Source organism: Pseudomonas gessardii, from assembly GCF_001983165.1.
In the GTDB taxonomy this organism is placed as follows: domain Bacteria; phylum Pseudomonadota; class Gammaproteobacteria; order Pseudomonadales; family Pseudomonadaceae; genus Aquipseudomonas; species Aquipseudomonas gessardii.
In genome coordinates, this window is record NZ_MNPU01000021.1 from 1 (window position 1) to 97063 (window position 97063).

Here is a 97063-nt window from a genome sequence, read left to right on the forward strand (position 1 = left end):
AACGCCTGCCTCAGGCCAATTGCATCGAAGGCTACGAAGCGCTGCTGCCGTGGAACTGCAAACCCACAACGCCACTTTAAAACGCAAAACCCCACCAGCGGGAGGTGGGGTTTATGGAGCGCTTACGCCCCAACAGAAAGCACGCTGCGATCTTTTTGAGCACATCCGGAAATCCGTTAACATGTGCATTCGACTGTAGAAAACCTTTCAGCAACAATGGCCAGCTAAATACAACGGGCTTGTCCGCAACCGATCTTTCGATTCTATAAATAAACACCCATTCATCAGCAAAATAATCTATTCCTCTTGACCCCAGCCCCGAGATAATAATGTTGTCTGGCTTCAGCTCTTCACTTACCTCTGCAATTCTCATACTAATAAACCAACGGTATGTCTGGAATTGTATCCACGAGCAAAAGGGCCTGATCAGTTACTTCTGGAAGTACCTGAGGGATAATTTCCTTGGTTATGATCTCTAACGTAGTTCGAAACTCTGCATCATACCTAAGCATTAGATCCGCACTGAGATGACTATCTTTCTCCATTTTTTCTAGGCACTGTCTTGTCTTGAGGAGACGAGCTATATAGACAGGGTCATCCTTAATAATTATTGCATTCTTGCAGGTCGCACAACTGGTAAATTCTAAACATGGCTTTCCACGTCTAGACTCACCTATCGTTCCGTCAAGGGGAGATGCACATGTTAATCCAAAAACAGTTATATACGGATCTGCCAATGTAGATGTATTCGACGCAATTAAATTTATCATTTGGCCTTGAAAATGAGATAACCGTTCAAAGCTATTCTGAACTGACGCTTTATCCTTCAAATACAACGATGTGGTTCTTTGGCTTTTATGCTGCAAAAATTCTGAAACCACTTTTGTTGACTTATATTCGCGTCTGATAAGCGATGCGACGGCCTTTCTTATATCACTAAATGTGAAATATTTCAGAACGTGCAGATTTCTAAAATCTTTAAGTTGATTATGAAGACTTTGAACAGACACACGCCTGGATATTTCTCCGGTACGGACGATGAATAGCAACTCTTTATCGCACGGCTGTGCTAAAGGCCGAATTGAATTCGTCAGCGCTTTAATGAGATCTACCAACGCCGGCACAGCGAATTTTCCACTCTTTAGAAACGGTAATGATTGTTCCTTCTGAGCTCGAGGCTTGTTCCAAGAAAAATACACCATCGTGTCGTCGGTTGGATGTGGCTCAATACATTCAACATTAACTTCCATCAATGCCATCGGGTTAGCAGCGGACTCAACCATCATCAACAAATATATAGGTAAGCAAGTTCGCATGGTCAACTCACGGAATTTAGATAGACGCCTCAAGCCAGACGCCCCTAACCTCCCTTGATGCATTTCACCCATCTGTAACTGAGTCCAAACACCTTGCCCTTCTAAACGGATGAGCCTTCTAAGTGCCAGTATAGAGCAGCTATCTAAGTCAGGATGGGAGATTGCTTCCCCTTTTTCCACTTGCCGCCGAACATCTATAGCGATTTGTATCTCCGCTATTTCTCTTTTGCATACCTCGACTATTTTATTTAATTCCTTCGCAGAGATATCATTATCTCTGAGTGAAACCTCTTCCCTCACAAACCTCATAAAAGGATACTCTTGTATATTCCAAAGAGTACCTACAGAGGCTTCAGCAACGCATCTAACAATTTTTGCCGCAAAATTATAATGGGTGCCGTTTGTTTTGCGTAGCCTCGAATTTTCATTTAGTGATTTTGCGTATTGCTCCAGAAAATTTGTACGATCATCATCTGTGCGCACATTGACATCTGATAGAAAAGACATAAAGTCTTTAGTAGACCTCCAGGCTTGATGCCTACTTCGACTATTATAATGACCTGTTAACTCTTCGAACGCATTTCTTAGGTCTATGGATATCTGTGTATGTAGATTAGCTAGACTAAAATCAAAATTTTCATACCGCTGTCGATTGTGATCAAAAAACGTAGCTAAAATTTCATTCCTCATTAGCACCACCTAACACTGCCGCGTATTTCTCCAAGATTCCCAGCACCTCAACGTGACTACCGGAAATTCTCTCAAGATAGCTCTGGGTGGTGTCAGAACTTGAGTGGCCTAATAGCCCCTGAACTATCTTTACGTGATCTATCCCCAAGTTTTGTGCCGCCTTAAACAATTGCCGCTCCATGAAAGTTGCAAAAGTCGTTCTCGCTTGATGTGGGTGAGAGTTTATACTTAATTGCTTGCATGCACGCTTGTAAGCTGCGTAGTAACACGACCTTGTTACCGGCGCGCCTTTTTCATTAATGAAGAATAACGTCTCATCAACTAACCATGGAGACGACTTCATTTGGTTTAACGTACGAACCACATCCGCATACATATTTGTTTCAGTTAACAGAGCCCGCGCGACGTATGCCTTTTGGATTTTTCCACCTTTCGCCAAAACCTCGATGAATCCATCGGATGAGCGAAGGTTCAGAAGCTCTATCTGGGAGCTTTTAATACTCAATACACTGCCGACCCTAAGGCCTGTGGTAAGAGTCCATGCAAATATCACACGGTGTACGCCTCGCAAATGTTGCATAAGTCTTAAGCTAGAATCTTGAGTAAGTGCTCTTGGTCTTTTTTTTGTGGACTTAACGCGGACCTTTCTGACTCTCATTTGATTTAGCTTGTAAGCGTAAACACTCTGATCCGCACTCCCTTCACGAATTTTTTTCGCCCAATAGAACTTATAAAATTCGTAGACAACAGCAAGTCTTAAATTTATGGTTGCTGCGCTGAGGGGTGTTCTACCATCATCTTTCGACTTCATTGAGTTTCTATATAAAGCTATATCCCTAGCGTCAGCATAGGGCCAGTCCACCTTAGATAGGGCCGTATATTTCAACCAACTTAGAATACACTCAGCATAAGTCTTCACGGTTTTATCTGATTTATAATATTCCGAGAAAAACGATTTTTCATATAGAAATTCGTGCATCTCCCGAACTACCTCACCGCGCACCTCATCGAAAATCAAAGGTATGGGATAATTCGATACCGACCTTTTTTCTTTTTCAGTTATCAACGCATCCAGCCCCGCAGCTCGGACTGTGTCTTGAACCGATGAGAAAGCTTTTTTGCTGGGCCATAGAAGCAACATGCGAACCCTCCTGCTACGTACGCAGTGTAGCCAATGATTCTAATGCCGGAATTTGATCGCAAGGTGCTGGAGGTGCTGCGCGAACCGTTGGAGTCCGGCCATATCGTGATTTCCCGCGCCCGCGACCGCGTAAGTTTCCCGGCACGCTTTCAACTGGTGGCGGCGATGAACCCCTGCCCCTGCGGCTATATGGGCGAACCCAGCGGGCGCTGTCGGTGCACGCCGGAACAGATCCAGCGCTATCGCAACAAACTCTCCGGGCCGTTGCTGGACCGGATTGATTTGCACCTGACTGTGGCCCGGGAAAGCACCGCACTGAACCCGGCCAAACAAACCGGCAATGACACGGCCAGCGCATCGACCCTCGTCGCCAACGCCCGGGATCGCCAGCAACAACGCCAGGGCTGTGCAAATGCATTCCTCGATCTACCTGGATTGCGGCGCCACTGCGGGCTATCAAAAGCCGATGAAGGCTGGCTGGAAACCGCCTGCGAGCGCCTGACCTTGTCGTTGCGCGCCGCTCATCGGCTACTCAAGGTCGCACGCACCCTGGCAGACCTGGAACAAGCAGACGCCATCGCTCGCCATCATTTGGCCGAAGCCTTGCAGTACCGGCCAGCCGCCGTGAGTTAGAGATCCCTGGGCAAATCCAGCAGCAGCCCCGCCACCTCCATCACCTCATCCAGCACCGCTTGCGCCGATTCGACAGAGGGTTTGAGCAGCAGGTCATCGGTATACCCCATCGTCACGGCAAAGATCTGCCGGGCCGCGCGGCTGGATGAGTCACAGCGGAACACCCCGGCGGCGATCCCTCGCTCGATCACTTCGGCGAGCATGGCTTGCCACTGGGCATTGACCAGCAGATACGCCTGGGCCAGTTCCGCGTCGTGCATCGCTTCATCCCAGGCGTCCAGCCAGAGTGCCCAGCCGGCGTCGGCGGTACAGGGCAAGCAACCCCTCAGGAAGCCCACCAAGGCCTCAAGCGGCGGCGCTTCTGCCAATGGTGCGCGCACTTCGTCCAATTGCTCATTGGCAAAGCAGACAAAGGCTTCGCGGCGCAGTTCTTTCCAGTCGCTGAAGTAGTGATACACGTGGCTGCGGGACAAGCCGGCATGCTCCGCCAGGTCGCGGGTGGAAACATCGGCAAACCCCTTGCTGCGAAACAGCTCCAAGGCAGCGGCAATGATCTGGTCTTTACGGTCGATACGCGACATGGGCCATTCCTTACGGGCACCACCAGATAAGTGGCGCTTGCTTTTTGAGCGACTGCTCAAAGATACTTGAGCGGTCGCTCAATAGTAGCGCCTATTACTCCTTTGGTGCACCCATGCCATCCACAACGCCACACATCCTGATCGAAGAAAGCAAGAAAATCGGCCAGCAATCGGCCAGCCAAACCCTCAAGGCAATTGCCAAGGCTTATCCCGGCAAGCTGTTCTGCACACTGTCATTGGTCGCGCTGGAAAACGCACTGCTGCTGGCCTATCCCCTGTTTGCCGGTTTCGCCGTGGACTCGATCCTGCGTGGCGATGCCGGCAGTGCCTTGTTATATGCGGCCGTGGTGATGGCTTTCTGGGTAGTCGGCGCCGCACGCCGGGCGCTGGATACCCGCACCTTCACGCGGATCTACGCCGATCTTGCCGTACCGGTGATTCTCAACCAGCGCCTACAAAACCACAGCACATCAAAGGCCGCCGCGCGGGTGGTGCTGGCGCGGGACTTTGTCGATTTTTTCGAGAAGCATGTGCCGGTGATCGCAACGGCCCTGGTCTCCATCGTTGGCGCGGCAGTGATGCTACTGGTGATTGAACCTTGGGTTGGCCTGGCCTGCTTCGCCGCACTGCTGCTGTGCATCACCCTGCTGCCGCGCTTTGCCCGTCGTAACGAGCAATTGCACGAACGGTTGAATAACCGCCTGGAGAAAGAGATTGGCCTGGTGGAAAAGGTTGGCGCCCAGACGTTGCGACGCCATTACCAACTGCTGTCACACCTGCGCATCTGGCTGTCGGACCGCGAAGCTGCCGCCTATCTGTTTCTCGGCGCGCTGGCAGCGCTGCTGTTCATCGTTGCGATCAGCCAACTGGCCTTGTCGCCAGCGGTCAAGGCAGGCCATGTCTACGCGGTGATGACGTACCTGTGGACCTTCGTCGGCAGCCTCGACGAAGCGCCAGGGATGGTCGATCAACTGGCGCGGCTCAAGGACATCGGCAAACGGGTGGACCCTGGGCTCGGGACTTGATCAGCCTTGCCGAAACCGATCCACCTCCTGCCGTAACCCCGCCGCCAACGTCTCCAGTTCCCTGGCGGTAATCGCCAGGTTCGACACCACTTCACGCTGCTCGCTATTGGCCAGGGCAATGCTCTGCAGGTTACTGCTGAGCAAGGTCGCTGTGCTGCTCTGCTCCTGGGTCGCGGTGGTAATCGCGGCAAACTGCTGCCCCGCCGAACGGCTTTGTTCGTCGATGCGCGCCAGGGCCGCAGCCACGTCGGCGTTGCGCGACAAGCCTTCCTGCATCAGTTCATTGCCCTGCTCCATGGTGCTGATGGCATTGCCGGTTTCCAGCTGGATGCTCTGGATCATCCCGGAAATCTCGTCGGTGGCCTGGCGGGTGCGCGAGGCCAGGTTGCGCACTTCATCGGCGACTACGGCAAACCCACGCCCCTGTTCCCCGGCCCGTGCCGCCTCGATGGCGGCATTGAGCGCCAGCAGGTTGGTCTGCTCGGCAATCGCGGTGATCACGCCGACGATGCCGCCGATTTCCTGGGAGCGCTGGCCCAGGGTATTGATCACCGTGGCCGTGCTGTTGAGTGCCGTGGCGATATGCTCCAGGGACGACGACGCCTCCTGCATCGAGTGGCGGCCGATGCGGGTCTGCTGGGCATTTTCCTGGGCCAGGCGTTCGGTATTGCCCATGTTGTCGGCAATGTTCAACGAGGTGGCGCTGAACTCCTCCACCGCGCCGGCCATGCTGGTGATCTCGCCGGATTGCTGCTCCATGCCCTCATAAGCGCCTCCCGACAGGCCCGACAGTGCCTGGGCGCGGCTGTTGACCTCCTCGGCCGCCTTGCGGATGTGCGACACCATGGTCGACAGGGCTTCGCCCATCTGGTTGAAACTGCGCGCCAGTTGACCGATTTCGTCATGGCTGGACACGTTCAACCGCGCACTCAAATCACCGGCACCCAGGGCCTGCGCCTGGCGCACCAGATCGCCCAGGGGCTGGAGTTTGCTGCGCAGCAACCAGACCGCCGCGCCCACCGCCAACAACATCGCCAGCACACTGCCGATCACCAGGCGGATGCCCACCGCCCAGGTCACCGCACGGATCTCGGCCTTGGGCATGCTCGCCACTACCGACCACGGGCCACCGTCAAACGGCACGGCAACGCTGTAGAAGTCTTCGCCCTGGTCGCTCCAGAAACGTCCCTGGCCGGGCGTCTGCGCCAGCGCCAGGATCAGCGGAACCGCCTGCTCCAGGGCCTGTACGCCGGCGGGCGGCACCAGCCAGTGTTTTTGCTCGTCCAGCAGCGCCAGCGAGCCGGTCTGGCCAATGCGGAAACGCTTGAGGTTGGCGAACTGGGCATTCTGCGCATCGGTGTAGTCAAAACCGATAAACAGCACCGCAATCACCTGGCCGCTGGCATCGCGCACCGGGCTGTATTGGGTCATGTAGGAACGCTCGAACAGCACCGCACGGCCAATGTAGCTCTGCCCGGCAAGCAGACGCTGGTAGGCCGGGCCTTGGCGATCCAGCACGGTGCCGATGGCGCGGTTGCCGTCTTGCTTGGTCAGGGAGGTGCTGATGCGAATAAAGTCTTCGCCGCTGCGCACAAACACCGTGGCCACGCCACCGGACATCTGCTTGAACTCATCGACCTCATCGAAGTTGTTGTTCAGCACTTGATCGCCCAGGTACAGGCTTGGCGTCTGCACCCCGGCCACACTCACCCGTTGCTCGGGACGCACGCGCAACCCGGCGGCGAAGCGCTGTTCAAACAGCCCGCTCAAACGCTGGGTGCTCTCGCGCAAGGTGCTGTGGAAGGTATTGAGTTGGTCGGCGAGCAAGCGCGCTTCGCTGGCCAGGTGTTCTTCACGGGTCTGCAGGTTGGCTGAATCCAGGGACCGTAGGGCAAACACGGTACTGCCGCTGATCACGACAGCCAAGATGACCGCCAGGGCAATGCCCAGCTGCGAAGCGATGCGGGCGCGGGGTTGAGACATGACAGCTCCTGGCCGAGGCCCGGATCGTCCTGATCCCATAGCACTAATCGGCGGATTTCTTGGATTGGAGGGCACGCTGAGCCACAACGAATGGCCACTGCGACACACCTACTTCGGCGGCCAGAATCAATACTTGAGCAAATCACAGAGGTATTACTCAAGTGCATTGTTTGCGCAGGCTGCATCGATTCAGTCGAGCTGTTCAACCGCCGGCAAGGCCATGGCCCGGACCTCACTTTGCAAAAAGTCCGACAGCCTGCGCAGGCGCTCGCCGCCGGGGCGAGTCTTGGGCCAGACCAGGTAATAGCTGTCGCCACTGGCCACCGCCGTCGGCCACGGCAGGCTCAAGCGCCCCTGGGCCACATCCTCGGCCACCATCAGCAGGTCGCCCATGGACACACCATAGCCCCGCGCGGCGGCAATCATGCCCAGCTCCAGCGTATCGAACACCTGCCCGCCCTTGATGGCGACGCGGGAGGCCAGCCCAGTGCGCTGCAACCAGCGGCGCCAGTCGCGGCGATCCGGCGTGGGGTGCAGCAGTTCAGCACTGGCCAGGCGTTCCACATCCCAGGGGCCATCATTGAGCAGGTTCGGCGCGCCCACCGGGATCAGCAGTTCAGGGAACAGGTAACTGGCCTCCCAGTCCGCAGGAAAGTGCCCGTCACTGAGCAGGACCGCGCAATCGAACGGTTCCTGGTTGAAATCCACTTCATCGATGCTCATCCAGGCACTGGTCAACTGCACCTCGTTGCCCGGCTGCAAGTGCCGGAACCGGCTCAGGCGCGCCAGCAACCAGCGCATGGTCAGGGTCGACGGGGCCTTCATGCGCAAGATGTCATCTTCGGCATTCAGGGTATGGCAGGCACGCTCCAGGGCGGCAAAACCCTCGCGCACCCCAGGCAACAGCAACCGCGCCGACTCGGTGAGCTGCAAGGTACGCCCACTGCGCTGGAACAGGCGGCAGGCGAAATGCTCTTCCAGGGTGCGGATATGCCGGCTGACCGCACTTTGGGTAATGGACAGCTCTTCAGCCGCGCGGGTGAACGAGTTGTGCCGCGAGGCGGCTTCAAATGCCCGCAAGGCATACAGCGGAGGAAGGCGACGAGACATGAGGAAAACTCCGACGGCACGATCCCGGAACCCTACCAGAATCATCCTGGCATGAGTTTTAATCATGCAAATGATCGCATTTATCCCTTTGTGCAAAGCGCTGAGAGCGCCGAGAATCAACCCCTCTACCCTTCGTGTAATTATTGAGCGTGATGATCATGCAGCATCCGGCGCGTACCGAACTCTGGGCCATTCTGCGGCTGTCAGGGCCGTTGATTGCCTCACAGTTGGCGCACATGTTGATGGTGCTGACCGACACCCTGATGATGGCTCGCCTGAGCCCCGAAGCCCTGGCCGGCGGCGGACTGGGCGCGGCAAGCTATTCGTTTGTGTCGATTTTTTGCATCGGCGTGATTGCCGCCGTGGGCACCCTGGTCGCCATTCGCCAGGGCGCCGGCGATATCGAAGGCGCCACCCGCCTGACCCAGGCCGGGCTCTGGCTGGCCTGGCTGATGGCCCTGGTGGCGGGCCTGCTGCTGTGGAACCTCAAGCCGGTGCTGCTGATGTTCGGCCAGACCGAAACCAACGTGCAGTCGGCCGGCCAGTTCCTGATGATCCTGCCGTTCGCCCTGCCCGGCTACCTGACATTCATGGCCCTGCGCGGCTTCACCAGCGCCATCGGCAAGGCCACCCCGGTGATGGTGATCAGCCTGTGCGGCACGGTGGTCAACTACCTGCTCAACCATGCGTTGATCGAGGGCATGTTCGGCCTGCCCAAGCTGGGCCTGATGGGCATCGGCCTGGTCACGGCGATTGTTGCCAACTGCATGGCCCTGGCGCTGTTGTGGTACATCAAATACAACCGCGCCTACGCCGCCTACCCATTGGGCAAGGGCCTGTTGCGGCCCAACCTGCATTACTTGCGCGAGCTGTGGCGCCTGGGCCTGCCGATTGGCGGCACCTATGCGGTGGAAGTCGGCTTGTTTGCCTTCGCGGCGCTGTGCATGGGCACCATGGGCAGCACGCAGTTGGCGGCCCACCAGATCGCCCTGCAAATCGTCTCGGTGGCGTTCATGGTGCCGGCGGGCATGTCCTATGCCGTCACCATGCGCATCGGCTTGCACTACGGCGGCGGGCAACTGCTTGATGCGCGGCTGGCCGGGCGCGTGGGCATTGCCTTCGGCGCGACGGTGATGCTGGGGTTTGCCATGGTGTTCTGGCTGTTCTCCGACCCGCTGATCGGCCTGTTCCTCGACCATGACGACCCGGCCTTTGCCCAGGTGATCAGCCTGGCGGTCAGCCTGTTGGCCGTGGCGGCGTGGTTCGAGCTGTTCGACGGCGTGCAGACCATCGCCATGGGCTGCATCCGCGGGCTCAAGGATGCCAAGACCACGTTCCTCGTCGGCCTGGGTTGCTACTGGCTGATTGGCGCACCGGCGGCCTGGTTGATGGCGTTTACCCTCGACTGGGGGCCAACCGGGGTGTGGTGGGGCTTGGCGCTGGGGCTGGCGTGTGCAGCGATTACCCTGACATGGGCGTTTGAGGCAAAGATGAAGCGGATGATTGCCCAGGAACCGCAAGTCGATACGCTCCCACAGCCGAACTGAAGAAAGTGTGGGAGCAGGCAAGCCAGCTCCCACCTTTTTGATTGGGTTTACAGGGCTAGATCACATCGCCCAACAACGCCTGCTGGCTGCTGCCAAATGTCAGGTACTCCACCAGTTCCGCCAGCGGCAGCGGCTTGCTGATCAGGTAACCCTGGGCCTGGTCGCAGCCAAACAGACGCAACAATGCCAGTTGCTCGGGCGTTTCCACGCCTTCGGCCACCACTTCCAGGTTGAGGTTGTGGGCCAGGTTGATCATGGCGTGCACCAGCTTGCGGTTTTCCTCGCGCTCTTCCATGCCGCCGACAAAGCTCTTGTCGATCTTGAGCAAGGCAATCGGCAGGCTGTTGAGGTGCACGAAAGACGAGAAGCCGGTGCCAAAGTCATCCAGGGAGAAGCGCACGCCCAGGCGGCCCAGGGCATCCATGGTCTGCTTGACCAAGTCACTGCGGCGCATCACGGCGGTTTCGGTGAGTTCAAACTCCAGCCATTGCGCCTCCACCCCGCGCTCGGCAATCAGGCGGCTGAGGGTCGACAGCAACTGGCTGTCCTGGAACTGGCGGAACGATAGGTTGACCGCCATGTGCAGCGGCGGCAGGCCGCGTTCGCGCAGGTCCTGCATATCGCGCAGGGCCCGGGAAATCACCCAGTAGCCCAACGGCACGATCAGGCCGCTCTGCTCGGCCAAGGGCACGAACTCGCTCGGCGGCAACAGGCCACGTTCGCCGTGGCGCCAGCGCACCAGGGCTTCGAGGCCGACGATATGCCCATCGTCCAGGTCCAGCCGCGGCTGGTAATGCAGTTCCAGTTCGTCACGGCGCAGCGCCCGGCGCAGTTCGCTTTCCAGGTCGGCGAGGCTGCGGGCGTTGCGGTTGATGCGTTCATTGAAGATATGAAAGGTACAGCCCTGGGTGCTCTTGGCCTGTTGCATGGCGATATGCGCGTGCCACATCAACGGGTCGGCGCCGGCCTTGGCGCGGGCATGGGCCACACCGAGGCTGCAGCCGATCAGTAGGCTCTCGCCATCAACCCAATAGGGCTCGGCCATGGCCTCGGTAATGCGTTCGGCCATCCACTCGGCGCGTTGCGGCGCACGGCGGGTGTCGATCAGCAAGGCGAACTCGTCACTGCCCAGGCGCGCCAGTTGATCACCGACCTCCAGCTGGCTCTTGAGCCGCGAGACCACTTGCAGGATCAGCCGGTCGCCCGCCTGGTGGCCAAGGGCATCGTTGGCGTGGCGGAAGTTGTCCAGGTCCAGGTGGCCGAGGGCCAGGCCACGCCCGTCGTTTTCCGCCAGGCGCGCGGCCAGCAGGGTCTGGAAACCCTGGCGGTTGGCGATACCGGTCAGTGGGTCCTGTTCGGCCAGGCGTTGCAGAGTGTTTTCCAGCAGGCCACGCTCGCGCACATGGCGCAGGCAGCGGCGCAGCGTATCCACATTAAACGCGCCGCAGATCAACCAGTCGCTGGCGCCCAACGGCGCCACCAGCGGCTCCTGCTCCAACAGCAAGACGGTGGGCAGGCGACAACGCCCAGGGCCGGGTTGCAGGCTGGGGGTGGTCAGCAAGACGGCCGTGCGGTCGTCGTCGAACAGGCTGCTCACCGACTCCCAGTTTGGCGCACTGATCAGCACAGCCCCATCGCCCATCGGCGCCAGGCACTCGCGCAACAACGCTGCCCACATAGGCGTATCGGCCAGTAGCAGCAAACGCAAGGGTTCGACAGGCGTAGACAAGCTAGCTCCCTAGACTTTGCAAAATTTCGTTGGCGGCGGGCATTATGACGTGCAGCCTGATAATGACCAATGATATTGGTTATCAAATACGCGCAGTGCGGCTCTAGATCGAACAATAGACCCAAAAACCCCGCACATCCTGCGGCAAAGTAACAAAACCGGCAAATTTAGATCGAGCGGTACGTCACACTGTCGTTCAGAGGCGGCAGAATCTTGCCAGCCTGTTAAAATGCCCGCCCTTTTCGCTCAAAGACTCCCAAAACCCTGTATGTCCCGACTCAATCCCCGGCAGCAAGAAGCCGTGAACTACGTCGGCGGCCCTCTATTGGTGCTCGCCGGTGCTGGCTCCGGCAAGACCAGCGTGATCACCCGCAAGATCGCGCACCTGATCCAGAACTGCGGCATCCGTGCCCAGTACATTGTCGCCATGACCTTTACCAACAAGGCGGCGCGGGAAATGAAAGAGCGCGTCGGCACCCTGCTCAAGGGTGGCGAAGGCCGTGGCCTCACCGTGTGTACCTTCCACAACCTGGGGCTGAACATCATCCGCAAGGAGCATGTGCGGCTGGGCTACAAGCCGGGCTTCTCGATCTTCGACGAGACCGACGTCAAGGCCCTGATGACCGACATCATGCAGAAGGAATATGCCGGCGACGACGGGGTCGACGAGATCAAGAACATGATCGGCTCGTGGAAAAACGACCTGATCCTGCCGCCCGAGGCCCTGGAAAACGCACGCAACCCCAAGGAGCAGACCGCCGCCATCGTCTACACCCACTACCAGCGCACGCTCAAGGCGTTCAACGCGGTGGACTTCGACGACCTGATCCTGCTGCCGGTCAAGCTGTTCCAGGAACACGCCGATATCCTCGAAAAGTGGCAGAACAAGGTGCGCTACCTGCTGGTGGACGAATACCAGGACACCAACGCCAGCCAATACCTGCTGGTGAAACTGCTGATCGGCACGCGCAACCAGTTCACCGTGGTCGGCGACGATGACCAGTCGATCTACGCCTGGCGCGGTGCGCGCCCGGAAAACCTGATGCTGCTCAAGGACGACTACCCGTCCCTGAAAGTGGTGATGCTGGAGCAGAACTACCGCTCCACCAGCCGCATCCTGCGCTGCGCCAACGTGCTGATCTCCAACAACCCCCACGAGTTCGAGAAACAGCTGTGGAGCGAGATGGGCCATGGCGACGAGATCCGCGTGATCCGCTGCCGTAACGAAGACGCCGAAGCCGAGCGCGTGGCCGTGGAAATCCTCAGCCTGCACTTGCGCACCGACCGGCCCTACAGCGACTTTGCCATCCTGTATCGCGGCAACTACCAGGCCAAGTTGATCGAGCTGAAGTTGCAGCATCACCAGGTGCCGTATCGCCTGTCGGGCGGCAACAGCTTTTTCGGACGCCAGGAAGTAAAGGATCTGATGGCCTACTTCCGGCTGATCGTAAACCCGGACGATGACAACGCCTTCCTGCGCGTAATCAACGTACCGCGCCGGGAAATCGGCTCCACGACCCTGGAAAAGCTCGGCAACTACGCCACCGAACGCAAGATCTCGATGTACGCCGCCACCGACGAAATCGGCCTGGGCGAGCACCTCGACACACGCTTCACCGATCGCCTGTCGCGCTTCAAGCGCTTTATGGACAAGGTGCGCGAGCAATGCGCCGGCGAAGACCCGATCAGCGCCCTGCGCAGCATGGTCATGGATATCGACTATGAAAACTGGCTGCGCACCAACAGCTCCAGCGACAAGGCCGCGGACTACCGCATGGGCAACGTCTGGTTCCTGATCGAGGCGCTGAAGAACACCCTGGAAAAAGACGAAGACGGCGAAATGACCGTCGAGGACGCCATCGGCAAGCTGGTGCTGCGCGACATGCTCGAACGCCAGCAGGAAGAGGAAGATGGCGCCGAAGGTGTACAGATGATGACCTTGCATGCGTCCAAGGGCCTGGAGTTTCCCTACGTGTTCATCATGGGCATGGAAGAGGAAATCCTCCCACATCGTTCCAGTATCGAAGCCGACACCATCGAAGAAGAACGGCGCCTGGCCTACGTGGGCATTACCCGCGCGCGCCAGACCCTGGCCTTCACCTTTGCGGCCAAGCGCAAGCAGTACGGCGAGATCATCGACTGCGCCCCGAGCCGGTTCCTCGATGAGCTGCCACCGGACGATCTGGCCTGGGAAGGCAACGACGACACCCCAACTGAAGTCAAGGCGGTACGCGGCAACACCGCCCTGGCGGATATACGCGCGATGCTAAAGCGCTAGAATCGACTACTTTTTAATCTACTTTCGGCGCCCCTTGCGCCACCAGAGGAAGCTTTTGTGGAAGCACTGCACAAGAAAATTCGCGAAGAAGGCATCGTGCTTTCCGACCAGGTACTCAAGGTCGACGCCTTTCTGAACCATCAGATCGACCCGGCGCTGATGAAGCTGATCGGCGACGAATTCGCCGCGTTGTTCAAGGATTCGGGGATCACCAAGATCGTCACCATCGAAGCCTCGGGCATCGCGCCGGCGATCATGACCGGCCTGAACCTGGGCGTGCCGGTGATCTTCGCCCGCAAGCAACAGTCCCTGACCCTGACGGAAAACCTGCTGTCGGCCACGGTGTATTCCTTCACCAAGAAAGTCGAAAGCACCGTGGCGATCTCCCCGCGCCACCTGACCAGCAGCGACCGCGTGCTGGTCATCGATGACTTCCTGGCCAACGGCAAGGCGTCCCAGGCGCTGATTTCGATCATCAAACAGGCCGGCGCCACCGTGGCGGGCCTGGGGATTGTGATCGAGAAGTCGTTCCAGGGCGGCCGCGCGGAACTGGATGCCCAGGGTTACCGGGTTGAGTCGCTGGCGCGGGTCAAGTCCCTGGCGGGTGGCGTCGTGACCTTCATCGACTGAAGGTGAGCGAGCACAGTTAAAAATGTGGGAGCTGGCTTGCCTGCGATAGCGCAGTGTCAGGCGACAGAGATGTCGACTGTCAGGCCCTCATCGCAGGCAAGCCAGCTCCCACATTTGCCTTGTGTTACCTGTCAGCGTGCGGTGGCCTGTAGGCCAGTAAGCAATAGCCGCTGATACAAATCCTCTTTAAACCCCTCCGGCTTATCCAGGCGCATCCGCACCAAGTGCTCGGGAAAAGCCTCAGGCTCAGGCGCATCCAGCGCCGCCTTGCCCAACTCCAGAATCTCCGTCAGCTTGAATTTGCTCTTGAGCCAGTTCAGCGCACGCAACAAATCGCGCTCTTCATCGCTGAAGTCACTGCCCAGCGGGTACTCCGGGAACAGCCTTGTATGCCGCGCCTGCACCGCCTGCAAACGCTCGGGCGTATTGTCGGCAAAACGCTGGGCGAGCTGGAAGTCCTTGGGCAACTTGCCGGCTTTTTGCGCCTGCTCGATCAAGCCGGCCTGGAACCGCGAGTCGGTGATATTGAGCAGCGCCTCGATCACCTTGGCGTCGGTCTGACCGCGCAAGTCAGCGATGCCGTATTCGGTGATCACGATATCGCGCAGGTGCCGGGGAATCGTGCAGTGCCCGTATTCCCAAACGATATTGGAGCTGACCTCACCGCCCGACTCGCGCCAACTGCGTAGGATCAGGATCGAGCGCGCGCCCTCCAGTGCATGGCCCTGGGCCACAAAGTTGTATTGCCCACCCACCCCACTGAGCACACGGCCGTCTTCCAGTTGGTCGGCAACCCCGGCGCCCAACAGCGTCACCATGATCGCGCTGTTGATAAAGCGCGCATCCAGGCGCTGCAAACGCTTGAGTTCTTCCTGCCCGTACAGCTCGTTGATATAGCTGATGCGGGTCATGTTGAATTCCAGGCGCTTGGCGTGGGGCATTTCCTGCAAGCGCTGGTAAAAACTGCGTGGCCCAAGGAAGAAGCCACCGTGGATCGACACGCCATCGGGCTGTGCCCCATCGTCCAGCAGGCCCGCGTTGGCCTGCTGCTGCGTCGCCACATCCGGGTATACCTTGCGCCGCACAATCCCGGCATCGGCCAACACCAGCAGGCCGTTGACGAACATCTCGCTGCAACCGTAGAGGCCCCGGACGAAGGGCTCGACCCCACCCTCGCGGCTGATCAATGGTGCCCATTGGTACACATCCAGGTCGCTGAGCAACTGCCGGTAGCCTTCGTTATCGGCCTGGCGCGCCAGCAGCGCGGCGGTCAGGGCGTCGCCCATCGAACCGATGCCGATCTGCAAGGTGCCGCCATCACGCACCAGGGTACTGGCGTGCAAACCGATGAAATGGTCCTGCAAACCCACCGGCATATTCGGCGTGGAGAACAGCGTAGTGCGGTCCTTTTCGTCGATCAGGAAATCGAACTGATCCATACCCAGCTCGGCATCCCCGGGCATATAGGGCAAATCTTCATGCACCTGGCCCACCACTAGGATGGTCTCCCCGGCCGCGCGGCGCTTGGCAATCATCGGTAGCAGGTCGAGGGTGATATCGGGGTTGCAGCTCAAGCTCAGGCGATCCGGGTGTTCGCTGCTGCTGGCCACCAACTGCGCGACCAGGTTCAGGCCGGCGGCGTTGATGTCACGGGCGGCATGGCTGTAGTTGCTGCTGACGTAGTCCTGCTGGGCCGAGGCGCTGTGCAGCAGGCTGCCGGGCTGCATAAAGAACTGCTGCACGTGGATATTGGCCGGCAGGCTGTCCTTGCGCAGAGCGGCGAGGAAATCCAGCTCGGGGTAATCGCCGAACACCCGCTCGATAAACGGTTCCAGAAAGCGCTTTTGCAAACCATCGCCCAACGGCGGGCGGCCCAGGCTCAGGGCGGTGTAGATCGTCAGCGCCCGCTCGGGCAGCTTGGCGATACGCCGGTACAAGGCATTGGCAAACAGATTCGGCTTGCCCAGGCCCAGGGGCATACCCATGTGGATATGCGCAGGCAAGCGCTCCAGTACGTCATCGACCGCTTGTTCGATTGAACACAACTGCACCATCCGACCCTCCTGACATTCCATGATTAGGGGTTGGACCGAGCTTGCCGGGTCTTTGCTGCAATGAACAGCAATCAATTTAAAAAGCCGGCCACCGAGTCTGGAGAGAAGCGAAAAAACAAGACTGTACGCACATCGTTTGATCGAAGCCTCATTAACAAGAAAAGACTTACAAACCACTAAACCTATCCCTACATCAATTTAAGACGCGATAAAAAGACAAATCTTACCCACCCCCTAATATCAACTGAAGAAAAAACTGTAAAAACTTTAAATCGCGGCCAAGCCTCTCATCTTAGCAAAAAATGGATTTTCAAGGAGCCACAATGAAAGCCATAACCCATGTAGTCATTATAGGCTTTGGAAGTATTACCCAAGGCCTGCTCCCTCTATTATCAAAACATTACAGCAGAGTAAAAATAACTATTTTTGAAAAATCAATCAGTAAAAGTCTTTCTGATATCGCCACTGAATTTTCGGCCGACTTAAAAGAAGAAACTATTACGTCAAAAAACTTCAAACACATATTATCTCCACACCTAAATAAAAACACTTTTTTAGTTAATCTCGCAATTTCTATATCTAGCCTAGAGCTTATAATACTTGCAAAAAAATACGGCTCACTTTATTTGGATACATGTATAGAGCCATGGAATTACAAATCCGAAGACAATCAGACACTCACTAGTAATTATGAGCTTCGGGAGGCAATCAAGAAACATAAACAAAAAAGTAATGACCCAACAGCCATTGTTGCCCATGGAGCCAACCCCGGCTTCATCTCAATACTGTTGAAGAAAGCCTTAATAGAAATGGCTGCGACCAATAACATCAAGGCAGACCCAAGCACCCAAATTGAATGGGCAGCACTAGCAAAAGAACTTGAGATACAAGTTATACAAATTTCCGAACACGACTCTCAAATCTCTGCGTCAACACGCGCCCCTCTTGACTTTATTTCTACATGGTCCACGGATGGCCTCATTACTGAGCTTCTCCAACCAGCAGAACTGGGCTGGGGAACCCATGAAATAGAAATGCCGAGCGGCGCAAGAAAAAATGGCCATGCAATAGAAATGTTAGAGCAGGGACGCGAAGTCAGAGTTAAAAGCTGGTCACCTAACTACTTAGAATTTTCTGCATACTTACTAACCCATAATGAAGCACTTTCAATCTCTGAGTATTTGACTTTAGGCGACGCCGAGAACCCAATATATCGCCCAACAGTCTACTATGCGTATAAACCATGCGATCAGACACTCGATTCAATACAACTATTGGATCGAAGCACAGAAGCAAAAATCGCGAAAAAAATCATTTTAAAAGACGAAATAATATCTGGAACAGATGAGTTAGGAGTTTTTCTAATCAGCAAAAAGTTTAATTCTTTTTGGCTAGGGTCAACCCTATCAATTGGAAAAACCAGAAAGCTAGCCAAACACAACAGCGCAACAAGCTTACAAGTTGTCTCTAGCATAATTAGTGGAATGAAATGGGCAGAACACTTTCCAGAAGCAGGGATCGTAGAGTCCGAAAATCTAGACTGGCGTTATATATATGATATAGCCGCTAATTATTGGGAACCAATAGTCAATAAACAAACAGACTGGAAACCTTCCGACACCGACAACAGATTATTATTCAAAAATTTTTTGGCATGAATTAGCCCCCTGAAAACCAACTAAACTCAAAGGTCATGAAAATGAATAGTAGGCAGAATTCCAGCAACACACTTGAAAAGCCAAATAGTGCGTCTGCAATTCTTAAAAGCTTTTATTTCCCAACGTCGAAACTTAGCGAGACAGAAAAATCCGACTGGAAAGGAATATTTTTCGACTCAATAATCACCGAGTACGATGCCCGGAGGCTCTACTGGCATATAGAGGATCAAAATCCCAGTGCCACGTCTGAGTTAGCCGATGTTTTAAGACCCTGGCTTAGAGACGAAATTGATCACGCTTATGGTTTTTCCTTAATTTATTCAGCCTACACAGGCAGCCCACTAGACGAAGTCGTATTGGAGGTTGAGACACGAAAGTCTAACTTCGAGAGCATAGACCCTTTTATGCAGGATACATTTAGGCTTCTAATTTTGCTTGCTTATGACGAGATAATTACAACACATGTCTATCATCGCAGCATAAAACAATATGACAAATTTAACTCTTCGCAACTTTCAACCTGGATTAGGAAAACCAAAAAAGACGAAGCCAAGCATTTTTTCTCTTTCATAGAAAAAGCTAAGCAATTATTTCCAGAAAGGCTTCAAGAGGCCCCTTTAATCCTTGAAAAACTATTTGAACTAGACTTTGAAAAAACACAGTACACCGGAACCTTTGTACTAGACCACAACACAACTGATTACCCAATCACTAAAAAAGAAATAGAAGGAATAATAATCCCTACAATAATTAAAAAATTGAATGAGAGTACTCACTCATCAAAGGGAACAAAAAAATGAAACCACCATTCCTCAAAAAACGGCATTGGAGCGCTAGATCCTTATTCAAGGAAATTTCCAATAGCGGCTGGATCAATCCAGGTATTGACCCAAAATACGAAAAATTCTTTCTGGCTGATCTATTCTCTGAATATGATGCAATAAGCTTGTATCACTACCTCTATCCCAAACGATCTGAGCTATCTTCCTACTTCGTGCAATATTTGGACCTATGGTTTTTAGATGAACGAAATCACTCCGACGGCTTCCTAGAGTTAAATCGTTTATTATTTAATTCAGACGAAGAAACCATGCTGAACAACCTAAAGTCAAGGCATGGCAACTTTGAACACCTTGAATATCTGCTATCAAACGAAGTTAACTTACTCACCTTGTTTGCTTACGACGAACTTATTTCAGTTAAGACATATAGAAAAGATACATTTTATAATGAGTTCGGGCACCCAGCATTCAATACATGGATTAGTAATTTAATAGCCGACGAAGCAACACACTTCGCAAACGCCATCAAACTATTAAGACACCATCACTCATACAATCTAGATAAAATCGAAAAAGCTTTAGATCACATCACCCAACTTGAAAGTATTCCTTATCGAAACACTTTCCTGCTAGATCATGACGGACCACACTTCCTGCTGGGAAACACCAACTATGAAAAAGCAGCGGCGGGTGAAATACTAACCATACTAGCCAGGAACAAGAGATGAAAAGTAGCCACTACTTAATATTATCCATGGTGCTTATGATATTTGGTGAAGTACTGACAATCTATAGCGAAGTATATGCATCAAAGCTTTCCACTAGAGCTATAGAAAACCCCGAGTTATTCATAAAACCTATTCTACTTATATGCGCCGCAGGTATAAGTTTAATATTTGCGTACTGGCTAGGTTACCAAGCCACAGGAAATATATGGATCGTGACAGTAGTGTCATTAACATTGTTACTTATATTAGAACCTATAGTCATTTATGCGATGCTGGGGGAGTTTCCAGGACGTGGAGCGCTAGTCGGATTTATTCTGGGGGGAGCAGGACTATTGGCGACGCTGGTACTTTAAGAAAAAAACCCGCTATTGTTATTCAAAAAGGTTAGCTCACTTTGTGGGCTAACCTTTTATTTAAACGCTTACACTCTTACTTTAGTCCCGACATCTTCTCTATCGCACCCTTGAGGTCGGCATCCGAGCAATCGGCGCAGGTGCCTTTAGGCGGCATGGCGTTGACCCCGGTGATGGCCTTGGCCAGGATGCCGTCGAGGCCGCCCTGGTGGTCGGCGCGCTCTTTCCAGGCGGCGGTATCACCGATTTTCGGTGCGCCCAACAGGCCAGTGCTGTGGCAAGCATTACAGTGTTTGGCGATGATCTCGTCCGGCGTTTTCGCGCCGCCACCGCCCGCGGCTACCGCGACTTCCATCCCCTTGCATTCTTCGCCCTGGACACAGACTTTCCCCACAGGCTCCAGACGCTCGGCAATAGCATCACTGCTCGTCTTGCTGACAGGGGGCTCAGCTTTCTGCCCACAACCCGCTAGGGCCAATACTATTGCTGGTACGGCCAGCATTTTCATAATTAGGTTCACGCGTTCACCCTCATGGTGGCTATTCACGCCTGCGGCCACGGTTTCGCAGGCGGCGAAAGTATAACGGTTAGGCCGCCTCACTGAAACAACCCTATTATCCAAGGGGGGATTCAGCAGGGCGAAATACAACGATGGGCACCTCTGCAAGGTAGGCAGGGCGCCTCTTCTGTTAAAAGTTCGCGGGTGTGGCTGCGCTGATTAGTCGCGCCGGCACATCGAACGGATTGCGAAAGCGGTGCGGCTTGGTGCTTTCAAAGTAGTAGCTATCGCCGGCTTCGAGCACAAAAGTTTCGACGCCCACGACCAATTCCAGACGGCCTTCCAGCAAGATCCCGGTTTCCTCGCCATCATGGGTCAGCATTTCCTCGCCCGTATCGGCGCCCGGCGGGTAGATTTCGTTGAGAAACGCAATCGCCCGGCTGGGATGCGCCCGGCCCACCAGCTTCATGGTCACCGCCCCATCGGAGATGTCGATCAGCTCATTGGCTTTATAGACGATCTGCGTCGGTTTTTCCTGGAGGATCTCCTCGGAAAAGAACTCGACCATCGACATGGGGATGCCGCCCAGCACCTTGCGCAAGGAGCTGATGGAGGGGCTGACACTGTTTTTCTCGATCATCGAAATGGTGCTGTTGGTGACGCCCGCACGCTTGGCGAGTTCACGCTGGGAAAGACCTTTCAGTTTACGGATGGATTGCAGTCGTTCGCCGACGTCCAATGCAGGAGCCTCCTAGGATTCAGGCTTTGTTGTAATTGAGCGTTATCATGGCGACAGCGTTCAGTATTTACAACACTTTGGTCTGAATCCCGCAGGACGTCGTCGACGACCGGCGGCTAGGCGCCGGAATAGAGCCGTGGCACGCGGCGCAGGTTGCAAAAAATCTGGTAGGGGATAGTGTCAGCGGCGGTCGCCACATCGCTGGCGAGGATGTTTTTGCCCCACAACTCGACGGTCGAACCCAGGCCGGCCTGGGGCACATCGGTCAGGTCGATGCACAGCATGTCCATCGACACCCGCCCCAGCAACTGGCTGCGCTGGCCGGCGACCAGCACCGGCGTGCCGGTCGGCGCGTGGCGTGGATAACCGTCGGCATAGCCCATGGCGACCACGCCGATACGCATCGGTTTGGGCGTCACGAAGCGCGCGCCATAACCCACGGGCTCGCCCGCCGGCAGTTCGCGCACGCAGATGACTTTCGATTCCAGGGTCATCACCGGCTGCAAACGCGCGGCAACCGCCTGGTCTTCGCCAAAGGGCGTCGCGCCGTAGAGCATGATGCCGGGCCGTACCCAATCACTGGAGACGCTCGGCCAGCCCATCACCGACGGCGAGTTGCGTAGGCTGACCTGGGCCGCCAGGCCCTGGCGCGCCGCGTCGAATACTGCGACCTGTTCATCGCTGCTGGTGCAGTCCAGCTCATCGGCACGAGCGAAGTGGCTCATCAGGACGATCTTCGCCACTTTGCCACTGGCCAGCAGGCGCTGGTAGGCGTCGTGATAATCCTTGGGATGCAACCCGACCCGGTGCATGCCCGAATCCAGCTTCAACCACACCGTCAGCGGCTGGCTCAGGCGCGCCTGCTCAATCGCCTCCAGTTGCCACAGCGAATGCACCACGCACCAGAAATCGTGCTCGATGATCAGCGGTAGCTCGTCGGCCTCGAAAAACCCTTCGAGCAACAACACTGGCCCACGCACTCCGGCGGCGCGCAGCTCCAGCGCTTCCTCGATACAGGCCACGGCAAAACCATCGGCCTGGTCTTCCAGGGCCTGGGCCACGCGCACGGCACCATGGCCATAGGCGTCGGCCTTGATCACGGCAAGGGCCTTGGCTCCGGTCAGTTCGCGGGCCAATTGGTAGTTGTGGCGCAGGGCTTGTAGGTCGATCAGGGCACGGGCAGGACGCATGGCGGCAGGCTTCTAGGCGGCGGTGGAAAAAACCGGTACCGGCCAAGAGCGCCGGCACCGCAAGAGGGATCGTCTAAGGCAGAGCGGCCACGACAGACAGCTCGACCAGGATTTCTGGTTCACACAGTTTCGACTCGACCGTGGCACGGGCCGGGGCCACGCCTTTTGGCAGCCACTTGTCCCAGACCGCGTTCATGCCGGCAAAGTCGGCGTCGATGTCCTTGAGGTAGATCGTCACCGACAGCAGCTTGGTTTTGTCGGTGCCGGCCAGATCCAGCAAGCGCTCGATATTGGCCAGGGTTTCACGGGTCTGCTGTTCAATCCCGGCACTCATGTCGTCGCCGACTTGCCCTGCCAGATACACGGTACCGCTGTGGACGACGATCTGGCTCATGCGCTCATTGGTGAGCTGGCGCTGGATTGACATGTTTGGTGGACTCCTGAGGGTTGCCATAACGGGAAATATCGAGGCCGGCGGCACTGATCTGCGGGGTTTTCCTGGCCATCAGGTCCGCCAGCAGGCGACCAGAGCCACAGGCCATGGTCCAGCCGAGGGTGCCGTGGCCGGTGTTCAAGAACAGGTTTTTGAACGGGGTGGCGCCGACGATCGGCGTACCGTCCGGGGTGGTCGGGCGCAGGCCGGTCCAGAAGGTGGCTTCGCTCAAGTCACCGCCCTGAGGATAAAGGTCGTTGACGATCATCTCCAGGGTTTCGCGCCGCCGTGGGTTCAGCGACAGGTCAAAACCGGCTATTTCAGCCATGCCACCGACCCGGATGCGGTTGTCGAAACGGGTGATCGCGACCTTGTAGGTCTCGTCGAGAATGGTCGAGGTCGGGGCCATCGCCGGGTTGGTGATCGGCACGGTCAGGGAATAGCCCTTGAGTGGATACACCGGCGCCTTGATCCCCAGTGGCTTGAGCAACTGCGGCGAGTAACTGCCCAGGGCCAGCACGTAGCGGTCGGCGGTTTCCAGCTGGCCGTCGATCCACACGCCGTTGATGCGGTCGCCGGCGTGGTCCAGACGCTGAATGTCCTGCTCGAAACGGAATTCCACCCCCAACTGCTTGCACATATCGGCCAGGCGGGTGGTGAACATCTGGCAGTCGCCGGTCTGGTCATTGGGCAGGCGCAGGGCACCGGCCAGGATATCCGTGACGCTGGCCAGGGCCGGCTCGACGCGAGCAATGCCGGCGCGGTCGAGCAGCTCGAACGGAACCCCGGACTCCTTCAGCACGGCGATATCCTTGGCCGCACCATCCAGTTGCGCCTGGGTACGGAACAATTGCGTAGTCCCCAGGCTGCGGCCTTCGTAGGCAATGCCGGTTTCGGCGCGCAGTTCGTCGAGGCAGTCGCGGCTGTACTCAGACAGGCGCACCATGCGCTCTTTGTTCACCGCATAACGGTTGGCCGTGCAGTTGCGCAGCATCTGCGCCATCCACAGGTATTGGTCGAGATCGGCGGTGGCCTTGATCGCCAGCGGCGCATGGCGCTGCAGCAGCCACTTGATGGCCTTGAGCGGCACACCCGGCGCGGCCCAGGGCGACGCATAGCCGGGCGAGACCTGGCCGGCGTTGGCGAAGCTGGTCTCCATTGCAACGGCCGGCTGACGGTCGACCACGACCACCTCAAACCCGGCACGCGCCAAATAGTAGGCACTGGCCACACCAATGACACCGCTACCCAAGACCAAAACGCGCATTTTTATATCCTCATCGCGGCCTGACCGCTGACGTTTGTTGTTCAGCACAAAGATGCGGGCAGTATAAAAAGCAATGACCAGTGCATTTCACTATATAAGTGCCTATATTTGGCGACAATTCTCGGCAAAAACCCTTTTCACGGAGGAGCATCCCCTATGCGGACCAACACCCAGACCAAACGGGAGCTGGACAAGATCGACCGCAACATCCTGCGCATCCTGCAGGCCGACGGGCGGATTTCGTTTACCGAGCTGGGGGAGAAGGTCGGGCTGTCGACCACGCCCTGCACCGAACGGGTCCGACGCCTGGAGCGCGAGGGGATCATCATGGGCTACAACGCCCGCCTCAATCCGCAGCACTTGAAGGGTAGCCTACTGGTGTTTGTCGAGATCAGCCTCGACTACAAATCCGGCGACACCTTTGAAGAATTCCGACGTGCCGTGCTGAAACTGCCCCATGTGCTGGAGTGCCACCTGGTCTCAGGGGACTTCGACTACCTGGTGAAGGCGCGAATTTCCGAGATGGCGTCGTACCGCAAACTGCTGGGCGATATCCTGCTCAAGCTGCCCCATGTGCGCGAGTCCAAGAGCTATATCGTGATGGAAGAGGTGAAGGAGAGCCTGAACCTGCCGATCCCGGATTGATCCTGTGGGAGCTGGCTTGCCTGCGATAGCGATCAACCCGCCGCCATTTTCATTGCCTGGCACACCGTCATCGCAGGCAAGCCAGCTCCCACCTTTTGACCGAGTACATCTGTCAGACCAGCACCTGCCGCGTCGTCGCCATGTACTCGTGAATCTGCTTCTCCACCCGAGGGTGAATCAGCTCCACCGGGCCACGGTTGTTGGGGCATGGCAGGCTGGGTGTAGTCCCAAACAGCCTACAGATCAACGGGCGCTCGTCGTACACCGTGCAACCGTTGGGCCCCAGGTGCACGCAGTTCAGCTCATCCATGGCCGCTTCCTGCTCGGCCGCCGTCTTGCGCGGCAGGCGCGACATTTCCTCGGTGGAGGTCGTCACCGGCCCACAGCAATCATGGCAACCCGGCACACACTCGAACGAGGGGATCTGCCGGCGCAGCGCGTTGACTTTCTGGCTGTTGCAACTCATTGAAACCCATACCGAACGGCGAATAGGCGTGGATTTTGCCCTAAAAGCCCCGAGTGAGACAGCTTCACCCGACCGCTGTATCCTGCGTCAAATTTTCCAAACACGGATGCTCCCCATGACCGCCAGCGCCCGGCACACCGCTTCCTACTACGCCGCCAGCAGCCTGCCGCAACCCGATTACCCGGCACTGGCGGGCGAAGTCATCGCCGATGTGTGCGTAGTGGGCGGCGGGTTTTCCGGGCTGAACACGGCGCTGGAACTGGCCGAGCGCGGCTTTAGCGTGGTGCTGCTGGAGGCGCGCAAGATCGCCTGGGGCGCCAGCGGGCGTAACGGCGGGCAATTGATTCGTGGCGTCGGCCATGGCCTCGATCAGTTTGCCCATGTGGTTGGCACCGAAGGCGTGCGGCAGATGAAGCTAATGGGCCTGGAAGCCGTGGAAATCGTGCGCCAGCGGGTCGAGCGCTTGCAGATTGATTGCGACCTGACCTGGGGCTACTGCGACCTGGCCAACAAACCCCGCGACCTGCAAGACCTGGCCGCCGATGCCGAAGAACTGCGCGAGCTGGGCTATCGCCATGAACTGCGCTTGCTGCAAGCCGGGGAGATGGGCAGCGTGATCGGCTCCGACCGCTATGTGGGCGGCATGATCGACATGGGCTCCGGCCACCTGCACCCGCTGAACCTGGCCCTCGGCGAAGCCGCCGCCGCGCAGCAACTGGGGGTGAGGTTGTTTGAGCAATCGCAAGCGCTACGCATCGACTACGGCCCTGAAGTCAACGTCCACACCGCCCACGGCAACGTGCGCGCCAAGACCCTGGTACTGGGTTGCAATGCCTATCTCAACAACCTCAACCCCCACCTGAGTGGCAAGGTGCTGCCGGCCGGCAGCTACATCATTGCCACCGAACCCTTGAGCCCGGCCCAGGCCGCCGAGCTGCTGCCGCAAAATATGGCGGTGTGCGACCAGCGGGTCACCGTGGACTACTTCCGCCTGTCGGCCGACCGGCGCCTGCTGTTCGGCGGTGCTTGCCACTACTCCGGACGCGATCCCCAGGACATCGGCGCCTATATGCGGCCGAAGATGCTCAAGGTCTTCCCGCAATTGGCCGAGGCGAAGATCGACTATCAATGGGGCGGCATGATCGGCATCGGCGCCAACCGCCTGCCGCAGATTGGCCGGCTGGCCGACCAGCCCAATGTGTACTTTGCCCAGGCCTATGCCGGCCATGGCCTGAACGCCACCCACCTGGCCGGCAAGCTGTTGGCCGAAGCCATCAGCGGCCAGCACAGTGGGCGCTTCGATCTGTTTGCCCAGGTGCCACATATCACCTTCCCCGGCGGCAAGCACCTGCGCTCCCCGCTGTTGGCCCTGGGCATGCTCTGGCACCGGATGAAAGAACTGCTCTGACTCAACCGCGCCAGAACGGCTTCAAGCCTTCCCGGCGCGCCTGCTCGGCACTCAGGCCGATATCGCGCAGTTGCTCCGGGGTCAGGTCCAGCAGGGCCTGGCGCGTGTGGCAACGACGCCAGAACAGTTCCCAACGGCCTGGGTTGCCAGGCGCCAGCCCGGCCATCTCGCGCCCCTGCCCTGCTTCCAGTTCCTGACTGTGTAACGCCAGCCGCACATCGCTCAAGCCACTCATTGTCTTGCCCCTCATTTGCCTGTTGCCATGAGTGACTAGAATGGACGGCGCGGCAAAACCATTACAGATTCAACCCACCTTTATTAAATCCATACAGATACTGCCAAGCGCGGGCTGAATCCTGTATTTTCCTCCCATCTGTACTGGTCCCCGGGGAGCGACCGCCATGACCCTCTACGTCAACCTTGCCGAACTGCTGGGCACCCGCATCGAACAGGGCTTCTATCGCCCCGGCGACCGCCTGCCCTCGGTACGCGCCCTGAGCGTGGAACACGGGGTCAGCCTGAGCACCGTGCAACAGGCTTACCGGTTACTGGAAGATAACGGCCTGGCAACGCCCAAGCCGAAATCCGGCTACTTCGTGCCCATCGGGCGCGAGCTGCCGGCGCTGCCCGCCGTGGGTCGACCGGCCCAGCGCCCAGTGGAGATATCCCAGTGGGACCAGGTGCTGGAACTGGTGCGCGCGGTGCCGCGCAAAGATGTCATACAGATGGGCCGCGGCATGCCGGATGTACTGTCACCGACCATCAAGCCGCTGCTGCGCAGCCTGGCCCGGGTCAGCCGGCGCCAGGACCTGCCAGGCCTGTATTACGACAATATCTACGGCTGTATGGAGCTGCGCGAACAAGTCGCCCGTCTGTCATTGGATTCCGGCTGCCAGCTCGACGCCCAGGATATTGTGATCACCACCGGCTGCCATGAGGCACTGTCCGCCAGCATCCGCGCCATATGCGAGCCCGGCGATATCGTCGCCGTCGACTCGCCAAGCTTCCATGGCGCCATGCAAACCCTCAAGGGCCTGGGCATGAAAGCCCTGGAAATCCCCACCGACCCGCTGACCGGCATCAGCCTCGAAGCCCTGGAACTGGCCCTGGAACAATGGCCGATCAAAGTCATCCAGTTGACCCCCAACTGCAACAACCCCCTGGGCTACATCATGCCCGAGGCACGCAAACGGGCGCTGCTGACCCTGGCCCAGCGCTTTGACGTGGCAATCATCGAAGACGATGTGTATGGCGAACTGGCCTACAGCTACCCGCGACCACGCACCATCAAATCCTTCGACGAAGATGGCCGCGTCCTGCTCTGCAGTTCCTTCTCCAAGACCCTGGCCCCCGGCCTGCGGATCGGCTGGGTAGCACCTGGCCGCTACCTGGAGCGGGTGCTGCACATGAAATACATCAGCACCGGCTCCACCGCCACCCAACCGCAGATTGCCATTGCCGAGTTCCTCAAGAACGGGCACTTCGAGCCGCACTTGCGGCGCATGCGCAGCCAATACCAGCGCAACCGCGACCTGATGCTCGATTGGGTCAGCCGCTATTTCCCCGCCGGCACCCGCGCCAGCCGGCCCCAGGGCAGCTTTATGCTGTGGGTGGAGCTGCCCGAGGGCTTCGACACCCTCAAGCTCAACCGGGCCCTGGTCGAACAAGGGGTGCAGATTGCCGTGGGCAGCATCTTTTCCGCCTCGGGCAAATACCGTAATTGCCTGCGGATGAACTACGCTGCCAAGCCAACACCCCAGATTGAAGAGGCGGTGCGCAAGGTCGGGGCAACGGCGATCAAGATGCTCGCCGAAGCCGAACAGCGTGTGGACTGACCTTTTGCCAGCAATCACCGTCCCATTGCCCACCACCGCCCTGATTCGGAACCTGCCTCTTTGATGAGCCCACGGCTGTTAGCGTTTTTCCTGTTGGGGTTCCTGGGCCTGGGCGGTTGCGCCACCCTGGACCTGCCCCGGGTGCCCAGCGAGGTACTGCCGGCGGCGCAGTCCGCCTTCGGTCGTTCGATCCAGGCCCAGGCTGCGCCCTACCAGGGCCGCTCCGGGTTCCGCCTGCTGCCCAACAGCAGCGAAGCGTTCATGGCCCGCGCCGAATTGATCCGCAATGCCCAGGCCAGCCTCGACCTGCAGTACTACATCGTCCATGACGGCATCAGCACGCGCATGCTGGTGGACGAGCTGCTCACCGCGGCCGACCGTGGCGTGCGGGTTCGCATCCTGCTGGACGACACCACCAGCGACGGCCTGGACCAGATCATCGCCACCCTGGCCGCGCACCCGCAGATCCAGATCCGCCTGTTCAACCCGCTGCACCTGGGCCGCAGTACCGGGGTGACGCGGGCCATGGGGCGGCTGTTCAACCTGTCGCTGCAACACCGGCGCATGCACAACAAGCTGTGGCTGGCGGACAACAGCGTAGCGATTGTCGGCGGGCGCAACCTGGGGGATGAGTATTTCGATGCCGAGCCCAACCTGAACTTCACCGATATCGACATGCTCAGCGTGGGACCGGTGGCCGAACAACTGGGCCACAGCTTTGACCAGTACTGGAACAGTGCGCTGAGCAAACCGATCTCTGACTTTATCGCCAACGCCCCGTCCTCCCGCGACCTGGCCACGGCGCGCGGGTACCTGGAAACCTCCCTGGCCGAGTCCCGCCAACAGAACCACGCCCTGTATAACCGCCTGCGGACCTACAAGACCCAGCCGCGCATGGATATCTGGCGCCGGGAACTGATCTGGGCCTGGAACCAGGCACTGTGGGATGCGCCGAGCAAGGTCCTGGCCAGGGGCGATCCCGATCCACGGCTGCTGCTCACCACCCAACTGGCCCCGGAGCTCGAAGGGGTGCACCGCGAACTGATGATGATCTCGGCCTATTTCGTCCCCGGCCAGCACGGCCTGGCGTACCTGACCAGCCGGGCGGATGCGGGCGTGGCGGTGAGCCTCTTGACCAACGCCCTGGAAGCCACTGACGTACCGGCGGTACATGGCGGCTACGCGCCCTATCGCAAGGCGCTGCTGGAGCACGGGGTGAAGTTGTATGAACTGCGCCGCCAACCGGGCGACGGCGGCGGCGGCAGTGGCCCGCACCTGCTGGGCAGCCGCTCGTTGTATGGGTCCGATTCCAGCCTGCACAGCAAGGCGATGATCTTCGATCGGCAAAAATCGTTTATCGGCTCGTTCAACTCCGACCAGCGCTCGGTACTGTGGAACACCGAGGTCGGCGTACTGGTGGACAGCCCGGAACTGGCCGAGCATGTGCGCAACCTGGCCCTGCAAGGGATGGCGCCAGCCCTGAGCTATGAGGCGAAACTGCAGGATGGCCAGGTGGTATGGGTCACGGAGGATAACGGCCAGATACACACCCTGACCCGCGAGCCTGGCAGCTGGTGGCGCCGGTTCAATGCCTGGTTCGCCACCACCGTGGGCCTGGAGCGCATGCTCTAAGCACCACCAGCTCCCACAGCTTGGATGCCATTTCCAAGTCAGGCCGGTTGCTCAACGCCAAACGCCCCTTGGCGCAACAACAGAATCACCAGCCCCAAGGCCCCCACCGCCATCAGCAAGGGCAAGGCATGCCCGCTGATCCACTGGCTGCCCGCCCCCGCCACCAGTGGGCCGATCAGGCAACCAATCCCCCACAACTGCGCAATATGGGCATTGGCCCGCACCAGCGCATCGTCCCGGTAGCGCTCGCCGATCAGGATCAACGACAGGGTAAACAACCCCCCGGCGCTGGCACCGAACAGCACCCAGATCGGCCAGATCAGCCAGGTATCGAGTAATGGCGCAATGGCCAGGCTCGACAGCAGCAGCAACACGGCGCAACCGAGAAACAGGGTGCGCCTGGGCAGGTAGTCGGCCAGCGCGCCAATCGGCAATTGCAGCAAGGCATCGCCTACCACCACGGTGCTGACCATCGCCAGCGCCACCTCGGCGGTGAAGCCCTGTTGCAGGCAATACACCGGCAACAGCGTGAGGATCATCGCCTCGAACGCGGCAAACAGCGCCACCGCCCAGGCAATCGCCGGCAGGCCCCGGCAAAAGCCCCACAAGTCGCCGAAGGTCACGCTGAAGGCCTCCGCCGTCGGCGCCCCGCTGCGCCCCAGCAGCAGGAACGGCGCCACGAGCAACAGGCCGACGCCAACCCAGAAGCCATAGTCATGACCGGTGCCCAGCACGCCGAGCAATAACGGCCCCGACAGCTGGCTCAAGGCGTAGGTACAGCCATACAGCGCCACCAGCCGGCCCCGCCATTGCTCTACCACCAGTTGGTTGATCCAGCTTTCGCCGAGGATAAACACGATGGTCAGGATCACCCCGATCATCAACCGCAGCACCAGCCACACCGGGTAGCTGGGCCATACCGCGAGCAAACCGATGGAAACCGCCCCGGCCCACAGGCACAGGCGCATCAGGTTCGCCGTGCCCAGCCAGGAGGCCAGGCGACTGGACACCTTGGCGCCCAACAACACACCGAACGCCGGCATGGCCGCCATAAGGCCGATGGCAAAGTTGCCATAACCCCAACTTTCCAGGCGCAGGGACACCAGCGGCATGCTCACGCCCAGGGCGAGGCCGACGCTGAGTACCGAGGCCAGGACGGCGAAGTAAGTCGCCCAACGCATTGCCACGCTCCTGTGGATTATTTCCAGATCACACAAAACAGTGTGGGAGCGGGCTTGCTCGCGATTGCGCTGGGTCAGTCAATACATGTACCGACTGAAACTCCGCCATCGCGGGCAAGCCCGCTCCCACATTTGGATCTACTGCAGCTGGAGCCCGGGGTTACAGCTTGATCCAGGTCGCCTTCAGCTCGGTGTACTTGTCGAACGCATGCAGCGATTTGTCGCGACCGTTGCCCGACTGCTTGAACCCACCAAACGGTGCAGTCATGTCGCCGCCATCGTATTGGTTGACCCACACGCTACCGGCACGCAGGGCCTTGGCGGTCAGGTGCGCCTTGGAAATATCCGAGGTCCATACCGCAGCGGCCAGGCCATAAGGCGTGTCGTTGGCGATGGCCACGGCTTCTTCAGCGCTGTCGAAGGTCAGCACCGACAACACCGGGCCAAAGATCTCTTCCTGGGCAATCTTCATGGCGTTGGTCACGCCGTCGAAAATCGTCGGCTCGACGTAGGTGCCGCCGGTCTCCTGCAGGGTACGCTTGCCACCGGCCACCAGCTTGGCGCCATCGGCATGCCCGGCTTCGATGTACGACAGCACGGTGTTCATCTGCTGGGTATCCACCAACGCACCGACATTGGTCGCCGGGTCCAGCGGGTTGCCCGGCTTCCAGCCCTTGAGGGCCTCGATCACCATCGGCAGGAATTTGTCCTTGATCGAACGCTCCACCAGCAGGCGCGAGCCGGCAGTGCAGACTTCGCCCTGGTTGAAGGCGATGGCGCCCGCGGCGGATTCGGCAGCGGCTTGCAGGTCCGGGGCATCAGCAAACACGATGTTCGGGCTCTTGCCGCCCGCTTCCAGCCAGACGCGCTTCATGTTCGATTCGCCGGAGTAGATCATCAGTTGCTTGGCGATCTTGGTCGAACCGGTGAACACCAGGGTGTCGACGTCCATATGCAGCGCCAGGGCCTTGCCCACGGTGTGGCCGTAGCCCGGCAGCACGTTGAGCACGCCTTTGGGGATGCCGGCTTCAACGGCCAGGGCCGCGATGCGGATGGCCGTCAGCGGCGATTTTTCCGATGGCTTGAGCACGACCGAGTTACCGGTGGACAGCGCCGGCCCCAGCTTCCAGCAGGCCATCATCAGCGGGAAGTTCCACGGCACAATGGCCGCCACTACGCCGACGGGCTCGCGGGTCACCAGGCCCAGTTGGTCATGGGGGGTGGCGGCCACTTCATCGTAAATCTTGTCGATGGCCTCGCCGCTCCAGCTCAGGGCTTGCGCCGCGCCAGGGATGTCGATGCCCAGGGAATCGCCGATGGGCTTGCCCATGTCCAGGGTTTCGAGCAGGGCCAGTTCTTCGGCATTGGCCTTGAGCAGCGCGGCGAAGCGGATCATGGTGGCTTTGCGCTTGGCCGGGGCCAGGCGTGACCAGGCACCGGTGTTGAAGGTGGCGCGGGCGTTTTCCACAGCGCGCTGGGCGTCGGCGACGTCACAGCTGGCAACCGTGGCCAGCAGGCGGCCATCGACCGGGCTGAGGCATTCAAACGTGGCGCCGGAAACCGCGGCGGTGTATTCGCCATTAATGTAGGCGCGACCTTCGATCTTCAGGTCCTTGGCGCGTTGTTCCCAGTCGGCACGGGTCAGGGTGGTCATGCGAGTGTCCTCCTCTTATTAAATATAAGGGCCCGGCGTTATAACCGTTCCCTTCCAAATGCTTGCCCGACCAGCCAGCTATTCGGTCCGAGGCACCCGCCACCCTAAACCAGCCACAAGGGATGTTTCAATATATTTGACATAACGGCAGCAAACGCCCTTGCGATGTTCATTTTAATAAACATAGACTTTGGCTCTCCAACCCCAGGCCTAGACGGGATACGTGCATGAACATTCAGGATGTCGTCGATTTCAGCCAGGCGAACACCGCCGCCGAACGCTACCGCCCCGCCACAGAAAAAGTCCTCAAGGGCGCCCCCCAGCAGACGCTCTACAACCACTACAACAGCCCGTGCGGCCAGATGAACGCCGGAGTGTGGGAAGGTGAAGTCGGGCAATGGAAGGTGAACTACACCGAACACGAGTACTGCGAGATCGTGCAGGGCGTTTCAGTGCTGCGCGATGCCGAGGGCAACGCCAAGACCTTGCGCGCCGGTGATCGCTTCGTCATCCCCGCCGGCTTCAGTGGCACCTGGGAGGTGCTGGAGCCGTGCCGCAAGATCTACGTGGTATTTGAAGAAAAGGCCTGATCGGTCGAACGCGACTTTTTCCAAGGCAAAAAAAACCCGCATCGTGAGATACGGGTTTTTTTCACAAGAAAGAAAACCAATTACTTGATTTTGCCTTCTTTGTAGATCACGTGCTTGCGAACGCGCGGGTCGAACATTTTCTTTTCGAGCTTGTCCGGGGTAGTACGCTTGTTCTTGTCGGTAGTGTAGAAGTGACCAGTACCGGCGCTAGAGATCATTCGAATCAATTCACGCATGATTTAGCTCCTTAGATTTTGCCGTCGCGGCGCAGTTCAGCGAGCACGACAGTGATGCCACGCTTGTCGATGATGCGCATGCCTTTGGCAGATACGCGCAGACGGACAAAACGTTTCTCTTCTTCAACCCAGAAGCGGTGATGCTGCAGGTTTGGCAGGAAACGACGACGGGTTTTGTTGTTTGCGTGGGAAATGTTATTCCCAGTCACCGGACCCTTACCGGTAACTTGACAGACTCTCGACATGCCTCAGCCCTCTAAAACCACATGCCCAACCCGGCATGGGTTGGCCGCTTAATCTCTCAGTCATTTGGCGCCAGGCGCCGCGTTTCTTTAAGGGTCTTACCGGCTACACCTACAGTGAAGGAACCGGGCCCCTAGAAAAGAGCGCTGCTTTATACCAGAAAGACCCATGCGCAACAACAGCCGGTGTGTTTTTCCCGCTGTAAATCTTGCCCAAACAGGGCGCAAGCACTGCCAGGGTGGGCCGCCGTGCTGGCGGACCGCTCGTCGCACCGAATGATTTATCACCGCAGCCTGTAGGCCACAGGCGCCGGGCAAAATGACCTGAAGTGCCATCAAAACAGTATTTGCCCTAAATGCACAGGCAAAAATGGGCTAGTCATTTGTGAATCAGGCCACTACGGTAGGCGTTTTCCAGACTGCACTCGCAGATGGGCCTCCGATCTGCAAAGGAAACCGACCATGCGCTTCGCTGCCCTGCCGCTCTTGCTCACCCCGCTCTTCTTCACTTCGCTGGCCCAGGCGGCTTCCACGCTGAGCGTCTGCACCGAGGCCAGCCCCGAAGGGTTCGATGTGGTGCAATACAACTCGCTGACCACCACCAACGCCTCGGCGGATGTGCTGATGAACCGCCTGGTGGACTTCGACGCCGCGAGCGGCAAACTGGTGCCGAGCCTGGCCGACAGCTGGGACGTCTCGCCGGACGGCCTGACCTACACCTTTAAATTGCACCCGGACGTCAAATTCCACCGCACCGCGTATTTCAACCCAAGCCGCAGCCTCACCGCCGAAGACGTGCGCTTTAGCTTCGAGCGCATGCTCGACCCGGCCAACCCCTGGCACCAGGTCGCCCAGAGCGGCTTCCCCCACGCCCAGTCCCTGCAACTGCCGGCGCTGATCAAGAAGATCGACGCCCTGGACCCGCTGACCGTGCGCTTTACCCTGAACCACGCCGACTCCACGTTCCTCGCCGCACTGAGCATGGGCTTTGCCTCGATCTACCCGGCCGAATACGCAGGCAACCTGCTCAAGGCCGGCACCCCGGAAAAGCTCAACAGCCAACCCATCGGCACCGGACCGTTCGTTTTCGGGCGCTTCCAGAAAGATGCGGCCATTCGCTACAAGGCCAACCCGGACTATTTTGCCGGTAAACCTGCTGTGGATAACTTGATCTTTGCCATCACCCCGGACGCCAATGTGCGCCTGCAGAAACTGCGCCGCAATGAATGCCAGATCGCCTTGTCCCCCAAGCCTCTGGATATCGGCGAGGCGCAACAGGATCCTGCGCTCAAGGTGGAAAAAACCGCAGCCTTCATGACCGCCTTTGTGGCCATCAACAGCCAGCACCCGCCGCTGGACAAGCCGCAAGTGCGCCAGGCGATCAACCTGGCTTTCGACAAGGCCAGCTACCTCAAGGCCGTGTTTGAAGGCACCGCCGAAGCCGCCACCGGCCCCTACCCACCCAATACCTGGGGCTTTGCCAAGGAGTTGCCGGGTTATCCACAGGACCTCGCCAAGGCCAAGGGGCTGCTGGATCGCGCCGGACTCAAGGACGGTTTCAAGACCACTATCTGGACCCGGCCATCAGGTAGCCTGCTCAACCCCAACCCGAGCCTGGGCGCCCAGTTGTTGCAGGCCGACCTGGCCAAGGTCGGCATCCAGGCCGAGATCCGCGTGATCGAATGGGGCGAACTGATCCGCCGCGCCAAGGCGGGCGAGCACGACCTGCTGTTCATGGGCTGGGCCGGCGACAATGGCGACCCGGATAACTTCCTGACCCCGCAGTTTTCCTGCGCGGCGGTCAAGTCCGGCACCAACTTCGCCCGTTACTGCGACCCGGCGCTGGACAAGCTGATCAGTGCCGGCAAGACCACCCACGAGCAAGGCGTGCGCAGCAAGCTGTACCAGCAGGCGCAGGCGCAGATCCAGCAGCAGGCGCTGTGGTTGCCGCTGGCCCACCCGACGGCCTTTGCCCTGACGCGCAAGAATGTCGAGGGGTATCAGGTTAGTCCGTTTGGGCGGCAGGATTTTTCCAGGGTCGGTGTAAGGCCGTAAGCTGCTATATCCACCCATATTCGGCCATCGACAGCGGGTCTCCCTCGCCGACAATGATGTGGTCCAACACCCGCACATCCACCAGCTCCAGGGCCTTTTGCAGCACCTTGGTCAATTTTCGATCAGCAAGGCTGGGCTCGGCATTCCCGGAAGGGTGGTTGTGGCACAGGATCAATGCCGCCGCGTTGTAGTCCAGGGCGCGCTTGACCACATGTCGCGGGTACACCGTGGCGTTGTCGATGGTGCCCTGGAACAGCGCTTCAAACCCCAGCACCCGGTGCCTTGAGTCGAGAAACAGGCAGCCGAATATCTCGTGGGGCTCATGGCGCAGCAGTGCCTTGAGGTAGTCACGCACGGCAATCGGGCTGTCCAGCACCGAATCGTGGCGTACCCGTTCGGCCAGGTGGCGCCGGCCCATTTCCAGCACGGCCTGCAACTGGGCGAACTTGGCCGGCCCCAGGCCCAGATGCTGGATAAACACCCCCTGCCGGGCCTCCAGCAGCGCGCGCAGGCTGCCAAATTGCCCCAGCAGGTGGCGCGCCAGGTCCACCGCGCTTTTGCCCGAGACACCGGTACGCAGGAAAATCGCCAGCAACTCGGCATCCGAGAGACTCGCCGCCCCCAACTCCAAAAGCTTCTCCCGCGGACGCTCCGCCGCAGGCCAATTGCGAATACTCATGGCACCTCCGTGTGCATGTGCGCCGCTGTTGCATGGCGGACGCTGTGTTATCTTAGCCGCTCTTTTTTGCGCGCGATTTCACCTGGGGAGGGGGATCGCAACGCCATCACTGAACTGGAAAGGCAAACCAATGCAGCGTCTGTATCGGAAACGCATCGTTCTCGGCGTCGGCGGCGGCATTGCCGCCTACAAGAGCGCAGAGTTGGTTCGCAGGCTCCTGGACCAGGGCGCCGAAGTGCGCGTGGTCATGACCCGTGGCGGCAGTGAATTCATTACCCCGTTGACCATGCAGGCCCTGTCCGGCCACCCGGTGCACCTGGACCTGCTGGACCCGGCGGCCGAAGCCGCCATGGGCCATATCGAACTGGCCAAATGGGCCGACCTGGTGCTGATCGCCCCCGCCACCGCCGACCTTATCGCGCGCCTCGCCCAAGGCATTGCCGACGACCTGCTGACCACACTGGTGCTGGCCACCGACGCCACCGTCGCCATCGCCCCGGCAATGAACCAGGCCATGTGGCGCGACCCGGCCACCCAGGCCAACACCCAACTCCTGCAAAGCCGTGGCCTCAAGGTCTTCGGCCCGGCCTCCGGCAGCCAGGCCTGTGGCGATGTCGGCCTGGGCCGCATGCTCGAAGCCACCGACCTGGCGCTGTGCGCCGCCGAGTGTTTCCAGCACCTGGCCCTGACCGGCAAGCACGTACTGATTACGGCCGGCCCGACCCAGGAAAACATCGACCCGGTGCGCTACATCACCAACCATAGCTCAGGGAAAATGGGCTTTGCCCTGGCTGAGGCGGCGGTTGAGGCAGGCGCACGCGTGACCCTGATCACCGGCCCGGTGCATCTGCCGACCCCCGACCGGGTCACCCGCATCGACGTCGTCAGCGCCCGCGACATGCTCGCGGCCTGTGAGGCGGCGATTCCCTGCGATGTGTTTATCGCTTCGGCGGCGGTTGCAGACTACCGCCCGGAAGTGGTTGCGCCGCAAAAACTCAAGAAAGACCCTACAAGCGGTGACGGCCTGCTCCTGCAAATGGTGCGCAACCCGGACATTCTTGCCACCATCGCCAGCCGTGCGGATCGTCCGTTCAGCGTCGGCTTCGCCGCCGAAACCGAAAACCTGCTGGACTACGCCGCCCGCAAACTGAAAGACAAAAACCTCGACCTGATCGTTGCCAATGATGTCGCCAACCCAAGCATCGGCTTCAACAGCGAGGAAAACGCCTGCAGCGTGATTGACCGCGAGCTGCACGCCACCCTTTTCGCCCAGACCAGCAAGGGCAAGATTGCCCGCCAACTGATCTCTTTTATCGCCCAACGACTGAACCAGGTTTAATGTCCATGCACGCTTTGCAAGCCAAGATCCTCGACCCCCGCCTCGGCAGCGAATTCCCATTGCCGGCCTACGCCACACCCGGCTCCGCCGGCCTGGACCTGCGCGCCATGCTCAAGCAGGACACCGTCCTTGAGCCGGGCCAGACCCTGCTGATCCCCACCGGCCTGTCGATCTACGTCGGCGACCCCGGCCTGGCCGCGCTGATCCTGCCGCGCTCGGGCCTGGGGCACAAACACGGGATCGTGCTGGGCAACCTGGTGGGCCTGATCGACTCCGACTACCAGGGCGAACTGATGGTCTCGTGCTGGAACCGTGGCCAGACCGCCTTCAACATTGCCGTCGGCGAGCGTATCGCCCAACTGGTGCTGGTGCCGGTGGTGCAGGCGCATTTTGAACTGGTCACCGAGTTCGACGAAACCCAGCGCGGCGCGGGCGGTTTCGGGCATTCCGGCAGCCACTGACTACGCTCAGGCATGCCGGGCCCTGCGTCCGGCATGCCCCGATGGCATTTTCGCACCACGAACTCTAGGGCAAAAACGCCGTCTTACCCTTCAGTTTGAACCTGCCGGTCGCCACATTCAGGCCTGTCCGCCCCGTATCGATGGAGTTTCCCCAGTGATGAGCAACGCAGCCCCAGTCGCACCGACGTTTCCCGACAGCATTTTCCGCGCCTACGACATCCGTGGTGTCGTCCCGAAAACCCTGACCGCCGAAACCGCCTACTGGATCGGCCGTGCCATCGGTTCGCAAAGCCTGGCCCAGGGCGAGCCCCACGTGTCGGTGGGGCGTGACGGTCGCCTGTCCGGCCCCGAACTGGTGGAGCGCCTGATCCAGGGCCTGGCCGACAGTGGCTGCCATGTCAGCGACGTCGGCCTGGTGCCGACCCCGGCGCTGTACTACGCGGCCAACGTACTGGCCGGCAAATCCGGCGTGATGCTCACCGGCAGCCACAACCCATCGGACTACAACGGCTTCAAGATCGTGATCGCTGGCGACACCCTGGCCAACGAACAGATCCAGGCCCTGCACACGCGCCTGAAAACCAATGACCTGACCAGCGGCCAGGGCAGCATCACCCAGGTCGATATCCTCCAGCGCTATTCGGACGAAATCACCCGCGACGTCAAGCTCGCGCGGCGCCTGAAAGTCGTGGTGGACTGCGGCAACGGCGCCGCCGGCGTGATCGCCCCGCAATTGCTCCAAGCCTTGAACTGCGAAGTGATCCCGCTGTTCTGCGAGGTCGACGGCAACTTCCCCAACCATCACCCCGACCCGGGCAAGCCTGAAAACCTGGTGGACCTGATCGCCAAGGTCGCCGAAGTGGGCGCCGATCTGGGCCTGGCCTTCGACGGCGACGGCGACCGCGTGGGCGTGGTGACCAACACCGGCAGCATCGTGTTCCCGGACCGCCTGCTGATGCTGTTCGCCCGCGACGTGGTGGCGCGCAACCCGGGCGCCGAGATCATCTTCGACGTCAAATGCACCCGACGCCTGACGCCGTTGATCAAGGAATACGGCGGCCGCCCACTGATGTGGAAGACCGGCCACTCGTTGATCAAAAAGAAAATGAAAGAAACCGGCGCCCTGCTGGCCGGCGAAATGAGCGGCCATGTGTTCTTCAAGGAGCGCTGGTTCGGTTTTGACGACGGCATCTACAGCGCCGCCCGCCTGCTGGAAATCCTCAGCAAGGAGCAATCCAGTGCCGAGGAGCTGTTCGAGACCTTCCCGAACGATATTTCGACGCCGGAAATCAATATCCATGTGACCGAAGAGAGCAAATTCAGCATCATTGACGCATTGCACGATGCGCAATGGGGGGCAGGCGCCAACCTGACCACCATTGATGGTGTGCGAGTCGACTATGCCGAAGGCTGGGGCCTGGTTCGCGCGTCCAACACCACGCCGGTGCTGGTCCTGCGTTTCGAGGCGGATACCGAGGCCGAGCTGCAGCGCATCAAGGACGTGTTCCACGCCCAGTTGAAACGTGTTGCCCCTGATCTCCAACTACCGTTCTGATTATTTGCCCCGGAGCCCTGAATGACCCTCGAACGCGACGCCGCCGCCAACACCGCCAAGGTCCTTTCCGAAGCGCTGCCTTACATTCGACGCTACGTCGGCAAGACGCTGGTGATCAAGTACGGCGGCAATGCCATGGAAAGCGACGAGCTGAAAACCGGCTTTGCCCGCGATATCGTGCTGATGAAAGCCGTCGGGATCAACCCGGTGGTGGTGCACGGCGGCGGCCCGCAGATCGGTGACCTGCTCAAGCGCCTGTCCATCGAGAGTCATTTTATCGACGGCATGCGCGTCACCGATGCGCAGACCATGGACGTGGTGGAGATGGTCCTTGGCGGCCAGGTGAACAAAGACATCGTCAACCTGATCAACCGCCACGGCGGCAGCGCCATCGGCCTGACCGGCAAGGACGCCGAGCTGATCCGGGCGAAGAAACTCACCGTGACCCGCAAGACCCCGGAGATGACCCAGCCGGAAATCATCGACATTGGCCAGGTGGGCGAAGTGATCGGCATCAACACCGATTTGCTCAACCTGCTGGTCAAGGGCGACTTCATCCCGGTGATCGCGCCGATCGGCGTGGGGGCCAATGGCGAGTCCTACAACATCAACGCCGACCTGGTGGCCGGCAAGGTGGCCGAGGCCCTGAAGGCCGAGAAGCTGATGCTGCTGACCAACATCGCCGGCCTGATGGACAAGGAAGGCAAGGTCCTGACCGGCCTGACCACCCAGCAGGTCGACGACCTGATCGCCGACGGCACCATCTACGGCGGCATGCTGCCGAAGATCCGCTGCGCACTGGAAGCCGTGCAGGGCGGCGTAGGTAGCTCGCTGATCATCGATGGCCGGGTGCCCAATGCGGTGCTGCTGGAGATCTTCACCGATACCGGCATGGGCACGCTGATCAGCAACCGCAAGCGCCCTTAACAAATAACGCCACAACAACCCCCGTAAACCCTGGCTCGTTGCCGGGGGCGCGGGGTTTTTTATGCCTGCGGCGGCAAGGTCGCGTCGAGCGCCAGCAAAGGGAGATTGCGCACCTGAAGCCTTGCCGGCCCACCCACGAATGGCAGGGGCTCGTCGCTCGCGGTAGTCTTGTTTCCATAGATAAGAGGATCGAACTGTGGATCTGAATGCCGTAAACATGTTTGTCAGCGTGGTACAAGCCGGAAGCTTGTCAGCTGCGGCCGACCGCCTGGGGGTGCCGCTGCCTACCCTGAGTCGGCGCGTACGCGAACTGGAGCGGCAGTTAAAGGTGCAGTTGCTGGAGCGCTCCGTCCGCGGCACCCGGCTCACCGACGCCGGGACACGCCTGTACGAACATGCCAGCCGCGGCGTCGAAGCCCTAGCCGAGGGTGAACAAGCCGTCATAAGCGACCAGGCACAACTCAAAGGACGCCTAAGGCTATCGCTGCCCCCGGCGTTCGAGCCGTGGTGGGAATTGCTGGCGGCCTTCCAGCGGCGCTACCCCGATATCCGCGTGCACGCCTACACCACCGAGCGACGGGTCGACCTGGTGGAGGATGGCATTGACGTGGCATTGCGCGTGGGCACCATCACCCACGAAACCATGGTGGCGCGACAAGTGCTGAGCTATCGCCACGTACTCGTGGCCAGCCCGTTACTGGTTGAACGATTGGGGATGCCTGATACACCCGAGGCCCTGTACCGGTTTCCCTGTGCAACCTGGAGCACGGGAGCCACCAGCGGGATATGGCGCCTGGGTGGGCAGGTGTTGGAGCCCAAGGCGCTGCTGACCACCAATGACTACGCGCACCTGCGAAGCCGTGCACTGGCGGGGGAAGCCGTCACCGAATTGCCGCCGTTTCTTGCCGCCAAAGCCATTGGCGAGGGGCGGTTGGTCAAACTGTTGCCGGAGCATCCGATGCCAGAACAGCAGATCAACCTGCTTTATCCCTCACATCGTCATCCCTCGGCGATCGTGCGGGCTTACCTGGATTTTTGCCAGAAACATATCACGCAGCTGATGGATACCTAGGCATCGGCTTGTACAGCCCGCGCAACGGGCTGCACAACCGCCCCCATCAGACGCCGAACTGCTCGCGATAGGCCTTGACTGCCGGCAGATGCTGCTTGAGCGCCGGATCATCTTCCAGGAACTGCAACACCTGGCTCAGCGACACGATGCTCACCACGGGAATCCCGAAGTCACGCTCCACTTCCTGGATTGCCGACAATTCACCGTTGCCGCGCTCCTGGCGGTTCAACGCGATCAGCACGCCAGCGGCCTTGGCGCCGTCCTGGGACGCAATGATCTGCATCACTTCACGAATCGCGGTGCCGGCGGTGATCACGTCATCGATGATCAGCACATCGCCGGTCAGCGGCGCGCCGACCAGGCTGCCGCCTTCGCCGTGGGCCTTGGCTTCCTTGCGGTTGAAGCACCATGGCAGATCCCGCCCGTGATGTTCCGCCAGGGCCACGGCAGTGGCGGCGGCCAACGGGATGCCTTTGTAGGCCGGGCCAAACAGCACGTCGAAGGCAATACCGCTTTCAACGATGGCTGCCGCGTAGAAACGACCCAGTTGTGCCAGGGCAGAACCCGAGTTGAACAGGCCGGCATTGAAGAAGTATGGGCTGGTACGCCCGGACTTGAGGGTGAACTCACCGAAGCGCAAAACCCCGCGATCGATGGCAAAACGAATGAAATCGCGTTGATACGCCTGCATGAAAAAAGCCTCAGATACCACGGATTTAGCTAAATAGGTAGACGGCGTGTATCATACACGCACGCGATTTTTGGGGCCATTTATGCGGATCATCAGTGTGAACGTTAATGGTATTCAGGCTGCAGTCGAGCGTGGTTTGCTCAGTTGGCTGCAAGCCCAGAATGCCGACGTCATCTGCCTGCAGGACACCCGCGCCTCCGCCTTTGAACTGGACGACCCAGCCTTCCAACTGGATGGCTACTTCCTTTATGCCTGTGATGCCGAAGTCCCCGCCCAAGGTGGCGTGGCTCTGTACTCACGGTTGCAACCCAAGGCGGTCATCAGCGGCCTCGGCTTCGAGACAGCCGATCGCTACGGGCGCTACCTGCAAGCCGATTTCGACAAAGTCAGTATTGCTACCTTGTTGCTCCCTTCGGGGATGAACGGCGACGAAGACTTGAACCAGAAGTTCAAGCTAATGGACGATTTCGCCCGTTACCTGGATAAACAGCGACGCAAACGTCGCGAGTACATTTATTGTGGCTCGTTGTACGTGGCGCAACAGAAGCTGGATATCAAGAACTGGCGCGACAGCCAGCAATCCCCGGGTTTCCTGGCGCCGGAACGGGCCTGGATGGACGAGATTGTCGGCAACATGGGTTATGTAGATGCCCTGCGTGAAGTCAGCCGCGAAGGCGACCAGTACAGCTGGTGGCCGGACAACGAACAGGCCGAGATGCTCAACCTGGGCTGGCGTTTTGACTACCAGTTGCTGACCCCCGGCCTGCGCCGGTTTGTCCGCAGCGCACGCTTGCCGCGTCAACCGCGCTTCTCGCAACACGCGCCGTTGATCGTGGACTACGACTGGACCTTGACCATCTGAGGTCAATATCCAGGTACAAAAAAACCGACATCGCTGTCGGTTTTTTTGTGGGCGATCATTATTTGATCAATCGCCAGGTGAGCGGGTAACGGTAGGCAATGCCTTTGTTGGCCTTGATCCCGCCGATGATGGTCAACACCAGCGCGGCAATCACCAACACCACCATCAGCAGGAAGCCGATCACCACGAACCCCAGGACAAAACAGACCAGCCAGGCAATGGCCACGGTCAGCTGGAAGTTCAGCGCTTCCTTGCCCTGGTCATCGATCAGCGGGTCCATGTCTTTCTTCACCTGCCACAGGATCAACGGCCCCAGCACACTGCCAAAGGGGAACACCAGGCCCAGGAACGCCGCAAAGTGACAGAGCATGGCCCACTGGCGCACTTCCTTGTTCTGGGCTGACACGGGAAGCTGGTTGTCACTCATGGCGTTGCTCCTTGAGGTCGGTTTCAGTCAGCCAGTGCGGCGTTCTGCAGATCGAAGATTTCGCTCATGCCTTTCTGGGCCAGGGCCAGCATGGCGTTCAGGTCTGCCGGCTGGAATGGCGCGCCTTCGGCGGTGCCCTGCACTTCGATGAACCCACCGGTGCTGGTCATGACCACGTTCAGGTCGGTCTCGGCCGCCGAGTCTTCCAGGTAGTCCAGGTCCAGCACCGGCTCGCCCTGGTACATGCCCACCGATACGGCGGCAATCATCTGCTTGAGCGGGTCGCCGCCTTTCAGGCCGCCGCGTTTCTTGATCACTTTCAGCGCATCGACCAGGGCCACCATGGCGCCGGTGATGGAGGCGGTGCGGGTGCCGCCGTCGGCCTGGATCACATCGCAGTCGACGTACAGGGTCACATCGCCCAGCTTGGACATGTCCAGCGCCGCGCGCAGGGAACGGCCGATCAGGCGCTGGATCTCCAGGGTGCGACCGCCCTGCTTGCCACGGCTGGCTTCACGCTGGTTACGCTCGCCGGTGGCGCGCGGCAACATGCCGTACTCTGCGGTCAACCAGCCCTGGCCCTGGCCCTTGAGGAAACGCGGCACGCCGTTTTCGACGCTGACGGTGCAGATGACCTTGGTATCGCCAAACTCGACCAGTACAGATCCCTCGGCGTGTTTGGTGTAGTTGCGGGTGATGCGGATCGAGCGGAGCTGATCGGCAGCGCGACCACTTGGACGTTTCATAGGGGATACCTGTACTGAGGACGAAAAACTGCCGAGCATTATAGAGCCGCAGGCCGCTTCTCGGCACTGCTAATAAATTCGGTAACGAATGGACAAGCCCTGGCACCCTTTGTCACAGCCCGCATTTGGGGGCGCCCGCCCCGTTGCGCTACAATCCTGCGCCTTCGCAGCCAGTCGGCTTCAATCTACCCACCAGCCCGCCCGTTTGCGGGACTGTATCGCGAGGTACCCCCATGGTGCACAGCATGACCGCCTTCGCCCGCGTCGAAAAAGCCGGGGTCCAGGGCACCCTGAGCTGGGAATTGCGCTCGGTCAACAGCCGCTACCTGGAGCCGCACCTGCGCTTGCCCGAGTCCTTTCGCGACCTGGAGGGCGCCGTACGCGAAGCCCTGCGCGCCGGTATCTCCCGCGGCAAACTGGAGTGCACCCTGCGCTTTACCGAGGAAACCACTGGCAAGCCGCTGCAGGTTGACCGCGAGCGCGCCGCGCAACTGGTCGCCGCCGCCGAGACCATTGCCAGCCTGATCAAGCAGCCAGCGGCCCTGAACCCGCTGGAAGTGTTGGCCTGGCCTGGCGTGCTGGTGGCCGACGCCACTGACCCGCAGGCGCTGAATGCCGAGGCCCTAGCCCTGTTCAACCAGGGCCTCAAGGAGCTCAAGGCCGGCCGCGAGCGCGAAGGCGCCGAGCTGGCCCGGCTGATCAACGAGCGCCTGAACGCCATCGAGGCCGACGTCGTGACCCTGCGCGAGCTGGTGCCGCAAATGCTGGCCACCCAGCGCCAGAAAGTCCTCGACCGCTTCGCCGACATGAAGGCCGACCTCGATCCGCTGCGCCTGGAACAAGAAATGGTCCTGCTCGCGCAAAAAAGCGACGTCGCCGAAGAACTCGACCGCCTGAGCACCCACATTCTGGAAGTGCGCCGCGTGCTCAAGTCGGCGGGTGCCGCTGGTCGGCGCCTGGACTTCCTGATGCAGGAACTCAACCGCGAAGCCAATACACTGGGCTCCAAAGCCTTCGACCCGCGCAGCACCACGGCTGCGGTCAACCTCAAAGTGTTGATCGAGCAAATGCGCGAACAAGTACAGAATATTGAGTAAGGCAACTCCCATGACCCACAGCACCGGCACCCTGTACATCATTTCCGCGCCCTCGGGCGCGGGCAAAAGCAGCCTGGTCAAAGCCCTGACCGACACCAACCCGCAAATCCGCGTCTCGGTCTCCCACACCACCCGCGCCATGCGCCCCGGTGAGGTGAACGGCGTGAACTATCACTTCGTCGAGCGCAGCGAGTTCGTGAAGATGATCGAACACGGTGACTTCCTGGAGCGCGCCGAGGTGTTCGGCAACCTCTACGGCACGTCCCAGAGCCATTTGCAGCAGACCCTCGACGAAGGCCACGACCTGATCCTGGAAATCGACTGGCAGGGCGCCGAACAGGTGCGCCGATTGATGCCCAAGGCACGCTCGGTCTTCATCCTGCCGCCGTCCCTGGAGGCCTTGCACCAGCGCCTGACCAATCGCGGCCAGGACAGCGACGAAATCATCGACGGGCGCATGCGCGAAGCGGTCAGCGAAATGAGCCACTATGTGGACTATGACTACCTGATCATCAACGACGATTTTGCCCACGCCCTGGACGACCTGAAGGCGATTTTCCGCGCCAATCAGCTCCAGCAAAAGCGCCAACAGCAGCGTTTTGGCAAATTGTTGGCCGAACTGCTCGGTTGAATGGCTCTTCCCAAAACCGCTGCAAGGGCCTTACATTGGCCCTTGTAGCGTGTTTGCCGGGGCCTGCGGAAAATCAGCGCTTCCCTAAACGCTGGTGATTTTTTAAACTGTTGAGTCCGCTCGCCCAACCGGGCAGCGCGCATCTTGCATTCGCTCCGAGGAATACCATGGCCCGCGTAACCGTTGAAGACTGCCTAGAACACGTGGATAACCGCTTTGAGCTGGTCATGCTCTCTACCAAGCGTGCCCGTCAATTGGCCACTGGCGGCAAAGAGCCACTGCTCAATTGGGAAAATGACAAGCCTACCGTGATGGCCCTGCGCGAAATCGCGGCCGGCGTGATGAGCTATGACTACATTGCCAGCGCTGAAATCGTTGAAGACGAACCGCTGTTTGCAGCGTTCGAGGACGAGTCCAACGAGGCCGTCTAAGCCTATGCCTGGTCGACGTAGCACGGCGCGGGGTCACAGCCTTCGGCAGGAGTTAATACCTTGCCGAGCATAGACGCCCTCGCCGATCGCTTATCGACCTACCTCGGCACCGACCAGGTCAACCTGGTCCGCCGAGCGTATTTCTACGCCGAACAAGCCCACGACGGCCAACGCCGCCGCAGCGGCGAGGCGTATGTCACCCATCCTCTTGCGGTGGCCAATATTCTTGCCGACATGCACATGGACCATCAGAGCCTGATGGCCGCGATGCTGCATGACGTGATCGAAGACACCGGCATTGCCAAGGAAGCGCTCAGCGCGCAATTTGGCGAAACCGTGGCCGACCTGGTCGACGGGGTCAGCAAGCTGACCCAGATGAACTTCGAGACCAAGGCCGAGGCCCAGGCGGAAAACTTCCAGAAAATGGCCATGGCCATGGCCCGGGATATCCGGGTGATCCTGGTCAAGCTGGCCGACCGGCTGCACAACATGCGCACGCTGGAAGTGCTGTCCGGTGAAAAACGCCGGCGCATCGCCAAGGAAACCCTGGAAATCTACGCGCCCATTGCCAACCGGCTGGGCATGCATGCCATTCGTATCGAATTCGAGGACCTTGGCTTCAAGGCGATGCACCCGATGCGCTCGGCGCGCATCTACCAGGCGGTCAAGCGCGCCCGGGGCAATCGCAAGGAAATCGTCAACAAGATCGAAGAATCCCTGAGCCATTGCCTGGCAATCGACGAGATTGAAGGCGAGGTCAGCGGCCGGCAGAAGCATATCTACGGCATCTACAAGAAGATGCGCGGCAAGCGCCGGGCCTTCAACGAGATCATGGACGTGTATGCGTTCCGAATCATCGTCGACAAGGTCGATACCTGCTACCGCGTGCTGGGCGCTGTACACAATTTGTACAAACCCCTGCCAGGCCGCTTCAAAGACTACATTGCCATTCCCAAGGCCAACGGCTATCAGTCGCTGCATACCACGCTGTTCGGTATGCATGGGGTGCCGATCGAGATCCAGATCCGCACCCGGGAAATGGAAGAGATGGCCAATAACGGCATCGCCGCCCACTGGCTGTACAAATCCAGTGGCGACGAGCAGCCCAAAGGCACCCATGCCCGCGCCCGCCAATGGGTCAAGGGCGTGCTGGAAATGCAGCAACGTGCCGGCAACTCCCTGGAATTTATCGAAAGCGTGAAGATCGACCTGTTCCCGGACGAGGTCTACGTGTTCACGCCCAAAGGCCGGATCATGGAGCTGCCCAAGGGCTCTACGGCGGTCGACTTTGCCTACGCGGTGCACACCGACGTCGGCAACAGCTGCATCGCCTGCCGGATCAACCGTCGCCTGGCCCCGCTGTCGGAGCCGCTGCAAAGCGGCTCCACCGTGGAGATCGTCAGCGCCCCGGGGGCCCGACCGAATCCGGCCTGGCTCAACTTCGTGGTCACCGGCAAGGCCCGCACCCATATCCGTCATGCCCTGAAGCTGCAACGCCGCTCCGAGTCCATCAGCCTGGGCGAACGCCTGCTGAACAAGGTGCTCAACGGTTTCGACAGCTCCCTGGAGAAAATTCCCAGCGAGCGCGTCCAGGCCATACTCCTTGAGTACCGCCAGGAAGCCATCGAGGACTTGCTCGAAGATATCGGCCTGGGCAACCGCATGGCCTACGTGGTCGCCCGCCGCCTGCTCGGCGAAGGCGAGCAACTGCCGAGCCCTGAAGGCCCGCTGGCCATTCGCGGCACCGAAGGCCTGGTCCTGAGCTACGCCAAATGCTGCACGCCGATCCCGGGCGACCCGATTGTCGGGCACCTGTCCGCCGGCAAAGGCATGGTGGTGCACCTGGACAACTGCCGCAATATCAGCGAAATCCGCCACAACCCGGAAAAATGCATCCAGCTGTCCTGGGCCAAGGATGTGACCGGCGAATTCAATGTCGAGCTGCGGGTCGAGCTGGAGCACCAGCGTGGCCTGATCGCCCTGCTGGCCAGCAGTGTCAACGCCGCCGACGGCAATATCGAAAAAATCAGCATGGACGAGCGCGATGGTCGCATCAGCGTGGTTCAACTGGTGGTCAGCGTACACGACCGTGTACACCTGGCCCGCGTGATCAAGAAACTGCGTGCCCTGACCGGGGTTATCCGCATCACTCGCATGCGCGCATAACGCCCTCCCTATAGCCCGGACATTACAAGGAGTCATTCATGACTAAGACTGTTATCACCAGCGACAAGGCACCTGCCGCCATCGGTACTTATTCCCAGGCGATCAAGGCGGGCAACACCGTCTACATGTCCGGCCAGATCCCCCTGGACCCAAAGACCATGGAACTGGTTGAAGGCTTTGAAGCCCAGACCGTGCAAGTCTTTGAAAACCTCAAGTCGGTAGCCGAAGCCGCGGGCGGTTCGTTCAAGGACATCGTCAAGCTGAACATCTTCCTTACCGACCTGAGCCACTTCGCCAAGGTCAACGAGATCATGGGCAAGTACTTTGAACAGCCCTACCCAGCCCGCGCCGCCATTGGCGTTGCCGCCCTGCCAAAGGGTTCGCAGGTTGAGATGGACGCGATTCTGGTCATCGAGTAATACATTCGGCGCAACCCACGGGGTTGCGCCGACTTCGTTTTAAAAGGATTTCGTAATGCGCAAAGCGCTCGTTGCCTCCACGCTGCTCGCCCTGCTCCTCGGCGGCTGCGCCAGCAATCCTGCCGCCCGGGATGTGAGCGGCACCTGGATCAACCAGGTCGCCATCGATGCGGCCTCCAAGGGCGGTCCTTTGCGTGAGGCCCTGCAGGCTTATGGCCCGAACCTCGAATGGGAGGTCAACACCCGGGCCAACCAGGCGCGCTACTTCAATGGCTTCGAGCGCCCTGAAGGCAAGTTGGCCGGCGAAAAGTCCGGCACCTGGAACGTTGATTTCTACGGCAGTTCGACCACCGAGCTCAAGCGCAAGGGCAGGCAGCTGCTGCAAGTGGCCAACGACAACGAGCCCGAACAGCTCTTTGGCCGCCCCAAGGACCCTGCCCCCGAAGGTGCGCCCCTGGGTGCCAACTTTGAACGGGCGCTGTACTCGGCCTATATGGGCGGCAGCTGGAAAATCACCAGCGGCAGTGGCCAGGGCGCGACCGTACAGTTCCAGGCCAACGGCCAAGTCACCGGCCTGCCCGGCGCCGACCAGTATTCACTGTGCCTGGCGGGCGACTGCGCCTCCATGAGCGGTGGCTACGACAGCATCTGGTTGCAACAAGGCGGCCAGGGCAACCCATGGATCTTCAGCCGCAATGGCAAGCAACTGGAGATTTTCCAGGCGATCAATACGTCCCAGGCCGACGAAGTGCCTTCGTTTACCCCCGGGCCGCGCCAGTGGTTGCTGGAAAAGCAGTGATACAGAACAAAGGAGCTTACGGGCTCCTTTTTTGTGAGTTGCACTCCTTTGCCTCGGACTACTCCATGCTCAAACCATTGCTCATTGGCCTGGCCTTGCTGGGCGGTTGCACCCAAGTGTCGCAACCCGCCGACATCAGTGGGATCTGGATCAACCAGGCCGCCATCGAAACCGCCGCCCAGGGCCGGCCGCTGCTCAAAAGCCTGCAGGCCAACGGCAATAATCTGGAGTGGCATGTCGACACCCGCACAGGCCAAGCTCATGCCAGCAGTGCCTTTGAGGTCGATGAAGGCCAACTACTGCCAAAAGCACCCAATGCCTGGACCGTCGACCACAACGGCTACAGCCGTGACGAACTGCACCTTAATGATCAGCAACTGCTCCAATTGCCTCGCAAGGATCTTCCCGGCCAAGTGTTCCAACGCCCCCATCCACCCGCTCTGGCGGGCGCGCAATGGGGCAGTACATTCCGGCAGGAGCTGAACTCAGCCTATCTGGGTGGCCTATGGAAAATCCTCGAAGGCCAGGGCGCCGGCGGCACCGTAGTGTTCAATGCGGATGGCAACCTGTCGGGCCTGGGGAAGAATGACCGCTACGAGCTGTGCCTGGGCGGGGATTGCGCCACTCAGGGCGCCGGCAATGACACCCTGTATCTGGGCAAAGGCGATGTGGGAGACAGCTGGATTTTCGTACGCTACGGCAAAACGCTGGGAATCTTCCAGGCGATCAACCATTCCCGGCCAGACGAAATACCTCAGTTGAGCCCCGGGCCGCGCCAGTGGTTGCTGGAAAAACAGTAACCTAAATGTGGGAGCGGGCTTGCTCGCGATAGCGGTGGGTCAGTCGACAGATCTGCTCACTGACATACCGCTATCGCGAGCAAGCCCGTTCCCACATTTTTGACCGCGTTTCAGCCCTTGAGGATCGCGGCATAGCCTTCGCGATAACTCGGATAGGTTGGTGTCCACCCCAGCGCCCTGGCCCGCGCATTGCTGCACTGCTTGCTGCCGGAGCGCCGCACACTGGCGTCTTCGGCCCACTCGGTCACCCCGAGGTATTCACGCAGCCAGCCCACGACTTCAGACAGCGGTGCCGGCGCATCATCGACGCCGATATAGACCTTGTCCAACACACCGCCCTGCTCCACATGCAGCAACAAAAAAGCTAGCAGCCCCGCGGCATCATCGACATGGATACGGTTGCCATATAAAGGTGGCTCGACCGCCACGCGATAGCCCTGGCGCACCTGGCTCAACAACCACTCACGCCCAGGCCCGTAGATACCGGTCAAGCGCACGGTCGTGGCCGGGATACCGCTGTCGAAAGCCACTTGCTCGGCTTCCAGCATCACCTGCCCGGAATAGCCAATGGCCTGGGTAGGCGACGTCTCATCGACCCATTCGCCGTTTTGCTGCCCATAGACGCTGCTGCTGGACACAAATAGCAACTGCTTGGGCTGCTGGCCGTAGTCATCGAGCCACTCCAACACATGTTGCAAACCTTCGACATAGGCTTTGCGATAGCCCGCTTCGTCATGATCGGTGGCGGCTGCGCAGTACACCAGGTAGTCCACGCCGCCGATCGGCCAGGTGTCGGGGCAGTCCTTTTTGAACAGGTCGCCGGCAATCCCGATCACCCCTTGCGGCAGGCGCGAGACATTGCGTCGCAGGCCATGCACCTCCCATCCGGCAGCCAGCAATTGACTTGCCAGCCGACTACCTACATCACCACAACCGGCAATCACCACAGAAGGCGCAGACATCACAAAACTCCGTTCTCAAAGGTCTAGATTAGCCCTCGCAGGTGACCAGCGGCCAGAAAAAGCACAAATAAAGTTACTGTATTACTTCTGTTAACAAGAATTACTTGCAATAATAACCGCCCATTTGTCCTCGACCCTCTCGCGGTCTGGCAGGACAAGCCCTTATTTTTTCCTCTCAGGTCCGGCCAGCATGACACGCAATAACCTCCCCGCTTCGCCAACCAAGCCTCACAGCCCGTCCCGCGTCTGGCGCGCGATCACTGCGTTGCTGTTCAGCGTCCTGCTGGCTCCGACCGCCGCATTCGCCGATGCCACGGCACCGGCCACCCCGCCTGCCGCTACGGCCCCGGCTGCCGCCGCACCTGAGCAAACCGGCGCAGTACCAGGCGCTCCGGCGGCCGTACCTGCCGCCACCGACCCGGCCGCTGCCGAGGGCGTAGCCCCGACAGATGAAACCGGCCTGGTCCTGGAGGAAGACAACACCCTGGGCATGGCCCACGACCTGTCGCCGTGGGGCATGTACCAAAACGCCGACATCATCGTGAAGATCGTGATGATCGGCCTGGCCATCGCCTCGATCATCACCTGGACCATCTGGATCGCCAAAGGCTTTGAGCTGCTGGGCGCCAAACGCCGCCTGCGCACTGAAATCACCAACCTGAAAAAAGCCACCACCCTCAAGGAAGCCAGCGAAAGCGCGGCCATCAAGGGCACCCTGGCGCACCTGCTGGTACACGACGCGCTGGAAGAAATGCGCCTGTCGGCCAACACCCGGGAAAAGGAAGGCATCAAGGAGCGTGTGAGCTTCCGCCTGGAGCGCCTGGTAGCGGCCTGCGGCCGCAACATGAGCAGCGGCACCGGCGTGCTGGCAACCATCGGTTCCACCGCACCATTCGTCGGCCTGTTCGGCACCGTGTGGGGCATCATGAACAGCTTCATCGGCATCGCCAAGACCCAGACCACCAACCTCGCCGTGGTTGCTCCCGGCATCGCCGAAGCCCTGCTGGCAACCGCCCTGGGCCTGGTCGCCGCGATTCCGGCGGTGGTAATCTACAACGTGTTCGCCCGTTCGATCGCCGGCTACAAGGCCCAGGTGTCGGATGCTTCGGCAGAAGTCCTGCTGCTGGTCAGCCGTGACCTCGATCACCTGCCTACCGAGCGCAGCTCGCAACCGCACATGGTGAAAGTGGGGTAATCGGCCATGGGCCTGCATTTGAATCAAGGCGACGACGAGCTCGTCGAGAATCACGAAATCAACGTCACGCCGTTTATCGACGTGATGCTGGTGCTGCTGATCATCTTCATGGTGGCAGCCCCCCTGGCCACGGTGGACATCAAGGTCGACCTCCCCGCCTCCAGCGCGAAACCCGCGCCCCGGCCGGAGAAACCGGTGTTCCTCAGCGTCAAGGCTGACCAGCGTCTGTTCCTGGGCGAAGAAGAAGTCAAATCCGAAACCCTCGGTGCGGTGCTCGATGCCCGCACCCAGGGCAAGAAAGACACGACGATCTTCTTCCAGGCCGACAAGGGCGTGGACTATGGCGACCTGATGAGCGTGATGGATGCCCTGCGGGCAGCCGGCTACCTCAAGGTCGGCTTGGTCGGACTTGAGACGGCAGCCAAGAAATGATCACGACGCGCCACAAACTGACGCGTTATGGCACCAGCCTCGCCGTCGTGCTGGGCGTCCACGCCGTCGCGATCATCCTCGCGCTCCAGTGGTCGGCGCCACAGATGGTGCAGTTGCCACCGGCTGCCATGGTCATCGACCTGGCGCCGATGCCGGCACCACCGCCTCCGGCACCGCCGAAGGTGGTGACGCCTCCGCAACCGCCGGCACCGGTGGAAGAGTTGCCCTTGCCGAAACTGGCCGAAGCACCCAAACCCACGATTTCCGTGCCCAAGCCGGTCAAGCCAAAACCCAAGCCGCAGCCGCCTAAGCCTGAGAAAAAGGTCGAGCCGCCCAAGGAGAAACCTTCCGAGGACCCGCCGAGCGAAACCCCTCAGAACAACGCGCCTTCGGAAAAGTCCGCGCAGCCGCAACCCGGCCCGTCGCCGGCGCAGGTCGCGGCCAAGGCCACCTGGGAAAGCACGCTGCTCGGCCACCTGGCGAAGTACAAGAAGTACCCGCCAGGCGCCCAGGCCCGTGGCAAGGAAGGCTTGAACCGCTTGCGGTTCGTGGTGGATGCCGAAGGCAAGGTGCTGTCCTATGAGCTGGTGGGCCGCTCCGGCAACGCCGACCTGGACCGCGCCACCCTGGAGATGATCCGTCGGGCCCAGCCGCTGCCCAAGCCACCGGCCGATATGTTGAAAAACGGCAGCATCGAAATCGTTGCGCCGTTTGTCTACAACATCGAGAAGCGCCGCCGCTGATCCCTGTAGGAGCGGGCTTGTGTGGGAGCGGGCTTGCCCGCGATAACGTTGTAACAGTCAACATCCACAGTGACTGACACACCGCCATCGCGAGCAAACCCACCCCCACACACAAAGCTGCCAACGCCATTAAGCAAAATCCCCCGCACAAACCCCTCAATCCTCAATCTAGTTCTGATAACGTGCGCCTCTCGATTGCAGCCGGTATGCTTGGCCCGCAACCTCATGGACGCCCGCTATGACTCTTACAGAATTACGCTACATCGTGACCCTCGCCCAAGAGCAACACTTCGGCCATGCCGCCGAACGTTGCCATGTCAGCCAGCCGACGCTGTCGGTGGGTGTGAAGAAGCTTGAAGACGAACTCGGTGTGCTGATTTTCGAGCGCAGCAAAAGCGCCGTGCGCCTCACCCCGGTCGGCGAAGGCATTGTGGCCCAGGCCCAGAAGGTGCTGGAACAGGCCCAGAGCATTCGTGAACTGGCCCAGGCCGGCAAGAACCAGCTGACCGCCCCGCTGAAAGTCGGCGCGATCTACACCGTCGGCCCGTACCTGTTCCCGCACCTGATCCCGCAACTGCACCGCGTCGCGCCGCAGATGCCGTTGTATATCGAAGAAAACTTCACCCACGTCCTGCGCGACAAGCTGCGCAACGGTGAGTTGGACGCGATCATCATCGCCCTGCCGTTCAACGAAGCCGACGTGCTGACATTGCCGCTCTACGACGAGCCGTTCTACGTGCTGATGCCCGCCTCCCACCCGTGGACGCAAAAAGATACCATCGACGCCAGCCTGCTCAACGACAAGAGCCTGCTGCTGCTCGGCGAAGGCCACTGCTTCCGCGACCAGGTACTGGAAGCCTGCCCGACCCTGACCAAGGGCAACGACGGCGCCAAGCACACCACCGTGGAATCCAGCTCCCTGGAGACCATCCGCCATATGGTCGCGTCCGGCCTGGGCATCTCGATCCTGCCGCTGTCGGCCGTGGACAGCCATCACTACGCCGCCGGCGTGATCGAAGTGCGTCCGCTCACCCCACCCGTGCCGTTCCGTACCGTGGCGATTGCCTGGCGCGCCAGCTTCCCACGCCCGAAAGCCATTGAGATCCTCGCCGACTCGATCCGCCTGTGCTCGGTGGCCAAGCCGCCTGCCGCGAGCTAAGTGCGTGTATGACTGAGCTGTCGCAGGTGTCGGTGACGGCACTCAAGGGTGTCGGTGAAGCCATGGCCGAGAAACTGGCCAAGGTCGGCCTGGAAAACCTCCAGGACGTGCTCTTTCACCTGCCCCTGCGTTACCAGGACCGCACCCGCGTGGTGCCCATCGGCCATCTGCGCCCTGGGCAGGATGCCGTGGTCGAAGGCACCGTCAGCGGTGCCGATGTGGTGATGGGCAAGCGTCGCAGCCTGGTGGTACGCCTGCAGGACGGCACCGGTGGCCTGAGCCTGCGTTTCTACCATTTCAGCAATGCGCAAAAGGAAGGCCTCAAGCGCGGCACTCGCGTGCGTTGCTACGGTGAAGCGCGGCCAGGGGCATCAGGCCTGGAGATCTACCACCCGGAATACCGCGCCATTACCGGCGACGAGCCGCCGCCGGTAGACACCACCCTCACCCCGATCTACCCGCTCACCGAAGGCCTGACGCAACAGCGCCTGCGCCAGTTGTGCATGCAGACCCTGACCCTGCTCGGCCCGCAAAGCCTGCCCGACTGGCTGCCGCAGGAGCTGGCCCGCGACTACCAACTGGCGCCCCTGGCGGACGCGATCCGCTACCTGCACCATCCACCGGCCGATGCCGATGTCGACGAACTGGCCCTGGGTCATCACTGGGCCCAGCATCGCCTGGCCTTTGAAGAACTGCTGACCCATCAACTGTCCCAGCAACGCCTGCGCGAAAGCATGCGTTCCCTGCGCGCCCCGGCGATGCCCAAGGCCACGCGCCTGCCCGCGCAGTACCTGGCCAACCTCGGCTTTGCGCCGACCGGCGCGCAGCAGCGTGTCGGCAATGAAATCGCCTACGACTTGAGCCAGAAAGAGCCCATGCTGCGCCTGATCCAGGGCGATGTCGGCGCTGGCAAGACCGTGGTCGCCGCCCTGGCCGCGCTGCAGGCCCTGGAGGCCGGTTACCAGGTGGCGTTGATGGCGCCGACCGAGATCCTCGCCGAGCAGCACTTCATCACCTTCAAGCGCTGGCTCGAACCCCTGGGCCTGGAAGTCGCGTGGCTGGCGGGCAAGCTCAAGGGCAAGAACCGCACGGCCGCCCTGGAGCAGATCGCCGCCGGCGCCCCGATGGTGGTGGGCACCCATGCGCTGTTCCAGGACGAGGTTAAATTCAAGAACCTGGCCCTGGTGATCATCGACGAACAGCACCGCTTCGGCGTGCAACAACGCCTGGCCCTGCGCGAAAAAGGCGTGGGCGGGCGGATGAACCCGCACCAGCTGATCATGACCGCTACCCCGATCCCGCGCACACTGGCCATGAGTGCCTACGCCGACCTCGACACCTCGATCCTCGACGAGCTGCCACCGGGCCGAACCCCGGTCAATACGGTGCTGGTCACCGACACCCGGCGGGTCGAAGTGATCGAGCGGGTGCGCGGCGCCTGTGCCGAAGGGCGCCAGGCGTATTGGGTGTGCACGCTGATCGAAGAGTCCGAAGAGCTGACCTGCCAGGCCGCCGAAACCACCTATGAAGACCTCACCAGCGCCCTGGGCGAGCTCAAGGTCGGGCTGATCCACGGGCGCATGAAACCTGCGGAAAAAGCCGCGGTGATGGCCGAATTCAAGGCCGGCCACCTGCAATTGCTGGTGGCCACCACCGTGATCGAGGTCGGTGTGGACGTGCCCAACGCCAGCCTGATGATCATCGAAAACCCCGAGCGCCTGGGCCTGGCACAGTTGCACCAACTACGCGGGCGGGTCGGCCGGGGCAGTGCCGCCAGCCACTGCGTACTGCTCTACCATCCGCCGCTGTCGCAGATTGGCCGCCAGCGCCTGGGGATCATGCGCGAGACCAACGACGGCTTCGTGATCGCCGAAAAAGACCTGGAACTGCGCGGCCCCGGCGAGATGCTCGGCACCCGCCAGACCGGCCTGCTGCAATTCAAGGTGGCTGACCTGATGCGCGATGCCGACCTGCTGCCCGCCGTGCGCGATGCGGCCCAGGCCCTGCTGGAACGCTGGCCGCACCACGTCAGCCCGCTGCTGGATCGCTGGCTGCGCCACGGCCAACAATACGGCCAGGTCTGACCCGCCCCCATCACAAACCGCAGTTAGACCCCCTCAGCCGGACCAAGCTGGTTATACTCCAAGCAAATGTAGGAAATTGGATCCGGCCATGTCAGAAGTTGCCCACGCCACAGCCCCACCGACCGCACCCTCGGTCATTCGGGACCTGCTCGCAAAACTCGCCGTCAACTACACGGAAGTCACCGACCACCCAGGCCTGAACCCGGCCCGAAAGGTTCAGGCGGTACTGGTCGATGACGCAGTGGGCGCCCTGATGGTGCTGTTCCCCCAGAGCCAGTTGCTGGACCTCAACCGCCTTACCGAACTGACCGGCCGCAACCTGACCGCCGTGGCACCGGAACGCCTGGAGCGTATGCTCGGCAAACACCACCTGAGCCTGCTGCCCGGCCTGCCGCCGCTGACCAGCTCGCCGTGCCTGTACGAAGAAAGCCTGCTACGCGAGCCGACCCTGCTGGTGCACTCGGGCGAAGCCACGGTGTTGCTGGAAATCGCCAGCGATGACTTCAAGCGCATGTTGAGCAAAGCCAGTGCCGCCCACTTCGGCGAGCCCCTGAGCAGCATCCGCCCCAACTTCGACCGCCCTGCCGACGACCGTGATGAGATCACCCAGGCGATGCAGGCGTTTACCGCGCGCCGTATCCAGCAACGCCTGGAAGCCACCATCGAGATCCCGCCGCTGGCCGACACCGCGCAAAAGATCATCAAGCTGCGGGTCGATCCCAACGCGACCATCGACGACATCACCGGCGTGGTTGAAACCGACCCGGCCCTGGCCGCGCAAGTGGTGAGCTGGGCGGCCTCGCCGTACTACGCCTCGCCGGGCAAGATCCGCTCGGTGGAAGATGCGATTGTGCGTGTGCTGGGCTTCGACCTGGTGATCAACCTGGCCCTGGGCCTGGCGCTGGGCAAGACCTTGAGCCTGCCCAAGGACCATCCGCAACAGGCCACGCCCTACTGGCACCAGTCGATCTACACGGCGGCGGTGATCGAAGGCCTGACCCGCGCCATGCCCCGCGCCCAGCGCCCGGAAGCCGGCCTGACCTACCTGGCGGGCCTGCTGCACAACTTTGGCTACCTGTTGCTGGCCCACGTCTTCCCGCCGCACTTCTCACTGATCTGCCGGCACCTGGAGGTCAACCCGCACTTGTGCCACAGCTATGTCGAGCAACACTTGCTGGGCATCAGCCGCGAGCAGATCGGCGCCTGGCTGATGCGTTACTGGGATATGCCGCAAGAGCTGTCCACGGCCCTGCGCTTCCAGCATGACCCGAGCTACGACGGCCAATATGCCGAATACCCGAACCTGGTGTGCCTGGCCGTGCGCTTGCTGCGCGGGCGGGGGATTGGCTCCGGGCCTGAGGCCGAGATCCCGGACGAACTGCTAGAACGCCTGGGCCTGAGCCGCGACAAGGCCGAGGACGTGGTGAGCAAGGTGCTGGATGCCGAGGTGTTGTTGCGGGAATTGGCGTCGCAGTTCAGCCAGGGGTAAATTCGGCGCCTGTTACACCGCTATCGCAGGCAAGCCAGCTCCCACATCTTGAATGCATTCCAAGGTCAAAATGTGGGAGCTGGCTTGCCTGCGATGAATGCAACTCGCTCTCTCAGGCCTTCTTTTTCTTCGGCTTCAAATACTTGGTCAAGCCCTGGAACCACATCACCAGGGCCGGGTTGCCCTTGATCTGGATCGACTTGTCCTGAATCCCCGTCATGAACGCCAGTTGCTTGTTCTTCGCCTGCATCGTGGCGAAGCCATAGGCGGCGTCTTTAAAAGCGATGGCAAACGCCGGCTCCGGGTGCACACCCGAGTGGCTGGTGATGCGCTGGTCTTTGACGATGAAGTGACGGGCAACCTTGCCGTCGAGGGTCTGCAACTGGAACGCCAGGTCCTTGTCACCCAACTGTTGCTGGAACGCGGGGTTGTTGCGGCTGGCTTTGGCCATCATCAGGCCCAGCACCCACAGGAGAAAACGAAATTTCATGCACACGGCCTCAGTGTAATTATTGGGTGGCCGCAGCAGTTTAACGATTTGTGCGCAGAACGCTACCGATCTCCCGCGTTAGCAGGAGATCGGCTGGCGTTTACCGCTTATAGCAACAACTTGGCTTAAACGTTAGGGCAAGGCACCGGTGCCCAGTCGGCCAGGTTCGGATCGCGGCAAGTGCCTTCGATCTGTGCTTTGCCGGCATTGGCCACTTGATTGCTTTCAGTCTGCTTGACCTTGGCGGTGCGGATGCTCCTTTCGGTGCTCACCGCTTCTGACGGCACCTTGGGCAGTGGCGGACGCTTGGTCACGACTTTGCTCTTCTTGTCTTTTTTCGCCGCAGCCGCAGCCGAGGTGGTCTCTGCAGTAGCCACAGTCACCACATCGTTACGCTGTACGCCCACTTGTTGCAGGTCTTTCTCGTAGGCCTGGGTGTAGTTGTTCAGGTCTTCGCTGGCCTTGCCGTTGACCGCGACGATCAGGTCGTTGGACTCCTTCAGGCCCGCAACGATTTCCGCCAGGCGCTTGCGACCTTCGGTGTCATTGACGGTCTTGGCCTTGCGGTCGGCCACCAGCTTGGTGAATGCGCTCTGGTAGCACTGCTGGGACGCCTTGGCGTACGCGGTGCTGCGGTCGATGTCGGAGGCGCTTTTATTGAAGTCGGTGGCGTAGGAGGCGATGCGCTGGTTGTCATCGCTGATCTGCTTCTGGCGCTCGGTGTAGTAACCCGCCGCGCCGCCCGCCAGGGCACCGCCCGCCGCGCCAATCGCCGCGTTGCGCCCGCGCTTGTCCGAGTCACCGGTCAGGGCGCCCAGCAGCGCGCCACCGGCCGCGCCAAGGGCGGCGCCGGTAACGACCGACTTGGTCATGTCCGAATCGGTGGCACGCAGGTGCTGCACCGGCTCGTAGCAATTGGGGTAGTACTCGACCTTGGTGCTCGACGCGACCTTGGAGGCCGGCGACGTGGCGCAACCGGTCAGCACAGTGCTGAAACCAGCCGCAATCAGCAGCAAGTGACGCTTGGAAACCGCCTTACGGGAAAAAAGCATAGGTGTGTTCTCTTTTAAGTTTGACTTGCCCAGCACGGCCCATGCCGCCTGAGTCCCTTCCAAGCTCGCCAGCCTGCGAGCGATCAAGACCGCTGACCGCTTGCTGCGAGCAATTCCTTCAAAATCGTTGCCGGGTCGGCTCGCTGTTGTTTGCGATAGTTGCCGACATGGCGAACGAATAACGTCGCGCGCGTCACCAGGCTCTTGCCCAGCACCGGCTTGCGCTCCAACTCTTGCTGGATCCGTTGAAACTGCGCCTGGATCACCGCATCGGTGTAGCGCGTGCCGGTGGCCAGGTTGTCGATATAGATCGCCACTGCGCCGTCCAGCGCGCTGCGGCCATTGGCGATGGCCGTGGCGAACAACTGCGCGCTGGCCTCGTCCTTGGCGTCCAGGGACTGCTGGCGACTCTTGTGCAGATTGATCAGGCGGATGTTGTAGTTATTGATGGTCTCGGCCACCAGGGCGGCAGACTGGATCAGGTTGCCGGCCGCTTCCTCGCGCTGCTGGGCGATCAGCGATACGTTGCGCTTGAGCTCTTCATTGACCAGTCCCAACTCGGCTTGCAGCCGTGGGTCGACGCTGGCGGCGATGATGCTGTCCAGGCGCTTGGTCGGGTCCTGGGCATCGTCGATGGCATCGGTCAACGCGGCCAGGCGCCCCTCTTTCTGCCACTGCGCGAACAGTTCGTTGTAGCGCGAACGCGGTGCCGACAGCGCGCCAATCGCCACCCTGAAGCCTGTGGTCTCGTTGCTTTGCTCGGTGCCGTCGGCGCCGAACAGCGGGTATTCCCGGCGCATGCCGCTAAACAACGTGCCCTCGCCCTCCAGGTAGTTGCCGCCCTTGACGATAAAGCCGCCATAGGTGCCCTGGCGGCGGCCGGCGTGGACCAGCTGGAATGACTCCTGGACCATCTCGGCAGCGTTGCCGATCACATCGAACAGGCCGATGGGGTTCGGCAACTTGGTGCCGATAGGCATCAGCCGCGCCGCCTGGCCGGTGCCGCCGGCGACCTGGTTGAACACCGCCCAGTCGCCCAACGGGCCGTCGCTGTCGCTGCCCTCAAGGCGCCGTGGGAACAGCCGGCCTTCCAGGTCCTGGCGGCTCACCGCCTGGCCGCCGCGTGCGGCGAACTCCCATTCCACTTCGGTGGGTAGCCGTACAAAGCCCAGGCCGCCATCCTCCGCCGAAGATCCGCGACCACTGACCGGCAGCAGGTCACGGTGATTTTTCATCAACCAGGCGCTGTACACCGCCGAGAAGCGCTCGGCTTCAAAGCGCGACAGCTTGACCTTGGGCAAGCGCCCGGCCATGCCCGTGGGCGCTTCGCACGCCGGCGCCGGTTCGCCACTGGCCAGGGACTGGGCCTGGGACATGACCTGGGCGTATTGGCGCGCGGTGACTTCGTACTTGCCGATAAAGTAGAGCATCGGCTTGAGCGGGGTCTTGGCGTCGGTCTTGGGCATCAGCGGCGCAATCACCTTGTTCCAGCCCTTGGGCAAATCCTTGAGAGTGAATTGGCCGTTGATAAAGTCGCGGCGATAGCCGGAGATAAACGACTGCTTGTAGCCCGCCTCACCTTCGCTGAACGGGTAGCCGAGGCTGACCTCCCGGTCGTCCAGGGTGCCCTGGGCCAGGACATAGGCGTAGCGAAACACCATGTTGCCCTCGCACGGCAGCGGCAGGCTGACGTCATCGGCCAACGGCTTGGGGTTGTCCAGCTTATCGCTGGCCTCGTCGGCCCAGGCCGCAGTGGCCAGGCTCAGCGCCACGACGGCGCCCAATAATCTATACATCTCTGATGCCCTCAGAAGCCTGGATACGCGCCACCCGCCACCCCCCGCACGCGGCCGCCACGGCGCTGACGCCGAGTACCGCGACCAGGGCCAGGGCGTAATGCCGCGCCAGCAGGTGGCTGGCGTATTCGCCCGGCACCTGCACGAATAATTGATTCAAGCCCGCCTCGGCCAGGCCATACAGCCCGGCGCTGAGCACGGCGGCGAAACCCGCGCTGTAGAGCGCCTGCATCACCACAAACAGCAGCAGCGCGCCAGTGGAAAACCCCAGCAGGCGCAATACCGACAACTCCCGGCGCTTGCGCGCCACAGCGGCCAACGCGCCGGCGAAGATCGCCGCAAACGCCCCCGCCAAGGCCAGGCCGGCGATGATCCAGAACACGATCGACAAATTGCGGCTCAACGACTGCACCTGGGCGATGCTCAGCGCCTGGGTCGAGACCAACAGGTTCTGCCCGGCGAAATACACCCGCAGCGGCTCTACATCGGTAAGGCTGCGCGCATATAGACGAAACGCCGGGTACACCCGCTGCTCACTCACGCCCACTGCATCACCGTCCCAGCCCAGCGCCGGTACTGCCCGGCCATCGCGGTAATCTTCCGCCGCTTCCAGCAGGCTCAAGCCGGCAAACAAACCGTCCCGGGCGAATGCCTCCAGGGGCAGCACTGCCAGCACCTGCAAGCGCGCATCCTGGGCCTCGACGCGCCCGGCCACCTGCCGCGCAAAGCGGGTTTTCAGCCAATCGCCCGGTCGCGCCGCCAGCTTCTCGGCGGCGGTGTGGCTCAGCACGACCTGGTCCAGGCCCACCGGAATAGGCAGGCCGCCCAGCAACGGGTCACCCGGTGCGGTGGGCAACATTTCCAGGCTCAATGCCCCCACCTGGGCCGTGGCCGCGATCTGCCGCGTACGTGGGATGGCAAACGCCACATCGCTGCGCTGGCCGAGATGCTCGACAAACGCACGGCTCAATCGTCCCCCGCCCAACGGAATGATTTCCCGGGTCGCCGGGTCATTCTCCAGGCGCTCGGTCAAACTGCCGACCAGGCCGAATTTCAGGCCGAACAACACCAGCAACGGCGCGATCACCGCCACCAGCGCCAGCACCGCACAGGCCGACAGCCAGCCATCGTTGCGGTAGTCCTGCCACGCGAGGGACGCCACCAGGGAGATGCGCATCAGCACGCCTCCCCAAGGGTCGCCGTAACGCCACCGTCGCTGTCGCGCCGGCAACTGATGCGCCGCATCTGCAAGCCACTGGCGCGGGCCAGGGGCTCGTCATGGGTGGCGATCACGCAGGCGGCGCGGTACTCACGGGCCTGGGCCAGCAGCGCCTGCATCACACGCTCGGCGTTAAGCGGGTCCAGGGACGCGGTCGGCTCATCGGCCAGCACCAATTGCGGGGCATGGGCCAGGGCACGGGCGCAACTAACACGCTGGCGCTGGCCTACCGACAACGCGGCCGGCTTCTTGGCCAACTGGTCGCTGATGTGCAACTGCGCAGCCAGCCGCGCAACGCTGCCATCGTCCTTCAAGCCCAGCAGTTGCCGGGACAGCGCGATATTGCTGCGCACATCGAGAAAGCCCAGCAGGCCGCCGGTTTGCAGCACGTAACCCAGATGCCGGCTACGCAACCCGGCCAAGGTGGATTGCTGATGGGCACGCCACAGCCCGTCGATATCCAGCTGGTTGAATTCAAACCGGCCGACCTGGTCCGGTGCCAGGACCAACGCCAACAGGTCGAGCAAGGTACTTTTGCCGCAGCCACTGGGCCCGACAATCGCCAACTGCTCACCCGCGCCCACGTGCAGCGCCGGGATCACCAGGCTATAGCGCTGGCTACCGAGGCCCCGGCTCTTGTGCACCGCGCTCAGGTTCAGCATCAGGGCAGCGTCGACAGCGGCACGCGGTACAACGCATCGCCCGGTTCGGCATCACCGAAACGGACCCAGTTGGCCACATCGTTATGGAAGGTTTCATACAGGCGGATCTTCGAGTCCAACTCGTCGATAAAGTCTTCCTGTTCAGCCACGCTCAACGACAACCACAGGTCCTGGGTCATGTTCAGCGACTTGCTGCGGTACGGCAGGCCTTCCAGGTATTCACCCAGAATGCCGCCGTCGGCGAGGTTGCCACCCTTGCGCAGGGCCTGTGGGTCGCGGCTCATATAGGCCGAGGCGCTGGCGATTTCCTGGAAGAAATCCCCGGGCGACGTCTGGGTCTTGCGCGCCGCATCGACGATCAGTTTCAGCGATTGCTGCAAGTCGTTGAGCTGCAGTTTGGTCAGCATCACGCACACCTGGAACGCCGGCAGTGCCGGGTTGGTCAGGTCGCGGTCGGCGGTCCAGGCGCTGACCAGTTGCGGCGCCTGACTCGCGCCTTTGTGACCGAGGAAGTCCATGTGCATGGCATAGCCGACGGCAGCGGATTTGTCCGCCAGGCTCGGCGCACTGCTGAGCAACGGCACCGGCTGCGGGGTGTTGCTGCGCACCTGGTGCACCAGGTTGGCGAACACCGTGCCGATCTCATCCACGCGCTCGCCCAGCTTGCGCACATCACCGCCCGGCACCGCCGTGTACAGGTCGCCGATCCGCGGGTTGGCGTCGGCGGTCAGGATGCGGTACTGGGATTCGGCGCCGCCGTGGGTTTTCTTGCCGGCGTCGGTGCGCAGGTGCAGGGCATAGATCTTGATCTGCTTGCCCAGGGCGGCCTGGCGCACTTCGGCTTCGTTCATCTGGGTCGCGGCGAACGGGTCGTTCTTGCGCAGGGCCCCGGCATCGGTCACCAGCAGAATCAGGCGCCCGCCGTAGCCGGACCAGTCCATGCCTTCCACCGCCTGCATCACCCCGGCAAACGCGTCTTCGTTGAACGAATGGCTGGAAACACTGGAGGCCTTGACCTGCCGCGCCATGTCGAGAAACCGCTGGGGGTCGCGGCCCTGGTCGAGGGTGATCAGGGTCTTGGCCACGTATTCCAGGCCAGGGGTTTTCTTGACGCTGCTGCGAAAGCCGACCATGCCGAAACTGACGCTGTCCAACTCGCCACGTTCGGCAATGCGGGTTTGCAGCTCGTGGACCACGTCGCGCACCTGGTCGATATAGGGCTGCATCGACACCGTGGTATCCACCACCAACACCACGGCGGTACGGAATGCATCGGCGTTAGCGCTGATCAGCGGGGTCGCCGGCTTGGCAGCGGCGCTGCCGGGGTCGATGGACGCCACATTGAGCAACTGCACCGGCTGGCCATTCTCGTCGAAGCTCTCTTTGGCGTCGAAAATCGGCAACAGGTAGAACTGGTTCTGCGGCACGGCACTGGCGGCGGGTTCCAGGGCCAGGACCTGTTGATTGTCGTCGGGGGTTTTCTGCGCCTTGAGCAGCAGGTTTTTCGCCGCTGCCGGGTCAGCCAGGAGTTTTTCCACCTCGCCGGGCTGGCGCAGGAACATCACCGGCGCACGCCCCGAACGCTCGGTGAACTTGAGCACCAGGCTCTGCTTCCAGTCGCTGACTTGCGCGGCCGGCAACCAACCGTCGCTGCGGCCGTCGCTGGCAGTGCCAATGCGCAGCCATGGGCTGCCATCGACATCCTTGCGCTGGTACACATAAAGCACCGAAAACGCGGGCAAGGCCTCGCCCGGTGCACCACCCGCCGCGCTGGAGAGCTTGGCGCCGGGCTTGCTCAAGACACGCTGGAACAGGGTTTTCTTGCCCGCCATCAGCAAGGGGCGCTGGCCGCCGTCGCTATCAGCGGCCACCGGTTTAACCCCGGCCGGTGTAACGGGCACAACCGCAGCAGGCGGCGGCGCAGGGGCATCGTTACTCAACCACCAGTAACTGGCGCCACCGATGGCCAGCGCAACCGCCACGGCCACGGCGGCCAATGCCAGGACCGGGCCACGCCGCTGCTCGGACACGGCGTGAGGCTGCGTGGGGCTCACCACCGGCTGGCGCACCGCTTGTGGCTGCGGTGTGGCAGTGGGGATTTCGATGGACACCGGGGTCAGCCCGGCCAGGTCACTACCGGCCGGCGTCACGGCGGGGCGAATCAAGGTCGCTTCCAACGCGTCTTTTGGCGCCTCCAGTGGCAGCCGATCCAGGGCCAGCAACAGCGCAGCGGCATCCGGGAAACGCTCTGCGGGGTCCTTGGCCAGGAGTTTTTTCAGCACCTCTTGATAACGGCCATGGTGCAGCGGCAATTCCGGCAAAGGCTCGGTCAGGTGCGCCAGGGCGGTGGAAAGTGCATCGGTGCCGTTGTAAGGCAGCTTGCCGACGAGGATTTCGTAGAGCACCACCCCCAGGGCGTACAGGTCGGCGCGGCCGTCGATTTCCTGGCCGCGCGCCTGTTCCGGGCTCATGTAGCTGGGGGTGCCCACGGCAAACCCGGCCTGGGTGAACTGGGTGCGGTCATCCAGGGACTTGGCGATCCCGAAATCCGACAGCACCGCCGTGCCATCGGCGCGAAACAGGATGTTCGCCGGCTTGACGTCGCGGTGCACCAGGCCCTGGGCATGGGCGTACCCCAGGGCCGAGGCGATCTGGCGGATATACACCAGCCCCTGCTCCGGCGTCAGGCCGGCGGCGATGCGCTCCTTGAGCGTGCCGTTGGGCAGGTACTCCATGGCCATGTAATACAGCTCGCCGACATTGCCGATGTCGTGGATGGTCACCGTGTGCGGGTGCGACAGCCGCGCCAGGGTCTTGCCCTCGCGCAGGAAACGTTCGCAAAAGCTTGGGTCGGCGGCCAGCGCAGCGGCCATGACTTTCAGCGCCACCTTGCGCTCCAGCGAACGCTGGGTTGCCAGGTACACGCTGGCCATGGCGCCTTCGCCGATTTCGCCGTCGATGTCGTAGCCGGGGATGATCAGGGTCATGGCGACACCTTCACGACGAGGGTGGTGATATTGTCGGGCGCGCCACGGTTGAGCCCCAGGTGCACCAGGCTGCGGGCGATTTCGTCAGGCTCGGCATGGCTCAGCACGTCGCGGATCTCGTGGTCTTCGACGGTCTTGTTCAGGCCATCGCTGCACAGCAGGTAGCTGTCACCGGGGGCGATCAACAGGTCGACCACCGACAGCTCCAATTGCGCCTCCACGCCAATGGCGCGGGTGACGATATTGGCCCGTGGATGCACCCGCGCATCGGCCTCGCTGAGCAGGCCACTGTCTTGCAGGTCCTGGACGTAGCTGTGGTCGCGGGAGATGCGCTCCAGCTCGCCGTCGCGCAGGCGGTACAAGCGGCTGTCGCCGGCCCACAGGCATACACCGCGCAGGCCACGAGCCGCCAGCAGCACCACAGTGCTGCCCATCATGGTCACGCCACGGTTGGCGGTTTCTTCACGTACGGCGGCGTTGACCCGGGTCAGTTCAGTGCGCAGCGCCGCCGTGTATTCGTCCAGGGACCGCCCCACGGGCAGGCTGCGCAGGCTGTCGACGATCAAGCTGCTGACATAGTCGCCGGCCGCATGCCCGCCCATGCCATCGGCCACCACCCACAGGCGGTTTTCCGGGAGGTCCAGGCACGCGTCTTCATTGACCTGGCGCACCATGCCCACATGGGTTTTGCTCGCGGATTTGTACGTCGACCCCATCTACACCACACCTTCTTGTCCGAGCAAAAATTGCGCAAAATCGCCGGCGGCAGGCAAGCCCTGGCACCGCAATAAACCGGGGGAAATACGTTGCGAACCACGGCCCCACCACAGGCTCGCCCCTTCGCAGGCCTGTTCGGCGAGGGCGGTCATGCGCCCATGGGGCACGGTGGCGGCGACCCGCTGCAGGCCGGCGAAACGGCTGTCCAGCGCACGCGGTTCACTCGCCGGCACACCCAGGCGCTCAAGGCCATCGCTGAATCCTTCAAATGTGGCGCCGGGATCCAGGGTGCCGAGCAGCAACTCCTCGGCCTGCTCGAACCAGGCGTCCGGGCCACCCACCAGGGACGCCGGATTGGTGTCGTGATCCAACAACACGACCACCGCCAGCGGGAAATACCGCCCGACCCGATCAATGCTCGGCATCACCACCCCCGCCGCCGCATCCGGCCCGCACACCCCCGGCGCCAGTACAAAACGCCACAGCGGGCTGACCAGGTACACGTTGAGCCAGTTGTCGCCCAGGCTGTGCTGGCTGGCGAGCAAGCCGGCGGCCAGCCAACTGTCCCAGGGCCCGATAAAGCTCTGGGGCAAGGCGCGGCTGACAAAGTCCCCGCGACTGGCCAACTTGCCGTAGAACCCCAGGGTGGTCATAACCGCTCCGGCAGGCTGAACCCACTGAGCACGCGGCTCTTGAATGGGTTGAAGGCGCTGTTGGCGCGCAATTCATAGGCGATGCTCGCGCCATCGACCCGCAGGCGCAGGTTGAAACGGTCCGGCGAATTGCCGGCAGACAGCTCCGACTGCTCCAACAGGCGGAACCACGCCCATGGGCCATCCAGGGTAACGCCGGAGCGCCCGCTGGCCGCTGGCGGCATGATCGAGATACGCACCCCGCCACTGCTGCCGGGGTTCGGCCATTGCATTGCCACTGGGCGGCTCGGGCCATGGTCGTAGCTCAGTTGCTGGCCGTCCAGGTCCAGCAGGAACTGGGTGATGGTCGCGTCCATCGCCACCGGCTTGAGCTCGAAACGCACGATGGGCTGGGTCCCACCGGCACGGAAGAACGCATCCCGAATAGTCGCCGCGCGCTGGAAGGTTTGCAGCACGCCCGGCGCGATGCCGAGCTTCTGCGCCGCCCCCGGCTGCCAGCGCCAGGTCTGCGCCGACGTATCGACGTAGGGTTGCAGGTATTTGCGGAAGTAGTTATCCATCACCCCGCCCACCCCGAAGAACTGGCCGAAGTCGTCCAGGGTGGCGTCGCGAGCGCTGCCCGGGGACATCGGATAACGCCCGGCCAGGGACTGGCGATACACATTGACCACTTCACTGACCCAGGCTGCGTTCAGCTGATTGCGCACCCCGCCCATCATGCTGTTGGTGGTGGAATTAACCACCGACTTGACCATGCCCTGCACCAGCGGCGGCTGGCGTTCGGCATTCAGGCTGACCCGGGTGGCCGCCGCTGCGGCCTGGTTCTTGGCTTCGCCGAGCAAGGCATCGCCACTGGCGCCGACCATGGCGCTGACCTGCACATACAGCGCATTCATGTCCGCCAACAGGCCGTCGATGGCCGCCGGCTCGCCTTCGTTCTTGGCAACGATGCTGTTGAGTTCGGCAAAGTGCGCAGTCACCGGGTCTTCCGTGAGGGCCGGGGCGCTGGCCGTCGGCTGGGCCTCGCCGAGCAGGCTGCCGAGGCGTTCCTTGAGCTTGTCCACACCGCCTTCCACCGGCACGCCCTTGGCCGCCAGTTGGCGTTCTTCAGCTTGCAGGTCGGTTTCCTTGGCCACCGCCACCAGCAGCTTTTTCAGCGGCGAGGTCGGGCCGGAGATCACGCGCAACACATCCGCCGCCTGGGCCACGCTGGTGATGGGCACAAAGTCGATATCCGCCAGCAAGGCATCCCACTGGCGCTGATAGTCCTGGAAGTACAGGCGCCGCACATCGGCAGCAAGGCTGGCGACATTCTGCTGATCCGCCGGTGCATGGCCCAAGACCCACTGCTCTTCGGCCAGGGTGCCGGCCTGGTTCAGGCTGGTCAGCAAAAAGCCCTGGCGATAGCCCTTGGCAGTAAACAAGCCACTCAACGGCTCGCCCAGCGGCTTGCCACTTTTGCGGCTGAACACCAGGGCGGCATCCCGCCCGGCAGCTTCGTTGATACGGAAATCGGTCACCCCATCGGGCAGCTTCTGGCGCTTGACCCGGTCGTACACGCGCTGGGCCACCGGTAGTTGTTGCAATTGCCGGCGCAAGTCATCGATCAGCCGTGGGTCGAGGCGCGCATTCGGCGGATGGCGGTCGAACAGCGCCTGCAAGTGACCGGTCAGCGCCTGGCGCTGGTCGGCGGGCAGGTCGCGCGGCAGGTTGCGGTCCCAGTCCAGGGCGATCCAGGCCTTGATAAAGTCCGGGTCGTAATGCTCGCTGTCCGCCAGCATCAGGTAGGCCTTCAAGCCTTCGTAGAGGAAGTCGGAATTGCCGCCACCGTGCAGTTGCTCTTCGATGCGCGTCACCAGGCGCGGGGCGAATACCGCGATCAGCAGCTTGCGGTAGACACTGGCAGATTCGGCTTCGAGCATGTCGCCCTGATACAGGCCCAGGCCCTCGGACCAGCCTGGCGAATCGCCCGCCAGGTTTTTCACCGCGTTGAGCAGCGGCAACACCGCCAGCACCTCGCGCTGCGCCGGGCTCAGGCTCTGCACGGCCTGGCCCAGGGGCGCGACCTTGTGGTCGACCTGGGCGATATACGCCTGGTTGGCCCGGTAACTCAGCCACCACAGGCTGCTGACCACCACCACCAGCGCGACCGTCGCCGCGAGTACGCCACGGGCCAGCCATTTACGGCGGCGCTCGACCTTCGGGTTGACGCCCACCAGGCCACGCTCGGCAAAGGCCACGGCACTGAACAGTTTTTCGATGAAGTAACTGCGCCCGGTGCCGCTCTGGCGCGCCAGGTGCTGGCGGTCGAGGTTCATGCTCTGGGCCATGGCGCCGATCAGTCGATCAATCGGGCTGCCTTCCTGGGTGCCGCTGGTGAAATACACGCCGCGCAGCAGCACACGCTCTTCAAACGCATTGGGCTTGAATACGCCTTCGAGGAAGCCTTGCAGGCAATCCTTCAGCGCTCCGAACTGCTGCGGGAAACCGTAGATCAGATCGCGCCGCGCCGGGTCGCGTTCCTGTTGCAGGCGTTCCACCAAACGTTCGTTGAGGCGCTGCTCCAGGCCGGCGAATTCGCTTTGCAGGTGGGCCAGCGGGCTGTCGCTGTGTTTGCCGTCGTCCAGGGCAAAGGTCATGCCCCACACCTGGGCGCGGTCTTCCTTGCTCAGGTTGTCGAAAAACTCCATGAAGCCCGGCACCAGGTCGAGCTTGGTGAGCATCAGGTAGATCGGGAAACGCACCCCCAGCTGGGTGTACAACTCCTGGATGCGCAAGCGGATCGCCGCCGCATGGGCAGCACGCTCGGCGTCAGTGCCCAGCAGCAGGTCCGACAGGCTGATGGCGATAAAGGCGCCGTCAATCGGGCGGCGCGCGCGCTGTTTTTTCAGCAGGTCGAGAAAGCCCAGCCAAGCGGCTTTATCCACCGTGGAGTTGCTGTCCTGAGTGGTGTAGCGCCCGGCGGTGTCCAGCAGCACCGCTTGATCGGTAAACCACCAATCGCAATTGCGCGTACCGCCCACGCCACGCACCGCGCCGGCACCCAGCTGGGCAGCCAGGGGGAAATGCAGCCCGGAGTTGACCAGCGCGGTGGTCTTGCCCGAACCCGGCGGGCCGATGATCACATACCACGGCAACTCGTAGAGGTTACGCCGCTCGTCACCGCCCAGCCTGGCCTTTTTCAGCAGCGTCAGGGCTTCGTCCATGCGCTGGCGCAGGGTGGCCAGCTCTTCGGCAGTGGCGACACTGTTGGGGTCGGCCGGGGTTTCGGCGGCCAGGCTGCGCATCACTTCGGCGGCCTGGCGGCGGGCCTGGATAATGCGAAACACGCGGTAGGCGATCCACACTGCGAACACCAGGATAATCAGGGCCCAGCGCCGACCTTCCGGCACCAGCACGTCGAGCAATGGCCCGACGAACCAGATGATCAGGCCCAGGGCGATCAGGCCCAGCACGGGGATCACCCAGCGAATCATAAAACTGAAAAACGCCTTCACTCGACGCCCTCCGCCAATACGGTGATTTCAACCCGACGATTGCGGGCACGGCCTTCGGCTGTGGCGTTGGTCGCCACCGGCTCGGTGTCGCTGCGGCCCTCGGCGCTGAAGCGCTCGCCCTGGCCGGTCTTGGCCGCGAGAATTTCCAGCACCGACTTGGCCCGCGCTTCGGACAAGGCCCAGTTGGACGGGAACCGCAGGGTGGCAATCGGGCGGTTGTCGCTGTGCCCGGTCACCCGCACCTGGCCCTTGACCTTGCGGATGGCGTCGGCGATGCGCAGCATCAGGGGCTGGTAGTCATCGACAATGCTGGAGCTGGCCGAGGCGAACAGCTCATCGCCCCGGATCGTCACCACGGAACGGTCAACGGCATCTTCCACCGCCACCCGGCCCGCCTTGATGTCTTCGACCAAAAAGCCCGCCAGGCGTGGACGCTCGATGATTTTCGGCTGCGCCACCGGACGGTCGATCGCCTGCACCGGGATTTCACCCAGGGCATGGATGTTCTTGAACACCGGCTCGGCATCCGACGCCAGCTTCATCCGCAAGCCAAACAGTAGGGCCAGCAGCAAGGCCAGGCCGATGGCCACGGCGATCCACGGCGGCATGAATTGCGCCAGGCGATCGCGGGCCACGGTCACGCCGCGCCAATGGGGCGACAGCTCGCGCTCATGCTCGCCACGGGCACTGCGAATCGCCGCTGCCGTGCGCTCGCGCAGGGTTTCCAACTGGCTGCGGCCGTCGTTCATCACGCGGTAGCGGCCCTCGAAACCCAGGCACATGCACAGGTACAACAGCTCCAGCAGGTACAGGCGCTCACGCGGGCTTTGCAGGCAATGGTCCAGCAGTTGGAAAACCTTTTCCCCACCCCAGGCTTCGTTGTGCACGGTGATCAGCAGGCTCTGCTTGCCCCAGTCACTGGCGCTGCCCCAGGGCGTGCTCAGCACCGCTTCGTCGAGGGCGGTGCACAGTGCGTAGCGCGCCAGCAGCACCTCGTTACGGGCCACGCCGGCGGCCTCGGCGCGCTCTTCAAACTGGCGCAGGTAGGCCAGCAACTGCGCACGTAGGCTTGCGGGCGCGGGATGGGCGATGGTGTTGCGCAAGCGCGTCAACAGCGCCAACAACGGGCCGGCAGCACTTTCCAGGGGGTTGAGGCCCTGGCTTTTGCCGGTGAGGATCGGCGCCGCCGGCATCGACAAAGGCGCCGGTTCCGCGCGGGCAGGCTCCGGCGCACGGCCACCCGGGCGCGGCATGAACTGGGTGCGGTCGTCATCATTGGGGTGCATCGCGGATTATCCTCGGATCGCCCAGAAGGCCAGGTTCAAGCCCGGGAACTGCCCGGCGATATGGAAGGCAAAGCCGCCGGAGTGGATCAACTGCTGCCAGTGCTCGCTGCCGCGGTCCAGCTCGTAGTAGGTGGAGCCGGCGTGATACGGGATCTGCCGTGGCGCCACCGGCAACGGCAGCAGGCCGATGCCCGGCAGTTGCAGGTTGACCAGGTCGCGGATGTGCTCCACCGAGCCGACCTTGCTCTGCTGGCCGAAACGCGCGCGCAGGGTTTCGCCCGGTACATCGGCACGCACCACGAGGATGAAGCTGGCGCTGTCGATCAGGGTCTTATCCGCCAGCATCGCCACATGCACGCCGTAGGCTTTCTCGACAATCGGGATCGGCGTGGCCTTGCTGTCGATCAGCATCGACAGCGCTTCACGCAGGGCCTGCATCACCGGGGCGAAGCTCAGCGCCAGGTCGTCGTGCTGGTAGCGCGGGTATTCTTCGGGGCGCCGGCCCGAGGTGGAGAAGGTCGAGAACTCGCCGGCCAGGCTGACCAGTTCACTGAAGAAGCGCTCCGGGTGCAGCGGGCTCAACTGGCTCAGGTGCTGGATCAGCGGCTGGGCGCGGTTGACCAGTTGCAGCAGCATGAAGTCGGCGATCTCCGAGGCGCCCCCGGCGCCCGAGGCCACCACCCGCCCGGCCAGGGCTTCGCCACGCTGGTGCAGCAGGCCCAGCAGCTCACTGCGAAACGCCGTCAACGGCTTGCTCGCCGCCACATCGAGCACCGGCGGGATGTAGCTGTCATCCAGCACCAGGGCGCGGTCGGCGCGTTTTTCCTTGATGCGCACCAGGCCGATGGCGGCGTAGTCGCTGACGCCATCGGCGGCAGTCAGCAAGCGCAAGGCCCGGGAGCCGACGGCCACCGGCGCGCGGTTCTCGAAGGGTGCGTTGTCATCCCGCACCTCGCGCACCTGGCTCAGGTAACGCGCAGCACCCAGGGGCTCGCCTTCGTCCACCGTATCGCGGGCACCGGCACGCTTGAGGGGCAAGGCCAGGTACACCAGGCCGTCACGCAGGTTGTCGTCGATATTCAGCGGGCTCGGCGCCAGGTCGTCCTGGGGAATATTGAACGGGGTGCCATCGGGCAACAGGCCACGGGCCGAGACAATGGCCAGCTTGCCCTGGGCCAGCAGGCCCTGGTCGAGCAGCAGTTCGCAAAACCCCCAGGCACCGGCCGCCAGCGGGCGGCTGCGGGCATCGATCAGGTTTTCCAGGTAACGGTCATGCTGCTGGAAGTGCTGCGTTCCGATGAACATGCCTTCCGACCAGACCACGCGATTGTTCCAGGACATGGGGGCTCCGATTGCTTCTTATTGGGCAGGGCTGGATGGGGAAACGCTGAGGTGCGCACGTACGGCGCGCACATCAAGGCTGATCTGGTATTGGCTGGCCTGGCGCGGCGTCACGCTGAACACCGTGCGCCATTGCGCGCGGTCCAGTTCGCGATAGCCCACCAGCAAGCCGATCTGCCGGGTGGCCGGGTCAAGGTCGCGCTGGATGCTCAGTTGCTGGCCGGGCTGGATCACCACTTCATCCTGGTCCAGCAGGTCCAGGCCGAGGGTCGGCTGGGCACGATCGGCCAGGGCGAAGTAGTCGGCACGGCTGAAAGCTGCGGCGTTTTTCAGCTCGAAAATCCGTACCCGCACCGGGGCTGGCTGGCCCGTGGTGCCAGGGTTGAGCCCAGCGATGGCATGGAAGTGCAGTTCGACGCGGGTAGTGTCGATGTGTGCCTCTGGCGCCTGGGGCGGCGCGGCATCCTTGGCACAGGCCGTCAGCAGCAACAGGCTGGCGGCTGCGAGTAAAAACCTGGAAATCATCCTGCGTCCTCAATGACGTATGTGGCTGTCCGTTGTTCCAGTTTCAGCGCCGCTGTCGTGCGCTGTGTGCTTCATAGGCCCGGCTGAATTCACGGCCGAACAGGTCCTGGAAGTCCTCCTGGGCCTCACGGGAAATACTGTTGTAGAGCTCGGTGAACTGTTGCCAGTACTGGGCCTGGCGCGAACCGTTGAACAGGCTCGACAGCCCGCCGGGCTTGCCCATGCGCGTTTCCAACTGCGCGGGCTCAAAGCGCGTCAGCAGATGTTGGATGGCCGCCTCGACACCGGCCATTACCGCCAGTTGGTGGGCACGCAGGTCGTCGAAACTGTCGCGCACCGCCAGGTCCGGCGCCATAAACGCCTGGTTGCCGTGACGAAGCAGCAGCAGTAACGCTTCGTCGGCATTCGGTGCGAATTTCAACGGGTTGTTTTCCACCGGCTGGATCGTCGTCTGCTGCATGCGGAACTCGCCCTTGAGGCTGCTGCGCGCACGCAATACGTCGATCAGGCCTTCGACCATCAGCCGGTAGCTGCGGCCAATGCTTTCCATCTGCGCCTCGGCCTGGGCCTTGTCCAGGCGCAGTTGATCCAGACCGGCACCGCGCAGGAAGGCTTGTAGCAAATCGGTTGGGTTGGCATCTGCCACGGGGAGCGGGGGCTCGACCACAGGTGGCGCGGGGGGAGGCTCAGGCGGCGCGATGGTCGGCGGCGGCGCGATGGTCGGCGGCGGTGCGCTGATTGGCGGCGCGGGTGTTGTACCCAACAGATCCCAGTCTTCTGGAATCACCGCGCCCGCAGTCACCGGCTGCTCGGGCGCAGGCACGCTAACGGCGATGGGCGGGCGAAAATCATGCTGTTCAGCCGGCACATGGTCAGGCTGGGTGGCCGGTGGCACGGCCGTGGGCGCGAGGAAATCGAACAGGTCCGGCAGCGTGTCCATCGACGACGCGCCCTGGAACTGCGGGGCAATCACCGGGGTCGGCAGTGGCGTGGCCACGGCTCCACTGTGTCGCCCCATCAGCGCTTCAAAACTGTTGGAGGCGTCACCGGCGAAAGGCAGGCTGCCTGTCACATTCACGCCGGAATCAATCCGTGCCTGGATTTCGTAATCGCCGATCCGAATCAACTCACCGTCTTGCAATGGCTCGCTATTTCCCCGGCGCAGACGAATACCGGCATTAACCAATTCCACACCGTTGGTACTGTTATCGGTCAGGTAGTAACGACCATCTTTGTATTGAATAACGCAATGTTGCGCGGAGACCAATCGCTCGGGATCGGGCAATATCCAGTCGTTTTCACTGGAGCGGCCAATTGCCATCAATCCATTATCCATGGACTTTTCCGGGCATTGACCTGGGGTGATCTTGTGATAACTAGTGATAGTCAAACACAGCGACATCTTGCCTCCTTGCTGAACCTCGCGCACGGCCGACCCAAGGGAAACACCTTCCCAAGCACCACCCGCCAAATCCTTGAAACAACCTATAAAAGCCATCTTTATCAGCATGATCACTGATTTTAACTGGCTCTTGTGACAAAAATCCTCCAGCAGTGCCTGCATTGACTCATGGGTCGCACAGGTTGTTAAGCACCGCACATCTGTCACATGGGACGAATAGCTTACCTTGACAACGCCTAACTACTACACCAAAAATGCACAACTTCTTGAAGATAAGTAGTGGCACATTGAAATCAATGCGCTGAGCCGACCAAGAAACCATGCCGATAAAGTGCGCAACTAGCTGCGCAACTAACGCATGAACTGCCCGAGACTAACTGGGCGATATGGAGATCGAATTTAGTGGATGTGCCGTTGCTGCTCGCCGCTGTTTGCGCGACTTCGCCGTGTGGCGAAGACTTGGAATATGACGCGGATTTCCTGCAATTGGAACGTGCTGCCCAGGGTCAACCCGAGCGCAGCATGGGCGATGCCATTTTGCCCGCCGAGCCACCCGAGTGGCGTAGTATCCAGCAACAAAGCCTGGACCTGCTGCAACGCAGCAAAGACCTGCGCATCACCCATTTCCTGCTGCAAAGCTCCCTCGCCCTGCAAGGCGTCGGCGGGCTGGCCAGCGCCCTGACCCTGATCAGCGAACTGCTCCAGCAGTACTGGGCCGAGCTGCATCCGCGCCTGGATGCCGATGACGGCAACGACCCCACCGTGCGCATCAACGCCCTCGCCGGCTTGACCTGCGACACGAACATCCGCCTGCTGCGCGAAAGCGTCCTCACGCGCTCGCGAGCGTTCGGCCCCGTGAGCCTGCGTGGTGCCCTGAATGCCAGCGGCCTGCAAGGGTTTCCCGGCGAAAGCCTCGGCGCCGAGCAACTGGCCGGGGCCTTTCTCGACAGCGACCCAGAGCAGCTGCAAGCCACCCACACCGCCCTCGTCGAGGCCCGTGCGGCCTGTGAAACCATTGAAAAATATGTCAGCGAGCAAGTCGGTTCCGCCCAGGGCGTGGACCTCGGCGCGCTCAAGCAGTTGCTCAAGCAGGCCCTGCAGATTTTCAGCCAGTTCGCAGCGCAAAGCGGCGACAGCCGTGAACCCGAGGTGGTCAGTGACGACAGCCACGCCTCGGTCGGACACGCTGGCGCCCCTGCCGCACCCCGCAATACTGGCGAGATCGCCAGCCGCGACGAGGTGCTGCGCGAGCTGGACCGGATCCTGGCGTACTACACCCGGCACGAGCCTTCCAGCCCGCTGCCGGTGCTGTTGAACCGGGCGAAAAACCTGGTGCACGCCGATTTTGCGGCCATCGTGCGCAATCTGATTCCCGACGGCATGTCCCAATTTGAAAACCTGCGCGGCCCGGACGGCGAGTAAGTCGCCAGGCTTTGCAGTAACAACACCGTCGCTCAAGCGACCAGGAGCAGCAACGTGGCGAAGCAAAGTTCTCAGAAATTCATCGCGCGCAACCGCGCGCCTCGAGTGCAGATCGAGTACGACGTCGAGCTTTACGGCGCCGAGAAAAAGGTCCAGCTGCCCTTCGTGATGGGTGTGATGGCCGACCTCGCCGGCAAGCCCGCCGAGCCTCTGGCTCCGGTGGCAGACCGCAAGTTCCTTGAAGTGGACGTCGACAACTTCGACTCACGCCTCAAGGCCATGCAGCCGCGCGTGGCATTCCACGTACCCAACGAGCTGACCGGCGAAGGCAACCTGAGCCTGGATATCACCTTTGAAAGCATGGACGACTTCAGCCCGGCTGCCGTGGCGCGCAAGGTCGACTCGCTGAACAAGCTGCTCGAAGCCCGTACCCAGCTGGCCAACCTGCTGACCTACATGGACGGCAAGACTGGCGCTGAAGAAATCATCATGAAGGCGATCAAGGACCCGGCATTGCTGCAGGCCCTTGCGAGCGCGCCCAAACCTGCTGGGGACCAGTAATCATGAGCGAGAATACCGCCCGCGAAGGCGCACAGAACCTGGGCGCCACCGAAGAAACCAGCGAGTTCGCCTCGCTGTTGCTGCAAGAATTCAAGCCCAAGACCGAGCGTGCCCGCGAAGCCGTCGAGACCGCCGTGCGCACCCTGGCCGAGCAGGCCCTGGCGCAGACGGACCTGGTGTCCAACGACGCGATCAAGTCGATTGAATCGATCATCGCCGCCATCGACGCCAAGCTCACCGCCCAGGTCAACCAGGTCATCCATCACCCGGATTTCCAACAGCTGGAAAGCGCCTGGCGCGGCCTGCACTACCTGGTCAACAACACCGAGAGCGATGAGCAGCTGAAGATTCGCGTGCTCAATATCTCCAAGACCGACCTGCACAAGACCCTGAAGAAATTCAAGGGCACCGCGTGGGACCAGAGCCCGATCTTCAAGAAGATGTACGAGGAAGAGTACGGCCAGTTCGGCGGCGAACCATACGGTTGCCTGGTGGGCGATTACTACTTCGACCAGTCGCCACCCGATGTGGAACTGCTGGGCGAGCTGTCGAAAGTCTGCGCCGCCATGCACTCGCCGTTCATCGCCGCCGCGTCGCCGACCGTGATGGGCATGGGCTCGTGGCAGGAACTGTCGAACCCGCGTGACCTGACCAAGATCTTCACCACCCCGGAATACGCCGGCTGGCGCTCGCTGCGTGAATCGGAAGACGCACGCTATATCGGCCTGACCATGCCGCGCTTCCTTGCGCGCCTGCCGTATGGCGCCAAGACCGACCCGGTGGAAGCCTTCGCCTTTGAAGAAAACACCGACGGTGCCGACAGCTCCAAGTACACCTGGGCCAACGCCGCGTACGCGATGGCGGTGAATATCAACCGTTCGTTCAAGCACTACGGCTGGTGCTCGCGCATCCGTGGCGTGGAATCTGGCGGTGAAGTGGAAAACCTGCCGGCCCACACCTTCCCTACCGATGACGGTGGCGTGGACATGAAGTGCCCGACCGAAATCGCCATCAGCGACCGCCGTGAAGCGGAACTGGCGAAGAACGGTTTCATGCCGCTGCTGCACAAGAAAAACACCGACTTCGCCGCGTTCATCGGCGCCCAGTCGTTGCAGAAACCGGCCGAATACGACGACCCGGACGCCACCGCCAACGCCAACTTGGCCGCGCGCCTGCCGTACCTGTTCGCCACCTGCCGTTTCGCTCACTACTTGAAGTGCATCGTGCGCGACAAGATCGGTTCCTTCAAAGAGAAGGACGAGATGCAGCGCTGGTTGCAGGACTGGATCCTCAACTACGTCGACGGGGATCCTGCGCACTCCACCGAAACCACCAAGGCCCAGCACCCGTTGGCCGCCGCCGAGGTGATCGTGGAGGACGTCGAGGGCAACCCGGGGTATTACAACTCCAAGTTCTACCTGCGCCCGCACTACCAGCTCGAAGGGCTGACCGTGTCGTTGCGCCTGGTATCGAAACTGCCTTCGGCAAAAAGCGCGTAAGCAATTCGCTCGTTCCCACGCTCCGCGTGGGAATGCCGCCCGGGATGCTCTGCGTCCCAGTGACGCAGAGCGTCACAGGATGCGTTACCACGCAGAGCGTGGGAACGATCACCCAATCAAGTGGCATCGGCCACACAGGGAGAAAACATGGCTGTTGATATTTTCATCAAGATCGGCGACATCAAGGGCGAGTCCATGGACAAGGCCCACAAGGACGAAATCGACGTGCTGAACTGGAGCTGGGGCATGGCCCAGTCCGGCAACATGCACGTTGGCAGTGGCGGCGGCGCGGGCAAGGTGAATATCCAGGACCTGTCGCTGACCAAGTACGTGGACAAGGCTTCGCCCAACCTGATGATGCATTGCGCCAGCGGCAAGCACATCGACAAGGTCAAGCTGACCGTGCGCAAGGCCGGCGGCGAAAGCCAGGTCGAGTACATGATCATCAACCTCGAAGAAGTGCTGATCACGTCCCTGAGCACCGGCGGTTCGGGCAGCGATGATCGCCTGACCGAAAACGTCACCCTGAACTTTGCCCAGGTGATGGTCGACTACCAGCCGCAGAAAGCCGACGGCACCAAGGACGGCGGCCCGATCAAGTTCGGCTGGAATATCCGTTCCAACACCAAGCGTTGATACGAAGACCCCCGGCGCCACACGCCGGGGGTTTTTGGTGCTTGCTCGAATTTCGACCTTCCTCTTTTCGGTATCTGAGTCATGGCCAAACCTTCGTTTATTAATTTGTGGAACAGCTATCCGCGCTACACCTATGCCGACCCTGCGTGCAACGATGGCTGGGCAAACCAGTGCGCTATTCGCGTGAGCATTGCGCTGTGTGGCGAACGCACGCTACCGGTCAACTCGTCGACCTATAACCTCGGCCCGCTCTGTGTGCACGGACACGCCCGAGGCGCAGAATCGCTGGCGCACTGGCTGTCGAAAAAACGTCAGCTCAGCCCACCAAAAACCTACACCACTAGTGTGGCCGACCGCGCCATATTACGGGGCAAGACCGGCATTATTTTCTTCAAGGACTGCTACCAGACCAATACTGATCGGGCTGGCCGGCCCACTGGCGACCATATCGACCTGTGGAACCGTGGCCTGACCAAGAGTGGTGATCTGTCCTCAAGCGCCAAGGAAATCTGGTTCTGGGAGCTTTTGTAATGCGTAGGCCTTTTGTTGTTGCCGTCCTGGCCGCGAGCCTTGTGAGCCTGAATGCATGCGCGGCAGAAGACGCACCTACGCCAACCGCTGCCACACAAGCGATATTTGTCGATCAGCCGCTGAGCCTGGTAGACGATCAAGGTCGCTGCACGCTGGTCAAACCCGACCAGACCCGCATGCAGTTAGACATGGAATGGCCTTGCAGCTTCAGCCTGGATGCACAGCAGAAGCTGCGGGTAGAGACGTTCAACAACACCCCGATTTTTGCGGTCTGGCGTAGCGATAAAATGCCCGCGCCCAGCCATGACTGCCTCAGCAAGATGCAAGCTGTTCGCCAGTTTCATGGGACTTTTGAGGCCGGGGCAGTTAGCACCTTTGCGGCCTGCGGCTCAGGTGGCGACCAAAAAATGTATGTAGCGCCCTTTACGTGGTAACCGAAATCGCCACCCGCGACCGCCTGCAACCGTCCCTATTGGACCGGTTGACCGACGACGAGCCGAGCAATCCCAAGGAAAGCGCGGACAAGCGCGTGCTGTCCCTGACCCAGCTCAAAGCCTCGGTGCTGCGGGACCTGGCGTGGCTGCTCAATACCACCTCGCTGCTCAACGCCGATGCCACGCTGCATACCCCGGCCGGGACGTCAGTGGTCAATTACGGGCTGCCGGCGCTGGCGGGCAACAGTGCGTCGAGCGTCGATATCAATGCCCTGGAAGCCTTGATCTACCAGGCGATTGCCACCTTTGAGCCGCGCATCCTGCGCCACACCCTGCGGGTCAAGGCGCGGGTGGCCCATGGCGAGATGAATCACAACGCCCTGAGTTTCGAGATCGAAGGCGACCTGTGGGCGCAGCCGGTGCCCTTGCGCCTGTTGCTGCAAACCGATCTGGACCTGGAGTCCGGCCATGTGCGCGTGGTCAACGCCGACCAGCGGAGGCGCCCATGAACCCGCGCCTGCTGGAGCTGTATAACCAGGAACTGCACCACGTGCGCGAGAGCGCGGCGGAGTTCGCCAAGGAATACCCGAAGATCGCCAGTCGGCTGACCCTGTCCGGCATGGACTGTGCCGACCCGTACGTCGAGCGTTTGCTCGAAGGCTTCGCTTATCTCACCGCCCGGGTGCAGCTCAAGCTCGATGCCGAGTACCCGACCTTCACCCACAATCTGCTGGAAATCGCCTACCCGCACTATCTGGCGCCGACCCCGTCGATGACCGTGGTGCAATTGCAGGCCGATCCCGATGAGGGCTCGCTGGCCAGCGGTTTCCCATTGCCCCGCGATACCGTGCTGCGCGCCGCCCTGGGCCGCGAAACCCAGACCTGCTGCGAGTACCGCACCGCGCACCCGGTGATGTTGTGGCCGTTGCAGGTCAGCCAGGCCGATTACTTCGGCAACCCGTCCGCCGTGCTCGGGCGCCTGGCCGCCAGCGAACCCAAGGCCAAGGCTGGTTTGCGCCTGACCCTGCGCACCGGCGCCGAGCTGCCCTTCAACAGCCTGGCCCTGGACAACCTGCCGCTGTACCTGAGCGGCGCCGATGAGCAACCGTTCCGCCTCTACGAGCAGTTGCTGGGCAATGTGTGCGCGGTGTTTGCGCGCCAGCCCGGCGGTGACTGGGTGGAGCGCCTGCCGCAGGACGCCCTACGGCCGCGCGGGTTCGACGACGCCGAGGCGGCGATGCCAGTGGTCTCGCGAGCGTTCCAGGGTTATCGCCTGCTGCAGGAATACTTCGCCCTGCCCCATCGCTACCTGTTCGTCGAATTCGCCGCGCTGAGCCGCGCCGTACAGCGCTGCGATGGCCAGGAGCTGGAGTTGGTCGTGCTGTTCGACCGCCACGACCCGAGCCTGGAAGGCAGTGTGGGCGCCGCGCAATTCGTGCCGTTCTGCACCCCGGCGATCAACCTGTTCCCCAAGCGCGTGGACCGGATTCACTTGTCCGAGCGGGTCAACGAACACCATGTGATTGCCGACCGCACCCGGCCCATGGACTTCGAGATTCACTCCCTGAGCGGCATCACCGGCCATGGCAGCGGGCCGGAACAAGCCTTTTTGCCGTTTTATGCCGTGCGTGATCCGTCACGCTACGGTCGCGACCAGTCTTACTACAGCGTGCGCCGCGAGCCACGGGTGCTGTCCAGCGACCAGCGGCGCAATGGCCCGCGCTCCACCTATGTGGGCAGCGAGACCTTTGTCAGCCTGGTGGACAGCCAGCAGGCGCCTTACCGTCACGACCTGCGCCAATTGGGCGTGACCGCGCTGTGCACCAACCGCGACCTGCCACTGTTCATGAGCGTGGGCAACGGCAAGACCGACTTCACCCTGGCCGACAGCGCCCCGGTGCTGGCGGTGCGTTGCGTCGCCGGGCCCAGCCGCCCGCGCGCCAGCCACGCCCATGATGCCAAGGCCTGGCGCCTGATCAGCCAGTTGTCGCTCAACTACCTGTCCCTCAGCGAGGGCCAGGGTGCCGCCGCGCTGCGTGAACTGCTGCGCCTGTACGGCGACAGCAACGACGCCGCCCTGCAATTGCAGATCGAAGGCCTGCGCGAAGTCAGCAGCAAAGCGGTGACCCGCCGTCTGCCGATGCCCGGCCCGATCGTGTTTGGCCGTGGCCTGGAAATCACCCTGGAATTTGATGAAAACGCGTTTCGCGGCACCGGCGTGTTCCTGCTCGGTGCGGTGCTGGAACGGTTCCTGGCGCGTTATGTGTCGATCAACAGTTTTACCGAGACGGTGATCCGTACCACCGAACGCGGCGAGATCATGCGATGGAAAGCCAAGCCCGGACGGCGTCCGACCCTGTGAGTACCCTGGAGGCGATGCACCAGGAGCCCTGGGAATATGACTTCTTCCAGGCGCTGCGCCGTATCGAGTGCGAATCGCCCCACCTGCCGCGCCTGGGGCATTCCCTGCGCCTGGCCGATGACCCGTTGCGCCTCGGGCAACAGGCTGATTGCACGTTCGCCCCGGCCACCCTGGCCTCGGTGAGCCCTGGCGGCGACGGCACACCTGCGCGCCTGGAGCAGTTCTTTTTCGGCCTCGGCGGCCCCAACGGCCCGCTGCCGCTGCACATCACCGAGTACGTGCGCGAACGCCAGCGCAACAACGCCGACAGCACCAGCAAGCGCTTTCTGGATGTGTTCCATCACCGCCTGCTGACCCTGTTCTACCGGGCCTGGGCCGAAGCGCGGCCAACCGTCAGCCATGACCGGCCCGACGATGACTACTGGTCCGCGCGCCTCGCCGCCTTGAGTGGCCGGGGTATGCCCAGCCTGCTTGAGCAGGGCCTGATCCCGGACACGGCGAAGCTGCACTACAGCGGCCATCTCTCGGCGCAAACCCGCTACCCGGACGGCCTGAAGGCGATTCTCGGCGAGTATTTCGGCCTGCCGGTAGAGATTGAAGAGTACGTCGGCCAATGGCTGGAGCTGCCCGAACGCAGCCGGGTCAGCGTCAGCGCCAATCAGTTGGGGGTGGACTTTTGCCTGGGCAGCCATGTGTGGGACCGCCAGCACAAATTTCGCATCCGCCTGGGCCCGCTCACGCTGGACGACTACATGGGCATGTTGCCCGGCAGCCAGCCGTTCAATGAACTGGTGGCCTGGGTGGCCGAGTACCTGGGCCATGAACTGGACTGGGACTTGAACCTGGTTCTGCAACAACCCGAAGTCCCGGCGCTGCAACTCAACGGCCAGTTCCGCCTGGGCTTCAACACGTGGCTCGGCCAACCCGGGCACGACGCCAACGACCTAATCCTGGCCCGGCATTACGCCGATCAGGCCACCACCTCAAGGAATCCAGAGCATGGGTGAAATCAGTCGCGCCGCACTGTTCGGCAAACTCAACAGCGTGGCCTACAAGGCCATCGAAGCCGCCACGGTGTTCTGCAAATTGCGCGGTAACCCCTACGTGGAGCTGGCCCACTGGTTTCACCAGTTGCTGCAACTGCAGGACTCGGACCTGCATCGCCTCATCCGCCAGTTCAACCTCGAGCCGGCGCGGCTGGCCCGTGACCTGACCGAGGCCCTGGACCGCCTGCCCCGGGGCTCGACCTCGATCACCGACCTGTCGTCCCATGTGGAAGAAGCCGTGGAACGCGGCTGGGTGTACGGCAGCCTGATGTTTGGCGAAAGCCAGGTGCGCACCGGCTATCTGGTGCTGGGCATTTTGAAGACGCCGAGCCTGCGGCATGCGCTGCTGGGCTTGTCGTCCGAGTTCGACAAGATCAAGGCCGAGGCCCTGAGCGAGCGTTTTGACGAATACGTCGGTGATTCGCCGGAAAATGCCCTGAGTGCCAGCGACGGTTTCAACGCCGGAGCCGTGCCGGGCGAAGCCAGCGGCGCCATGGCCCCGAGTGCCATGGGCAAGCAGGAAGCCCTCAAGCGTTTCACCGTGGACCTGACCGAGCAGGCGCGCAGCGGCAAGCTCGACCCGATCGTGGGCCGTGATGAAGAGATCCGCCAACTGGTGGATATCCTGATGCGTCGGCGCCAGAACAACCCAATCCTCACCGGCGAGGCCGGGGTGGGCAAGACAGCGGTGGTCGAAGGCTTTGCCCTGCGCATCGTCGCCGGCGACGTGCCGCCAGCCCTGAAAGATGTAGAACTGCGCAGCCTGGATGTGGGCCTGCTGCAAGCCGGCGCCAGCATGAAAGGCGAATTTGAACAGCGCCTGCGCCAGGTCATCGAAGACGTCCAGGCCTCGCCAAAACCGATCATCCTGTTTATCGACGAGGCCCACACCCTGGTGGGTGCCGGTGGCGCCGCCGGCACCGGTGATGCGGCCAACCTGCTCAAGCCGGCCCTGGCCCGTGGCACCTTGCGCACGGTGGCAGCCACCACCTGGGCCGAATACAAGAAGCACATCGAGAAAGACCCGGCCCTGACCCGCCGCTTCCAGGTGGTGCAGGTGGCCGAGCCGTCGGAAGACAAGGCGCTGCTGATGATGCGCGGCGTGGCCTCGACCATGGAAAAGCACCACCAGGTGCAGATCCTCGATGAGGCACTGGAAGCCTCGGTGAAGCTGTCCCACCGCTATATTCCGGCGCGCCAGTTGCCGGATAAATCCGTGAGCCTGCTGGACACCGCCTGCGCCCGCGTCGCCATCAGCCTGCACGCGGTGCCGGCCGAGGTGGACGACAGTCGCCGCCGTATCGAAGCCCTGGAAACCGAGCTGCAAATCATCGCCCGCGAGCATGCCATCGGTATTGCCATTGGCACTCGTCAAACCCACAGCGAAGCCTTGCTGACGGCCGAGCATGAGCGCCTGGCAACCCTGGAAAGCCGCTGGGCCGACGAGAAAACCCTGGTGGACGAGCTGCTCGCCACCCGGGCGACCCTGCGCGAGAAGGCTGGCGTTGTCGACAGCGGCAACGACGCCTTACGCGCACAACTGGTGGACCTGCAACAGCGCCTCAGCGCCCTGCAAGGTGAAACTCCGTTGATCCTGCCGACCGTGGATTACCAGGCTGTGGCCTCGGTGGTTGCCGACTGGACCGGCATCCCGGTGGGCCGTATGGCGCGCAACGAACTGGAGACGGTGCTCAACCTCGACCAGCACCTGAAAAAGCGCATCATCGGCCAGGACCATGCGTTGCAGATGATCGCCAAGCGCATCCAGACCTCCCGCGCCGGCCTCGACAACCCGAGCAAGCCGATTGGCGTGTTCATGCTGGCCGGCACCTCGGGCGTGGGCAAGACCGAAACCGCCCTGGCCCTGGCCGAAGCCATGTACGGCGGCGAGCAGAACGTGATCACCATCAACATGAGCGAGTTCCAGGAAGCCCATACCGTGTCCACCCTCAAGGGCGCGCCACCGGGCTATATCGGCTATGGCGAAGGCGGCGTGCTGACCGAAGCCGTGCGGCGCAAACCCTACAGCGTGGTGCTGCTGGACGAGGTGGAAAAAGCCCACCCAGACGTGCATGAGATTTTCTTCCAGGTGTTCGACAAGGGCGTGATGGAGGACGGCGAAGGTCGGGTGATCGACTTCAAGAACACCTTGATCCTGCTGACCACCAACGCCGGCACCGAGCTGATTTCCCACGTCTGCAAAGACCCGGCAAACGTGCCCGACCCGGAAGACATCGCCAAGGCCCTGCGCCAGCCGCTGCTGGAGATCTTCCCGCCGGCCCTGCTCGGGCGCCTGGTGACGATTCCGTATTACCCGCTCAGCGACGTGATGCTCAAGGCGATCACCCGCCTGCAACTGGACCGCATCAAGAAGCGTGTAGAGAACACCCACAAAGTCGCGTTCGACTACGACGACGGGGTGATCGACCTGATCGTCTCGCGCTGCACCGAAACCGAAAGTGGCGGGCGGATGATCGACACCATCCTCACCAACAGCCTGCTGCCGGACATGAGCCGCGAGTTCCTTACGCGCATGCTCGAAGGCAAGGCGCTGGCGGGGGTGCGGATCGGTACGCGGGATAACGAATTGCACTACACCTTCAGCGACGCCGGATAACGACTGCTGGAATGTGCTCAGTGTGGGAGCTGGCTTGCCTGCGATAGCATCAACTCGGTATGACAGACATACCGAGTTGATGCTATCGCAGGCAAGCCGGCTCCCACATAGAACCAGCTCCTACAGTTGATTCGGTTTCGTCAGTAAAGACGACACTTACGGGACAACCGATGCTTTTCAACCAAGCCTCACGCCTGGCCAAGATCACCAGCCCCCTGGGGCCGGATGTGCTGCTGCTCAATGAAATGGGTGGCGGCGAAGAGTTGGGACGGCTGTTCAACTACGAGCTGCAACTCAACTCGCTGGACGCCAACATCGACCTCAACCAGCTGCTGGGCAAACCGATGAGTGTCGGCCTGCAACTGGCGGACGGCGGCGAGCGGTATTTCCATGGGCTCGTCGCCCGTTGCAGCCAGAACATCGACCAGGGCCAGTTCGCCAGTTACCAGGTGACATTGCGCCCATGGCTGTGGCTGCTGAGCCGCACCTCCGACTGCCGGATTTTCCAGAACCTGAGCATCCCGCAGATCATCAAGCAGGTGTTCCGCGACTTGGGCTTTTCCGACTTTGAAGACGCCCTGAGCCGGCCGTATCGCGAGTGGGAATACTGCGTGCAGTACCGCGAGACCAGCTTCGATTTTGTCAGCCGCCTGATGGAACAGGAAGGCATCTACTACTTCTTCCGCCACGAGCAGGACCGCCATGTGCTGGTGCTGGCCGACGCCTATGGCGCCCACGCCACGGTGCCCGGCTACACCTCGGTGCCTTACTACCCCAAGGACGAGCAACAGCGCGAACGCGACCATATGCACAACTGGCACCTGGCGCAGGAAGTGCAGCCCGGCTCCCTGGAGCTCAACGACTACGATTTCCAGCGCCCCAGCGCCAGCATCGACGTGCGCTCGGCCATGCCACGCCCGCACACCGCCGGTGATTATCCGCTGTACGACTACCCCGGCACCTACGTCAAAAGCGAAGACGGCGAACACTACGCACGCACCCGCATCGAAGCCCTGCAAACCCTGCACGAACAAGTGGAGTTCAGCGGTAACGCCCGGGGCCTGGGTTCCGGCCATCTGTTCAGCCTCACCGGCTTCAGCCGCCGCGACCAGAACCGCGAATACCTGATCCTCGGTGCCCGCTACTACATCACCCAGGAACGCCTGGAATCCGGTGGCGGCGCGGCGTCGGCGCAGTTCGACAGCAGCCTGACCTGCATCGACGCGCAACAGAGCTTCCGCCCACTGGCCAATACCCATCGCCCCATCGTCAAAGGCCCGCAGACCGCGCTGGTGGTCGGGCCCAAGGGCGAGGAAATCTGGACCGACCAATATGGCCGGGTGAAGGTGCATTTTTATTGGGACCGCCACGACCAGTCCAATGAAAACAGCTCCTGCTGGATTCGCGTCTCGCAGTCCTGGGCCGGCAAGAACTGGGGCTCGATGCAGATCCCACGCATTGGCCAGGAAGTGATTGTGAGCTTCCTGGAAGGCGACCCGGACCGGCCGATCATTACCGGGCGGGTGTACAACGCCGAACAGACGGTGCCCTACGACCTGCCGGAAAACGCCACCCAGAGCGGGATGAAAAGCCGTTCCAGCAAAGGCGGCAGCCCAGCGAACTTCAATGAAATCCGCATGGAAGACAAGAAGGGCCTGGAGCAGTTGTACATCCATGCCGAGCGCAATCAGGACATCGTGGTGGAAGTGGATGAAAGCCACTCGGTGGGGCATGACCGCAACAAGAGCATTGGGCATAACGAGACGGTGACCATCGGCAACAACCGCCTGCGCATCGTCAAGCAGGAAGACATCCTCTCCGTTGGCCAGAAAAAAACCGACAGCATCAGCCAGAGCTATGTCATCGAGGTCGGTGAAAACCTGCGCCTGGTGTGCGGGGAAAGCATCCTCGAATTGAACGCCAGCGGGCAGATCAACCTCACGGGCGTGCAAATCAGTTTCTACGCCAGCGGCGACGCCGAGTTCAACACCGGCGGCGTGCTGCACCTGAACAACGGTGGCGGGCCTGGCGCCACACCGGATGGCCAAGGCATAAAAACCAGCATCGACGCCAATATCAAAGCCGCATTCCCCGCGCCTAAAAGCTCCTGACGAGACCTGTTTGCCATGACGTACCGCATCAACGAATTCCAGTTTCAACTGCCCGCCAGCGAGCTGCAGGACGCGACAATCAATATCCTCAAGTTCCCGGAACTGGGGACCTCCCTGATCGTCAGCCGCAGCTTGCTGGCGGAAGGCGAAACCTTGCACAGCAACTTCGACGACCAGCTCAAGCGCCTGGAAAAACAGGTGCAGGACCTGCGCTGCCTGCCCAGCGTGCCGGTACGCCTGGGCACCGCCCAGGAGGTCGAAGGGATCGAGCTGCGCAGCCAGTTCAACAAGGGCAACGACAAGGTGTTCCAGTACCAGTTGGCCCTGGTGCTGCCGGGGACGCGCAAGATGCTCGCCTTGAGTTATGTGAAGGCGGACAAGCTGGGTGATGCCGAGGCGGCGCATTGGGCGATCATCAAGAACTCGTTGTCGTTCGACGTGCCTGCGTGATGGGCCTCCTGCATGTCTGACGCGTTATGGGCCGCCCGCATGGGCGATGCCATGGACCACACGTCGATGATGGCCGACATTCTCGGCGGCGTGCTGGAGGTGGCGGCGAATATCGCGATTACGGCGCTGGCCACCGCTGCAGTAGTCGCCGCCACCGGGATCACGGTGGTCACGGGCGGACTGGGGTGCTTCCTCCTCGGCGCGGTGGTGGGCGTGGTCGTGGGCCTTGCAATGAGCAAGAGCGGGGCCGACAAGGGCCTGAGCAATTTATGCGAGGGCATCGGCAACGCGCTGTTCCCACCCACGGTGCAGGCCAATATCCTCACCGGTTCCTTCGACACGTTTACCAATAACATCCCCTCGGCCCGTGCGGCCGGGGCGGTTGTTTCCCATGTGGCACCGGCCGGCACCGAGCTGGAAATGCAGGCGCCGGAAGAAGAAGCCAGCTACCTGGACATGGCAGGCGAGTTCTTCTCACAGATGTGGCGCCCCACCGTGGCTTCGCCTGCGCCAGGCACAGAGACCAAGCCCGAAGACCTGGTGCTTTGCATGAAGCACCCACCGATGCCGCCGCAGTTCATGGCCGAAGGCTCGGCCAAGGTGACCATCAACGGCCAGCCCGCCGTGCGCAGCGGTGACCGCAGCACCTGCGATGCGAAGGTGGTGTCCTCCGGGCTGATCTCCCCCGACGTCACCATCGGCGGCGGTTCAGTGGTGGTGCGCGAGATTCGCAGCGGCAAGACCCCGGGGGTCGGGCTGGCCGTGACGGTGCTGCTGATGCTCAAGGGCGGCAAGGGCAAGTTCTTCAGCAAATTGCCGTGCATGCTGGTTGGCGGGGCGGCGTCGATGGCCGTCAGCAGTGCCATGGGCGCGGCGGCCAACGCGGCCATGGGCTCGTCGAACCCGGTACATGCGGCCACCGGGGCCAAGGTGCTCGGCGGCGATGACGATCTGGATTTCGTCCTGCCCGGCCTGCTGCCGATTGACTGGCAGCGCGTCTACAACAGCCGCGACGAACGCCGTGGCAGCCTGTTCGGCACTGGCTGGAGCGTGCCGTATGAGGTGTGTGTCGAGATCCAGCCGCATCCCGAGGGCGGCGACACCCTGATCTACACCGACGAACAGGGCAGGCCCATCGACATGGGCACCATCCCCTTGGGCGGCGCGGTGTTCAGTGCCGGTGAAGGGCTTGCTGTACGACGCCACCGCGATGGGCCGTTGCTGATTGAAAGCGACGATGGTGTGTACCGCTTGTTCGAGCCCACCCCGGCAAACCCGTCGCGGCTGCGCCTGAGCCAACTGGGTGACCGCAACGACAACCGCATCTACCTTGATTATGACGAGGCCGGGAGGCTGATGCGGCTGCGCGACACCTTCGACCTGGTGCAGGTCGAACTGATCCGCGACCCGCTCCACGTAACCCGCATCGAGCGCGTATACCCCGATCAACGCCGAGAAGTGCTCGTCAGCTATGGTTACGACGCCATCGGCAACCTGGCCGAGGTACGCGATGCCAGCGGCCAGGTGCAACGGCGCTTCGCCTACGACACCGGGCAGCGCATGGTGGAACACCAGTTGCCCACCGGCTTGCACTGCTTTTACGAGTGGGCCCTGATGGATGGCCAGGAATGGCGGGTGGTCAAGCACTGGACCAACGAAGGCGACGCATACCAGTTCGACTATGACCTGCAGGCCGGCACCACACGCATTACCGACAGCTTGCAGCGTGTCAGCACCCGCCACTGGAACAGCCAGTACCAGATCACCCGCTACAGCGACAACCTCGGCCAGACCTGGCTGTTTGAATGGAACGACGAGCGCCAATTACTCAACGCCACCGACCCGCAGGGCGGCCGCTATGAATACAGCTACGACGAGGCCGGCAACCTCATCGGCGAAACCGACCCGCTGGGACGCAGCGACTCGACGTTGTGGCTGGAACACTGGGCCCTGCCGTTGGTGCAAACCGACGCCGCCGGCAACAGTTGGCGCTACCGCTATGATCAGCGCGGCAACTGCACCGTCGCCATTGATCCGCTGGGCCATGTCACCCGTTATCGCTATGACGCCCATGGCCAGGTCGTCGAGATCATCGACGTCACGGGCAAAAGCAAAAAGCTGCGCTGGAACCCGTTCGGGCAGTTAGTCGAGCATATCGACTGCTCGGGCTACCCAACGCGGTTCAGCTACAACGAGCGGGGCTATTTACAGGTCATCACCGATGCCCTCGGTGAACGCACGCAGTTCAGTTATGACGCACAGGGGCGCCTGCTCAGCAACCAATTGCCGGATGGCCGCACCGAGCAATACCAGCGCGATGCCAGTGGGCAGTTGGTGGGCTATACCGACCCCGCCGGGCACACCACGCTCTATCAAAACAACCGGCGTGGCCAGGTGCGCCAGCGCACAGACGCCCATGGTCGGCAGGTGCAGTTCGGCTATGACAGCTACGGGCGGCTGCAAGCGCTGGTCAATGAGAACGGTGAAAGCTATCGGTTTGCGTGGGACGCAGGGGATCGGCTGACTGAACAGCAAGACCTCGATGGCAGCGCTAAGCGCTACGACTACGACTTGCTCGACAACATCACGGCGGTGACTGCGATTCCAGCGCCTTACGGCAATGGCCTGGCGGTGGTCCCGAAGACGCTGCCGACGCCCATCGTTCACCGACTGGAGCGCGATGCGGTCGGCCGACTGGTCGCCAAAACCACCGACGATGGCCGCACCGACTACAGCTACGATGCAGTCGATCAGCTCACAGCCGTCACCTTCACCGACTTGCAGGGCAAAGCCCAGGCCTTGGCTTTCGCCTACGACGCTGTCGGCCAGTTGCTTGCCGAACAGAGTGCCAGTGGCAACCTGCAACACCATTACGACGAACTCGGCAACCTGATCCAGACCCAACTACCGGACGGCCGCTGGCTCAACCGCCTGTACTACGGCAGCGGCCACCTGCATCAAATCAACCTCGACGGCCAGGTCATCAGCGACTTCGAGCGCGACCGCCTGCACCGCGAAGTACTGCGCACCCAAGGCCAGCTCAGCACCCGCAGCGAATACGACCGCAGCGGTCGATTGCGCTCACGCCAACGCCGCCTTAACAGCCAGCCATCGTTGATGCCCGCAGCTGCGCAAAAGCAGTTCGAGTACGACCCCGCCGACAACCTGATCGGCAAACTCGACCAGCAGCCCTCCACGCAGCATCGCCAACTGCTGCACTACGACGCCACCGGCCGCATTATCGCAAGCCAAGACAGCCTGCACGGCCAGCGCGAAACTTTCGCCTACGACGCCGCCGCCAACCTGCTGGACGGCCCACAGGCAGGCGCCGGGCTGGTGGTGCATAACAAGCTGCTGACCTATCAGGACAAACGCTACCGCTACGATGCCTTTGGCCGGATGATCGAAAAACGCAGCGGCGCCCGTGGCGTACAACACTTTGCGTACGACGCCGAAAGCCGGCTAATTGAAGTGCGCAATGCAGGCGGCAGCGTGGTGCGCATGGCCTACGACCCGCTGGGCCGACGCATCGCCAAGACCGAACATGGCAGCAATGGCTATCCACTGGGCGAAACCCAATTCATGTGGGACGGTTTACGCCTGTTACAGGAGCAAAAGCACAGCCAGACCAGCCTCTATCTCTATGAAGACGAAGGCTACCAACCCCTGGCCCGCGTCGATGGCATCGGGGCGCTGCAAAAAACTCGCTACTACCACAACGACCTCAACGGCCTGCCGGAGCAACTGACCGAGGCTGATGGGCATAATGTATGGCGAGCGACTTATCGGGTGTGGGGCAACACAGTCGAGGAGGTGCGCGAGCCCTACTACATTGAAGAACAGAACCTACGGTTTCAGGGGCAGTACCTGGATCGGGAGACGGGGCTGCATTTTAATACGTTCAGGTTTTATGATCCGGATGTGGGGCGGTTTACTACGCCGGATCCGATTGGGTTGGCGGGAGGGCTAAACACCTATGCCTACTCACCCAACCCATTCATGTGGTCAGACCCCTTGGGCCTGGCAGCCTGCGCTAAGAACGTGGACGCCCTGCGTAACGGCCCTCAAAAAACCGTCGTGAAAGTGAAAACTAAAAAAGAAGCGAACGAGTTATTGAAAGAAGCATTTCCAAACAGCCAAAAAGTCAGAGGCATAGGATCGCAAGACGCCCAAGGTATAAGAAAGAAAAACAAGATGGACCAATTCAAAAAGAGAGATGGGAAAGTACGATATAGAAAAGATTATCCCATTAATAAAGAAACAGGTCGCGTTTATGGTCACGACGATCCGAAAGGTACAGGCCACGGTGAACTACCGCACGTCAACATTAAGCGCGCCGATGGCACAATGGTCCGAATTGATATTACAGGTTAGAGCATGAAAAATCTCATAGAAGCACTCAACGCTGGAAAACGCCGAGGCTACGAGGAAAGACGTGAAATAGATGGGGTTTCATTTCTATTTCAATACGCCATAAAAAAACAGAATAACCTGTATTACACCTATTTTTTCTCAGTAGACGAGTCCCAAATGGACGTCCTTGAAGATGATGAAAACGAAGAAATACTGATATTTCCGAGTCTCGATGAAGCATTGAGTCACTTAATCAACAGAGGCGCCATAGTGGAAAAATTTTCAGCCATCAAAAACACCTTGCCTTTTTAAGAGTACGCTGGCCAGCTGATAGTAAGCGAGCTCAAACTTACCAAAGGGAAAAAGAAAAACCAGAAAACCGGGACAGATTCATTTAAAGTCGAGAAGCCTAAATATCCAAAGTTAGAGTATTACCAATGAAAGATCTGTCAGAAGAAAATCCGGACTTGGAAGTAAGAATATCTTCCATCATGGAAGCCGGAAACGAATTGGATGAAGCCGGCAAAAAGCCGGAAGCCCTCGCTGCCTATGAGCAAGCGTGGGCATTACTCCCAGAGCCAAGACTGGGCTGGAAACTATTAACTGGATGGATCGCTGGCTCTTTTTATAATTTCTATTTTGACGCTGGTGATTTCAAAACTGCCAAAACCTGGGCTCAAGTCACGCTAGATGGTAGAAGTTCGGAGCGCAATACAGCGCCATTGATAGATTTGGGCATGGTCTGCGTCGAGCTTCATGAGGAAGAGAAGGCATTTCAATATTTTGACGCCGCCTACGCTTTCGGTAAGGAGCGAGCATTCAAAGAAAGACCGAAAAAGTATTTGAAATTCTATTTGGATAAAAAGAAAAAAGGTGTGTGATCTTCCCACACAAAAATCAGTGAAGAAAAAGGACAGATTTATTTAAGGATCGCCCAGCCAAGTAAGTGCAAGAATCAAATAAGCCTGAGAATCCTCTGGCCGGCCTCACCGAGGTGGCGCAAATTTCAACGGCCTACCGGAGCAACAGGAAAAACGGGAAAAACGGGACAGATCTATTTAAAGTCTATTACACTCAAGATCACTATGATCTCATTCATAGAAATCAACCTAGGCGGGTGGAAGTGATGAATATAAAAGCAATTATTGAATTAGACTTCTCTAAAATAAGAGACGTAGATCAACTGTACGAAGCTTTAGCTGAAAAATTCGGTTTCCCAGACAGTTATGGCAAAAATGCCGACGCAGTAATTGACTGTTTATTTGGTTTACGCTACCCCAAGGAAGGCATGACCAAAATAAGTTTAGATCCGACAGAAAAAATTATAATCCAAACAAAAAACGTCACTAGCGCTCAACAAAAAACGAGAGAAGCACTTATATTTATCATTGAATTCGTAAACTACAAATGCCAATTCAAAGAAACTCCTTCGTCACTTCTCTTACTCCTTGAACGCTGACCCTTAAAGTTCTCAACCCATCCGCTTGGCACCAAAAAAAGTGGGGACTGGAAAAATGGGAACAGGTATATTTAAAATTTTTAGGACTTTTCCGAAAGATTTTGATAGAGGATAAACCAATCTAATTCTGCAATATTTTATATTCATTATAGCTACAATACCGCCATGGACTAGCCAAACTAAATCCACTCCACAATGGATCATTAAAGCATGCATGTGTTTCGACTGAAACTTGAAGACTCCAAGCAGGCTCTTTCTGTACAGGAACTGAACGAGTTCCAAGAGTTGTTCCGTGTGCAATTACCGACGGCCTTTAGAGCGTTTTATCTAAAGCATAATGGCGGTGATTTGTCGTAAGCGCTCCATAAACCCCACCTCCCGCTGGTGGGGTTTTGCGTTTTAAAGTGGCGTTGTGGGTTTGCAGTTCCACGGCAGCAGCGCTTCGTAGCCTTCGATGCAATTGGCCTGAGGCAGGCGTT

At 60.9% G+C, this 97063-nt stretch carries 86 protein-coding genes and 3 pseudogenes; 51 read left to right on the plus strand and 38 right to left on the minus strand.

Translation table 11 applies throughout. The features are described from left to right. Positions 1-76: 76 nt before the first annotated feature. Genes BLL38_RS15820 through BLL38_RS15830 form a run of 3 tightly spaced genes read right to left on the minus strand, consistent with a single transcriptional unit; the run spans position 77 to position 3147 of the window. Positions 77-373: a hypothetical protein gene (locus BLL38_RS15820; protein WP_076963407.1), complete on the minus strand. Its 297-nt coding sequence runs from the start codon at positions 371-373 to the stop codon at positions 77-79. A gap of 1 nt (position 374) precedes the next feature. After that, positions 375-2006 carry a site-specific integrase gene (locus BLL38_RS15825; protein ID WP_130898229.1) on the minus strand — a complete coding sequence of 544 codons (1632 nt, stop codon included), beginning with the start codon at positions 2004-2006 and terminating at the stop codon, positions 375-377. Further along, positions 1996-3147 (minus strand): tyrosine-type recombinase/integrase, encoded by a 1152-nt coding sequence (locus BLL38_RS15830; protein ID WP_076963409.1) that lies wholly within the window; start codon positions 3145-3147, stop codon positions 1996-1998. The genes BLL38_RS15825 and BLL38_RS15830 overlap by 11 nt, the downstream gene beginning before the upstream one ends. A 42-nt stretch (positions 3148-3189) precedes the next feature. On the opposite strand from BLL38_RS15830, the pseudogene BLL38_RS15835 reads away from it, so the two are divergent. Continuing rightward, positions 3190-3780: pseudogene (locus BLL38_RS15835) on the plus strand (ATP-binding protein); the annotation flags it as partial. Here BLL38_RS15835 and BLL38_RS15840 read toward each other — a convergent pair. Beyond that, entirely contained in the window at positions 3777-4361 is a 585-nt protein-coding gene (locus BLL38_RS15840; protein WP_076963411.1) for a TetR/AcrR family transcriptional regulator, read from the minus strand. The pseudogene BLL38_RS15835 and the gene BLL38_RS15840 overlap by 4 nt on opposite strands. A 113-nt stretch (positions 4362-4474) precedes the next feature. Here BLL38_RS15840 and BLL38_RS15845 point away from each other — a divergent pair, with 113 nt between their 5' ends. Next, positions 4475-5386 carry an ABC transporter six-transmembrane domain-containing protein gene (locus tag BLL38_RS15845; RefSeq protein ID WP_169866298.1) on the plus strand — a complete coding sequence of 304 codons (912 nt, stop codon included), beginning with the start codon at positions 4475-4477 and terminating at the stop codon, positions 5384-5386. Here the strand turns inward: BLL38_RS15845 and BLL38_RS31920 are convergent, their stop codons facing one another. The 3 genes and pseudogenes from BLL38_RS31920 to BLL38_RS15855 form a co-directional block, all read right to left on the minus strand. Next, on the minus strand, positions 5387-6253 hold the full coding sequence (locus BLL38_RS31920; RefSeq protein ID WP_413469288.1) for a methyl-accepting chemotaxis protein: 867 nt from the start codon (positions 6251-6253) through the stop codon (positions 5387-5389). It abuts the gene before it with no gap. Between the two features lie 42 nt (positions 6254-6295). Next, positions 6296-7408: pseudogene (locus tag BLL38_RS31925) on the minus strand (Cache 3/Cache 2 fusion domain-containing protein); the annotation flags it as partial. A gap of 150 nt (positions 7409-7558) precedes the next feature. After that, a complete protein-coding gene (locus BLL38_RS15855) occupies positions 7559-8479 on the minus strand; it encodes a LysR substrate-binding domain-containing protein (RefSeq protein ID WP_076963414.1) in 921 nt (306 codons plus the stop codon). A gap of 152 nt (positions 8480-8631) precedes the next feature. On the opposite strand from BLL38_RS15855, the gene BLL38_RS15860 reads away from it, so the two are divergent. Beyond that, positions 8632-10026 (plus strand): NorM family multidrug efflux MATE transporter, encoded by a 1395-nt coding sequence (locus BLL38_RS15860; protein ID WP_076963415.1) that lies wholly within the window; start codon positions 8632-8634, stop codon positions 10024-10026. A 55-nt stretch (positions 10027-10081) separates the two neighbouring features. Here the strand turns inward: BLL38_RS15860 and BLL38_RS15865 are convergent, their stop codons facing one another. Next, positions 10082-11755 (minus strand): putative bifunctional diguanylate cyclase/phosphodiesterase, encoded by a 1674-nt coding sequence (locus BLL38_RS15865; protein ID WP_076963416.1) that lies wholly within the window; start codon positions 11753-11755, stop codon positions 10082-10084. Between the two features lie 268 nt (positions 11756-12023). Between BLL38_RS15865 and rep the strand changes: the two genes are divergently transcribed. Further along, positions 12024-14033, plus strand: coding sequence for a DNA helicase Rep (gene rep / locus BLL38_RS15870; RefSeq protein ID WP_076963417.1), 2010 nt, complete (start codon positions 12024-12026; stop codon positions 14031-14033). Between the two features lie 57 nt (positions 14034-14090). After that, complete coding sequence (locus tag BLL38_RS15875) at positions 14091-14663, plus strand: xanthine phosphoribosyltransferase (RefSeq protein WP_029289761.1); 573 nt, start codon at positions 14091-14093, stop codon at positions 14661-14663. A gap of 131 nt (positions 14664-14794) precedes the next feature. On the opposite strand, the gene BLL38_RS15880 is transcribed toward BLL38_RS15875, so the two are convergent. Continuing rightward, a complete protein-coding gene (locus BLL38_RS15880; RefSeq protein ID WP_076963418.1) occupies positions 14795-16717 on the minus strand; it encodes an acetyl-CoA hydrolase/transferase C-terminal domain-containing protein in 1923 nt (640 codons plus the stop codon). Positions 16718-17040: 323 nt separating this feature from the next. On the opposite strand from BLL38_RS15880, the gene BLL38_RS15885 reads away from it, so the two are divergent. Genes BLL38_RS15885 through BLL38_RS15900 form a run of 4 tightly spaced genes read left to right on the plus strand, consistent with a single transcriptional unit; the run spans position 17041 to position 20238 of the window. Next, positions 17041-18375, plus strand: a complete 1335-nt coding sequence (locus tag BLL38_RS15885; RefSeq protein ID WP_076963419.1) for a saccharopine dehydrogenase NADP-binding domain-containing protein — start codon at positions 17041-17043, stop codon at positions 18373-18375. 41 nt (positions 18376-18416) lie between these two features. Beyond that, complete coding sequence (locus BLL38_RS15890) at positions 18417-19175, plus strand: ferritin-like domain-containing protein (protein ID WP_076963472.1); 759 nt, start codon at positions 18417-18419, stop codon at positions 19173-19175. Further along, positions 19172-19885 (plus strand): hypothetical protein, encoded by a 714-nt coding sequence (locus BLL38_RS15895; RefSeq protein ID WP_090412878.1) that lies wholly within the window; start codon positions 19172-19174, stop codon positions 19883-19885. Before BLL38_RS15890 ends, BLL38_RS15895 begins: the two co-directional genes overlap by 4 nt. Beyond that, positions 19882-20238, plus strand: coding sequence for a hypothetical protein (locus BLL38_RS15900; protein WP_076963420.1), 357 nt, complete (start codon positions 19882-19884; stop codon positions 20236-20238). Before BLL38_RS15895 ends, BLL38_RS15900 begins: the two co-directional genes overlap by 4 nt. A gap of 76 nt (positions 20239-20314) precedes the next feature. Here the strand turns inward: BLL38_RS15900 and BLL38_RS15905 are convergent, their stop codons facing one another. From BLL38_RS15905 to dadA, 5 genes are all read right to left on the minus strand, one after another. Further along, positions 20315-20746, minus strand: coding sequence for a c-type cytochrome (locus tag BLL38_RS15905; protein WP_076963474.1), 432 nt, complete (start codon positions 20744-20746; stop codon positions 20315-20317). A 181-nt stretch (positions 20747-20927) separates the two neighbouring features. Then, a complete protein-coding gene (locus BLL38_RS15910) occupies positions 20928-21476 on the minus strand; it encodes a cupin domain-containing protein (protein WP_029289768.1) in 549 nt (182 codons plus the stop codon). Between the two features lie 116 nt (positions 21477-21592). After that, a complete protein-coding gene (gene alr, locus BLL38_RS15915; protein ID WP_076963421.1) occupies positions 21593-22666 on the minus strand; it encodes an alanine racemase in 1074 nt (357 codons plus the stop codon). Positions 22667-22739: 73 nt separating this feature from the next. Next, positions 22740-23093: a RidA family protein gene (locus tag BLL38_RS15920; protein WP_032856829.1), complete on the minus strand. Its 354-nt coding sequence runs from the start codon at positions 23091-23093 to the stop codon at positions 22740-22742. Beyond that, on the minus strand, positions 23065-24366 hold the full coding sequence (gene dadA, locus BLL38_RS15925; RefSeq protein WP_076963422.1) for a D-amino acid dehydrogenase: 1302 nt from the start codon (positions 24364-24366) through the stop codon (positions 23065-23067). The genes BLL38_RS15920 and dadA overlap by 29 nt, the downstream gene beginning before the upstream one ends. Before the next feature lie 156 nt (positions 24367-24522). Here dadA and BLL38_RS15930 point away from each other — a divergent pair, with 156 nt between their 5' ends. After that, the gene (locus tag BLL38_RS15930; protein ID WP_003206849.1) at positions 24523-25011 is read left to right on the plus strand and encodes an Lrp/AsnC ligand binding domain-containing protein; all 489 of its coding nucleotides are present in this window, start codon (positions 24523-24525) and stop codon (positions 25009-25011) included. A 112-nt stretch (positions 25012-25123) separates the two neighbouring features. Here the strand turns inward: BLL38_RS15930 and BLL38_RS15935 are convergent, their stop codons facing one another. Beyond that, positions 25124-25477: a YkgJ family cysteine cluster protein gene (locus tag BLL38_RS15935; protein ID WP_029289779.1), complete on the minus strand. Its 354-nt coding sequence runs from the start codon at positions 25475-25477 to the stop codon at positions 25124-25126. A 115-nt stretch (positions 25478-25592) separates the two neighbouring features. On the opposite strand from BLL38_RS15935, the gene BLL38_RS15940 reads away from it, so the two are divergent. Further along, a complete protein-coding gene (locus tag BLL38_RS15940) occupies positions 25593-26885 on the plus strand; it encodes an NAD(P)/FAD-dependent oxidoreductase (RefSeq protein ID WP_076963423.1) in 1293 nt (430 codons plus the stop codon). A 1-nt stretch (position 26886) separates the two neighbouring features. Here the strand turns inward: BLL38_RS15940 and BLL38_RS15945 are convergent, their stop codons facing one another. Next, positions 26887-27120 carry a DUF1127 domain-containing protein gene (locus BLL38_RS15945; protein ID WP_076963424.1) on the minus strand — a complete coding sequence of 78 codons (234 nt, stop codon included), beginning with the start codon at positions 27118-27120 and terminating at the stop codon, positions 26887-26889. Between the two features lie 166 nt (positions 27121-27286). Between BLL38_RS15945 and BLL38_RS15950 the strand changes: the two genes are divergently transcribed. Together BLL38_RS15950 and BLL38_RS15955 are read left to right on the plus strand one after the other, a co-directional pair. After that, on the plus strand, positions 27287-28720 hold the full coding sequence (locus BLL38_RS15950) for an aminotransferase-like domain-containing protein (RefSeq protein WP_076963425.1): 1434 nt from the start codon (positions 27287-27289) through the stop codon (positions 28718-28720). Positions 28721-28783: 63 nt separating this feature from the next. After that, on the plus strand, positions 28784-30352 hold the full coding sequence (locus BLL38_RS15955) for a phospholipase D family protein (protein WP_076963426.1): 1569 nt from the start codon (positions 28784-28786) through the stop codon (positions 30350-30352). Positions 30353-30390: 38 nt separating this feature from the next. Here the strand turns inward: BLL38_RS15955 and BLL38_RS15960 are convergent, their stop codons facing one another. Continuing rightward, the gene (locus BLL38_RS15960; RefSeq protein WP_076963427.1) at positions 30391-31533 is read right to left on the minus strand and encodes an MFS transporter; all 1143 of its coding nucleotides are present in this window, start codon (positions 31531-31533) and stop codon (positions 30391-30393) included. Positions 31534-31693: 160 nt separating this feature from the next. Then, positions 31694-33187 carry an aldehyde dehydrogenase gene (locus BLL38_RS15965; RefSeq protein WP_076963428.1) on the minus strand — a complete coding sequence of 498 codons (1494 nt, stop codon included), beginning with the start codon at positions 33185-33187 and terminating at the stop codon, positions 31694-31696. 227 nt (positions 33188-33414) lie between these two features. Here BLL38_RS15965 and BLL38_RS15970 point away from each other — a divergent pair, with 227 nt between their 5' ends. Continuing rightward, the gene (locus tag BLL38_RS15970) at positions 33415-33777 is read left to right on the plus strand and encodes a cupin domain-containing protein (RefSeq protein WP_076963429.1); all 363 of its coding nucleotides are present in this window, start codon (positions 33415-33417) and stop codon (positions 33775-33777) included. A gap of 80 nt (positions 33778-33857) precedes the next feature. Here the strand turns inward: BLL38_RS15970 and rpmG are convergent, their stop codons facing one another. Both rpmG and rpmB read right to left on the minus strand, forming a co-directional pair. Then, on the minus strand, positions 33858-34013 hold the full coding sequence (gene rpmG, locus BLL38_RS15975) for a 50S ribosomal protein L33 (RefSeq protein WP_003176906.1): 156 nt from the start codon (positions 34011-34013) through the stop codon (positions 33858-33860). Between the two features lie 11 nt (positions 34014-34024). Further along, the gene (gene rpmB, locus BLL38_RS15980; protein WP_007920377.1) at positions 34025-34258 is read right to left on the minus strand and encodes a 50S ribosomal protein L28; all 234 of its coding nucleotides are present in this window, start codon (positions 34256-34258) and stop codon (positions 34025-34027) included. Between the two features lie 459 nt (positions 34259-34717). Here rpmB and BLL38_RS15985 point away from each other — a divergent pair, with 459 nt between their 5' ends. Continuing rightward, the gene (locus BLL38_RS15985; RefSeq protein ID WP_076963430.1) at positions 34718-36310 is read left to right on the plus strand and encodes an ABC transporter substrate-binding protein; all 1593 of its coding nucleotides are present in this window, start codon (positions 34718-34720) and stop codon (positions 36308-36310) included. 4 nt (positions 36311-36314) lie between these two features. On the opposite strand, the gene radC is transcribed toward BLL38_RS15985, so the two are convergent. Beyond that, positions 36315-36989 carry a RadC family protein gene (gene radC / locus BLL38_RS15990; protein WP_076963431.1) on the minus strand — a complete coding sequence of 225 codons (675 nt, stop codon included), beginning with the start codon at positions 36987-36989 and terminating at the stop codon, positions 36315-36317. A gap of 130 nt (positions 36990-37119) precedes the next feature. Here radC and coaBC point away from each other — a divergent pair, with 130 nt between their 5' ends. The 5 genes and pseudogenes from coaBC to BLL38_RS16015 all read left to right on the plus strand — a co-directional run bounded on the left by coaBC (position 37120) and on the right by BLL38_RS16015 (position 42343). Further along, positions 37120-38328: a bifunctional phosphopantothenoylcysteine decarboxylase/phosphopantothenate--cysteine ligase CoaBC gene (coaBC, locus tag BLL38_RS15995; protein ID WP_076963432.1), complete on the plus strand. Its 1209-nt coding sequence runs from the start codon at positions 37120-37122 to the stop codon at positions 38326-38328. Positions 38329-38333: 5 nt separating this feature from the next. Next, a complete protein-coding gene (dut, locus tag BLL38_RS16000; protein ID WP_076963475.1) occupies positions 38334-38789 on the plus strand; it encodes a dUTP diphosphatase in 456 nt (151 codons plus the stop codon). Positions 38790-38937: 148 nt separating this feature from the next. After that, positions 38938-40344: pseudogene (locus BLL38_RS16005) on the plus strand (phosphomannomutase/phosphoglucomutase); the annotation flags it as partial. A gap of 21 nt (positions 40345-40365) precedes the next feature. Next, complete coding sequence (gene argB, locus BLL38_RS16010; RefSeq protein ID WP_076963434.1) at positions 40366-41271, plus strand: acetylglutamate kinase; 906 nt, start codon at positions 40366-40368, stop codon at positions 41269-41271. A 196-nt stretch (positions 41272-41467) separates the two neighbouring features. Continuing rightward, positions 41468-42343, plus strand: a complete 876-nt coding sequence (locus tag BLL38_RS16015; protein ID WP_076963435.1) for a LysR family transcriptional regulator — start codon at positions 41468-41470, stop codon at positions 42341-42343. A gap of 46 nt (positions 42344-42389) precedes the next feature. Here BLL38_RS16015 and pyrE read toward each other — a convergent pair whose 3' ends face one another. Then, positions 42390-43034: an orotate phosphoribosyltransferase gene (gene pyrE, locus BLL38_RS16020; RefSeq protein WP_076963436.1), complete on the minus strand. Its 645-nt coding sequence runs from the start codon at positions 43032-43034 to the stop codon at positions 42390-42392. Between the two features lie 82 nt (positions 43035-43116). On the opposite strand from pyrE, the gene BLL38_RS16025 reads away from it, so the two are divergent. Beyond that, positions 43117-43896, plus strand: a complete 780-nt coding sequence (locus BLL38_RS16025; RefSeq protein WP_029289816.1) for a catabolite repression control protein Crc — start codon at positions 43117-43119, stop codon at positions 43894-43896. Between the two features lie 58 nt (positions 43897-43954). On the opposite strand, the gene BLL38_RS16030 is transcribed toward BLL38_RS16025, so the two are convergent. Further along, on the minus strand, positions 43955-44323 hold the full coding sequence (locus BLL38_RS16030; RefSeq protein ID WP_076963437.1) for a DUF4870 domain-containing protein: 369 nt from the start codon (positions 44321-44323) through the stop codon (positions 43955-43957). 23 nt (positions 44324-44346) lie between these two features. Continuing rightward, positions 44347-45069, minus strand: coding sequence for a ribonuclease PH (rph, locus tag BLL38_RS16035; RefSeq protein ID WP_076963438.1), 723 nt, complete (start codon positions 45067-45069; stop codon positions 44347-44349). A gap of 233 nt (positions 45070-45302) precedes the next feature. On the opposite strand from rph, the gene BLL38_RS16040 reads away from it, so the two are divergent. The 7 genes from BLL38_RS16040 (at position 45303) to BLL38_RS16070 (ending at position 51412) form a co-directional block, all read left to right on the plus strand. Continuing rightward, the gene (locus BLL38_RS16040) at positions 45303-46166 is read left to right on the plus strand and encodes a YicC/YloC family endoribonuclease (protein ID WP_076963439.1); all 864 of its coding nucleotides are present in this window, start codon (positions 45303-45305) and stop codon (positions 46164-46166) included. A gap of 10 nt (positions 46167-46176) precedes the next feature. Further along, a complete protein-coding gene (gene gmk, locus BLL38_RS16045) occupies positions 46177-46797 on the plus strand; it encodes a guanylate kinase (protein WP_076963440.1) in 621 nt (206 codons plus the stop codon). 167 nt (positions 46798-46964) lie between these two features. Then, on the plus strand, positions 46965-47228 hold the full coding sequence (gene rpoZ, locus BLL38_RS16050; RefSeq protein ID WP_032856811.1) for a DNA-directed RNA polymerase subunit omega: 264 nt from the start codon (positions 46965-46967) through the stop codon (positions 47226-47228). Positions 47229-47288: 60 nt separating this feature from the next. Next, positions 47289-49394, plus strand: coding sequence for a bifunctional GTP diphosphokinase/guanosine-3',5'-bis pyrophosphate 3'-pyrophosphohydrolase (gene spoT, locus BLL38_RS16055; RefSeq protein WP_076963441.1), 2106 nt, complete (start codon positions 47289-47291; stop codon positions 49392-49394). Positions 49395-49432: 38 nt separating this feature from the next. After that, positions 49433-49813 (plus strand): RidA family protein, encoded by a 381-nt coding sequence (locus tag BLL38_RS16060; RefSeq protein ID WP_025130815.1) that lies wholly within the window; start codon positions 49433-49435, stop codon positions 49811-49813. A gap of 55 nt (positions 49814-49868) precedes the next feature. Further along, on the plus strand, positions 49869-50612 hold the full coding sequence (locus BLL38_RS16065) for a hypothetical protein (protein ID WP_076963442.1): 744 nt from the start codon (positions 49869-49871) through the stop codon (positions 50610-50612). Between the two features lie 65 nt (positions 50613-50677). Next, positions 50678-51412 carry a hypothetical protein gene (locus tag BLL38_RS16070; RefSeq protein WP_076963476.1) on the plus strand — a complete coding sequence of 245 codons (735 nt, stop codon included), beginning with the start codon at positions 50678-50680 and terminating at the stop codon, positions 51410-51412. Between the two features lie 110 nt (positions 51413-51522). On the opposite strand, the gene BLL38_RS16075 is transcribed toward BLL38_RS16070, so the two are convergent. Continuing rightward, positions 51523-52374: an NAD-dependent epimerase/dehydratase family protein gene (locus tag BLL38_RS16075; RefSeq protein WP_076963443.1), complete on the minus strand. Its 852-nt coding sequence runs from the start codon at positions 52372-52374 to the stop codon at positions 51523-51525. Positions 52375-52564: 190 nt separating this feature from the next. Here BLL38_RS16075 and exbB point away from each other — a divergent pair, with 190 nt between their 5' ends. The 6 genes from exbB to BLL38_RS16105 all read left to right on the plus strand — a co-directional run bounded on the left by exbB (position 52565) and on the right by BLL38_RS16105 (position 59476). Further along, positions 52565-53569 (plus strand): tonB-system energizer ExbB, encoded by a 1005-nt coding sequence (exbB, locus tag BLL38_RS16080; RefSeq protein ID WP_076963444.1) that lies wholly within the window; start codon positions 52565-52567, stop codon positions 53567-53569. Positions 53570-53575: 6 nt separating this feature from the next. Further along, positions 53576-54001 (plus strand): TonB system transport protein ExbD, encoded by a 426-nt coding sequence (gene exbD, locus BLL38_RS16085; RefSeq protein ID WP_029289838.1) that lies wholly within the window; start codon positions 53576-53578, stop codon positions 53999-54001. After that, positions 53998-54744, plus strand: coding sequence for a TonB family protein (locus BLL38_RS16090; protein WP_076963445.1), 747 nt, complete (start codon positions 53998-54000; stop codon positions 54742-54744). Before exbD ends, BLL38_RS16090 begins: the two co-directional genes overlap by 4 nt. Positions 54745-54982: 238 nt before the next feature. Further along, positions 54983-55903, plus strand: a complete 921-nt coding sequence (locus BLL38_RS16095) for a hydrogen peroxide-inducible genes activator (protein WP_076963446.1) — start codon at positions 54983-54985, stop codon at positions 55901-55903. A gap of 8 nt (positions 55904-55911) precedes the next feature. Then, a complete protein-coding gene (gene recG, locus BLL38_RS16100) occupies positions 55912-57987 on the plus strand; it encodes an ATP-dependent DNA helicase RecG (RefSeq protein WP_076963447.1) in 2076 nt (691 codons plus the stop codon). An 88-nt stretch (positions 57988-58075) separates the two neighbouring features. Then, the gene (locus BLL38_RS16105) at positions 58076-59476 is read left to right on the plus strand and encodes an aminoacyl-tRNA deacylase and HDOD domain-containing protein (RefSeq protein WP_076963448.1); all 1401 of its coding nucleotides are present in this window, start codon (positions 58076-58078) and stop codon (positions 59474-59476) included. Between the two features lie 112 nt (positions 59477-59588). Here the strand turns inward: BLL38_RS16105 and BLL38_RS16110 are convergent, their stop codons facing one another. The 13 genes from BLL38_RS16110 to tagH all read right to left on the minus strand — a co-directional run bounded on the left by BLL38_RS16110 (position 59589) and on the right by tagH (position 77103). Continuing rightward, positions 59589-59966, minus strand: a complete 378-nt coding sequence (locus BLL38_RS16110) for an SCP2 sterol-binding domain-containing protein (RefSeq protein ID WP_057961011.1) — start codon at positions 59964-59966, stop codon at positions 59589-59591. A gap of 125 nt (positions 59967-60091) precedes the next feature. Further along, positions 60092-61018, minus strand: coding sequence for a type VI secretion system-associated lipoprotein TagQ (tagQ, locus tag BLL38_RS16115; protein WP_076963449.1), 927 nt, complete (start codon positions 61016-61018; stop codon positions 60092-60094). Positions 61019-61101: 83 nt separating this feature from the next. Next, positions 61102-62814, minus strand: coding sequence for a formylglycine-generating enzyme family protein (locus tag BLL38_RS16120; protein ID WP_076963450.1), 1713 nt, complete (start codon positions 62812-62814; stop codon positions 61102-61104). Then, complete coding sequence (locus BLL38_RS16125; protein WP_076963451.1) at positions 62807-63991, minus strand: ABC transporter permease family protein; 1185 nt, start codon at positions 63989-63991, stop codon at positions 62807-62809. The genes BLL38_RS16120 and BLL38_RS16125 overlap by 8 nt, the downstream gene beginning before the upstream one ends. After that, positions 63991-64695 (minus strand): ABC transporter ATP-binding protein, encoded by a 705-nt coding sequence (locus BLL38_RS16130; protein WP_076963452.1) that lies wholly within the window; start codon positions 64693-64695, stop codon positions 63991-63993. The genes BLL38_RS16125 and BLL38_RS16130 overlap by 1 nt, the downstream gene beginning before the upstream one ends. Next, positions 64695-67682, minus strand: a complete 2988-nt coding sequence (locus BLL38_RS16135) for a serine/threonine-protein kinase (protein WP_076963453.1) — start codon at positions 67680-67682, stop codon at positions 64695-64697. The genes BLL38_RS16130 and BLL38_RS16135 overlap by 1 nt, the downstream gene beginning before the upstream one ends. Beyond that, a complete protein-coding gene (locus BLL38_RS16140; RefSeq protein WP_076963454.1) occupies positions 67679-68398 on the minus strand; it encodes a PP2C family protein-serine/threonine phosphatase in 720 nt (239 codons plus the stop codon). Before BLL38_RS16140 ends, BLL38_RS16135 begins: the two co-directional genes overlap by 4 nt. Continuing rightward, positions 68399-69052 (minus strand): type VI secretion system-associated protein TagF, encoded by a 654-nt coding sequence (gene tagF / locus BLL38_RS16145; RefSeq protein WP_076963455.1) that lies wholly within the window; start codon positions 69050-69052, stop codon positions 68399-68401. Further along, on the minus strand, positions 69049-72549 hold the full coding sequence (gene tssM, locus BLL38_RS16150; protein WP_076963456.1) for a type VI secretion system membrane subunit TssM: 3501 nt from the start codon (positions 72547-72549) through the stop codon (positions 69049-69051). The genes tagF and tssM overlap by 4 nt, the downstream gene beginning before the upstream one ends. Beyond that, a complete protein-coding gene (locus BLL38_RS16155) occupies positions 72546-73835 on the minus strand; it encodes a DotU family type VI secretion system protein (protein WP_076963457.1) in 1290 nt (429 codons plus the stop codon). Before BLL38_RS16155 ends, tssM begins: the two co-directional genes overlap by 4 nt. Before the next feature lie 6 nt (positions 73836-73841). Next, positions 73842-75176, minus strand: a complete 1335-nt coding sequence (gene tssK, locus BLL38_RS16160) for a type VI secretion system baseplate subunit TssK (protein ID WP_076963458.1) — start codon at positions 75174-75176, stop codon at positions 73842-73844. An 18-nt stretch (positions 75177-75194) separates the two neighbouring features. Beyond that, positions 75195-75701: a type VI secretion system lipoprotein TssJ gene (tssJ, locus tag BLL38_RS16165; RefSeq protein WP_076963459.1), complete on the minus strand. Its 507-nt coding sequence runs from the start codon at positions 75699-75701 to the stop codon at positions 75195-75197. Between the two features lie 43 nt (positions 75702-75744). After that, positions 75745-77103 (minus strand): type VI secretion system-associated FHA domain protein TagH, encoded by a 1359-nt coding sequence (tagH, locus tag BLL38_RS16170; RefSeq protein ID WP_076963460.1) that lies wholly within the window; start codon positions 77101-77103, stop codon positions 75745-75747. Positions 77104-77505: 402 nt separating this feature from the next. Between tagH and tssA the strand changes: the two genes are divergently transcribed. The 17 genes from tssA to BLL38_RS16255 all read left to right on the plus strand — a co-directional run bounded on the left by tssA (position 77506) and on the right by BLL38_RS16255 (position 96941). Further along, complete coding sequence (tssA, locus tag BLL38_RS16175; protein ID WP_076963461.1) at positions 77506-78525, plus strand: type VI secretion system protein TssA; 1020 nt, start codon at positions 77506-77508, stop codon at positions 78523-78525. A 54-nt stretch (positions 78526-78579) separates the two neighbouring features. Further along, entirely contained in the window at positions 78580-79086 is a 507-nt protein-coding gene (gene tssB / locus BLL38_RS16180) for a type VI secretion system contractile sheath small subunit (RefSeq protein ID WP_010168268.1), read from the plus strand. A gap of 2 nt (positions 79087-79088) precedes the next feature. Next, positions 79089-80585: a type VI secretion system contractile sheath large subunit gene (gene tssC / locus BLL38_RS16185; RefSeq protein WP_076963462.1), complete on the plus strand. Its 1497-nt coding sequence runs from the start codon at positions 79089-79091 to the stop codon at positions 80583-80585. Between the two features lie 147 nt (positions 80586-80732). Further along, the gene (locus BLL38_RS16190) at positions 80733-81221 is read left to right on the plus strand and encodes an Hcp family type VI secretion system effector (protein ID WP_029289879.1); all 489 of its coding nucleotides are present in this window, start codon (positions 80733-80735) and stop codon (positions 81219-81221) included. An 81-nt stretch (positions 81222-81302) separates the two neighbouring features. After that, positions 81303-81752, plus strand: a complete 450-nt coding sequence (locus BLL38_RS16195) for a type VI secretion system amidase effector protein Tae4 (protein WP_076963463.1) — start codon at positions 81303-81305, stop codon at positions 81750-81752. Then, positions 81752-82186 (plus strand): hypothetical protein, encoded by a 435-nt coding sequence (locus BLL38_RS16200; RefSeq protein WP_076963464.1) that lies wholly within the window; start codon positions 81752-81754, stop codon positions 82184-82186. The genes BLL38_RS16195 and BLL38_RS16200 overlap by 1 nt, the downstream gene beginning before the upstream one ends. Beyond that, positions 82180-82695, plus strand: coding sequence for a type VI secretion system baseplate subunit TssE (gene tssE, locus BLL38_RS16205; protein ID WP_032856764.1), 516 nt, complete (start codon positions 82180-82182; stop codon positions 82693-82695). The genes BLL38_RS16200 and tssE overlap by 7 nt, the downstream gene beginning before the upstream one ends. Then, positions 82692-84548: a type VI secretion system baseplate subunit TssF gene (gene tssF / locus BLL38_RS16210; protein ID WP_076963465.1), complete on the plus strand. Its 1857-nt coding sequence runs from the start codon at positions 82692-82694 to the stop codon at positions 84546-84548. The genes tssE and tssF overlap by 4 nt, the downstream gene beginning before the upstream one ends. Beyond that, positions 84512-85555, plus strand: a complete 1044-nt coding sequence (tssG, locus tag BLL38_RS16215; protein WP_076963466.1) for a type VI secretion system baseplate subunit TssG — start codon at positions 84512-84514, stop codon at positions 85553-85555. Before tssF ends, tssG begins: the two co-directional genes overlap by 37 nt. Beyond that, positions 85548-88211 carry a type VI secretion system ATPase TssH gene (gene tssH / locus BLL38_RS16220; RefSeq protein WP_076963467.1) on the plus strand — a complete coding sequence of 888 codons (2664 nt, stop codon included), beginning with the start codon at positions 85548-85550 and terminating at the stop codon, positions 88209-88211. Before tssG ends, tssH begins: the two co-directional genes overlap by 8 nt. A 170-nt stretch (positions 88212-88381) precedes the next feature. Further along, complete coding sequence (locus BLL38_RS16225; RefSeq protein WP_076963468.1) at positions 88382-90322, plus strand: type VI secretion system Vgr family protein; 1941 nt, start codon at positions 88382-88384, stop codon at positions 90320-90322. A gap of 15 nt (positions 90323-90337) precedes the next feature. Beyond that, positions 90338-90772 carry a DcrB-related protein gene (locus BLL38_RS16230; RefSeq protein WP_076963469.1) on the plus strand — a complete coding sequence of 145 codons (435 nt, stop codon included), beginning with the start codon at positions 90338-90340 and terminating at the stop codon, positions 90770-90772. Positions 90773-90784: 12 nt separating this feature from the next. Continuing rightward, entirely contained in the window at positions 90785-95146 is a 4362-nt protein-coding gene (locus BLL38_RS16235) for an RHS repeat-associated core domain-containing protein (protein WP_083743070.1), read from the plus strand. 3 nt (positions 95147-95149) lie between these two features. Beyond that, positions 95150-95437: a hypothetical protein gene (locus BLL38_RS16240; RefSeq protein ID WP_076963470.1), complete on the plus strand. Its 288-nt coding sequence runs from the start codon at positions 95150-95152 to the stop codon at positions 95435-95437. A gap of 125 nt (positions 95438-95562) precedes the next feature. Continuing rightward, a complete protein-coding gene (locus BLL38_RS16245; RefSeq protein ID WP_076963471.1) occupies positions 95563-96006 on the plus strand; it encodes a hypothetical protein in 444 nt (147 codons plus the stop codon). A 65-nt stretch (positions 96007-96071) separates the two neighbouring features. Beyond that, positions 96072-96584, plus strand: a complete 513-nt coding sequence (locus tag BLL38_RS30125; RefSeq protein ID WP_083743071.1) for a barstar family protein — start codon at positions 96072-96074, stop codon at positions 96582-96584. A 210-nt stretch (positions 96585-96794) separates the two neighbouring features. Then, the gene (locus BLL38_RS16255) at positions 96795-96941 is read left to right on the plus strand and encodes an SMI1/KNR4 family protein (RefSeq protein ID WP_242627613.1); all 147 of its coding nucleotides are present in this window, start codon (positions 96795-96797) and stop codon (positions 96939-96941) included. Positions 96942-97063 lie beyond the last annotated feature (122 nt).

Bases quoted from the DNA above. Each gene is read 5' to 3' on its own strand.
- tssK (WP_076963458.1), bottom strand. From the start codon at position 75,176: ATGTCCTGGAACAATCGCGTGGTCTGGTCGGAAGGCATGTTCATCGGA.
- BLL38_RS16065 (WP_076963442.1), top strand. From the start codon at position 49,869: ATGCGCAAAGCGCTCGTTGCCTCCACGCTGCTCGCCCTGCTCCTCGGC.
- radC (WP_076963431.1), bottom strand. From the start codon at position 36,989: ATGAGTATTCGCAATTGGCCTGCGGCGGAGCGTCCGCGGGAGAAGCTT.
- BLL38_RS15985 (WP_076963430.1), top strand. From the start codon at position 34,718: ATGCGCTTCGCTGCCCTGCCGCTCTTGCTCACCCCGCTCTTCTTCACT.
- rpmG (WP_003176906.1), bottom strand. From the start codon at position 34,013: ATGCGTGAATTGATTCGAATGATCTCTAGCGCCGGTACTGGTCACTTC.
- BLL38_RS16075 (WP_076963443.1), bottom strand. From the start codon at position 52,374: ATGTCTGCGCCTTCTGTGGTGATTGCCGGTTGTGGTGATGTAGGTAGT.
- BLL38_RS16235 (WP_083743070.1), top strand. From the start codon at position 90,785: ATGTCTGACGCGTTATGGGCCGCCCGCATGGGCGATGCCATGGACCAC.
- BLL38_RS15900 (WP_076963420.1), top strand. From the start codon at position 19,882: ATGAAAAGTAGCCACTACTTAATATTATCCATGGTGCTTATGATATTT.
- BLL38_RS16105 (WP_076963448.1), top strand. From the start codon at position 58,076: ATGTCAGAAGTTGCCCACGCCACAGCCCCACCGACCGCACCCTCGGTC.
- BLL38_RS15860 (WP_076963415.1), top strand. From the start codon at position 8,632: ATGATCATGCAGCATCCGGCGCGTACCGAACTCTGGGCCATTCTGCGG.
- BLL38_RS15845 (WP_169866298.1), top strand. From the start codon at position 4,475: ATGCCATCCACAACGCCACACATCCTGATCGAAGAAAGCAAGAAAATC.
- tssH (WP_076963467.1), top strand. From the start codon at position 85,548: ATGGGTGAAATCAGTCGCGCCGCACTGTTCGGCAAACTCAACAGCGTG.
- BLL38_RS16040 (WP_076963439.1), top strand. From the start codon at position 45,303: ATGGTGCACAGCATGACCGCCTTCGCCCGCGTCGAAAAAGCCGGGGTC.
- BLL38_RS16135 (WP_076963453.1), bottom strand. From the start codon at position 67,682: ATGACCCTGATCATCCCCGGCTACGACATCGACGGCGAAATCGGCGAA.
- BLL38_RS16120 (WP_076963450.1), bottom strand. From the start codon at position 62,814: ATGTATAGATTATTGGGCGCCGTCGTGGCGCTGAGCCTGGCCACTGCG.
- BLL38_RS15965 (WP_076963428.1), bottom strand. From the start codon at position 33,187: ATGACCACCCTGACCCGTGCCGACTGGGAACAACGCGCCAAGGACCTG.
- BLL38_RS15895 (WP_090412878.1), top strand. From the start codon at position 19,172: ATGAAACCACCATTCCTCAAAAAACGGCATTGGAGCGCTAGATCCTTA.
- BLL38_RS15830 (WP_076963409.1), bottom strand. From the start codon at position 3,147: ATGTTGCTTCTATGGCCCAGCAAAAAAGCTTTCTCATCGGTTCAAGAC.
- BLL38_RS15950 (WP_076963425.1), top strand. From the start codon at position 27,287: ATGACCCTCTACGTCAACCTTGCCGAACTGCTGGGCACCCGCATCGAA.
- BLL38_RS16025 (WP_029289816.1), top strand. From the start codon at position 43,117: ATGCGGATCATCAGTGTGAACGTTAATGGTATTCAGGCTGCAGTCGAG.
- tagH (WP_076963460.1), bottom strand. From the start codon at position 77,103: ATGTCGCTGTGTTTGACTATCACTAGTTATCACAAGATCACCCCAGGT.
- alr (WP_076963421.1), bottom strand. From the start codon at position 22,666: ATGCGTCCTGCCCGTGCCCTGATCGACCTACAAGCCCTGCGCCACAAC.
- rph (WP_076963438.1), bottom strand. From the start codon at position 45,069: ATGAAACGTCCAAGTGGTCGCGCTGCCGATCAGCTCCGCTCGATCCGC.
- BLL38_RS15935 (WP_029289779.1), bottom strand. From the start codon at position 25,477: ATGAGTTGCAACAGCCAGAAAGTCAACGCGCTGCGCCGGCAGATCCCC.
- BLL38_RS15945 (WP_076963424.1), bottom strand. From the start codon at position 27,120: ATGAGTGGCTTGAGCGATGTGCGGCTGGCGTTACACAGTCAGGAACTG.
- BLL38_RS15890 (WP_076963472.1), top strand. From the start codon at position 18,417: ATGAATAGTAGGCAGAATTCCAGCAACACACTTGAAAAGCCAAATAGT.
- BLL38_RS16230 (WP_076963469.1), top strand. From the start codon at position 90,338: ATGACGTACCGCATCAACGAATTCCAGTTTCAACTGCCCGCCAGCGAG.
- BLL38_RS16200 (WP_076963464.1), top strand. From the start codon at position 81,752: ATGCGTAGGCCTTTTGTTGTTGCCGTCCTGGCCGCGAGCCTTGTGAGC.
- BLL38_RS15880 (WP_076963418.1), bottom strand. From the start codon at position 16,717: ATGGTGCAGTTGTGTTCAATCGAACAAGCGGTCGATGACGTACTGGAG.
- BLL38_RS15955 (WP_076963426.1), top strand. From the start codon at position 28,784: ATGAGCCCACGGCTGTTAGCGTTTTTCCTGTTGGGGTTCCTGGGCCTG.
- BLL38_RS16225 (WP_076963468.1), top strand. From the start codon at position 88,382: ATGCTTTTCAACCAAGCCTCACGCCTGGCCAAGATCACCAGCCCCCTG.
- exbD (WP_029289838.1), top strand. From the start codon at position 53,576: ATGGGCCTGCATTTGAATCAAGGCGACGACGAGCTCGTCGAGAATCAC.
- BLL38_RS15825 (WP_130898229.1), bottom strand. From the start codon at position 2,006: ATGAGGAATGAAATTTTAGCTACGTTTTTTGATCACAATCGACAGCGG.
- pyrE (WP_076963436.1), bottom strand. From the start codon at position 43,034: ATGCAGGCGTATCAACGCGATTTCATTCGTTTTGCCATCGATCGCGGG.
- BLL38_RS16245 (WP_076963471.1), top strand. From the start codon at position 95,563: ATGAAAGATCTGTCAGAAGAAAATCCGGACTTGGAAGTAAGAATATCT.
- dut (WP_076963475.1), top strand. From the start codon at position 38,334: ATGCACGCTTTGCAAGCCAAGATCCTCGACCCCCGCCTCGGCAGCGAA.
- BLL38_RS16140 (WP_076963454.1), bottom strand. From the start codon at position 68,398: ATGGGGTCGACGTACAAATCCGCGAGCAAAACCCATGTGGGCATGGTG.
- recG (WP_076963447.1), top strand. From the start codon at position 55,912: ATGACTGAGCTGTCGCAGGTGTCGGTGACGGCACTCAAGGGTGTCGGT.
- BLL38_RS16095 (WP_076963446.1), top strand. From the start codon at position 54,983: ATGACTCTTACAGAATTACGCTACATCGTGACCCTCGCCCAAGAGCAA.
- BLL38_RS16255 (WP_242627613.1), top strand. From the start codon at position 96,795: ATGCATGTGTTTCGACTGAAACTTGAAGACTCCAAGCAGGCTCTTTCT.
- BLL38_RS15930 (WP_003206849.1), top strand. From the start codon at position 24,523: ATGCGGACCAACACCCAGACCAAACGGGAGCTGGACAAGATCGACCGC.
- tagF (WP_076963455.1), bottom strand. From the start codon at position 69,052: ATGACCACCCTGGGGTTCTACGGCAAGTTGGCCAGTCGCGGGGACTTT.
- BLL38_RS16125 (WP_076963451.1), bottom strand. From the start codon at position 63,991: ATGCGCATCTCCCTGGTGGCGTCCCTCGCGTGGCAGGACTACCGCAAC.
- tssJ (WP_076963459.1), bottom strand. From the start codon at position 75,701: ATGATTTCCAGGTTTTTACTCGCAGCCGCCAGCCTGTTGCTGCTGACG.
- BLL38_RS15960 (WP_076963427.1), bottom strand. From the start codon at position 31,533: ATGCGTTGGGCGACTTACTTCGCCGTCCTGGCCTCGGTACTCAGCGTC.
- BLL38_RS15970 (WP_076963429.1), top strand. From the start codon at position 33,415: ATGAACATTCAGGATGTCGTCGATTTCAGCCAGGCGAACACCGCCGCC.
- BLL38_RS31920 (WP_413469288.1), bottom strand. From the start codon at position 6,253: ATGGGCGAAGCCCTGTCGACCATGGTGTCGCACATCCGCAAGGCGGCC.
- BLL38_RS16195 (WP_076963463.1), top strand. From the start codon at position 81,303: ATGGCCAAACCTTCGTTTATTAATTTGTGGAACAGCTATCCGCGCTAC.
- BLL38_RS16190 (WP_029289879.1), top strand. From the start codon at position 80,733: ATGGCTGTTGATATTTTCATCAAGATCGGCGACATCAAGGGCGAGTCC.
- rpmB (WP_007920377.1), bottom strand. From the start codon at position 34,258: ATGTCGAGAGTCTGTCAAGTTACCGGTAAGGGTCCGGTGACTGGGAAT.
- BLL38_RS16030 (WP_076963437.1), bottom strand. From the start codon at position 44,323: ATGAGTGACAACCAGCTTCCCGTGTCAGCCCAGAACAAGGAAGTGCGC.
- gmk (WP_076963440.1), top strand. From the start codon at position 46,177: ATGACCCACAGCACCGGCACCCTGTACATCATTTCCGCGCCCTCGGGC.
- tssC (WP_076963462.1), top strand. From the start codon at position 79,089: ATGAGCGAGAATACCGCCCGCGAAGGCGCACAGAACCTGGGCGCCACC.
- BLL38_RS16240 (WP_076963470.1), top strand. From the start codon at position 95,150: ATGAAAAATCTCATAGAAGCACTCAACGCTGGAAAACGCCGAGGCTAC.
- BLL38_RS16070 (WP_076963476.1), top strand. From the start codon at position 50,678: ATGCTCAAACCATTGCTCATTGGCCTGGCCTTGCTGGGCGGTTGCACC.
- BLL38_RS15940 (WP_076963423.1), top strand. From the start codon at position 25,593: ATGACCGCCAGCGCCCGGCACACCGCTTCCTACTACGCCGCCAGCAGC.
- argB (WP_076963434.1), top strand. From the start codon at position 40,366: ATGACCCTCGAACGCGACGCCGCCGCCAACACCGCCAAGGTCCTTTCC.
- BLL38_RS16130 (WP_076963452.1), bottom strand. From the start codon at position 64,695: ATGCTGAACCTGAGCGCGGTGCACAAGAGCCGGGGCCTCGGTAGCCAG.
- BLL38_RS15855 (WP_076963414.1), bottom strand. From the start codon at position 8,479: ATGTCTCGTCGCCTTCCTCCGCTGTATGCCTTGCGGGCATTTGAAGCC.
- BLL38_RS16060 (WP_025130815.1), top strand. From the start codon at position 49,433: ATGACTAAGACTGTTATCACCAGCGACAAGGCACCTGCCGCCATCGGT.
- rep (WP_076963417.1), top strand. From the start codon at position 12,024: ATGTCCCGACTCAATCCCCGGCAGCAAGAAGCCGTGAACTACGTCGGC.
- tssG (WP_076963466.1), top strand. From the start codon at position 84,512: ATGGAAAGCCAAGCCCGGACGGCGTCCGACCCTGTGAGTACCCTGGAG.
- BLL38_RS15920 (WP_032856829.1), bottom strand. From the start codon at position 23,093: ATGTCAATCCAGCGCCAGCTCACCAATGAGCGCATGAGCCAGATCGTC.
- BLL38_RS16110 (WP_057961011.1), bottom strand. From the start codon at position 59,966: ATGAAATTTCGTTTTCTCCTGTGGGTGCTGGGCCTGATGATGGCCAAA.
- coaBC (WP_076963432.1), top strand. From the start codon at position 37,120: ATGCAGCGTCTGTATCGGAAACGCATCGTTCTCGGCGTCGGCGGCGGC.
- tssF (WP_076963465.1), top strand. From the start codon at position 82,692: ATGAACCCGCGCCTGCTGGAGCTGTATAACCAGGAACTGCACCACGTG.
- exbB (WP_076963444.1), top strand. From the start codon at position 52,565: ATGACACGCAATAACCTCCCCGCTTCGCCAACCAAGCCTCACAGCCCG.
- dadA (WP_076963422.1), bottom strand. From the start codon at position 24,366: ATGCGCGTTTTGGTCTTGGGTAGCGGTGTCATTGGTGTGGCCAGTGCC.
- BLL38_RS15840 (WP_076963411.1), bottom strand. From the start codon at position 4,361: ATGTCGCGTATCGACCGTAAAGACCAGATCATTGCCGCTGCCTTGGAG.
- BLL38_RS15905 (WP_076963474.1), bottom strand. From the start codon at position 20,746: ATGAAAATGCTGGCCGTACCAGCAATAGTATTGGCCCTAGCGGGTTGT.
- BLL38_RS15885 (WP_076963419.1), top strand. From the start codon at position 17,041: ATGAAAGCCATAACCCATGTAGTCATTATAGGCTTTGGAAGTATTACC.
- rpoZ (WP_032856811.1), top strand. From the start codon at position 46,965: ATGGCCCGCGTAACCGTTGAAGACTGCCTAGAACACGTGGATAACCGC.
- tagQ (WP_076963449.1), bottom strand. From the start codon at position 61,018: ATGCTTTTTTCCCGTAAGGCGGTTTCCAAGCGTCACTTGCTGCTGATT.
- BLL38_RS16155 (WP_076963457.1), bottom strand. From the start codon at position 73,835: ATGCACCCCAATGATGACGACCGCACCCAGTTCATGCCGCGCCCGGGT.
- BLL38_RS15820 (WP_076963407.1), bottom strand. From the start codon at position 373: ATGAGAATTGCAGAGGTAAGTGAAGAGCTGAAGCCAGACAACATTATT.
- BLL38_RS16090 (WP_076963445.1), top strand. From the start codon at position 53,998: ATGATCACGACGCGCCACAAACTGACGCGTTATGGCACCAGCCTCGCC.